At 63.5% G+C, this 114,209-nt stretch carries 101 protein-coding genes, 1 other RNA gene, 1 pseudogene and 1 riboswitch; of the genes and pseudogenes, 47 read left to right on the forward strand and 56 right to left on the reverse strand.

Annotated features, from left to right (window positions below; all coding sequences use genetic code 11):
• Positions 1 to 354: 354 nt before the first annotated feature.
• The 4 genes and pseudogenes from DLM46_RS28315 to DLM46_RS28325 all read left to right on the forward strand — a co-directional run.
• The gene (locus DLM46_RS28315) at positions 355 to 978 is read left to right on the forward strand and encodes a hypothetical protein (protein ID WP_115105908.1); all 624 of its coding nucleotides are present in this window, start codon (positions 355 to 357) and stop codon (positions 976 to 978) included.
• 327 nt (positions 979 to 1,305) lie between these two features.
• Positions 1,306 to 1,554, forward strand: coding sequence for a hypothetical protein (locus DLM46_RS39165; RefSeq protein ID WP_133300388.1), 249 nt, complete (start codon positions 1,306 to 1,308; stop codon positions 1,552 to 1,554).
• A gap of 1,033 nt (positions 1,555 to 2,587) precedes the next feature.
• Entirely contained in the window at positions 2,588 to 3,301 is a 714-nt protein-coding gene (locus DLM46_RS28320; RefSeq protein WP_115105910.1) for a nuclease-related domain-containing protein, read from the forward strand.
• Positions 3,302 to 3,381: 80 nt separating this feature from the next.
• Positions 3,382 to 3,990, forward strand: a pseudogene (locus DLM46_RS28325) (methyl-accepting chemotaxis protein); the annotation flags it as partial.
• Positions 3,991 to 4,174: 184 nt separating this feature from the next.
• On the opposite strand, the gene DLM46_RS28330 reads toward DLM46_RS28325, so the two are convergent.
• From DLM46_RS28330 to DLM46_RS28350, 5 genes are all read right to left on the reverse strand, one after another.
• Positions 4,175 to 5,605, reverse strand: a complete 1,431-nt coding sequence (locus DLM46_RS28330) for a mannose-1-phosphate guanylyltransferase/mannose-6-phosphate isomerase (RefSeq protein WP_115105912.1) — start codon at positions 5,603 to 5,605, stop codon at positions 4,175 to 4,177.
• Between the two features lie 348 nt (positions 5,606 to 5,953).
• Complete coding sequence (gene galE, locus DLM46_RS28335) at positions 5,954 to 6,976, reverse strand: UDP-glucose 4-epimerase GalE (protein ID WP_115105915.1); 1,023 nt, start codon at positions 6,974 to 6,976, stop codon at positions 5,954 to 5,956.
• A gap of 12 nt (positions 6,977 to 6,988) precedes the next feature.
• Positions 6,989 to 8,137 carry a glycosyltransferase family 4 protein gene (locus DLM46_RS28340; RefSeq protein ID WP_115105917.1) on the reverse strand — a complete coding sequence of 383 codons (1,149 nt, stop codon included), beginning with the start codon at positions 8,135 to 8,137 and terminating at the stop codon, positions 6,989 to 6,991.
• A gap of 39 nt (positions 8,138 to 8,176) precedes the next feature.
• Entirely contained in the window at positions 8,177 to 9,007 is an 831-nt protein-coding gene (locus DLM46_RS28345; protein ID WP_115105919.1) for a glycosyltransferase, read from the reverse strand.
• Complete coding sequence (locus tag DLM46_RS28350; protein ID WP_115106188.1) at positions 9,004 to 10,266, reverse strand: oligosaccharide flippase family protein; 1,263 nt, start codon at positions 10,264 to 10,266, stop codon at positions 9,004 to 9,006. Before DLM46_RS28350 ends, DLM46_RS28345 begins: the two co-directional genes overlap by 4 nt.
• 330 nt (positions 10,267 to 10,596) lie before the next feature.
• Here DLM46_RS28350 and DLM46_RS28355 point away from each other — a divergent pair, with 330 nt between their 5' ends.
• The 4 genes from DLM46_RS28355 to waaA all read left to right on the forward strand — a co-directional run bounded on the left by DLM46_RS28355 (position 10,597) and on the right by waaA (position 15,578).
• Positions 10,597 to 11,991 carry a phosphomannomutase/phosphoglucomutase gene (locus DLM46_RS28355; protein WP_115105921.1) on the forward strand — a complete coding sequence of 465 codons (1,395 nt, stop codon included), beginning with the start codon at positions 10,597 to 10,599 and terminating at the stop codon, positions 11,989 to 11,991.
• A 255-nt stretch (positions 11,992 to 12,246) separates the two neighbouring features.
• The gene (gene waaC, locus DLM46_RS28360) at positions 12,247 to 13,248 is read left to right on the forward strand and encodes a lipopolysaccharide heptosyltransferase I (RefSeq protein ID WP_115105923.1); all 1,002 of its coding nucleotides are present in this window, start codon (positions 12,247 to 12,249) and stop codon (positions 13,246 to 13,248) included.
• Between the two features lie 55 nt (positions 13,249 to 13,303).
• Positions 13,304 to 14,188: a Kdo hydroxylase KdoO gene (gene kdoO, locus DLM46_RS28365; RefSeq protein WP_115105925.1), complete on the forward strand. Its 885-nt coding sequence runs from the start codon at positions 13,304 to 13,306 to the stop codon at positions 14,186 to 14,188.
• A gap of 76 nt (positions 14,189 to 14,264) precedes the next feature.
• Complete coding sequence (gene waaA / locus DLM46_RS28370; protein ID WP_115105928.1) at positions 14,265 to 15,578, forward strand: lipid IV(A) 3-deoxy-D-manno-octulosonic acid transferase; 1,314 nt, start codon at positions 14,265 to 14,267, stop codon at positions 15,576 to 15,578.
• Positions 15,579 to 15,680: 102 nt separating this feature from the next.
• Here the strand turns inward: waaA and ureG are convergent, their stop codons facing one another.
• The 13 genes from ureG to urtA form a co-directional block, all read right to left on the reverse strand.
• The gene (ureG, locus tag DLM46_RS28375) at positions 15,681 to 16,325 is read right to left on the reverse strand and encodes an urease accessory protein UreG (protein WP_115105930.1); all 645 of its coding nucleotides are present in this window, start codon (positions 16,323 to 16,325) and stop codon (positions 15,681 to 15,683) included.
• Positions 16,326 to 16,346: 21 nt separating this feature from the next.
• Positions 16,347 to 17,027 (reverse strand): urease accessory protein UreF, encoded by a 681-nt coding sequence (locus DLM46_RS28380; RefSeq protein WP_115105932.1) that lies wholly within the window; start codon positions 17,025 to 17,027, stop codon positions 16,347 to 16,349.
• Positions 17,014 to 17,712, reverse strand: coding sequence for an urease accessory protein UreE (ureE, locus tag DLM46_RS28385; RefSeq protein WP_115105935.1), 699 nt, complete (start codon positions 17,710 to 17,712; stop codon positions 17,014 to 17,016). Before ureE ends, DLM46_RS28380 begins: the two co-directional genes overlap by 14 nt.
• 3 nt (positions 17,713 to 17,715) lie before the next feature.
• Positions 17,716 to 19,422 carry an urease subunit alpha gene (gene ureC, locus DLM46_RS28390; RefSeq protein WP_115105937.1) on the reverse strand — a complete coding sequence of 569 codons (1,707 nt, stop codon included), beginning with the start codon at positions 19,420 to 19,422 and terminating at the stop codon, positions 17,716 to 17,718.
• A 55-nt stretch (positions 19,423 to 19,477) separates the two neighbouring features.
• The gene (locus tag DLM46_RS28395) at positions 19,478 to 19,783 is read right to left on the reverse strand and encodes an urease subunit beta (protein ID WP_115105939.1); all 306 of its coding nucleotides are present in this window, start codon (positions 19,781 to 19,783) and stop codon (positions 19,478 to 19,480) included.
• 10 nt (positions 19,784 to 19,793) lie between these two features.
• The gene (gene ureA / locus DLM46_RS28400; RefSeq protein ID WP_011487082.1) at positions 19,794 to 20,096 is read right to left on the reverse strand and encodes an urease subunit gamma; all 303 of its coding nucleotides are present in this window, start codon (positions 20,094 to 20,096) and stop codon (positions 19,794 to 19,796) included.
• Between the two features lie 161 nt (positions 20,097 to 20,257).
• Positions 20,258 to 21,061, reverse strand: coding sequence for a transporter substrate-binding domain-containing protein (locus DLM46_RS28405; protein WP_115105942.1), 804 nt, complete (start codon positions 21,059 to 21,061; stop codon positions 20,258 to 20,260).
• 214 nt (positions 21,062 to 21,275) lie between these two features.
• A complete protein-coding gene (locus DLM46_RS28410; RefSeq protein WP_115105944.1) occupies positions 21,276 to 22,157 on the reverse strand; it encodes an urease accessory protein UreD in 882 nt (293 codons plus the stop codon).
• Between the two features lie 105 nt (positions 22,158 to 22,262).
• Positions 22,263 to 22,955 carry an urea ABC transporter ATP-binding subunit UrtE gene (gene urtE / locus DLM46_RS28415; protein WP_115105947.1) on the reverse strand — a complete coding sequence of 231 codons (693 nt, stop codon included), beginning with the start codon at positions 22,953 to 22,955 and terminating at the stop codon, positions 22,263 to 22,265.
• A gap of 98 nt (positions 22,956 to 23,053) precedes the next feature.
• Positions 23,054 to 23,917, reverse strand: a complete 864-nt coding sequence (gene urtD / locus DLM46_RS28420) for an urea ABC transporter ATP-binding protein UrtD (RefSeq protein WP_115105949.1) — start codon at positions 23,915 to 23,917, stop codon at positions 23,054 to 23,056.
• A complete protein-coding gene (gene urtC, locus DLM46_RS28425; protein ID WP_115105951.1) occupies positions 23,914 to 25,098 on the reverse strand; it encodes an urea ABC transporter permease subunit UrtC in 1,185 nt (394 codons plus the stop codon). The genes urtD and urtC overlap by 4 nt, the downstream gene beginning before the upstream one ends.
• A 1-nt stretch (position 25,099) precedes the next feature.
• Complete coding sequence (gene urtB, locus DLM46_RS28430; protein WP_115105953.1) at positions 25,100 to 26,725, reverse strand: urea ABC transporter permease subunit UrtB; 1,626 nt, start codon at positions 26,723 to 26,725, stop codon at positions 25,100 to 25,102.
• Positions 26,726 to 26,811: 86 nt separating this feature from the next.
• Positions 26,812 to 28,110, reverse strand: a complete 1,299-nt coding sequence (gene urtA, locus DLM46_RS28435) for an urea ABC transporter substrate-binding protein (RefSeq protein WP_115105956.1) — start codon at positions 28,108 to 28,110, stop codon at positions 26,812 to 26,814.
• A 350-nt stretch (positions 28,111 to 28,460) separates the two neighbouring features.
• Here urtA and aptA point away from each other — a divergent pair, with 350 nt between their 5' ends.
• Positions 28,461 to 29,792, forward strand: coding sequence for an omega-aminotransferase AptA (gene aptA / locus DLM46_RS28440; RefSeq protein WP_115105958.1), 1,332 nt, complete (start codon positions 28,461 to 28,463; stop codon positions 29,790 to 29,792).
• 305 nt (positions 29,793 to 30,097) lie between these two features.
• On the opposite strand, the gene DLM46_RS28450 is transcribed toward aptA, so the two are convergent.
• From DLM46_RS28450 to DLM46_RS28475, 6 genes are all read right to left on the reverse strand, one after another.
• Positions 30,098 to 31,318, reverse strand: coding sequence for a DUF3443 domain-containing protein (locus tag DLM46_RS28450; RefSeq protein WP_244306402.1), 1,221 nt, complete (start codon positions 31,316 to 31,318; stop codon positions 30,098 to 30,100).
• A 225-nt stretch (positions 31,319 to 31,543) separates the two neighbouring features.
• A complete protein-coding gene (locus tag DLM46_RS28455) occupies positions 31,544 to 32,002 on the reverse strand; it encodes a DUF2844 domain-containing protein (protein WP_115105966.1) in 459 nt (152 codons plus the stop codon).
• 171 nt (positions 32,003 to 32,173) lie between these two features.
• A complete protein-coding gene (locus DLM46_RS28460) occupies positions 32,174 to 33,451 on the reverse strand; it encodes a DUF3443 domain-containing protein (protein WP_115105968.1) in 1,278 nt (425 codons plus the stop codon).
• 32 nt (positions 33,452 to 33,483) lie between these two features.
• The gene (locus tag DLM46_RS28465; protein ID WP_115105970.1) at positions 33,484 to 33,957 is read right to left on the reverse strand and encodes a DUF2844 domain-containing protein; all 474 of its coding nucleotides are present in this window, start codon (positions 33,955 to 33,957) and stop codon (positions 33,484 to 33,486) included.
• Positions 33,958 to 34,310: 353 nt separating this feature from the next.
• Entirely contained in the window at positions 34,311 to 34,634 is a 324-nt protein-coding gene (locus tag DLM46_RS28470; RefSeq protein WP_115105973.1) for a rhodanese-like domain-containing protein, read from the reverse strand.
• Between the two features lie 58 nt (positions 34,635 to 34,692).
• Positions 34,693 to 35,346: a protein-L-isoaspartate O-methyltransferase family protein gene (locus tag DLM46_RS28475; protein WP_115105976.1), complete on the reverse strand. Its 654-nt coding sequence runs from the start codon at positions 35,344 to 35,346 to the stop codon at positions 34,693 to 34,695.
• 295 nt (positions 35,347 to 35,641) lie between these two features.
• On the opposite strand from DLM46_RS28475, the gene DLM46_RS28480 reads away from it, so the two are divergent.
• The 6 genes from DLM46_RS28480 to DLM46_RS28505 all read left to right on the forward strand — a co-directional run bounded on the left by DLM46_RS28480 (position 35,642) and on the right by DLM46_RS28505 (position 42,546).
• On the forward strand, positions 35,642 to 36,682 hold the full coding sequence (locus tag DLM46_RS28480; protein WP_208866343.1) for a LacI family DNA-binding transcriptional regulator: 1,041 nt from the start codon (positions 35,642 to 35,644) through the stop codon (positions 36,680 to 36,682).
• A gap of 3 nt (positions 36,683 to 36,685) precedes the next feature.
• Entirely contained in the window at positions 36,686 to 38,173 is a 1,488-nt protein-coding gene (locus DLM46_RS28485) for a sugar ABC transporter ATP-binding protein (RefSeq protein ID WP_115105980.1), read from the forward strand.
• The gene (locus tag DLM46_RS28490; RefSeq protein WP_115105982.1) at positions 38,154 to 39,167 is read left to right on the forward strand and encodes an ABC transporter permease; all 1,014 of its coding nucleotides are present in this window, start codon (positions 38,154 to 38,156) and stop codon (positions 39,165 to 39,167) included. Before DLM46_RS28485 ends, DLM46_RS28490 begins: the two co-directional genes overlap by 20 nt.
• Before the next feature lie 81 nt (positions 39,168 to 39,248).
• A complete protein-coding gene (locus DLM46_RS28495; protein ID WP_115105984.1) occupies positions 39,249 to 40,217 on the forward strand; it encodes a substrate-binding domain-containing protein in 969 nt (322 codons plus the stop codon).
• Positions 40,218 to 40,298: 81 nt separating this feature from the next.
• Positions 40,299 to 41,348 carry a sugar phosphate isomerase/epimerase family protein gene (locus DLM46_RS28500; RefSeq protein WP_115105987.1) on the forward strand — a complete coding sequence of 350 codons (1,050 nt, stop codon included), beginning with the start codon at positions 40,299 to 40,301 and terminating at the stop codon, positions 41,346 to 41,348.
• 49 nt (positions 41,349 to 41,397) lie between these two features.
• Positions 41,398 to 42,546: a Gfo/Idh/MocA family protein gene (locus DLM46_RS28505; protein WP_115106191.1), complete on the forward strand. Its 1,149-nt coding sequence runs from the start codon at positions 41,398 to 41,400 to the stop codon at positions 42,544 to 42,546.
• Between the two features lie 31 nt (positions 42,547 to 42,577).
• On the opposite strand, the gene DLM46_RS28510 is transcribed toward DLM46_RS28505, so the two are convergent.
• The 3 genes from DLM46_RS28510 to DLM46_RS28520 are packed head-to-tail and all read right to left on the reverse strand — an operon-like array spanning position 42,578 to position 45,063.
• Complete coding sequence (locus DLM46_RS28510) at positions 42,578 to 42,838, reverse strand: hypothetical protein (protein WP_115105989.1); 261 nt, start codon at positions 42,836 to 42,838, stop codon at positions 42,578 to 42,580.
• A 53-nt stretch (positions 42,839 to 42,891) separates the two neighbouring features.
• Entirely contained in the window at positions 42,892 to 44,064 is a 1,173-nt protein-coding gene (locus DLM46_RS28515) for an ABC transporter substrate-binding protein (protein WP_115105992.1), read from the reverse strand.
• A 57-nt stretch (positions 44,065 to 44,121) separates the two neighbouring features.
• A complete protein-coding gene (locus DLM46_RS28520; protein WP_115105994.1) occupies positions 44,122 to 45,063 on the reverse strand; it encodes a CysB family HTH-type transcriptional regulator in 942 nt (313 codons plus the stop codon).
• Positions 45,064 to 45,297: 234 nt separating this feature from the next.
• On the opposite strand from DLM46_RS28520, the gene DLM46_RS28525 reads away from it, so the two are divergent.
• The 6 genes from DLM46_RS28525 (at position 45,298) to cobA (ending at position 51,581) form a co-directional block, all read left to right on the forward strand.
• The gene (locus DLM46_RS28525) at positions 45,298 to 46,977 is read left to right on the forward strand and encodes a nitrite/sulfite reductase (RefSeq protein ID WP_115105997.1); all 1,680 of its coding nucleotides are present in this window, start codon (positions 45,298 to 45,300) and stop codon (positions 46,975 to 46,977) included.
• 22 nt (positions 46,978 to 46,999) lie between these two features.
• On the forward strand, positions 47,000 to 47,548 hold the full coding sequence (locus DLM46_RS28530; RefSeq protein ID WP_115105999.1) for a DUF934 domain-containing protein: 549 nt from the start codon (positions 47,000 to 47,002) through the stop codon (positions 47,546 to 47,548).
• Positions 47,545 to 48,291 (forward strand): phosphoadenylyl-sulfate reductase, encoded by a 747-nt coding sequence (locus DLM46_RS28535; protein ID WP_115106001.1) that lies wholly within the window; start codon positions 47,545 to 47,547, stop codon positions 48,289 to 48,291. The genes DLM46_RS28530 and DLM46_RS28535 overlap by 4 nt, the downstream gene beginning before the upstream one ends.
• A 123-nt stretch (positions 48,292 to 48,414) precedes the next feature.
• The gene (gene cysD, locus DLM46_RS28540; protein ID WP_115106004.1) at positions 48,415 to 49,377 is read left to right on the forward strand and encodes a sulfate adenylyltransferase subunit CysD; all 963 of its coding nucleotides are present in this window, start codon (positions 48,415 to 48,417) and stop codon (positions 49,375 to 49,377) included.
• A gap of 77 nt (positions 49,378 to 49,454) precedes the next feature.
• Positions 49,455 to 50,771, forward strand: coding sequence for a sulfate adenylyltransferase subunit 1 (locus tag DLM46_RS28545; RefSeq protein ID WP_115106006.1), 1,317 nt, complete (start codon positions 49,455 to 49,457; stop codon positions 50,769 to 50,771).
• A 54-nt stretch (positions 50,772 to 50,825) separates the two neighbouring features.
• A complete protein-coding gene (gene cobA, locus DLM46_RS28550) occupies positions 50,826 to 51,581 on the forward strand; it encodes a uroporphyrinogen-III C-methyltransferase (RefSeq protein WP_115106008.1) in 756 nt (251 codons plus the stop codon).
• A gap of 60 nt (positions 51,582 to 51,641) precedes the next feature.
• Here cobA and DLM46_RS28555 read toward each other — a convergent pair whose 3' ends face one another.
• From DLM46_RS28555 to lptF, 3 genes are read right to left on the reverse strand one after another with little or no spacing between them, the layout of a single operon-like run.
• Positions 51,642 to 52,022 carry a sirohydrochlorin chelatase gene (locus tag DLM46_RS28555; RefSeq protein ID WP_115106011.1) on the reverse strand — a complete coding sequence of 127 codons (381 nt, stop codon included), beginning with the start codon at positions 52,020 to 52,022 and terminating at the stop codon, positions 51,642 to 51,644.
• A gap of 11 nt (positions 52,023 to 52,033) precedes the next feature.
• Positions 52,034 to 53,182 (reverse strand): LPS export ABC transporter permease LptG, encoded by a 1,149-nt coding sequence (gene lptG, locus DLM46_RS28560; RefSeq protein ID WP_115106014.1) that lies wholly within the window; start codon positions 53,180 to 53,182, stop codon positions 52,034 to 52,036.
• A gap of 3 nt (positions 53,183 to 53,185) precedes the next feature.
• Positions 53,186 to 54,283 (reverse strand): LPS export ABC transporter permease LptF, encoded by a 1,098-nt coding sequence (gene lptF / locus DLM46_RS28565; RefSeq protein ID WP_115106016.1) that lies wholly within the window; start codon positions 54,281 to 54,283, stop codon positions 53,186 to 53,188.
• Between the two features lie 137 nt (positions 54,284 to 54,420).
• On the opposite strand from lptF, the gene DLM46_RS28570 reads away from it, so the two are divergent.
• The 3 genes from DLM46_RS28570 (at position 54,421) to DLM46_RS28580 (ending at position 57,194) form a co-directional block, all read left to right on the forward strand.
• Positions 54,421 to 55,977: a leucyl aminopeptidase gene (locus tag DLM46_RS28570; RefSeq protein ID WP_115106019.1), complete on the forward strand. Its 1,557-nt coding sequence runs from the start codon at positions 54,421 to 54,423 to the stop codon at positions 55,975 to 55,977.
• Between the two features lie 52 nt (positions 55,978 to 56,029).
• Positions 56,030 to 56,446 (forward strand): DNA polymerase III subunit chi, encoded by a 417-nt coding sequence (locus DLM46_RS28575; RefSeq protein ID WP_115106022.1) that lies wholly within the window; start codon positions 56,030 to 56,032, stop codon positions 56,444 to 56,446.
• 97 nt (positions 56,447 to 56,543) lie between these two features.
• Positions 56,544 to 57,194 (forward strand): DUF2486 family protein, encoded by a 651-nt coding sequence (locus DLM46_RS28580; protein ID WP_115106193.1) that lies wholly within the window; start codon positions 56,544 to 56,546, stop codon positions 57,192 to 57,194.
• Positions 57,195 to 57,270: 76 nt separating this feature from the next.
• Here the strand turns inward: DLM46_RS28580 and DLM46_RS28585 are convergent, their stop codons facing one another.
• Positions 57,271 to 57,609 carry a c-type cytochrome gene (locus tag DLM46_RS28585; protein WP_115106024.1) on the reverse strand — a complete coding sequence of 113 codons (339 nt, stop codon included), beginning with the start codon at positions 57,607 to 57,609 and terminating at the stop codon, positions 57,271 to 57,273.
• 172 nt (positions 57,610 to 57,781) lie between these two features.
• Positions 57,782 to 59,455: a dihydroxy-acid dehydratase gene (gene ilvD, locus DLM46_RS28590; protein WP_115106196.1), complete on the reverse strand. Its 1,674-nt coding sequence runs from the start codon at positions 59,453 to 59,455 to the stop codon at positions 57,782 to 57,784.
• Positions 59,456 to 59,664: 209 nt separating this feature from the next.
• Between ilvD and DLM46_RS28595 the strand changes: the two genes are divergently transcribed.
• Positions 59,665 to 60,681, forward strand: coding sequence for a LysR family transcriptional regulator (locus DLM46_RS28595; RefSeq protein ID WP_115106027.1), 1,017 nt, complete (start codon positions 59,665 to 59,667; stop codon positions 60,679 to 60,681).
• A gap of 113 nt (positions 60,682 to 60,794) precedes the next feature.
• Positions 60,795 to 61,700, forward strand: coding sequence for a prolipoprotein diacylglyceryl transferase (gene lgt, locus DLM46_RS28600; RefSeq protein ID WP_115106029.1), 906 nt, complete (start codon positions 60,795 to 60,797; stop codon positions 61,698 to 61,700).
• 153 nt (positions 61,701 to 61,853) lie between these two features.
• Here lgt and DLM46_RS28605 read toward each other — a convergent pair whose 3' ends face one another.
• From DLM46_RS28605 to DLM46_RS28625, 5 genes are all read right to left on the reverse strand, one after another.
• Positions 61,854 to 62,585 (reverse strand): SIMPL domain-containing protein, encoded by a 732-nt coding sequence (locus DLM46_RS28605; protein ID WP_115106031.1) that lies wholly within the window; start codon positions 62,583 to 62,585, stop codon positions 61,854 to 61,856.
• 202 nt (positions 62,586 to 62,787) lie between these two features.
• Entirely contained in the window at positions 62,788 to 63,246 is a 459-nt protein-coding gene (locus tag DLM46_RS28610; RefSeq protein WP_115106033.1) for an EVE domain-containing protein, read from the reverse strand.
• 94 nt (positions 63,247 to 63,340) lie between these two features.
• Positions 63,341 to 63,522: non-coding RNA, 6S RNA (ssrS, locus tag DLM46_RS28615), on the reverse strand.
• 104 nt (positions 63,523 to 63,626) lie between these two features.
• On the reverse strand, positions 63,627 to 63,941 hold the full coding sequence (locus DLM46_RS28620; protein WP_115106036.1) for a cell division protein ZapA: 315 nt from the start codon (positions 63,939 to 63,941) through the stop codon (positions 63,627 to 63,629).
• Positions 63,938 to 64,294 (reverse strand): ATPase, encoded by a 357-nt coding sequence (locus DLM46_RS28625; protein ID WP_115106038.1) that lies wholly within the window; start codon positions 64,292 to 64,294, stop codon positions 63,938 to 63,940. Before DLM46_RS28625 ends, DLM46_RS28620 begins: the two co-directional genes overlap by 4 nt.
• Positions 64,295 to 64,501: 207 nt before the next feature.
• Positions 64,502 to 64,759: riboswitch (cobalamin riboswitch) on the forward strand.
• A gap of 88 nt (positions 64,760 to 64,847) precedes the next feature.
• On the opposite strand from DLM46_RS28625, the gene DLM46_RS28630 reads away from it, so the two are divergent.
• The 6 genes from DLM46_RS28630 (at position 64,848) to cobC (ending at position 71,208) form a co-directional block, all read left to right on the forward strand.
• Entirely contained in the window at positions 64,848 to 66,767 is a 1,920-nt protein-coding gene (locus DLM46_RS28630; protein WP_115106040.1) for a TonB-dependent receptor domain-containing protein, read from the forward strand.
• 27 nt (positions 66,768 to 66,794) lie between these two features.
• On the forward strand, positions 66,795 to 67,841 hold the full coding sequence (locus DLM46_RS28635) for a FecCD family ABC transporter permease (RefSeq protein WP_115106042.1): 1,047 nt from the start codon (positions 66,795 to 66,797) through the stop codon (positions 67,839 to 67,841).
• Positions 67,838 to 68,677 carry an ABC transporter ATP-binding protein gene (locus DLM46_RS28640; RefSeq protein ID WP_115106198.1) on the forward strand — a complete coding sequence of 280 codons (840 nt, stop codon included), beginning with the start codon at positions 67,838 to 67,840 and terminating at the stop codon, positions 68,675 to 68,677. Before DLM46_RS28635 ends, DLM46_RS28640 begins: the two co-directional genes overlap by 4 nt.
• A 39-nt stretch (positions 68,678 to 68,716) precedes the next feature.
• Positions 68,717 to 69,778 carry a nicotinate-nucleotide--dimethylbenzimidazole phosphoribosyltransferase gene (gene cobT / locus DLM46_RS28645; protein ID WP_115106044.1) on the forward strand — a complete coding sequence of 354 codons (1,062 nt, stop codon included), beginning with the start codon at positions 68,717 to 68,719 and terminating at the stop codon, positions 69,776 to 69,778.
• 78 nt (positions 69,779 to 69,856) lie between these two features.
• Positions 69,857 to 70,633: an adenosylcobinamide-GDP ribazoletransferase gene (locus tag DLM46_RS28650; protein WP_115106047.1), complete on the forward strand. Its 777-nt coding sequence runs from the start codon at positions 69,857 to 69,859 to the stop codon at positions 70,631 to 70,633.
• Positions 70,618 to 71,208 carry an alpha-ribazole phosphatase gene (gene cobC / locus DLM46_RS28655; protein WP_115106049.1) on the forward strand — a complete coding sequence of 197 codons (591 nt, stop codon included), beginning with the start codon at positions 70,618 to 70,620 and terminating at the stop codon, positions 71,206 to 71,208. Before DLM46_RS28650 ends, cobC begins: the two co-directional genes overlap by 16 nt.
• A gap of 330 nt (positions 71,209 to 71,538) precedes the next feature.
• Here cobC and DLM46_RS28660 read toward each other — a convergent pair whose 3' ends face one another.
• The 4 genes from DLM46_RS28660 to cobU are packed head-to-tail and all read right to left on the reverse strand — an operon-like array spanning position 71,539 to position 75,098.
• A complete protein-coding gene (locus DLM46_RS28660; RefSeq protein ID WP_115106052.1) occupies positions 71,539 to 72,450 on the reverse strand; it encodes a cobalamin-binding protein in 912 nt (303 codons plus the stop codon).
• Complete coding sequence (cobD, locus tag DLM46_RS28665) at positions 72,447 to 73,604, reverse strand: threonine-phosphate decarboxylase CobD (RefSeq protein WP_115106201.1); 1,158 nt, start codon at positions 73,602 to 73,604, stop codon at positions 72,447 to 72,449. Before cobD ends, DLM46_RS28660 begins: the two co-directional genes overlap by 4 nt.
• Before the next feature lie 4 nt (positions 73,605 to 73,608).
• Entirely contained in the window at positions 73,609 to 74,544 is a 936-nt protein-coding gene (cbiB, locus tag DLM46_RS28670; protein ID WP_115106054.1) for an adenosylcobinamide-phosphate synthase CbiB, read from the reverse strand.
• Positions 74,544 to 75,098, reverse strand: a complete 555-nt coding sequence (cobU, locus tag DLM46_RS28675) for a bifunctional adenosylcobinamide kinase/adenosylcobinamide-phosphate guanylyltransferase (protein ID WP_115106203.1) — start codon at positions 75,096 to 75,098, stop codon at positions 74,544 to 74,546. The genes cbiB and cobU overlap by 1 nt, the downstream gene beginning before the upstream one ends.
• 229 nt (positions 75,099 to 75,327) lie before the next feature.
• On the opposite strand from cobU, the gene DLM46_RS28680 reads away from it, so the two are divergent.
• Positions 75,328 to 76,788 (forward strand): cobyric acid synthase, encoded by a 1,461-nt coding sequence (locus DLM46_RS28680; protein WP_208866344.1) that lies wholly within the window; start codon positions 75,328 to 75,330, stop codon positions 76,786 to 76,788.
• A gap of 141 nt (positions 76,789 to 76,929) precedes the next feature.
• A complete protein-coding gene (locus DLM46_RS28685) occupies positions 76,930 to 77,346 on the forward strand; it encodes a DoxX family protein (protein WP_115106055.1) in 417 nt (138 codons plus the stop codon).
• Between the two features lie 155 nt (positions 77,347 to 77,501).
• Here the strand turns inward: DLM46_RS28685 and DLM46_RS28690 are convergent, their stop codons facing one another.
• Positions 77,502 to 77,921, reverse strand: coding sequence for a PaaI family thioesterase (locus tag DLM46_RS28690; RefSeq protein ID WP_115106057.1), 420 nt, complete (start codon positions 77,919 to 77,921; stop codon positions 77,502 to 77,504).
• Positions 77,922 to 78,129: 208 nt separating this feature from the next.
• On the opposite strand from DLM46_RS28690, the gene DLM46_RS28695 reads away from it, so the two are divergent.
• Complete coding sequence (locus tag DLM46_RS28695) at positions 78,130 to 78,768, forward strand: ParA family protein (RefSeq protein ID WP_115106059.1); 639 nt, start codon at positions 78,130 to 78,132, stop codon at positions 78,766 to 78,768.
• 110 nt (positions 78,769 to 78,878) lie between these two features.
• Here DLM46_RS28695 and panD read toward each other — a convergent pair whose 3' ends face one another.
• The 4 genes from panD to DLM46_RS28715 form a co-directional block, all read right to left on the reverse strand.
• Positions 78,879 to 79,265 (reverse strand): aspartate 1-decarboxylase, encoded by a 387-nt coding sequence (gene panD, locus DLM46_RS28700; RefSeq protein ID WP_094783245.1) that lies wholly within the window; start codon positions 79,263 to 79,265, stop codon positions 78,879 to 78,881.
• 56 nt (positions 79,266 to 79,321) lie between these two features.
• Complete coding sequence (panC, locus tag DLM46_RS28705; protein WP_115106060.1) at positions 79,322 to 80,155, reverse strand: pantoate--beta-alanine ligase; 834 nt, start codon at positions 80,153 to 80,155, stop codon at positions 79,322 to 79,324.
• A gap of 211 nt (positions 80,156 to 80,366) precedes the next feature.
• Complete coding sequence (locus DLM46_RS28710) at positions 80,367 to 81,245, reverse strand: segregation and condensation protein A (RefSeq protein WP_115106062.1); 879 nt, start codon at positions 81,243 to 81,245, stop codon at positions 80,367 to 80,369.
• A gap of 4 nt (positions 81,246 to 81,249) precedes the next feature.
• Positions 81,250 to 81,435 (reverse strand): DUF3460 family protein, encoded by a 186-nt coding sequence (locus DLM46_RS28715; RefSeq protein ID WP_115106065.1) that lies wholly within the window; start codon positions 81,433 to 81,435, stop codon positions 81,250 to 81,252.
• Between the two features lie 407 nt (positions 81,436 to 81,842).
• Between DLM46_RS28715 and DLM46_RS28720 the strand changes: the two genes are divergently transcribed.
• Entirely contained in the window at positions 81,843 to 83,741 is a 1,899-nt protein-coding gene (locus DLM46_RS28720) for an autotransporter assembly complex protein TamA (protein ID WP_425274023.1), read from the forward strand.
• Positions 83,742 to 83,769: 28 nt separating this feature from the next.
• On the forward strand, positions 83,770 to 87,960 hold the full coding sequence (locus tag DLM46_RS28725) for a translocation/assembly module TamB domain-containing protein (RefSeq protein WP_115106067.1): 4,191 nt from the start codon (positions 83,770 to 83,772) through the stop codon (positions 87,958 to 87,960).
• A 1-nt stretch (position 87,961) separates the two neighbouring features.
• On the opposite strand, the gene metG is transcribed toward DLM46_RS28725, so the two are convergent.
• On the reverse strand, positions 87,962 to 90,097 hold the full coding sequence (gene metG / locus DLM46_RS28730; RefSeq protein WP_115106069.1) for a methionine--tRNA ligase: 2,136 nt from the start codon (positions 90,095 to 90,097) through the stop codon (positions 87,962 to 87,964).
• Between the two features lie 371 nt (positions 90,098 to 90,468).
• On the reverse strand, positions 90,469 to 91,122 hold the full coding sequence (locus tag DLM46_RS28735; protein ID WP_115106134.1) for a YiaD family glycine zipper/OmpA-like lipoprotein: 654 nt from the start codon (positions 91,120 to 91,122) through the stop codon (positions 90,469 to 90,471).
• Positions 91,123 to 91,482: 360 nt separating this feature from the next.
• Between DLM46_RS28735 and apbC the strand changes: the two genes are divergently transcribed.
• The 5 genes from apbC to DLM46_RS28760 all read left to right on the forward strand — a co-directional run bounded on the left by apbC (position 91,483) and on the right by DLM46_RS28760 (position 97,274).
• Positions 91,483 to 92,571 (forward strand): iron-sulfur cluster carrier protein ApbC, encoded by a 1,089-nt coding sequence (gene apbC / locus DLM46_RS28740; protein ID WP_115106136.1) that lies wholly within the window; start codon positions 91,483 to 91,485, stop codon positions 92,569 to 92,571.
• A gap of 120 nt (positions 92,572 to 92,691) precedes the next feature.
• A complete protein-coding gene (locus tag DLM46_RS28745) occupies positions 92,692 to 93,225 on the forward strand; it encodes a superoxide dismutase family protein (RefSeq protein ID WP_115106138.1) in 534 nt (177 codons plus the stop codon).
• Positions 93,226 to 93,562: 337 nt separating this feature from the next.
• Positions 93,563 to 94,132, forward strand: a complete 570-nt coding sequence (dcd, locus tag DLM46_RS28750; RefSeq protein ID WP_013338490.1) for a dCTP deaminase — start codon at positions 93,563 to 93,565, stop codon at positions 94,130 to 94,132.
• A gap of 86 nt (positions 94,133 to 94,218) precedes the next feature.
• Positions 94,219 to 96,504, forward strand: coding sequence for an arginine/lysine/ornithine decarboxylase (locus DLM46_RS28755; RefSeq protein WP_115106140.1), 2,286 nt, complete (start codon positions 94,219 to 94,221; stop codon positions 96,502 to 96,504).
• A gap of 2 nt (positions 96,505 to 96,506) precedes the next feature.
• Positions 96,507 to 97,274 (forward strand): lysozyme inhibitor LprI family protein, encoded by a 768-nt coding sequence (locus tag DLM46_RS28760; RefSeq protein ID WP_115106211.1) that lies wholly within the window; start codon positions 96,507 to 96,509, stop codon positions 97,272 to 97,274.
• 21 nt (positions 97,275 to 97,295) lie between these two features.
• Here DLM46_RS28760 and DLM46_RS28765 read toward each other — a convergent pair whose 3' ends face one another.
• The 3 genes from DLM46_RS28765 to zwf form a co-directional block, all read right to left on the reverse strand.
• Positions 97,296 to 99,212, reverse strand: coding sequence for a bifunctional transcriptional regulator/glucokinase (locus DLM46_RS28765; RefSeq protein WP_115106143.1), 1,917 nt, complete (start codon positions 99,210 to 99,212; stop codon positions 97,296 to 97,298).
• On the reverse strand, positions 99,190 to 99,909 hold the full coding sequence (gene pgl / locus DLM46_RS28770; protein WP_115106145.1) for a 6-phosphogluconolactonase: 720 nt from the start codon (positions 99,907 to 99,909) through the stop codon (positions 99,190 to 99,192). The genes DLM46_RS28765 and pgl overlap by 23 nt, the downstream gene beginning before the upstream one ends.
• A 179-nt stretch (positions 99,910 to 100,088) precedes the next feature.
• Positions 100,089 to 101,552, reverse strand: coding sequence for a glucose-6-phosphate dehydrogenase (gene zwf / locus DLM46_RS28775; protein WP_115106147.1), 1,464 nt, complete (start codon positions 101,550 to 101,552; stop codon positions 100,089 to 100,091).
• Between the two features lie 553 nt (positions 101,553 to 102,105).
• Between zwf and DLM46_RS28780 the strand changes: the two genes are divergently transcribed.
• The 4 genes from DLM46_RS28780 (at position 102,106) to DLM46_RS28795 (ending at position 106,648) form a co-directional block, all read left to right on the forward strand.
• Positions 102,106 to 103,353 carry an ABC transporter substrate-binding protein gene (locus DLM46_RS28780; RefSeq protein ID WP_115106150.1) on the forward strand — a complete coding sequence of 416 codons (1,248 nt, stop codon included), beginning with the start codon at positions 102,106 to 102,108 and terminating at the stop codon, positions 103,351 to 103,353.
• Positions 103,354 to 103,560: 207 nt separating this feature from the next.
• Complete coding sequence (locus DLM46_RS28785; protein WP_115106153.1) at positions 103,561 to 104,502, forward strand: carbohydrate ABC transporter permease; 942 nt, start codon at positions 103,561 to 103,563, stop codon at positions 104,500 to 104,502.
• A complete protein-coding gene (locus DLM46_RS28790) occupies positions 104,492 to 105,349 on the forward strand; it encodes a carbohydrate ABC transporter permease (RefSeq protein ID WP_115106155.1) in 858 nt (285 codons plus the stop codon). Before DLM46_RS28785 ends, DLM46_RS28790 begins: the two co-directional genes overlap by 11 nt.
• 183 nt (positions 105,350 to 105,532) lie before the next feature.
• Entirely contained in the window at positions 105,533 to 106,648 is a 1,116-nt protein-coding gene (locus DLM46_RS28795; RefSeq protein WP_115106157.1) for an ABC transporter ATP-binding protein, read from the forward strand.
• A gap of 79 nt (positions 106,649 to 106,727) precedes the next feature.
• On the opposite strand, the gene DLM46_RS28800 is transcribed toward DLM46_RS28795, so the two are convergent.
• The 5 genes from DLM46_RS28800 to trxB all read right to left on the reverse strand — a co-directional run bounded on the left by DLM46_RS28800 (position 106,728) and on the right by trxB (position 111,341).
• The gene (locus DLM46_RS28800; RefSeq protein ID WP_115106159.1) at positions 106,728 to 107,648 is read right to left on the reverse strand and encodes a LysR family transcriptional regulator; all 921 of its coding nucleotides are present in this window, start codon (positions 107,646 to 107,648) and stop codon (positions 106,728 to 106,730) included.
• A gap of 171 nt (positions 107,649 to 107,819) precedes the next feature.
• Entirely contained in the window at positions 107,820 to 108,479 is a 660-nt protein-coding gene (locus DLM46_RS28805) for a glutathione S-transferase family protein (protein ID WP_115106162.1), read from the reverse strand.
• 180 nt (positions 108,480 to 108,659) lie between these two features.
• On the reverse strand, positions 108,660 to 109,283 hold the full coding sequence (locus tag DLM46_RS28810) for a trimeric intracellular cation channel family protein (protein ID WP_115106164.1): 624 nt from the start codon (positions 109,281 to 109,283) through the stop codon (positions 108,660 to 108,662).
• 10 nt (positions 109,284 to 109,293) lie between these two features.
• A complete protein-coding gene (locus DLM46_RS28815; protein ID WP_115106167.1) occupies positions 109,294 to 110,061 on the reverse strand; it encodes a Smr/MutS family protein in 768 nt (255 codons plus the stop codon).
• Between the two features lie 281 nt (positions 110,062 to 110,342).
• A complete protein-coding gene (gene trxB / locus DLM46_RS28820) occupies positions 110,343 to 111,341 on the reverse strand; it encodes a thioredoxin-disulfide reductase (protein ID WP_115106170.1) in 999 nt (332 codons plus the stop codon).
• A 425-nt stretch (positions 111,342 to 111,766) separates the two neighbouring features.
• Between trxB and DLM46_RS28825 the strand changes: the two genes are divergently transcribed.
• Positions 111,767 to 114,082, forward strand: coding sequence for a DNA translocase FtsK (locus tag DLM46_RS28825; RefSeq protein ID WP_115106172.1), 2,316 nt, complete (start codon positions 111,767 to 111,769; stop codon positions 114,080 to 114,082).
• Positions 114,083 to 114,209 lie beyond the last annotated feature (127 nt).

Below are 114,209 nucleotides of genomic sequence, written 5' to 3' on the forward strand. Positions count from 1 at the left end.
ACCACTTCCAGCTTGAAGCTGGCGTCAAATTGTCGGCGCCTTCTTGTCATCTATTGTTTTTCCTCGTCGATTCCGGATTGTCCTCCTATCGACCTGTCCGAGGAAATTAGACCACTACATCCCGCCACAGTCCCCTTAAGGATCGGCGGATCTCTTGCGGTCAACTGTGCTCTGTTTTGCAGGCCGTCGGCATCGTGCGACGGCCTGCCATATCCATAGTGAACGGCGCGCGCGGCCTGATAAACAGCGCACACAACCTACTCGGGTGGCGCCGCATCCTGCGCGCGCCGCTCAACGTGGGTCGGCGCCTTTCGCGGCGTTGACCGCCCAATTTCTCATTCAAGGGAAACCAGCATGCAAGCCGTCTACGACTACCGATATGTGATCACATGCAGCAGCCTGCCCAACGTATTCAAGCGGGAGTTCCGCAAGCTCGTCAGAAATAGAATTGACTCTTCGCTAGATGCGCGAACAGGCCGCCGTTACGCGGTTCCGGCCGAAGCGCAATGTCGGAGAATTGCCGTTCTGCTTGAAGGGTTTCGGGTTCTGCGCGCGGGCGGCTTCGCGCCCGAAACCCCGTGGAACCTGAAGGGCAAGCATCTGCACTATCTGAGGGCCTGCTGGTCGTCCGAAGGCCTGCCAGAACAAGCAGTCGCCGATAGACTGAGGCACTGGCGTGAATTCGTCGTGTGGACCAACAAGCGCGCGTTGCTTCCAATCCTAAGCGTGTTCCCACGAGAAGCCGAGCCGCGGTCGCCACATACGCGAGCGCCTAGCAGGGCGCTGGTACACGACGGCGCGCTGCTCGCGATTCCGGTGCTCACGGAGGCCATAGTAATGGCCGCGCTTACAGAGCATCGCGGCAACTTGCGGAAGGCGGCCCGCGCGCTCGGTACCACGACGGGCGCGGTGTGCCATGCGCTGACCGGTGGTCGCGCACGCGATGAGGCCATTCCGGGGCTCACGATACTGAACTGACTGCGGACTCCGGACAGGCGCTAATAGGCCGTTTCCATCTTGGTCATGGGCGGAACCAGCATGCTGAAGAAACGGTTTGACCTGGTGGCTATACCGCCCTGCGCCTATGTCTGCGCGCATGAAGCCCGGCGCGACATCCAGGGTGTCGCGTCCCCACCGCCCGGCGCTACGGCCGCGCACGCCCTTTGCGTAACGCGACTGCGGTGAAACGGTGGTCTCGGTAGCGCTACATTGGAGCCCGAGCCCTCTGTACGGTAGCGGTTACTGTGTAGCTCAATGCCGTCATCCTGGTCCACGCACCCGGTGCCGGTTTTTTCGACCGCAGGAATGGATCATCCTGCAATCACGTCATTCGGCGTTTTCGTGATTGAAATGAAATACGGGCAGGCGTTGACGCGGATGGCGACACCGACGACACGCAAGCGCTCGTTAATGCCGATCAGTAACGGCTCGAGCGCAACTTACCGACGAAGTAGAGCGCATCAAAAGTACGTTGCTGCCATCGTTTGCCGCAACCGGGGGCTCTTGAGCGTTCGCTCGCCACGAGAAGCAGAATTTGCAAGCAAGGTTGTTTGAGCGTGGAACCTTCCGGGTACCTGTGGCAGCAGCAGTTCGCAGGCAAAGGAAGTTGACGGTCGCGAAATCGGATCATTTCCGATGCCATTCTCATACACACTGGTACTCGACCAGCCGCGTTGGCGGACCATCGCGCGCACGTATTGAGGCGATCGGCAACGCCGCCCAAGGGCTGCAGTAGTGAATCCCCGAGTGTAGGTGTCGGTCGATAGGACTGCGCCGGGGACGCCTGCAAAGTAGGCTGAGGGGTACCCCGTTACCGTACGTGATTGCGGACGGAATCTCTCACGACTTGCAAATAGCAACGAATAGTCAAATCTCTACCTGCCTGATACGAACTTCGTGACGCTGACACCCATGGCCCTTAGCAGAGGCTTGCCGGCTATTGCTATCAACGATGCCGTCGCCGACAGGAGGAGAAAAAAATGAAATATTTCGGGCACCGGCCATATCGAAGGTTTGTCGTTCAACCTGCGTGAATAGGCCTATCTGCCGCCCGACGCATTCGAACAACCAGCGGCCGGCCGATCAGCGGATGCACACATCTGAGAGCCTTGCTTCGACAATTCCTGGAAGTTACGGCTTGCCTTAACACCAGGGAGGGGCCACCGATGACCTGCGAGGCTATGGCAACCCCACGCGCAGAAATGCCCCCCGACGTATCTCGCGAGACGCGGAGCGTCGCATTTGAGGCTGCAAGGCGCAACAGGCGAGCCACCGCGACGCCGATAGACGTCTCCGGGCTGGCCTTTCATCGAAGATTGACAGCGTATGCCAATAGCGAACCCAAACACTATCGCTCACCGGTTTGGAGGCGTCGCGTAGCGCGCCGACCAACGAATTGAGACAAGTAACGGGGGACAGGAATCCGCTGGCTGCAAGGGGAATTTTGGATAGGTTCTGGAAGGACCTGGAGGCAAAGCGGGCCACTGGGGACGATCGGCGATTCTGTAACGGTGGGACGAGACAGGTGACCTTGACTTGGCGGCGCGAGCAATAAGCTGGTCTTACGTCTTACTACAAGGAGATCGTTATGCTCATCGAACTTTTCGGAGTTGGCGCCACGCTCGTGTGCGCCTATGCGTGTTTTCGTCGCGAAGACGAGCCTTCGCCGACGACCAGCGAGCTGGCGCAACCGCGATCGTCAGCGGCTGCGCGCGGTGTACTGGGTGAAGCGCTTGTTTCTACCGAATTGCGCCGGTGTTTGACCCGGCTGTGTGACAACAATTATCAGATATTCGACAGTCTGATCTTGATCCATAGACCTGGCGCTGCGTTTCCGACCGCCGAGATTGATCACCTGGTTGTCACGCCGTTTGGCATTTTCGTGATCGAGACCAAGCACTGGAGCGGCGTCGTCACGCGCGGTGACCGCGATGATACGCTGCGGCTTGCCATGCCCGACGGCCAGTGCTTCGTACGTACCTCGCCGCTCAAGCAAAACGCTGCCAAGGTAAGTTTCGTGCGCTCCTTGTTGCCCCCCCGGTTGTGGACGGTCGAAGGGTTGGGCGTCTTTTCTAACGAAGCAGCGCGGATTGACCCAGCATTGCCGAGTGCCTTGCTCGAGTGCGGCGAGCTGTACCGGCATCTACGCACGCGGCAACAGCAGTTTGGCCTCCGAGGCGTGGGCAGGCTGCCAGTGCGAGTGATCTCCGAAGCGATACTCAAACACGCCGACACCCGACCTGAGGCGGGAATTGAGCACCGAACGCGCGTTCAGGCGAACTCGCGCGAGTTAGAGTCGTAAGTACGAATGGGCCGAGTCGCGAGTCGTCTTGCGCAAGGCACTCGAAGCAGTCGCGCGCGGCAGCGAGTGGTGCCCCCCAGACGGAGACGATGGGCGGCATCACTGCCTTGCCGCGTAAGGAGGTCGAAATCATTGGCATCATCCGAGGGCACCGTGTTTCAGACCAACATTGTTACGCTGAATGCCATACAGGCTCGGATTGTCTGGTCGCTTTTTCGCCGTGGGTCGCCTCGGAAGTGCGCAGCCTCGCGCAGCGTTCAGGCGCCGCGGCGAAGGAAATCAAGGCGCTGATCGGCGAATCGGCCTTCAAGGTGGAGCAGGGCGCATCGCTCGTGTCCGACGCACAGAAGACGATTCAGGAGGCCATGGGCGCGGTCCAGCGCGTTACGGGCGTGATGAACGAGATCGAAGCGTCCGCGCTCGAACAGAGCGACGGTATCGAACAGGTCAACAAGGCGGTCTCACAGATTGACGAAGTCACGCAGCACAACGCTGCGCTCGTCGAAGAGGCGGCTGCGGCGGCAAAATCTCTGGAAGAGCACGCGGTGGCGTTGCGTGATGCGGTGGCGGTATTTCGGCTTGACGGCAATGCATCAACCGTGGCCGGCGGTGAGGCAGCGTTGCTGGGTTCCCGCAACCGCAGTCGTGCATCGCTGCCGCACAACGCGTCACCTCTTCAAGCCACCTGATCTGTGGACATACTCTCCTCACCGGATTGCCACTGCGTCATCACGCGCCCGGCCATCCCCAGCGTCGCGACGACCCGGTGCGTCGCGCGCTCAGCCGTCGAGCAGACTGAAAGGAAGTTGCCTTGGCCCTAGCCTTCGGGCCAAGACGAGAATGTGCGCCAACCTCGCCTTGCTCTTACGAGCGCTATGCCTTCTCCGCACGCCCATACGTATCCTCGAATCGCACAATGTCATCTTCGCCGAGATAGGCGCCGGATTGCACTTCGATTAACTCGAGCGGGATCTTGCCCGGGTTCTTCAGGCGGTGCGTGATTCCAAGTGGAATATAGGTCGATTGGTTTTCTGTCACGATGAGCTCTTTGTCACCGTTCGTAACGAGTGCTGTGCCCTTTACGACGATCCAGTGCTCGGCACGGTGATGATGCATCTGCAGGCTCAACTGCGCGCCAGGGCGGACAACGATGCGCTTGACCTGGAAGCGGTCGCCACTGTCGATGCCTTCGTATGAGCCCCAGGGGCGTACCACACGACGATGCGTGACTGACTCGTGACGACCTGTCGCATTTAACTGGGCAACGATTTTCCTGACGTCCTGCACCTGGTCCCGATGGGCGACCAGTACGGCGTCAGCGGTTTCGACGATGACGACATTGTCGAGACCGATGGCGGCCACCAGTCGATGCTCTGCCCGCACATATGAGTTGGTCATAGCTTCGGTAAGGACGTCGCCGAGAAGCGAATTGCCTTGAACATCGCGTTCTGTAATGTCGGCAAGCGCTGTCCACGAGCCTATATCGTTCCAGCCAAGGTCCGTTACGGCAATGACCGCGGCGCGTTTCGTTTTCTCCATCACGGCGTGGTCGACCGATACGTTCGGGCACGAGGCAAAGGCGCGAGCGTCGAGACGAGTGAAGTCGTTGTCCTGCTGCGCTCCATCGAGTGCAAGTTCTGCCTGCGCGGCGATTTCTGGCGCGTGAAGGCGCAGTTCCTCCATGAAGGTAGAAGCTTGCAGCATGAACATGCCGCTGTTCCACAAGTAGCCGCCTTCGCGCAGGAAACGTTGCGCCGTGGCCTCGTCCGGCTTTTCGACGAAAGCGTCCACCGCGAACGCATGGATGTCCCCGTCGAGCTTCGCACCTGTACAGATGTAGCCATAGCCAGTGTGTGGCTCGGTTGGCGCAATACCGAAGGTAACCAGATAACCGTCTTTGGCGATCTGTGCCGCAGCTTCGGCTGCCTTGACGAACGCCGTCTCGCCGGTGATCACATGATCCGATGGCAGAACGAGCAGGAGGGCATCCGGGGACTCTCGCATCGCTGCCAGCGCGGCCACTGCAATGGCAGGCGCGGTGTTACGGCTGACAGGCTCCAGTACGATCGATGCCGCCGCAATATCTACCTGCCGCAACTGTTCGGCGACCAGAAAGCGCTGTTCATTGTTCGTAACGACAATTGGAGCAGCCACGTTACCGATAGCTCGCAGGCGCAATGCGGTTTGCTGAACCAGCGTGTTTTCGCCGGTCAACCTGAGATACTGCTTGGGGTATCCTCCGCGTGACATCGGCCATAGCCGGGTACCGCTTCCGCCGCAAAGAATCACTGGATGGATCTGCATGGTCTGACTCCCGGGGTCCAAGAGTTGTTGTAGTTGGAGATGGGTATATTACCGTGCGCGTCAAACGTGTCATTGGGGCTCAAAATTGCACATGGATATCTGCGCGCCTGGGCACTTTGAATGCCGTCCCAACAGCATGAGCGCTCGAATCAACGATGACTCGCATATGGACGCATACCGGTATGCCCCAGGAAGCTCGATCAGCGGGGCGAAAAATTGCCAGCATCTGCTGCGCGCCGCCGGAGAGCGTGCCGACCCACTTGATGGCGCTGTTCCTTGAGGTGCAGTTGGCGGCGGGGAAATCCCTGCCTGGCGATTCTCTGACTCCGCCGCCAACCGTCAATCAACTCAAGCAAACCCCTTCGGATTCGTCGACTGCCACCGCCAGTGATCCGCACACATCCGCTCGATGCCGAACTCCGCACGCCAGCCGATGATCCGCTCGGCCGCAGCCGGATCGGCAAAGCACGAAGCCACATCGCCTGGCCGACGAGCCACGATCTCGTAAGGCACCGGGCGTCCGGCTGCCTTTTCGAACGCCTTGACGACGTCGATCACGCTATACCCTTGGCCGGTCCCGAGATTCACCACGAAACTCGCATCGCGTTCGACCAGCGCATCGAGTGCCGCCAGGTGTCCGCGCGCCAGGTCCACCACGTGAATATAGTCACGCACCCCGGTGCCGTCAGGCGTCTCATAGTCGCCACCAAACACCCGCAGCTTCTCGAGCTTGCCGACAGCAACCTGCGCCACATACGGCATCAGATTGTTAGGAATGCCAGCGGGATCTTCGCCGATCAAGCCGCTCTCATGCGCGCCGACCGGATTGAAATAGCGCAGCGTCGCGATCCGCCACGAAGGATCGGCCACTTCCAGATCGCGCAGAACCTGCTCGGCAATCAGCTTCGACTGCCCATAAGGATTGGTTGCGGAAAGCGGAAACGATTCGTCGATCGGCGAACTCTTCGGCACGCCATACACTGTTGCCGATGAACTGAACACGAACTGCTTCACGTTGCGATCGCGCATCACGCCGAGCAGTGTCAGCAAACTGCCGACGTTGTTGCTGTAGTACTCGATCGGCTTGGCGACCGATTCGCCCACCGCCTTCAACGCAGCGAAGTGAATCGCGCCGGTGATCGGGTGTGCGTCGAAAATACGGTTGAGCGCCGCTTCATCGCGTGCATCGGCTTCGTAGAAGCTCACGGCCTTGCCGGTGATCTGCTCCACGCGCCGCAGCGATTCGCGATTGCTGTTCACGAGATTGTCGATTACCACGACGTCGAAACCACCGTTCAGCAGTTCGACACAGGTGTGCGAGCCGATAAAGCCTGCGCCGCCCGTTACCAGAATCGTGCCCTTCGTGGTCATGCTGTTGCTCCGTTAAAGTAAGACGCCCGTCATTTTCTGCACCAGGTCTTTATATGTATCGACGACCACGCGTTCGTCGAATTCTTCTGCGACTTTCTGTCGGCCGCGTTCTGCCATTGCGCGGCGCTCGGCGCCGCTCATGTCGAGCATCTGTGCCAGCTTCGCCGCGAGACTCTGCGCATTGCGCACTTCGCACAGCAATCCATTGACGCCGTCCTCCACCACTTCACGGCAGCCAGGTACATCCGTCGTCACAATCGGCCGGCCCATCGCCGAGGCTTCCATCAGCGTGCGCGGCACGCCTTCGCGATACGACGGCAATACGATGCAGTCCGCATCGGCGATGAAAGGCCGCACGTCGTGCGCCTCGCCAAGATACTCGATGATGCCTTCTTGTTCCCACGCGGCCACCTCTTCGCGTGTGATCGCGCTGGGGTTGTCGACGCCAACCGGACCGAGCAATTGGAACCGCGCCTGAGGATAACGTTCACGCAACCGTCGCGCGGCTTCGACATATTCGCCCACACCCTTGTCCCACAGGAGCCGCCCGATCAGCACAAACTTGAATTCGGCCCGCTCGCGTAGGGGCGTGAAGGTGAACTGTTCAAGATCGACGCCTTCGCCATGCAGCAGACGCGCACGCTCAGGATGCACCAACAAATTCTGCTCGACAAATGCGGCCTGGTCGTCGCGATTCAGAAACCAGACTTCGCGCGGGAAGCGGAAGGCGAAACGGTACAGTTTTTTGGCGATTTGCGCGGCTCGGCTCTGCTGGATGAACACGTAACCGAGCCCTGTCGTCACCGCCACCGACTGCACGCCCGCCAGTTTCGCGGCGACCGAGCCATATATGTTCGGCTTGATCGTGTAGTGGAACACAACGTGCGGGCGAATGCTTCTATACAAACGATACAACGACAAAAGTGTGCGCAGGTCGTCACGCGGATTGGTGCCTTTGGACGCCACCGGCAATTCGATGCAGCGGCACCCCATCGCTGTGAGCAGCGCGAACGTGCGGTCGTGCGGCGCGAGTACCGTCACGTCGACACCGCGTCCGACCAGCATGCGAATCAGCCCTTGCCGATACGTATAGATTGCCCAGGCGGTGTTACAGACGAGTGTAATGCGCAGCGCGGGCGTCGATTTCAAGGCAGGCTTCATGCGGGAACGGGCTCGACGGTGAATGACGGAGTAACGGAATCAATGGCTCGCACGCGGCGCGAGCAACGTGCGTTTGACCCGCTGCAATGCGCGGTAAGGCGTGACGAGATGCAGCAGATTTTTAGCGAGACCCAGCCAGTCGTATAAATTGGTGACGTTGAAATAGCGCAGTTGCAGCCGCAGTGTCGAGCTGACCTGACGGCGCCGTTTGGTCGCGCTGATGCCGCCTTCGTTCAGCTCGTAATAGAGCCCGAGCTCCGGCAGATTCGCACAGTCGTAGCGTTCCATCAGGCGCACAAACAGATCGAGGTCTTCGGCGGAAGGATACGCCGCGCGATAGTTGCCGACTGCGCGGACGGCGTCGATGCGCAGCATCATCGAAGGATGGGCGAGGCATGAGCGGAAGAAGCGCAGACGCCGGATCTCGTTCGGTTCGGCGGGCGGCGTCAGCATGAAGAGCGGTTTTCCCTCACGCGTGACCACCTGCGTCCACATGCCGAGGCCGGCCACTTGCGGATGCAACTCCATGAACACGCGCTGTTTGGCGAGCCGTTGCGGCACGCTGCGGTCGCCCGCGTCGATGCGCGCGGCGTAGCGGAAACCGCGCTGCGCAAGGGCGTCGATGCCGGTTTGCAGCGCGCGCTCGATGCCGCCGTTCTCCGGCATGCGCAGCACTTCGATATGCAGATTGGCGATCGCCGGCGCGGCGATCGGCGGCGTGCTGCCGTCGTCGACGATCAATACGTGGACCCGCGCGCTTTCGCTGAACGAGGCCAGCGTGAGATCGACGTCGGCCTGGCCGTTGTACGCGGGCAGCAGAACAGCGACGTCGTCGAGGGAAATCTGCGCGGCGGCGGATGAATTCGTCATGGGCGCAATTTGAAGCGGATGTAGTAGAGATTGACCGACGCAGCCGCCAGATAGCCGGCCGCGAGGCCCACCAGCGCGCCGTAAGCGCCAAGCCGCGGAATCGCCAGCAGATTGACGACGAACGCAACGGCCAGCGCGAGCAGCCACTTCGACAGCAACACGAACTTGGCCTGATATTTCAGCACGATCAGATTGCCGATCGCTTCGATCCCCGCTGGCACGGAAAGCCACACGGCCCAGCGGAAAATCCCGATCGCGCCTTCATAGTCCGGCCCGAACACGTGGCGGATGATGAACCCCGCCAGCAGATCGAGCACGAGCGCGCCGCTCACCATCAACGCGGCGGTCATCGCAGTGAGCCGCCACATATTGCGGCGCAGTTGCGCGGCGTCCTGCACGCGATAGACAAAGGCGGGCGCAATCGTCTGCGCGAGCATCAGCGCGAGCGTGATCCAGTTTTCGTTCAACTGCTGCGCGGCCGAATAACGTCCGAGGTCGGCGAAGGAGATCGCGCGTTCGAGCATCAGCCGGTCCAGTTTCAGGAACAGATACATACAGATCAGGCCAAGCCAGAACACCGTGCCCGCGCTCGCGAAGTGGCGAAACAGCGAACGGTCGAAGCGCCAGCCGAGCGTGCCGCCATGCCGGCGAACGTAATAGATCAGCAGCACGGCGCCGATCGCCGCGGATTCGATCGCCCACAGCCAGCCGAAGCGCGCGGGCGTCGCCGTGGCGCGCACCAGCAGATAGACGAAGCCCGCTTTCAGCACCGCGGTGCTCATGCTGGTGAGCAACTGCGGCTTGCTGTACGTCATGCTTTGCAGCCACGCATTGATCACGCCGACGAACGGCTCGCGAAACAGCATGGTGACCGCGAGGCCGGCGAGCATGGCGCCGACCAGCGGTTCGAAGACGTGCAGCGCGATGCCGAGCCACGTCAGCAGCAGCGCCGCGACCGATACGGCAAAGCGCAGCGCGAAGGCACTGCCGAGCACGGTGCCGAGTTGTACCGGCGGCCGGCCGACGATGGTGGGAACCAGAATTTCCGCACCGCACACCCAGGTGATCGGCGACAGCACCAGCAGCAGCGTGTTCGCGTACTGCCATTTGCCGAAGGTGTCCGGCCCGAAGTAGCGCGCCAGCATGCCGCTGATCAGGATCGCCACGCCGATCTGCGTGAGCCGCTCCAGCCCGAGCCAGACGATATTGGTGAAGGCGCGCGTGACGTCGGGATTGGCGAAGCGTTTGAGCGTCAGCATCCGCTTGCCGCTCGCCTTTCCGGTTGCGCGAATCGAGCGAGCGGCGCAAGCGTTGCAAGCCGCGCGGCGACAGCGCGCGTCATTGCCCACCTGGCCGACAGTCGCGGCAACTTTACAAAAGCAGGGCGTCTAAGCATTAGAATGGGCGTCTATTAGGGTAAGTCCGAAAAGCGCAATTATAAGTTGGAACCGGATCGCTTCCGGCAAGGGCGCATCGCGAGGTTGTACCGATCGGTTAATGGCCAGCTTATCGACTAGATAAGTGACCAATTTACCGATCAATCAGCGAAGCGTCGGTCAAAATTTTCCATTGCACGCAAGTGAGCCAACATGATCTCCAAATCTATCTTCAAGGCGTATGACATTCGCGGTGTGATCGGCAAGACGCTCGATGCCGATGCCGCCCGTTCGATCGGCCGTGCATTCGGCAGCGAAGTGCGGGCGCAAGGCGGCGATGCCGTGGTGGTCGCGCGCGACGGCCGCCTGTCCGGTCCCGAACTGATCCAGGCGCTGTCGGACGGCTTGCGCGCGGCAGGCGTCGACGTGGTCAACGTCGGCATGGTGCCCACGCCGGTGGGTTACTTCGCGGCCAGCGTGCCGTTGCAGCTCGACGGCGGCGAGCGCCGCGTCGACTCCTGCATCGTCGTGACGGGCAGCCACAATCCGCCGGACTACAACGGCTTCAAGATGGTGCTGCGCGGCGCGGCGATTTATGGCGAGCAGATTCTCGCGCTGCATCAGCGCATCGTCGACGATAACTTCGCCACCGGCAGCGGCACGTACGCCGAGTACGACATCGCCGATACGTATCTCGATCGCATCGCGAGCGACGTCAAGCTCGCGCGCCCGATCAAGATCGTGGTCGACACCGGCAATGGCGTGGCCGGCGGCCTCGCGCCGAAGCTCTTCAGGAAGCTCGGCTGCGAACTGATCGAACTGTTCACCGAGATCGACGGCAACTTCCCGAATCACCACCCGGACCCGGCGCACCCCGAGAATCTCCAGGACGTGATCCGCGCGCTGAAGGAAACCGACGCTGAAATCGGTTTCGCATTCGACGGCGACGGCGACCGTCTCGGCGTGGTCACCAAAGACGGCCAGATCATTTATCCGGATCGCCAGCTGATGCTGTTCGCCGAAGAAGTGCTGTCGCGCAACAAGGGCGCGCAGATCATTTACGACGTGAAGTGCACGCGCAATCTGGCCAAGTGGGTGAAGGACAAGGGCGGCGAGCCGCTCATGTGGAAGACCGGCCACTCGCTCGTGAAGGCGAAGCTGCGCGAAACCGGCGCGCCGCTGGCAGGCGAAATGAGCGGCCACGTGTTCTTCAAGGACCGCTGGTACGGTTTCGACGACGGCCTGTACACGGGCGCGCGTCTTCTGGAAATCCTCACGCGCGTGTCCGATCCGAGCAAGCTGCTGAACTCGTTGCCGAACTCGCATTCCACGCCGGAGCTGCAACTGAAGCTCGAAGAAGGCGAAAACTTCGAGCTGATCGCGCGTTTGCAGCAGAACGCGAAGTTCACCGGCGCGGACGACGTCGTGAAGATCGACGGCCTGCGCGTCGAATATCCGGACGGTTTCGGTCTGGCGCGTTCGTCGAACACCACGCCGGTGGTCGTGATGCGTTTCGAGGCCGATAACGACGAAGCGCTCAAGCGCATCCAGGAAGACTTCCGCCGCGTGATCCTCGCGGAGAAGGCTGACGCCAAACTGCCGTTCTGACGGTTTGAGCGACGAAAAGCTGCGGGCGGTTCGAGTTGAACCGCCCGAGGCTGCCGCCGAACGCGGCGCGGGTTTCACTTACCGCGCCGCGTTTTTTCATGCCATTGACATGCGACGCGCTAAAATTGCGGTCCTCGTGAGAAAACGCCGGGCCGTCCGAAGTTTTGTCATTCCCCCTCGGGGGCCTGGCGCGAAGCGACAGGTTCGGGGGCTCTTTCAACGCATCTTCGGGCCGGATAGCCGGTTTTCCCACTCTTGAGCGTGCAAAAGATACTGATCGTGAGGGTGTCGTCATTGGGCGACGTCGTTCACAACATGCCGGTCATCGCCGACATCCGCCGCCGCCATCCGCAAGCGCAGATCGACTGGCTCGTCGAAGAAAGCTTCGTAGGGCTCGTGCAGCTCGTGACCGGTGTGCACCGGGCGATTCCCGTGTCGCTACGGCGCTGGCGCAAGCGGCTCCTGGCGCTCGACAACTGGCGCGAGATCGGCGCATTCCGGCGTGCGCTCGCCGCCGAGCACTACGATCTCGTGATCGACTGCCAGGGGCTCATCAAGACCGCGTGGGTCGCGCGCATGGCGCGCGGACCGCTGGTCGGCCTCGCGAACCGCACCGACGGCGCGGGCTTCGAATGGCCGGTGCGTTTCTTCTACGACAAGCGCGTGCCGATCGAGCCGCGCACCCATGTGGTCGAACGCACGCGCCAACTGGTGGCCGCGGCGCTGAACGACCCGCAGCCGCAACCTACTGACGAAATCGATTTCGGCATCGATACCGGGCGCGCGGCGCTGGCTTTGTCGGAGGCGAATCTGAACCTGCCGGTGCCGTACGTGGTGTTCGTCCACGCTACCTCGCGCGCCGACAAGCAATGGCCCGACGCCGCGTGGATCGAACTCGGTCAGTCTTTGGTGCGGCGCGGCGCGTCGATCGTGCTGCCGTGGGGCAGCGACGAAGAGCGCCTCACCAGCGAGCGGCTGGCGAAGGAATTCGGCGGCGCGGCGATCGTGCCGCCCAGGCTCCCGTTGCCGGCGGTGGTCGGCCTGATCGAAGGCGCCGCCGCGACAGTCGGCGTTGACACAGGTCTGGTTCACATTGCGGCGGCGCTGAAGCGGCCGACGGTCGAGTTGTACAATTTCGCCACCGCATGGCGCACCGGCGGCTACTGGTCGCCGAACGTCGTCAATCTCGGCACGGCCGGCAAGCCGCCCACGCTGCAAGAAGTCAGGTCCGCGCTGGCCGGTTTCGGCCTGCTCTAATGCTGTAACGCGGCGTGCGCTTCGCCTTACGCTCCATCCGCTTTCAAGGGCGACCATGAACGAAACCCAGATCATCGAAGTAGCGAACGCTGACTGGCACGGACGCAATCTGTCCGTGCCGCGCGAGACGCTGCTCGCCGGCGTCGAACGCGGCAAGGTGCTGTACTTCCCGAACCTGCGCTTTGCGATCGAAGGCGGCGAGCACGCGTTGCTCGATCCGGCGCTCGCCGACCCGAGCCGCAAGAACATCAGCCTCGAACCGAATGGCGGCGCGCTGCACGGCGTGGCCGGCGACGCCGTCACGCAATCGGCGGTGCGCGCGTTGATCGCGCGTTACCAGGCCAACGCGCGCACCCTGGTCGATGGGCTATTCCCCGAATACCACGGCAAGCTGCGCGTCGCGCCGACGAGCCTGCGGCTGCATCGGGTGGAAGGGCGCGAGACGTCGTGGCGTAAGGACGATAGCCGTTTGCACGTGGACGCCTTTCCGTCGCGGCCGAATTACGGCGAGCGCATTCTGCGCGTGTTCACCAACGTCAATCCGCATGGCGCACCGCGCGTATGGCGCGTCGGCGAACCGTTCGAGGATATGGCCAAGCGCTTCCTGCCGCGCATCAAACCGCAGATGCCGGGTTCGGCGTGGCTGCTGAATCTGCTGCACGTGACCAAATCGCCGCGTAGCGAATACGACCATCTGATGCTGAATCTGCACGACAGCATGAAGGCCGATCTCGAGTATCAGAAGTCGAGCCCGCAGGAGACCATGCCGTTTCCGCCTGGCAGCGTGTGGGTGTGTTTCTCCGACCAGACTTCGCATGCGGTGATGTCCGGCCAGTTCATGCTGGAGCAGACCTTCTTTCTGCCGGTCAAGGCGATGGCGCAGCCGGACTGCGCGCCGCTCGGCATTCTCGAGCGCCTGAAGGGCAGGGCGCTGGTTTGAGCGCCGCTGTCTTGTTCGATTGCGCTGTGAAACGTGCGCTTGCATCCGGATTCGCGCTCGAGCGTGCGGAGTCCCGATGCTGAGGGCAATCTATAACGCGCTCTGGTGGATCGTCGCGCCGCTTGCCGTATTGCGCTTGCTGATCCGCTCGCGCAAGGAGCGCGGTTATCGCGAGCATATCGGCGAGCGTTTCGGTTCCGCGCGTGGCCGGCTGCCGGAAGACGATGCGCCGCTGATCTGGGTGCATGCGGTGTCGGTGGGCGAGACGCGCGCCGCGCAGCCGCTGATCGACGCGCTGATGAAGGCGCGGCCCGATGCGCGGATTCTTCTGACGCATATGACGCCGAGCGGCCGCGCGACCGGCGAGCAGACTTTCGGCGACCGCGTGTTGCGCAGCTATTTGCCGTACGACATGCCGCACGCGGTGCGGCGGTTCTTGCGGACGTGGCGGCCGTCGCTCGGTCTGGTGATGGAAACCGAAGTGTGGCCGACACTGATCGACGAATGCCGTCGCGCGGATGTGCCGCTCGTGCTGACCAATGCACGGATGTCCGCGCGTTCCTATAAGCGCGCTGCGAAGTTCGGCAACGCAACCCGGGGCGTGTTTGGCGGTTTTGCGCGCGTGCTGGCGCAGAGTCCGGCGGATGCGGAGCGGCTCACGGCGTTGGGCGCGCGCAATGTCGCGGTGCTCGGCAATCTCAAGTTCGATATGAACACGCCGCCGGAACTGGCGGCGCGCGGTCATGCGTGGCGTGCGGCGATCGGCGCGCGGCCGGTGTGGGTCGCGGCGAGTACTCGCGAAGGCGAAGAGGAACTCGTGTTGCAGGCGTTCGCCGCGCTCGGCATCGACGACGCGTTGCTGATTCTGGTGCCGCGGCATCCCCAGCGGTTCAACGAAGTGGCGGCGCTGGTCGAGAAAGCGGGCTTGCGCATCGAGCGGCGTTCGACCTGGGCGCCCGCGGCGACGGTGGCTTCGGCTGCTTCCGGCGCGGGTGGCGGCGTGCCGGCGTTGTCCTCGAATACGAATGTGCTGCTCGGCGATTCGATGGGCGAGTTGGGCGCTTACTATGCGGCGTCGGATCTGGCGTTCATCGGCGGGAGTTTGTTGCCGCTCGGTGGGCAGAATCTGATCGAGGCGTGTGCGGTCGGCGTGCCGGTGCTGATCGGACCGCACGTGTTCAACTTCACGCAAGCCACCGCTGATGCGGTCGCGGCGGGTGCCGCGGTGCAGGTGCAGGACCCGGCCGAGCTGGCGCGCGCGCTGCGCGAGCTGTTCGGCGACAAGGCGCGGCGGCTCGCGATGAGCGGCGCGGCCTCGGCGTTCGCCGCGCGCCATCGCGGCGCGACCGCGCGGACGGTGGATGTGTTGATGGCGTTGTTGCCGGAGTAGTGACTCGGGTGCCGCGCGTGTTGCGCTCGCCTTATCGGTTTGTGCGAGATGGGACCGAGATGATGGCATTCCTGCTCGAATGCCATCCGGGCGAGTGAAGGCTCAAACCTTCAACAAGCCCTTCTTCTCGATAAATTTCACCACTTCATCCAGGCCGTCGAGCGCCTTCAGATTGCACATCACGAAGGGCCGCTCGCCGCGCATCTTCTTCGCGTCGGACGCCATCACATCGAGATTCGCGCCGACCATCGGCGCCAGGTCCGTCTTGTTGATCACCAGCAGATCCGACTTCGTTATCCCCGGTCCGCCTTTGCGCGGAATCTTCTCGCCGCCGGCGACATCGATCACATAGATCGTCAGGTCCGACAACTCCGGGCTGAAGGTTGCCGCGAGGTTGTCGCCGCCCGATTCGATGAACACGATGTCCGCGTCGGGAAAACGCGTGAGCATGCGGTCGACGGCTTCGAGGTTGATCGACGCGTCTTCGCGAATCGCGGTATGCGGGCAGCCGCCTGTCTCGACGCCCATGATCCGCTCGGCCGGCAGCGCGCCCGCCACCGTCAACAGGCGTTGATCTTCTTTCGTATAGATATCGTTGGTGATCGCGACGAGGTCGTACTGTTCGCGCATCGCCTTGCAGAGCATTTCGAGCAGCGTGGTCTTGCCCGAGCCGACCGGGCCGCCGACGCCCACGCGCAGCGGTGGCAGTTTCTTCGTACGGAGAGCGGCGTGATGAGGTGCGTTCATGATGGATCTGCTTGTATCTGCTTAAGAGCGAAAGAGCCGCGAGTATTGCGACTCGTGACGCGCCGACAAAATGCCTAATTGCGGCGCGAAGGTGTTGATGTTGTCCGCGGTGGTGGCCAGTGCGCGCGTGACGGCGGCGTCGATCGGCTCGCGCAACGCGACGATGATGCGTTGTCCGGCGAGCTGGCCGAGCGGCACCGCTTTCAACGCGGCGGCGGCCTGGTTCTCCACCCAGCTGAAGGCGTAAGCGGCGAGAGCGGCGTCGGGGGCCGCGTCGTGCGCGAAGGCGGCGAACGCAAAGGCCGTGGGTTGGGCCAACGGCGTGATCGACGCCAGGGTCGCGCGCCGTGCTGGATCGCCCCATTCCAGCGACACGCACAACTGCCGCAACGACCAGCCCATCTGCTCCGTTTCGCGTCTCAATTCGGCCGACTCGCGGCTCGCGAGGAACTCGCTATTCGCTGCGGCCAGTCCCGCAGCATCGTGCGCGCGCCAGCGTTCGATCTGATGCGCCAGAAACGGCAGTTCGCCGTGCGCGAGCACCTCGCTCAAACCGCTCGCGATCCAGTCGCGTGCGGAATCGGCGTTGGTGATCAGCTGCGCTTCGATCGCGGCTTCGAGACCCTGCGAGTAGCTGAACGCGCCGATCGGCAGCGCCGGCGACGCGAGATGCAGCAGCGCCGTGAGTTCAGCGATGCGCATGACGATGGTGATGCCCGTGGCCGCACGATTCGTCGTGGACGTGATCGCCGTGGTCGTGGTCGTGGTCGTGACCGCGCTCATGATCGTGGCCGTGCGCGTGGCCGTGCGCGTGGCTGTGGCCGTGCTCATGGCCGTGCTCATGGTCGTGATCATGCGAATGCTCATGACCGTGATGCTCGTCGAACACCTGCTGCGCGATGGCGTAGTCTTCGGCGAAAGTCTCGTCGTGACCATGCTTGTGGCCGCCGCCGTACGCGCCGGATTCCGGCTGGAACGGCATCGACACCTGATCGACCGTTGCGCCGATGCGCTTGAGCATATCGGCCAGCACCGGATCGTATTCGAGCTTCAGATAATCCGCGCCGACTTCGACGGGCGTGTGGCGATTGCCGAGATGGTACGCGGCGCGCGTGAGCGTCAGCGCATCTTTGGCGCGGACGTACAGCACCGTTTCGGGCGCGGCCACGACGCGAACCAAACCGCCGTCGTCGGCGACCAGCACATCGCCGTCGCGCAGCACCGTGCCGCGCGGCAGCAGCAGTGCGACCTCTTCGCCGTTATCGAGCGTCGCCGCGAGGCGGCTCTTGCGGCGCTCGTCGAAAGCGAGCGTCAGGGTCGGCGCGCGCTTCACCAGCACAGGTGCCAGCTTCAGATGCGGCGCAATCAGTTTGTCGATAGTGCGCATGGTTTAGAACAGGAAGTAGCGTTGCGCCATCGGCAGCACGGTTGCTGGTTCGCAAGTCAGCAACTGACCGTCCGCGATGACCTGATACGTCTCCGGGTCGACGCTGATCGCCGGACGCCACGCGTTGTGAATCATGTCGGCCTTCGTGATGTTGCGGCAGTTCTTTACGGCAACGATACGCTTATTCAGGCCGTAGCGTTCGCCGACGCCCGCATCGGCGGCCATCTGCGAAACGAAGGTGAGCGACGTGCGTCCCAGCGCACCGCCACGTGTCGCGAACATCTCGCGATAGTGCACCGGCTGCGGCGTGGGAATCGACGCATTCGGGTCGCCCATCTGCGCCATCGCGATCATGCCGCCCTTCAGAATCAGCGACGGCTTGATGCCGAAAAACGCCGGTTCCCAGAACACCAGATCGGCCCATTTGCCGGGTTCGATCGAGCCGACTTCATGCGCAATGCCGTGCGTGATCGCCGGATTGATCGTGTACTTCGCGACGTAACGTTTCGCGCGGAAATTGTCGTGGCGCGCGTTGTCCTCGGGTAGCGCTCCGCGTTGAACCTTCATCTTGTGCGCGGTCTGCCACGTGCGGATGATCACTTCGCCCACGCGCCCCATGGCCTGCGAATCCGACGACAGCATCGACAGCGCACCGAGGTCGTGCAGGATGTCTTCGGCGGCGATGGTCTCGCGGCGGATGCGGGATTCGGCGAACGCGATGTCTTCCGCGATCGACGGGTCCAGGTGGTGGCACACCATCAGCATGTCGAGATGTTCTTCGAGCGTGTTGACGGTGTACGGGCGCGTCGGATTGGTGGACGACGGCAGCACGTTCGCTTCGCCGCACACCTTGATGATGTCCGGCGCGTGGCCGCCGCCTGCGCCTTCCGTGTGATACGTGTGGATCGTGCGGCCCTTGAACGCCGCGACTGTCGCTTCGACAAAACCGGCTTCGTTCAGCGTATCCGTGTGAATCGCGACCTGCGTGTCGGTGTCGTCGGCGACGCTGAGGCAGTTGTCGATGGCAGCGGGCGTCGTGCCCCAGTCTTCGTGCAGCTTCAGACCGATCGCACCTGCGGCGATCTGCTCCAGCGCGGGCTGCGGCTGGCTCACGTTGCCCTTGCCGAGAAAGCCGAGGTTCATCGGATAACCGTCGGCCGCTTGCAGCATGCGTTCGAGATGCCACGGACCCGGCGTGCAGGTGGTGGCGTTCGTGCCTGTCGCGGGACCGGTGCCGCCGCCGAGCATGGTCGTGACGCCGCTCGCGAGTGCTTCTTCGATCTGCTGCGGGCTGATGAAGTGGATGTGCGTATCGATGCCGCCCGCCGTCACGATCAGGCCTTCGCCGGCGATCACTTCGGTGGACGCGCCGATCGCGATCGTCACGTTCGGCTGAATGTCCGGGTTGCCTGCTTTGCCGATCGCGGCAATGCGGCCGTTCTTGATGCCGATGTCGGCTTTGACGATGCCCCAATGATCGAGAATCACCGCGTTCGTCACGACCGTATCGACCACGTCGGCATGCACGCGTTGCGACTGGCCCATGCCGTCGCGAATCACCTTGCCGCCGCCGAATTTCACTTCTTCGCCGTAGGTCGTGAAGTCGCGTTCGACTTCGATCAGCAGGTCCGTATCGGCGAGGCGCACGCGGTCGCCGGTGGTGGGGCCGAACATTTCCGCGTATGCGCGGCGGCCAATGCGTAATGTCATGGTGTGGGTCCGGAAATGAGCAGGGCGGTTCGGGCAAGCGCGCATGAGTCGCGCATCACAGCTTGCCCATCACCTTGCCGTTGAAGCCGTAGACGACGCGCTCGCCCGCCAGTTCGACCAGTTCGACGGTGCGTTCCTGGCCGGGCTCGAAGCGCACGGCAGTGCCCGCCGCGATGTTCAGCCGGAAGCCGCGTGCTGTTTCGCGATCGAAGGAGAGCGCCGGGTTCACTTCGTAGAAGTGGTAGTGCGAGCCGATCTGCACCGGCCGGTCGCCGGTATTCGACACGACCACCGTGACGGTGGCGCGGCCCGCGTTGAGTTCGTGTTCGCCGTCGTCGATGAGGAGTTCGCCGGGAATCATGGGGCCTGCCTTACGGGATCGGGTGATGGACGGTGACGAGCTTGGTGCCGTCGGGGAAGGTGGCTTCGACCTGGATGTCGGGGATCATTTCCGGCACGCCTTCCATCACGTCGTCACGCGTGAGCAGCGTGGTGCCGTAGTGCATGACTTCGGCGACGGTCTTGCCGTCGCGGGCCGCTTCCATCAGCGCGGCGGTGATGAAAGCGATCGCCTCCGGGTAATTCAGTTTGAGGCCGCGCGCACGGCGCCGTTCGGCGAGTAGCGCGGCGGTGAAGATCAGCAGCTTGTCCTTCTCGCGAGGTGTCAGCTTCATCGATTATGTGCTTAGGGTTGCGCCTGTCCCGAGCGGGGCAGGCGGCGATAGTGATGGGCGCTGCGCGTCGTGGCCGCGATCGCGTGCCGTGCACGGATGGGCCAGGACGAGCGCAATGCCGGATGAGCCTGTCACGGTATCAAGTCCGGCTAACGACGCGCTTACAGATCGGTCGGCAGCGGCGTGCCGAACCATTTTTTCGACATCGTGTTGAGCGTGCCGTCCTGTTTCGCTTGCGCGATGGTGGCGTTGACCTTCTGTTGCAGGCGTTCCTCGTTCTTGTTCATACCGACGAAGCACGGCGAATTCTTGATGACGAACTTCGGCTCCGGACGACGCGGCGGATTCTTCGCGAGGATCGCGGCGGCCACGATGTTACCGGCGGCGATCAGCTGCACCTGACCCGAGAGGAACGCGGCGATGGTGGCGTTGTTGTCTTCGAAGCGTTTGATGGTCGCGTTCGGCGCCATCTGCGTGAGACCGATTTCCTCAAGCGCGCCGCGAGTGGCGCCGACCGTCTTGCCGGTGAGATCGGCGGGGCTGGCGACCTTGATGTCGGCCGGACCGAACACGCCTTGATAGTACGGTGCATAGGCGTTCGAGAAATCGATGACCTTCTCGCGATCCGGCGTTTTGCCGAGCGACGAGATGACCAGATCGACCTTGCCGGTTTGCAGATACGGAATGCGGTTCGCGCTGTTGACCGGCACGAGTTCGAGCTTTACGTTCATCGACTTCGCGAGAAGGGCTGCGGTGTCGATGTCGTAGCCTTGCGGCTTCATATCGGCGCCGACCGAGCCGAACGGCGGATAGTCTTCCGGTACCGCGACTTTGAGCACACCGGCTTTAGCGATGTTATCGAGCGTATCCGCTTGAGCGGCGGGCGCATTGAACGCGAGGAAGGGCGAGAGCAACAGGGCGGCGAGCAGGGCGCGGCGCGCGGGACGAAGGGTCGATCGGGTCATAGGATTGAGCGGGTGGTGGCGACAAGCGGTCGGCTGCCGTCAGGACGCGGCAGCATCGTGGGAGCTTGTCGAGCAAGGTATATGCCATGCCGGTGCGGCGGGGCGGAGCGTGGCGTTGACGGGGTGATGCACCGAAAACGAGCATTGTTGCGCGTCAGGATGGTGCGCGCATGGGCTTACGACGGTGAAAGACTGTGAGTGGTGTCGGGAAGTACTAGGTCGACCAGATCCGCAGCGGCACCGCCTCGACCCCATGCACGACAGGCCGCAATTGAAGCCAGCATTGAGTCAGAGTCCGCTGCAGCGTTTCCATGGAGCGAGCAACGGCGCGCACGATCAAGACCCCGGATGTGACACAGGAAGCCCCGGCGCGCAGCGCATCGTCAAACGGGAGTTGGGCAGTCAGCGCTTCAGCAAGCGCATCGTCACAAGCGGGCCCGACGGCCCACAACGTCCCGTACGCCGGAAACCCATCGAGCCCTTGCGCGGCATCCCGCAGCGGATCATCCGCTGCAAGACTCGCGCGTTCGAACCAGAGCAGCTGACCATCCGCGCCGACGATCCGCGATACAGCGCGCAGCCGCCCAGCCGACCACCGTTCACCGGCAGCTTGCCGTCCAAGCTGCGTCGCATCCCACCCGATCGCGGTAGCGCCATCGGCAAGGGTCAGCGTGAATTCAAGCTGAGCGTTCGCGCTATCGAACACGATATTGTTCTGCGGCAGCCAATCGAGCCGTGCGTGGGCGCCGACTCGCACGTCGATAGTCTGCTGCGCCGCGCGTCCATTGGACTTGTACCACTTGGTCGCGCCGGGCGTCGTCAGGACGGCATGCGTACCGGCGCCAAGCTCGACATCGATATCGAGCCGATCGCCGCCCGCGATCCCGCCTGGCGGATGCACGATCACCGCATGACAGATCGCATTGCCTTCCGGGTAGAGCGGCCGTTGCACGCGCAACGGCCCGTCGTGCCGGCGGTGAGCGAGCGTGGTCCGCTCGCCGTGTTTGACGAAGCCGAGTTCGAGACGTGCGCGCCATTGCGAGTGCGCCGTGTTTTGCGCGGCGGCGAGCGTGACGTGATTTTCGTGAAGCGACATGCGAATGGACGTATTGGGAGCGGGCGAGCCGTCGCGCGTCGAGCGGCGCTCGACGCGTTGCCGTAGTGATGCGGCGAGAATATCACGCTGCGGCGGGTGTTTTTATCAGACGGCGATGAGGGCGCGTACGCCGTCCGAGTCCATATTGGCGCCTTCGCCGCCCGCGATGATTTCTCCGCGGCTCATGACCCAATAGCGATCGGCGATTTCCTTGGCGAAATCGTAATACTGTTCGACGAGCAGGACGGTCATGCCCATTTCTTCGACTAGCTGACGCAGTGTGCGGCCGATGTCCTGGATGATCGACGGCTGGATACCTTCGGTGGGTTCATCGAGGATCAGCAATTGAGGCTCGCTCATGAGGGCACGGCCTATTGCGAGCTGCTGCTGTTGACCGCCCGAGAGGTCGCCGCCGCGGCGGGTGCGCATATCTTTTAGTACTGGGAAGAGGTCGTAGATGCGGTCGGGGATTTTTTTGGGGGCTTTTTTGCTCGCTGCGCCTACCAACAGGTTTTCTTCGACTGTCAGCCGGGGGAAGATGTCACGGCCTTGCGGGACGTAGGCCAAGCCTTGTTCTACTCTCGAGTAAGTTGGGAGTTTTGTGATCGGCGTTCCACGCCAGGCGATTGAACCGCTCCTGGTTTGAACGACGCCCATCAGGCATCTGAGCAGCGTGGTTTTGCCTACGCCGTTGCGGCCCAATAGGACGGTTAGCTTGCCGTCCGGCACGGTCAGTTTCACATCTCGCAGGATGTGACTGCCGCCGTAATATTGGTTCAGGTTTTCTACTTCTAACATTTGGATCGTTCCTCGGATTCTGGGCGGCTTTTGTTTTTTGCCTTTGGCAACGCCGTAGACACACAACCCGTGCCGCCGCCAAAGGCAAAAAAACCAGGTCACCTCCCTAGGTACGACTCGATGACCGTCTCGTCCTTCTTGACTTCCTCAAGCGTGCCATGAGCAAGAACCCGCCCTTCGGCCATTACAGTAACCTTCCCGGTATCACCAGACAGGGCTGCAACAAACTCCATATCGTGCTCCACAACCATCATCGAACACGTCCCCCGCAGATGATTGAGCAACTCAGCCAACTGCATGGTCTCGTCATCAGTCATCCCAGCCGCAGGCTCATCGAGCAAAAGCAGCGCCGGCTGCTGCATCAGCAACATCCCAATCTCGAGCCGCTGTTTCTGCCCATGCGATAACTCACCGGCAAGCCGTCGAGCCTCGCTCTCCAGCCCAATCAAAACCAACGTCTCTTCAATCCGGGCCTGCGCCTCGCGATCCAACCGGGCGCGTAAAGAAGCCCACCATCCCTTGTCGGCCTTCATCGCCAACTCGAGGTTCTCCCACACAGGATGCTGCTCAAAAACAGTCGGCTTCTGAAACTTCCGCCCAATGCCGGCACGCGCAATAGACGGCTCGTTCATCCGCGTCAGATCGAGCGACTGCCCCAGAAAAACCTTGCCGGAATCCGGCTCGGTCTTCCCGGTGATGACATCCATCATCGTCGTCTTGCCCGCGCCATTCGGACCGATGATGCATCGCAACTCCCCCGCATCGATCGACAAGGTCAGCGCGTTCAGCGCGCGAAAACCATCGAAACTGACGGTCACGTCTTCGAGGTACAGAATCGTCCCGTGCGAAATGTCGATCTCGCCAGGCACCACCGCGCGCCCCATGCTGGCGACGCCGCTCAACGAGCGTTCAGCGGGCTCTTCAGGCAATGCAAGATCAGGAACCATCGGGTTTTCGTTCATGAACGGTTCCTCTTGCGCGTGACGAGTTCGATCAGTCCCATCATGCCGTTCGGCAGCAACAAGGGCACCAGCACGAAAATCAAGCCAAGAAAGAACAGCCAGTATTCAGGAAAGTTCGCCGTGAAAAAGCTCTTCGCGCCATTCACAGCGAACGCGCCGATGATCGGTCCGATCAACGTGCCGCGCCCGCCCACGGCGACCCAGATCGCCATTTCAATCGAGTTGCCGGGCGACATCTCGCCCGGATTGATGATGCCGACCTGCGGCACATACAGCGCGCCCGCAATCCCGCACAACACGGCGGATACGGTCCACACGAACAGCTTGTACGCCAACGGGCTGTAGCCGAGGAACATCAGGCGCGTCTCGCCGTCGCGCACCGCAGTGACCACGCGGCCGAGCTTCGACGCGACGATCGCCCGCGCGCCGATAAACGCGAGAATCAACACGGCGAAGGTGATCAGGAGCAGGGCGGCGCGCGTGCCCGGATGCGTGATCGGAAAGCCGCCGATGCGCTTGAAGTCGGTGAAGCCGTTGTTGCCGCCGAAGCCGGTTTCGTTGCGATAGAACAGCAGCATCGCGGCGAAAGTCATCGCCTGCGTGATGATCGACAGGTACACGCCCTTCACCCGCGAACGGAACGTGAAGAAGCCGAACACCCACGCGATCACCGCCGGCACCAGCACCACCAGCAGCAGCGCATAGCCGAGATGCTGGGTGCCTTGCCAGTACCAGGGCAGTTCATGCCAGTCGAGAAACACCATGAAGTCGGGCAGGTCGCTGCCGTATTTGCCTTCGTGGCCGATCGCGCGCATCAGGTACATGCCGATCGCGTAGCCACCCAATGCAAAGAACAGTGCATGCCCAAGACTCAGAATGCCGCAGTAACCCCACACGAGATCGAGTGCGAGCGCGGCGATCGCGTAGCACATGAACTTGCCGGTCAGCGTCATCGCGTAGGCCGACAGATGGAACGCGCTCGTCTCCGGCACCGCCAGCGCGGCGAACGGCACGCCGAGGCCGAACACGACGATCAGCGCGATCAGCGCGAGCCACGCACGCCGCGACAGTAGCGCGGGACGCGGCGGCAAGCCGAGCGCGAAGCCGGACTGCGCTTCGCGTCCGGCGCCCGTGCCCGTACTGGACGGCGAAACGTGAGCCGGGGTAGTCGCAGACGTCATCTCATGCCTCCGCGCTACGGCCCTTGAGGGCGAACATGCCCTGCGGACGCTTCTGGATGAACAGCACGATCAGCACGAGCACCGCGATCTTCGCGAGCACCGCGCCCCAGAACGGTTCGATCGCTTTGCTGACGAGGCCGAGCCCGAAGCCGCCGATCACGGTGCCGGCCAGTTGGCCGACGCCGCCGAGCACCACCGCCATGAACGAATCGATGATGTAGCTCTGGCCGAGGTCCGGGCCGACATTGCCGATCTGCGACAGCGCACAGCCGCCCAGGCCCGCAATGCCCGCGCCGAATGCGAACGCATAGGAATCGACCCGCGCCGTCTTCACGCCGACGCACGCTGCCATGCGCCGATTCTGCGTGACGGCGCGCACGAACAGACCGAGGCGCGTCTTCGTCAGCACGGCCCACGCAATGCCGACGACGATCATCGAAAACGCCAGAATCGCGAGACGGTTGTACGGCAAGATCAGATTCGGCAACACCGTCACGCCGCCGCTCATCCACGCCGGATTGACCACCTGCACGTTTTGCGCGCCGAACAGCATGCGGGTTGCCTGAATCAGAATCAGGCTGACGCCGAACGTGGTCAGCAGCGTTTCGAGCGGACGGCCGTACAGGTGCTTCAGAACCAGCCGTTCGAGCACGATGCCGACCAGGCCGGCCGCCACGAACGACGCGGGCACCGCGAGCAGTGGATACCAGTCGAACGAGCCGGGCGCATAGCGCTGGAACAGGTTCTGCACGACGTAAGTGGCGTACGCGCCGATCATCAGGAACTCGCCGTGCGCCATGTTGATGACGCCGATCAGCCCGTACGTGATCGCGAGGCCCAAGGCGGCGAGCAGCAGCACGCTGCCGAGCGACAAGCCGGCGAACAGCGTGCCGGCGATCTGGCTGCGGCGCTGGATCGCGTCGAGTGCGTCGATGCCGCTTTGCGCGGCGGCGCGAACGCGGTCGTCGGTTTCGTTGAAGGTGCCGTCCGGCTTCTTCGCGACGAGCGGGCGCAGCAGCTCGTTCATGTCGAGATCGTGCCGCGCGGCGACCAGTTGCACCGCTTCGAGCCGCCTGGCCGGATCGGTATCGTGCAAGGCGGTCATCGCCCAGAGCGTGTCCAGACGCTTCTTCAGCGCCGGGTCGGTTTCTTTCGCGCGAGCGGCGTCGACGAGCGGTTTGATCGACGGATCGGGGTTTTGCAGCAGCGCGGTAATCGCGGCGGCGCGCGTGGCCGTATCGGGCGAGTCGAGTTGCAGGCCGGACAGCGCGCCGGCTACCTTCGAGCGCAGCAGATTGTTCAGCGTGACCGGTTGCGCGTCGCCCGCGGCGACGGTCTTGCCGGTGACGGCGTCGCGCGCGGTGTCGCCGTCTTGCAGCAGCACGGCGCCGGCATCGGTGGCGAGCGCGCTGTCTTCGGACAGCGCCTTGAGCACCGCGAGCGATTCTTTGTCGTGATTGGCGATCAGCTTGTCGATGGCCGCGGATTTCGCGTCGAAGTCGTCGCCGGCGAGCGGCGCGACATCGGCCGGGCTCAGCGCGAAGGCGGCAAGCGGCGCGCTAGCGAGGAGCGCAAGCCCCAGGCTGCCGATGCCGCGCCGCGCGAACTTCAGGAATGAAAACGCCATGGTGGCCTTTGAAGAAGAACCGGCGGGGCGGCGCGGCATCGCGGATCAGTACCGATGCCGCGCCGTCGTATCGCTGCGTCGTCCCGTCAGGCAACCCGCGAGCGCTTGAGGAACGCCGGAATCGAACTGACGACGTCCGGCTTGCCCGCATTGCCGGCGATGAACGGGCTCCACGGCTGCGCGCGAATCGCGGTCTTGGTGCGCCATACCACGTTGAACTGGCCGTCGGCACGCACTTCGCCGATCATCACAGGCTTGTGCAGATGGTGATTGCCGTCCATCTCGAGCGTGAAGCCCGACGGCGCGACAAACTGCTGGCCGACCATCGCGACGCGCACCTTGTCCACCTCGGTGCTCTTCGCCTTCTCGACGGCCTGCTTCCACATATGGATGCCGACGAAGGTCGCTTCCATCGGATCGTTGGTCACGCGCTTGGCGCCGCCCGGCAGGTTGTTCTCTTTCACCCATGCGGCCCATTGCTTCTTGAACTTCTCGTTGGCCGGATTGCGCAGCGACATGAAGTAGTTCCACGCCGCGAGATTGCCGACCAGCGGCTTCGTATCGATGCCGCGCAGTTCTTCTTCGCCGACCGAGAACGCGACCACCGGCACGTCCGACGCCTTCAGCCCCTGGTTGCCCAGTTCCTTGTAGAACGGCACATTCGAGTCGCCGTTGACGGTCGAGATCACCGCGGTCTTGCCGCCCTGCGAGAAGGTCTTGATGTTCGCGACGATGGTCTGATAGTCGCTGTGGCCGAACGGCGTGTAGACCTCCTGAATGTCCGCTTCCTGGACGCCCTTCGACTTCAGGAACGCGCGCAGGATCTTGTTGGTCGTGCGCGGATAGACATAGTCGGTGCCGAGCAGGAAGAAGCGCTTGGCACCGCCGCCTTCCTTGCTCATCAGGTATTCGGTCGCTGGAATCGCTTGCTGGTTCGGCGCGGCGCCCGTGTAAAACACGTTGCGCGACATTTCCTCGCCTTCGTACTGCACCGGATAGAACAGGAGGCCGTTGAGTTCTTCGAATACCGGCAGCACCGATTTGCGCGACACCGAGGTCCAGCAGCCGAACACCACGGCGCACTTCTCCTGGGTGATCAGCTGGCGCGCCTTCTCCGCGAACAGCGGCCAGTTCGACGCCGGGTCGACCACCACCGGCTCCAGCTGACGCCCCATGACGCCGCCGTTCTTGTTGATGTCCGCGATGGTCATCAGCGCGGTGTCCTTGAGCGAGGTCTCCGAGATCGCCATCGTGCCCGACAAGGAGTGCAGAACGCCTACTTTGATCGGACCGCTGCCGGATTGCGCCTTGGCAAACGGAACCTGACCTGCGAGCGCCAGTGCGCCCGACATGGAGCCAAACTTCAACAGACTACGACGTTTCATTTATAACCCCTTGCCATGGATGGTGAGTGTTTATGGGCGTCGATTTCAGCCAGCAGGGCTTGTCCCGCATGACTTGCCGCTTGTGTACTGCAAGGCACATGCCAGGCGGTAAATCCGGTGTGAACTTCGCGCCTTGCGCGCTGCGGCGCGGTGGCCGGGCATGGGCGTTATGCGTTATGCGGTGCGAAAGTGGTGCAAACATGGTCGCCTCGCCTCGTTGCGGTGCGTGTCGCGCTGCAACGAAGCGTGCCGATCCGCCAGCGGGCGAGCGCGGTGCACGAGCGCCGCCCCTTTGTGCATGCGTTGCGCTCTGCCTACACTGGAAGACCACCCACGCGAGGAGACCCGACATGAAAGAGCGCGCCACCGCCAATCCACCCGATATGTCCGCGTTCTGGATGCCCTTCACCGCGAACCGCCAGTTCAAGAGCGCGCCACGGCTGCTTTCAGGCGCGAAGGGGATGTACTACACGTCGCACGATGGCCGGCGCATTCTCGACGGCACTGCGGGCCTTTGGTGTGTCAACGCCGGGCACTGCCGCGACGAGATCGTGGCCGCCGTGCAGGCACAGGCCGCCGAAATGGATTTCGCCCCGACTTTCCAGATGGGGCACCCGAAGGCTTTCGAAGCCGCCACCAAAATCGCGCGCCATACGCCGGGCGATCTGAAGCACATCTTCTTCGCGAACTCGGGTTCGGAGGCTGTCGATACCGCGCTGAAAATCGCCCTCGCCTACTATCGCTCGCGTGGCGAAGGGCAGCGCACACGCTTTATCGGCCGCGAGCGCGGCTATCACGGCGTCGGCTTCGGCGGTATTTCGGTGGGCGGCATTGCGCCGAACCGCAAGGCGTTTTCAGGCGGGCTGCTGCCCTCGGTCGACCATCTGCCGCATACGCTGAACATCGAGGAAGCAGCGTTCTCCAAAGGACAGCCGGCGTGGGGCGCCCATCTCGCCGACGAACTGGAGCGGCTCGTCACGCTGCACGATGCATCGACGATTGCCGCGGTGATCGTCGAGCCGGTGGCCGGTTCCACCGGCGTGCTGATTCCGCCGCAAGGCTATTTGCAGCGGCTGCGCGAAATCTGCGACAAGTACGACATCCTGCTGATCTTCGACGAAGTGATCACCGGCTGGGGGCGCCTCGGCGCGCCGTTCGCCGCGCAGTACTTCGGCGTGACGCCCGATTTGCTGACGATGGCCAAGGGCACCAACAATGCCGCCGCGCCGATGGGCGCCGTGGCCGCCAGCGCGAAGATTCACGATTCGATCGTGAACGGCGCGCCGGCCGGCATCGAACTGTTTCACGGCTATACCTACTCGGGACACCCGATCGCAGTCGCCGCGGCGTGCGCGACGATCGATCTGTACGAGCGCGAGCAGCTATTCGAACGGGCCGCGCGGATGGCGCCGGTCTTCGAGCAGGCGATACACAAGCTGCGCGGTGAGCGGCATGTGATCGACGTGCGCAATCTTGGGCTCGTGGGTGGCGTGGAGCTTGCGCCGCGTGCGGGTGCGCCCGGTGCGCGTGCCTATGATGTATTCGTCCGATGCTTCGAGAAGGGCGTGCTGACGCGCTATACGGGCGACATTCTGGCGTTCTCCCCGCCGTTGATCGTCGAGGAGGCGCAGATCGAGGAGATCTTTGCGACGGTGGCGCAGGTGTTGAAGGAGACGGATTAGGGGGAAGCGGCCTTGCGGCGGCAAGACGGTCCGCAAGATATGTGGTCGGCGCTGTGAGGCACCGACCGCTTGTGTGATTCAAGTTCGTGCGATGACCGGTTATCAGAAGGCGACGAACGGCCCTGCGCGAGACATGCCTTTTTTCTTGTCCCCCATGGGGACTTTCTTCGCCGCCTCTCGCTGAATTCTGACTTCCATGGTAGCGGCGAGGGACGCGCGAGGCACCCTGAGGCTCTCCCGTTCCTTGCAACAGGGGACGTATGACGGTGTTGCGGTGGCCTGCTGCACCGCGAGCGACTCATGTGTCACTTGTGCCCTGTCGTGGAAAGTGAGAATGCGATAAACGGTCCGTTTTGCGTGCCGACTTTGGCAGTGCTGAGCGCGGTGTATACATCGCGGCCGTAGAAGAACGGCAGACCCCAGAGAAACGCCCACTCGGCCCAATACGCGCCAAGGTTGTTATAGGCGGCGTACTGGTTCGCCAGCAGATTTGACGCATTGGCAATCAAGAAAGACACCGGAAGAACCGTACCGGTTTTGTCGACGGCGGAATAGTCAATGGAATACCACATGGCGGACAGGTTGAGCGTAGTCGGCGGCACGTAAAAGCCGCTCCAGTTCACCAGCGTCGCCGTATCCGGGAACAGAAGGACATTGGTTCCGCTATCGACATAGCTCGTGAGGGTGCGCCCCTGGTACACAGTGCTGAAGACGCCACTGCTGTTCACCTTCAAAACGTTGGCTGTTGACGGCAGCGCGTTGTTTTGCCGGGTGCCGATGCCGAACACCAGTTCGCCCGTGGCCGTTGCCTGGCCGCTTGCTGGCAACGCGGGCAGGCGGATGATTGTGCCGTTGTTGTCCGACGTGAAATTGGCGACGGGATTCATGACTTGCGTGTCGAGCGGCACGCGCGCGCTGGTGCATGATCCCGTGGACGGACAATAGTAGTAGGTAGCCGACAACGCGGATTGTGCTGCGAGCGGGAAGTCGGTCAACGCAGGGCTGATGCCGACGACGCCGTTGGCACCGAGCGTGGCTACCGTACTGCCGATGTTCTTGATGCCGCGCGACGCGCAATCCGACGGTATGGTGGGATACGCAGCGTCGCTGATCACCTGGATCGGCAGATTACCGGCCGTCTTACTGCCGATCGTTACATCGGCACGTTTGATCGAACCCCACGCGTAACCCGACCCGAACGTCGCGCATTGGGTGATGGGCGCGGCACCGGTCGGGTCGTTAGACGCGCCGGATTGTGCTGTCAACCGGCCTGCGAGCGCCGAGCCCAGCGCACTGGCCATTACGCGTACGCCTGATGACCCGGTGTCGAGCAGCATGTGATCGATGGTTGCGCATTGATTTGCACCTTGCACGCCGGGGATGCATAGGGTGACGGTCACGTACGGCATGTTGACTTCGGCGCCCGGCATCGTGCGATCGACGACGATTGGGGCCGTGTTGGTGTCGCCCACTGGAGCCGGAGTTGGACTCGGTGTCGGACTCGGGCTCGGGCTCGGCGTAGGCATCGGTGGGGGCGTAGGACTCGGGCTCGGCGTAGGCGTCGGTGAGGGCGTAGGACTCGGACTCGGCGTTGCCGGTTTTTCGTTATCTTTGGTCGCGTTCGAGTTGCCGTCATCGCCACCGCCACCACCGCAGGCTGAAAGAGCCAAACTGGCCGTTAGCAACGCGAAGCAAAGTTTCTTATTGAGGGTCTTCATGTTTCTTGTGTTCCGTGAAATCGATGCGCCGTGTCACTGCAGATCGTCAGCACGGACATTGACGGGTACGAGGTGCGGCAGAACGGCCTTGCCGAAGAAGTCTCCTGCCCGTCCTGCGGACTCGATATGAAAATCGCCGTTGCGTTCGATCAACGGGCCGGTGCCACGCGCGCGTCCTGTGCCGGCCGCGACTGCGTTCGGGAAGTAACTGCCGAGGAGCGCGACCATGTCGGGGCGCACCGGGCCCTGCCACGTGACGGCAAACACGACATTAGTAGGCAGTACGTATTCACGGATCGTGACACCGTCGGCGTCACGCGATTCACGCACGGTATATGCCGCGACGGATGAGGAAGAGGAGGCAGGCGCTGTCGATCGGAGCAAGGACTTTGGGGTCGCACCCGCACCCGGTGCGCCGCCCAACGCCGCATACGACGCGGACGCGAGCGGTAGCCATGCCGCGGCGGCCAGCACGATCTTTACAAATCTCATCAAATTGCTCCACAAAAAAGGTCGGAGCATGTTGCCCGCGGGCTATCAATGAGAGTGTCGGAGAAGTCTCAACGGGAGATCGGAAATGCCGCCATGGTGCCACTCCCTGGCATAACGAAAAACGAAACGGCGCCTCGCGGCGCCGTTTCCTCCTCGATACAGCAACGGTCTTCAGAACGCGACAAACGGCCCGGTTTGCGTGCCCACCGTGGCGCCTTCTAGCACGGTGTATACGTTGCGGCCGTAGAAGAACGGCAAGCCCCAGAGGAACCACCTCGAGACGGGGGCGCCGATGTTGTCGTAGGCCGCATAGTTGTTTGCCATCAAGGTCTGCGCGTTGCCGATCGAGAATGGCACCATGATCGGCGTGCCGGCGCCGCTCGTGGCTTGCATCGTCGCCGAAAGACTGAGCGCACTCGACGGTGCGTACCATGCATACGCGCCTTCGCCTGTGGTAGGAATCGTGGCATCGTCGAAGGCGAATCCATTGGTGCCGCTGTCGATTGCGCTGGTGGTGAACACGCGTCCCTGATACCGAGTCGTGAAGTAGCCGTGCTGGTCGACTGCCACGACGTTTGCGTCGGTGGGCAGCATATTGTTCGGCTGGGTACCGATACCGAACACCAGTTCGCCGGTGACGCTGGCCTGGCCGCCTGCGGGCAGCGCAGGCAGGCGGATCACCGTGCCATTGTTATGGGTAGCGAAAGCGGCGACAGGATTCATCACCTGGCGGTTGACTGGCACCGTCGTGCCGACGCATGAGTTGGCGGACGCACAGGCATAGTAGTTCGCAGGCAGCACGGTTTTCGCGGCGTCCGGATAGTCGCGCACGCCATGGCCGATACCGATGATGCCGTTGGCGCCGAGCGCCTGGGCGCTGCTGAGATCAGGGCCGCCGTTCGACATGCAATCCGACGGTGTCGCATACGAGCCGTCGCCGATCAGTTCGAGCGGAATATTGCTCGCCTTCGTGTTGCCGATCGTCACGTCAGCGCGCCTGACCGAACCCCATGTGAAACCGGAGGCGAACTGCGCACATTGCGCGAGCGGTGATTCGCTCGCTTGCTTGCTGTCGGACGTGGTTTGCAGCAGCAACTGGGATCTGAGCCTGGGGCTGACCGCGCTCGCCATCACGCGCACGCCCACCGAGCCGGTGTCGACCAGCATGTGGCCGACGGTCTCGCATTGGCTGCTGTCCTGCTGGCCGGGGCCGCACAGCACAATGGATACGGTGGGCATGTTGATGCTGCCCATCGAGGCATTGATGACGATCGGCACCGCATTGCTATTGCTATTGTCGATCGGCGGTGACGGAGGATTGGGCGTGACTGGCCGCTCGACGGATGGGGTTTTCACGCTGGTGTTGCTATCGCCGCCACCGCCGCATGCGGAAAGCGCGACGCCAACGGCGACCATCGCGACCCAGAGTGTCTTGCTGGAGGTCTTCATACTGTCGTTTTCCCGTGAAATGGGCGTCTCGTTCATGGCAGGTCGGCGGCGCGGACATTCGCGGGGATCAGGCGAGGCAGGTACGCGATGCCGAATAAGCGGCCCGGCCTGCCCGACGACTCGATCTGAAGGTCGCCGCGGCGCTCGGTCAGCGCGCCGGTGCCGAGCGGACGTGATTCGCCCGCGGAGATGTAGTTCGGGAAATAGCTGCCGAGCAGCGTGCGCATGTCGGGGCGTACCGGACCCTGCCACGTGACCGCGAACACGACGTTGGAGGGCAGCACGTACTCGCGGACGGTGACGCCGGCGGCGTCGCTCGTCTCATGGACGGTGTAAGGCGCGGGGGATTTAGTCGTGGCCGCGCTGGCAGCGGCGGTGGACTGCGGCGTAGCGCGCAGCGGCTTCGTCGACGAGGATGTGCCGGCGCTCGGCGCGCCGCCCAAAGTCGCATGCGATGCTGGCGGCAACAACGTTGCCGCCAGCATCGCGATCTTCAACAATCTCATCACATTGCTCCCACAAAAAATTGTTGGAGCATGGTGCCTGTGTGATGCTCAGGAAACCGTACGAATTTTCCGGGGTGATTGTGGGAGGCGTCTCAATTAAAACGAGATGTCAGGCGTATCGCAAAGGGGAAGAGCGCGTCGTTACTGAGGTGCGGCAGCCGTTTGGCGTGGAAGAGCCGCAACTCTTCGCTGTTGGCGGAGAGCGCCGCGCGCGCTTTGCAGCTACGCGTCGTTCGAGAGCGCTTCGTCGTGGAGCGGGGAAAGGCCGCCGGCCCGAGCGGGGGAGTACGCAATGGAGCGCCAGGGCAGCCAGCAGAACCGGCACCCGCCGGCGCATCATCGGGACCGTGCGATCAGTAGGTCGGAACGGACGGATCGACCTGACGCGACCACGCGTCGATTCCGCCTTGCAGATTGAAGACGTTGGTATGGCCGCGCGACTCGAGAAACATCGCGACCTGGGCGCTGCGCGCGCCGTGATGGCACACGCAGACGATTTGCGCGTCGTCGTCGAGTTCTTCGCTGCGTGCGGGAATCTCGCGCATCGGAATCGACACGGCGCCGGCGATCGACGCCGTCTGGATTTCCCACGGCTCGCGCACGTCGAGCAGCACGGGCGCGGGACGCGATTGATCGGCGAGCCATTCGGCGAGCGCGGGAGCGGACAGATTTTGCATCAGCAAGACATCCAGTTCAGATTGCGGCGGACCGGCGAAACGTCAGGTTGCCAATTGTTTAGAACTTGAAGCGCGGCGGCTGCACTGCGTTTTGCAGCGGCTCGACGTACGTTTCGAATACGTCGGCGATACGGTATTGCTTCTCGTCGATGCGCGTGATGATCTGCGCTTTCATGACCGGCGCGGTGCCGACGAAAACCGCCAGACGGCCGCCCACCTTCAGCTGTTCGAGCAATTCCTGCGGCAGCACCGGCAGGCCGCCCGACACGCAGATCACGTCGTACGGCGCGGCGTCGGCCCAGCCGCGCGAGGCGTCGCCGGTGGCGACTTCGGCGTTCAGCACGCCGTTGGCGGTCAGGTTGCTCTTTGCCAGTTCCGCCAGTTCCGGTTCGATATCGACCGTCAGCACGTGCTGCGCGCGATGTGCGAGCAGGGCTGCCATGTAACCCGAGCCGGCGCCGATTTCGAGCACGCTTTCGTGCTTCTTCACCGCCAGTTCCTGCAGCACGCGCGCCTCGATGCGCGGCGCCAGCATGTGCTGGCCGGCCGGCAGCGGCACTTCGAAGTCGACGAAGGCCAGATCGCGGTAAGCAGCGGGAACGAAGTTTTCACGCTTGACGATCGAGAGCAGATTCAGCACGTCCTGGTCGAGCACTTCCCAGGGGCGGATCTGCTGTTCGATCATGTTGAAACGCGCTTGCTCGATATTCATGGTGGGGTCGGCGGTTTGGTTTGGCGATTTTTGCCTCTGCCCAGCGCTTGCCGGAATCCATTGGAAGCCGGGGCAGGCAGGGTAACTGCGGAATTGTACCAAACCGCGGTACGATCCCGCGCCGTCGCCGGCAGTGCGGCGACTCGCCGCCGTCTGTTGCCCCCTGCCGCCCCCGTGTTTATCCCTAGCGATCCGTCCTTGCGATTCGCGCGCGCATCGCCCAAGAATGTAATCGATTACATTTTCGAGGCGGCCTGACTTGTCTAAAACGTCGTCCAAAGCGTCGTCCAGAACGGTGTCCAGGGTGCGCCCGCCGCGCGAGGCGCTGCCGCCGCGGCCGTCCGAGGGCATATCGATTGCCGGCGTCGCCGAGCAGGCGGGGGTGTCGGTGGCGACGGTGTCGCGGGTGCTGAACGGCCATGAGAACGTCCGGCCCGCGACCCGCGCCAAGGTATTGGCTGCTGTCGACGCGAGCGGCTACCGCGTCAACGAACTGGCGCGCAACCTGCGCACCGCCGAAAGCCGCCTGCTGCTGACCATGGTGCCCGACGTCGGCAACCCGTTCTACGCCGAGATCGTGCGCGGCATCGACAGCGTCGCCCGCCAGCATGGCTACTTCATGCTGCTGTGCGACACGGGCGCCGATCCGGGCCGCGAGCGCAGTTATTTCGATCTGCTGCGGCGGCGCCGCGCGGACGGCGCGATCTGCCTCGATCCGGCGACGATTCAGCAGGCGCTCGGCGAGGCATCCGGCGCACTGCCTTGGGTCGCGTGCTGCGAGTTCGATCCGGCGGTCGGCGTGCCGTACGTCGGCATCGACAACTACCGGGCCGCGGGCGACGCGGTGCGGCATCTGCTGGCACGCGGTCACCGGCGCATCGGCTTGATCAATTCCGATGTCGGCTATCTCTATGCGCGGCAGCGTCAGCAAGGCTATCTCGATGCGTTGCGCGAAGCGGGCATTACCCCGAACGAGAACTGGCGCATGAACCTGAACAGTCTCGACTACGAAGCGGGCGCATCGGCCGCGGCCGTGCTGGCGCAACAGGCGCAGGCGCCGAGTGCGATCTTCGCGGTGTCGGATACGCTGGCGATCGGCGTGATCCACGGCTTGCGCAGTGTCGGCAAGCGCGTGCCGGACGACATCGCCGTGGTCGGCTTCGACGATATTTCGCTCGCCGCGCAAGTCGATCCGCCGCTCACCACTGTCGCGCAGCCGATGCGCGAACTCGGCGAAACCGCCGCGCGTCTGCTGCTGCAGCGGCTAGCGAATCCGTTGGCGAACGTGCCGGGCGTGCTGCTGCCGCATCGGCTCGTGATTCGCGGGAGCACGTAAGCGATGAGCCTCGCCGTCCGCTTCGACGATATCCGCAAAGACTTCGGTCCGGTGCGCGTGCTGCACGGCGTGAGCTTCGATCTCGCGCCCGGACGCATTTACGGATTGCTCGGCGAAAACGGCGCGGGCAAATCGACGCTGATGAAAATCCTCGCCGGCTATGAAACGGCGACCTCGGGCACGGTGCTGGTCGACGGCCACGCACAGCAGTTCATCGGTTCACGCGACGCCGAAGCCGCCGGCATTGTGCTGATTCACCAGGAGTTCAATCTCGCCGAACACCTGACGATCGCGCAGAACATGTATCTCGGTCACGAGAAGCGGCGCGGCTGGTTCGTCGACGACGCGGCAATGCGCGCCGACGCCACGCGCTATCTCGCGCAAGTTGGGCTCGAGAAAGCACCGGATACCAAAGTGCGCGAGCTGATCGTCGCGGAAAAGCAGATGGTGGAGATCGCCAAAGCGCTGTCGCGCCGCGCGCGTCTGTTGATCATGGACGAACCGACCGCCACGCTCACGCCGTCCGAAACCGAACGTCTTTTCACGCTGATGGCGAAGCTCAAGGCCGACGGCGTGACCATCATCTATATCTCGCACAAGCTCGACGAAGTCGAACGAATTACCGATGAAGTGATCGTGATGCGCGACGGCCGCTTCGTCGCGCGCGGCGAAACGGCCGGCCTCGCGCGGCAGCAGATGGCGAATCTGATGGTCGGGCGCGACGTGTCCGATATGTTCCCCGACAAGATCACGGTGCCCGCCGACGCCCCGCTCGCGCTGAAAGTAGAAGGTCTCGCCGTACCGGACTGGGTCGAGGACCTGAGCTTCGAGGTCCGCGCAGGCGAAGTGCTCGGGTTCGCGGGACTGGTCGGAGCAGGGCGCACGGAAGCGTTCGAAGCGATCATCGGTCTGCGCAAACGCACGGCGGGCCGCATCGAAATCGCCGGCCGGCGCGCCGATCTGAACAACCCGCGCGAAGCGATGCGCCACGGTCTCACGTATCTGAGCGAGGATCGCAAAGGCAAAGGCCTGCACGTGAACCTGAGCCTGCAGGACAACGTCACCCTGATGACGCTCGAACGCTACGCGCATCCGTTGCTCGATCTGAAAGCGGGGCGCGCGGCGTTGAGCAAAGCCGTGAGCGACTTCGGCATCCGCACCGGCGACCTGTCGAGCCGCGCGCGCATGCTTTCCGGCGGCAATCAGCAGAAGCTCGCACTCGCCAAGTTCCTGCAATCCGACCCGAACGTGATCGTGCTCGACGAGCCGACGCGCGGCGTCGATGTCGGTGCGAAGCGCGACATCTATTTCCTGATTCATCGTCTTGCCGCGCAAGGCCGCGCGGTGATCGTCATTTCATCCGAGCTGATCGAGCTGATCGGTCTGTGCCACCGCGTCGCCGTGATGCGCGCGGGACGCCTGCAGGCGACGCTCACGCTCGAGCATCTGACCGAAGAGGAGTTGATCGCCCATGCGACCGGCACCCACTGAAGCTGCGCCGTCCGGCCGTGCGTTGCGCTTCGCGCATCGTCTGTATGCGCTCGGGCCGCTTGCCGGCCTGATCGCGCTGTGCGTCGCCGGCACGCTGCTCAATCGCGACTTCGCGACGCTCGACAATCTGATGAACGTGCTCACGCGCACGTCGTTCATCGGCATCATCGCGGTCGGCATGACCTTCGTGATCATTTCCGGCGGCATCGATCTGTCGGTCGGCTCGATGGCGGCGCTGATCGCGGGCAGCATGATCTGGCTGATGAATGGGCTCGCAGCGGGTGTCGGCGGTCATACCTTCGCGCCGCTCGCCATCGTGACGCTCGGCATCGTGTTAGCGCTGGTGCTCGGCGGCCTGTTCGGCTGCGCGCACGGTTTGCTGATCACCAAAGGACGCATCGAGCCGTTCATCGTCACACTGGGCACGCTAGGCATTTTTCGCGCGGTGCTGACGTGGCTCGCCGACGGCGGCGCGCTGACGCTGGATAACGCGTTGTCCGACTTGTATGGGCCGGTTTACTACGCGAGTCTGTTCGGCGTGCCGGTGCCGATCTGGGTATTTCTCGTGGTCGCGGCGGGCGGGGCGCTGATTCTGAATCGCACCGCGTTCGGCCGGCACGTGCAGGCGATCGGCTCGAACGAACAGGTGGCGCGCTATGCGGCGATTCGCGTCGATACGGTGAAGATCGTCACCTATGTGCTGCTCGGCATCTGCGTCGGCGTGGCGACCGTGCTGTACGTGCCGCGGCTCGGCTCGGCCACGCCGACCACCGGCTTGCTGTGGGAGCTCGAGGCGATCGCATCCGTCGTGGTGGGCGGCACCGCGCTCAAAGGCGGCGAAGGCCGCGTGATCGGCACGGTGATCGGCGCGATCCTGCTTTCGGTGATCGCGAACATTCTGAATCTGACCAGCATCATCAGCGTGTATCTGAACGCGGCGGTGCAGGGCGTGGTGATTATCTTCGTTGCGTTCGTGCAGCGTGGACGAAGGTAGGTGGTGGACTTTAAACGCACGATTAATGGGACCAGAGTAAGCGCTAAAGCGCCAACTCTGGTCGACACAGGAGACGCAACCATGAAGCAGGTCATTCGAGCGGTGAGCGCCGGCATGCTGGCGTTGGGGATACTGGGCACAACGGGCGTAGGTGTGGCGCGTGCCGATGAAAAAGTCACCTTGGGTGTCGCGATTCCGACGGCCGATCACGGCTTCACCGGCGGCATCGTCTGGTGGGCGAACAAGGCAAAGAGCGATCTGGAGAAGGCGCATCCGGATCTGAAAGTGATCGTGAAGACAGCCGCGGGTGCGCCCGAACAGGCGAACCAGTTGCAGGATCTGGTGACCGTCAACAAGATCAACGCGCTGGTGATTTTCCCGTTCGAATCGGCGTCTCTCACGCAACCGGTCGCGCAGGTGAAGAAGAAGGGCGTGTATGTGACCGTGGTCGATCGCGGTTTGACCGACACCAGCGCACAGGACGCTTACGTCGCGGGCGACAACACCGCGTTCGGCAAGATTCCCGCCGAATATCTGGCGAAAGCGCTCGACGGCAAAGGCGACATCGTCGCGCTGCGAGGCATCCCGACGACACTCGACAACGAACGCTGGGCCGCGTTTACGGGCGTGCTGAAGGCGTATCCGAACATCAGGATTCTCGACGCCAAATACGCAAACTGGAATCGCGACGACGCGTTCAAGGTCATGCAGGACTACCTGACGCGCTTCAAGCACATCGACGCCGTCTGGGCCGCCGACGACGACATGGCTGTCGGTGTCCTCAAGGCGATCGATCAGAGCAAGCGCAGCGACATCAAGATCGTGTTCGGCGGCGCGGGTTCGAAGGGCATGGTGAAGAACGTGATGGACAGCGCTCCACTGATCAAGGCAGACGTGTCGTACTCGCCGAAATTCATCTACGACGCGATCAAGCTCACCGCGGAAGCGCGGCTGAAGGGCGACAAGCTGCCGCCGACCACGATCATTCCGTCGGTGCTGATCACCAAGGAAAACGCGCAGCAGTTCTATTTCCCGGACTCGCCGTTCTGATCCGATTGGCGTTCGCGGCGCGCTCGCTTCGTCGCTTTGGCGGGGGCGACGCGAGCGTGTCATGGTTCGAGGAGCCGTACGATGAAAACCATCCAGGGGCCGGCGATCTTTCTGGCTCAGTTCATGGGCGACGAGGTGCCGTTCGACAACCTCGCGCATCTGGCCGGCTGGGCTGCGAGTCTCGGCTTCAAGGGTATTCAGGTGCCGTGCGACGCGCGCCTGATCGATCTCGAGCAGGCTGCGGCGAGCCAGACGTATTGCGACGAGTTGCGCGAGATCGTCGACGATGCGGGCATGACGATCACCGAACTGTCGACGCATCTGCAAGGGCAGCTCGTGGCCGTGCATCCTGCCTATGACGTGCTGTTCGACGGCTTTGCCGCGCAGCATGTGCGAGGCAGCCCCGCTGCGCGCACGCAGTGGGCGATCGAACAGATGAAGCTGGCGGCGAAGGCGTCGCAGCGTTTGGGGCTGACAACGCACGTGTCGTTTTCCGGCGCGCTGGCATGGCCGTATCTGTATCCGTGGCCGCAGCGTCCGGCAGGTTTGATAGAGGCCGCGTTCGACGAACTCGCGCGCCGCTGGACGCCGATTCTCGATGCTTTCGAAGCGGCCGGTGTCGACGTTTGCTACGAGTTGCATCCCGGTGAAGATCTGCACGACGGCGTGAGCTTCGAGCGCTTTCTCGACGCAGTGAAGCGCCACCCGCGCGCGAACATCCTCTACGACCCGAGCCACTTTGTCTTGCAGCAACTCGACTACCTAGCCTTCATCGATATCTATCACGCGCGCATCAAGGCGTTCCATGTGAAGGATGCGGAGTTTCGGCCGAACGGCAAACAAGGCGTGTATGGCGGCTATAGCGGCTGGGTCGAACGTGCTGGGCGGTTCCGCTCGCTGGGCGACGGGCAGATCGATTTCGGCGCGATCTTCTCGAAGATGGCGCAGTACGATTTCCCCGGCTGGGCGGTGCTCGAATGGGAGTGCGCGCTGAAGCATCCGCAGGACGGCGCGCGCGAAGGTGCGGAGTTCATTCGCCGGCACATCATTCGGGTGGCCGAGCATGCGTTCGACGATTTCGCGGGCAGCGGCGTGGACGCGGCGCAGTTGAAACGGGTACTCGGCATTTGAGCGTCCACTGCGCATGGCGGACGAGCATCAACGCAAAGGAGTGTCTCTCATGCCACGAAGGCTCAGGTTAGGCATGGTCGGCGGCGGGCAGGGCGCGTTCATCGGCGCGGTGCATCGGCTCGCCGCACGGCTCGACGACCGCTTCGAACTGGTGGCCGGCGCGCTCTCGTCCGATCCGCAGCGCGCCCAGGCGAGCGCGGACGAAGCCGGCATCGCGCGCAGCTATGCGGACTGGCGCGAGATGGCGCGTGCCGAAGCCGCGCGCGACGACGGTATCGATGCGGTGGCGATCGTCACGCCGAACCATTTGCATGCGCCGGTGGCGACGGCCTTTCTCGAAGTCGGGATTCACGTGATCTGCGATAAGCCGCTGGCGATTTCGCTGGCGGAAGGCGAGGCGCTGGCGCAGCTCGCGCGCGAGAAGAACCGGCTGTTTGCCTTGACGCATACGTACTCCGGCTATCCGCTGGTGCGTCATGCGCGTGAGCTCGTCGAACGAGGCGATCTGGGCGAGCTGCGCGTGGTGCAAGTCGAATACGCGCAGGACTGGCTTGCCGAGCCGATAGAAACGAGCGGCTCGAACAAGCAGGCGGGCTGGCGCACGGACCCGGCTTTGGCGGGGCCCGCCGGCTGCCTCGGCGACATCGGCACGCATGCGTATCACCTGGCGACGTTCGTCACGGGGATGACGCCGTCGTCGTTGTCCGCGGAGCTGCACACCTTCGTCCCGGGACGTCGCGTCGACGATCACGTGCAGGCGCTGCTGCGCTATCCGAACGGCGCGCGGGGCATGCTGTGGGCGAGCCAGGTGGCGAGTGGCGCGGAGAACGCGTTGCGCTTGCGGGTGTACGGCACCAAGGCCAGTTTGAGTTTCGATCAGGAGAACCCAAACGAATTGTGGTTCACGCCGCTGGGCGGTTCGGCCGTGCGGGTGACGCGCGCACGCGTGAAGAGCGCGATCGCGGCACATGCGACACGCGTGCCGCCCGGGCATCCTGAGGGTTATCTGGAAGCGTTTGCGCAGTTGTACAAGGATGCGGCGTTGCAGATCGAGGCGTTGGATGCGGGTGAAGCGCTTCCCGCCGAAAGCCGGTTGCTCACCACGGTGGACGACGGCGTAGCGGGCTTGCGTTTCATCGCCGCGGTGCTGGCGAGCAGTGCGGCGGACGGACGGTGGCGGGACATCGGCAAACGATGAACCCGCCACGAGCGTGACGCTGACGCGCGCTTCAACCGCCCTTGCTCTTCTTGATCTGTTCTTCGAAAGCGATATCGAGCTTGCTCGCCTTGCGCGGTTTCTGCGGACCAAAAGCGTCGACGAACTTGACGAAGTCGTCGAGCGTCAGCGGGTCGGACACTTTCTTGTCCGTGCCGCTCGATTTGTCGACCAGATAGAACAGGCCGCCGGACAGGCTGATCGCCGCGAACCGCGGATTGCCGCTGCGGGTTTTCAGCCGCTCGACGGCGTGGATGGCTCGGGTGGTGCGCATGATGTGGGACTGCTGGGTCAAGGAAAGGCTTCTACTGTAGCAACTTCGCGAATCTATTGACTGAGATACGTGAACTTGCCGTTCCTGATGACGCCCATCACGCTCGCGCGTTGATCGAGACCCACGTGGTCCTTCGAGCTCGTGTTGACCACGCCGTTCGGCACGACCAGTTCATGCGCATGCTCGAGTTCGTCGCGCAACGCGGCGCGGAAGGCCGGCGTGCCCGGCTGGGCCGTCTTCAGCGCGCGCGTCACGGCATCCTGAAGGCGCGGATACACGCCCGCCGCGTCGCCGGCGAACTGCGTGACGCTGCCCGGCCCGTACTTCGCTTCATATTGGTCGACAAACGCGAGCGCCGCCTTCCTGGCCGGATGATCGGCCGGCAGGGTGCGCGCCACCACGACCGGCTGGGTCGGGAACAGCGTGCCTTCCACGTCCTTGCCGCCCAGCTTGATGAACTCAGGCGTCGCGATGCCGTGCGTCTGATAGATCGGCCCCTTGAAGCCGCGCTCGACCAGCGTGCGTTGCGGCAGCACGGTCGGCGTGCCGGCGCCCGCGATCAGGATCGCGTCGGGTTTGGCGGCCAGCAGCTTCAGCACCTGGCCGGTCACGCTGGCGTCGGTGCGGTTGAAGCGCTCGGTCGCGACGATCTGGATGTGGCGCAACGCGGCGAACTTGCTGAATTCGTTGAGCCAGCTTTCGCCGTAACCGTCCGCGAAGCCGATGAAGCCCACCGTCTTCACGTTGTGATTCGACATGTAGCGCGTCATCACGTCGGCCATCGCGCTGTCGGTCTGCGCCATCTTGTAGGCCCACACCTTCTTGCCTTCCTGCGGTTCGACCACGCTCGCCGAGCCGATCAGCGTGATCATCGGCGTCTGGCTTTCGGCCACCGGATCGAGCGCGGCCATCGCCGCCGGCGTGATGTTCGGTCCGACGACCACGTCGACATGGTCTTCGTTGATCAGCTTGCGGATGTTGCGGACTGCGGCGCCCGGGTCGGAGGCGTCGTCGAGGAAGATGTAGTCGGCTTTCTGGCCGGCAATCGTGGCCGGCCACATCAGCATCGCGTTCTTGCTGGTGATGCCGATCACGGCGGCCGGGCCGGTGCTCGACAGGTCGATGCCGACCTTGAGGTCGGCGTGCGCGGCGGTGGCGACGAGCAGCGCGCCGAGCGCGGCCAGGCCGCGAAGTTGGGTCCGTGGTTTGTTCTTATGCGACGTCATCGAGGGGGCTCCGTAGCGGGAAGCGTGGTGAGAGGCGTGGTCAGAAGTGTGGTGAGGTCAAAGTTCGTAGGTTTCGTGTTCGCCCTTGAGGGCCTGTTCGATCAGCTTGCGGTTCATGCTCGGCGACAGCAGTTCGACGAGCGTATACACATAGCTGCGCAGATACGCGCCCTGTTTCAGCGCGACCCGCGTCACGTTGCTGCCGAACAGATGGCCGACCGGCATCGCCCGCAAGTGGCGGTCGCGCTCCGCATTGAACGCGATATCCGCCATGATGCCGACGCCCAGACCCAGCTCGACGTAGGTCTTGATCACGTCGGCGTCGATCGCCTCGAGCACGATGTCCGGATGCAGGCCGCGCAGGCGGAACGCCTCGTTGATCTTGGTGCGGCCGGCGAACGCGTTGTCGTACGTAATCAGCGGGTACTGGGTGAGATCGTCCAGCGACAGCAGCTTGCGGTCGACGAGCGGATGATCCGGCTGCATCACGGCGACGTGATGCCACTGGAAGCACGGCAGCGACACCAGTTCCTTATAGTTGGAGATCGCCTCGGTGGCGATCGCGAGATCGGCCTGGTCGTGAATCACCATCTCGGCGACCTGGGTCGGGCTGCCTTGCAGAATTGAAAGGTGAACTTTCGGGAAGCGCTTCTTGAATTCGGCGATGGCAGCCGGCAGCGAGTAGCGCGCCTGGGTGTGGGTGGCCGCGATCACCAGATTGCCTTGATCCTGCGCTGCGTAATCTTTACCGACCCGCTTGAGGCTCTCGACTTCCTGCAAGATCTTCTCGACCGATTGCAGGATAATGCGCCCCGGCTCGGTCAGCGAGCGCACGCGCTTGCCGTGGCGTGTGAAGATTTCGACGCCCAACTCGTCTTCCAGCTCGATGATCGCCTTGGAGACGCCCGGCTGGCTCGTATACAGGGCTTTGGCCGCTTCGGTCAGGTTGAAATTCTGCCGCACAGCCTCGCGGACGAAGCGGAATTGGTGCAGGTTCATATATAACCCCTCCGCATATAAAAAGAATTTTTAAGTCGTTTGAAATATAAGGCGAGTTTATTACGATCTGTCCATCTTTTTCAATATGGATATCTGTTTTTGTCATAAGCAAATGAGAGATGGGTCTAAACCCTGACTCGGCTGAACTGACAAATGGAGACATCCAGGGCACGGCGTAACCGGTACGCCGGTCGCCAGAGCGCCGTCTGTCACGCAAAAAATTGGGGTCCCCGAATGTACCAATACGATCAGTACGACCAGACCATCGTCGATGAACGGGTCGCGCAATACGCCGATCAGGTTCGCCGCCGGCTGTCGGGCGAATTGAGCGAAGAGGAGTTCCGTCCGCTGCGCCTGCAGAACGGCCTGTACATGCAGCGCCACGCGTACATGCATCGCATCGCGATTCCGTACGGCAACCTGCGCAGCGACCAGATGCGCGTGCTGGCCCAGATCGCGCGCGAACACGACCGCGGCTACGGCCATTTTTCGACGCGCTCGAACATCCAGTACAACTGGATCCAGCTCGAGGAAACGCCGGAAATCCTGCGCAAGCTCGCCGCGGTGCAAATGCACGGCATCCAGACCTCGGGCAACTGCATCCGCAACATCACGGCGGACCAGTTCGCCGGCGTGGCGCCGGATGAAGTGGTCGACCCGCGTCCGTGGGCAGAAATCCTGCGTCAATGGTCGACGTTCCACCCGGAATTCGCATGGTTGCCGCGCAAGTTCAAGATCGCCGTGTCGGGCTCGAAGGAAGACCGTGCTGCCGTGCAGATCCACGACATGGGCGTGTATCTGAAGAAGAACGAGCAGGGCGAGCTGGTGGCCGACATTCTGGCCGGCGGCGGCATGGGCCGTACGCCGATCATCGGCGCGATCATCCGTCGCGATTTGCCGTGGCAACATCTGCTGACGTACTGCGAAGCGGTGCTGCGCGTGTACAACCGCTATGGCCGCCGCGACAACATGTACAAGGCACGCATCAAGATTCTCGTGAAGGCGCTGTCGCCGGAGAAGTTCTCCGCGCAGGTCGAAGAAGAATGGCAGCACCTGAAGGACGGTCCTTCGACGCTCACGCAAGCTGAAGTGGATCGCGTGTCGCAATACTTCCGGCCGCCGGTGTACGACAAGCTGCCGGATACGGACGCGTCGTTCGAAAAGCATCTGCTGGAAAACCGTGCGTTTGCCCGCTGGGTCGAGCGTAACGTGCGTCCGCACAAGGTGTCGGGCTACGCGTCGGTGACGCTGTCGCTGAAGCCGGCCACGATCGCCCCGGGTGACGCCACCGATACGCAGATGGAAGCGGTCGCCGATTGGGCCGACGAGTACTCGTACGGCGAAATCCGTGTGTCGCACGAACAGAACCTGATTCTCGCGAACGTGAAGAAGCGCGATCTGTTCGCGCTGTGGGAAAAGGCCAAGGCGCAAGGTTTCGCGACGCCGAACATCGGCTTGCTGACCGACATCATCGCGTGCCCGGGCGGCGATTTCTGCTCGCTCGCGAACGCGAAGTCGATTCCGATCGCGCTGGCGATCCAGGAGCGCTTCAACGACCTCGACTATGTGTACGACCTCGGCGACGTGTCGCTGAATATCTCGGGCTGTATCAACGCGTGCGGTCACCATCACGTCGGCAATATCGGCATTCTGGGCGTCGATAAGGACGGCTCGGAGTGGTATCAGGTGACGCTCGGCGGCGAGCAGGGCACGGGCGCGACCGGCGCGCATCTGGGCCGCGTGATCGGCCCGTCGTTCTCGGCGCACGAGATGCCGGACGTGATGAGCAAAGTGATCGATACGTTCGTGGAAAACCGCTTTGAGGGCGAACGTTTCATCGAAACGTACAACCGCATCGGCATCAACCCGTTCAAGGAACGTGTGTACGCCTCGCGCCAACCGGCTCACGCGTAACCGCGCAAAGGATACTGAACAGATGGCTTCTATCATCAAGAACCGCGCGATCGTCAACGACGACTGGACCGTCGTGCGCCCGGCCGAAGACGGCTCGCTGCCGGCGGTGAACGAACTGCCGGCCGGCAAGGTGCTGGTGCCGCTCGCGTTGTGGCAGGCTTCCCGTGACGCATTGATCGCTTCGCGCGGCGCCGCGGAAATCGGCGTGTGGCTCGCGCCGGATAGCGAACCGGCGGAGATCGTCGGCGACTTCGACAGGATCGCGCTGATCGGCGTGGACTTCCCGGTGTTCCGCGACGGCCGTGGCTTCAGCATTGGCCGTTTGCTGCGCGAACGTTATGGCTACAAGGGCGAACTGCGCGCGATCGGCGACGTGCTGCGCGATCAACTCGCGTTCATGTTCCGCTGCGGCTTCGACGCCTACGCACTGCGCGCCGACAAGGACTTCAATGATGCGCTGAAGGCGTTCGACGAATTCAGCGTGCAGTATCAGGGCGCGGTGGACAATCCCTCGCCGCTGTTCCGCCGTCGTGCGGCGGCGGCTTCCGCTTCGGAAAAGGTTTCGGCATGAGCGGCGCACAATCGCTCACGCCGGAACTCGCTGCGAAGGTCGAGCGCCTCGATGCGCTGCTCGATTCGATCGCAGCGCGTCACGCGAACGTCAAGCTCGCCAGCAGCCTCGCCGCGGAAGACATGCTGCTCACGCACGCGATTCTTTCGCGCGGCGTGAAGATCGGCATCTTCTCGTTGAACACCGGCCGTCTGCATGCGGAAACGCTCGGCATGCTCGATTGCGTGAAAGAGCGCTACGGCTACGAGATCGAACAGTTTCATCCGCAGGCGGCTGCTGTCGATGAATACGTCAATTCGCATGGTCTGAACGCGTTTTACGAGAGCGTCGATTTGCGCAAGCGTTGCTGCGAGATCCGCAAGGTGGAGCCGCTGAACCGCGCGCTGTCCGATGTCAGCGCCTGGGTGACGGGCCAGCGGCGCGAGCAATCGGTGACGCGTGCCGAGCTGCACGAGGAAGAGCACGACGCCGCGCGCAACATGGCCAAGTTCAATCCGCTGACGGACTGGACCGAAGCCGAGGTGTGGGCTTATCTGAAAGGCTTCGACGTGCCGGTCAATCCGCTGCACGCGCGCGGTTATCCGAGCATCGGCTGCGAACCCTGCACGCGTGCGATCCGTCCCGGTGAAGACAGCCGGGCCGGGCGCTGGTGGTGGGAGTCGCGCGATACGAAGGAATGCGGGCTGCACATCACCACGATTACGCCGATCGCCGTCGGCAGCGGCGGCAACGCTTCTGCCTGATGTTGCAATGAAGTCCCGGTGAATTCAGGCCTTGGCTTTTGACCTGAACGCCACACATACCGATTTGAATACTTCCGCGTCGCGAGCAGCCGCTCGCGACGCGAACCAACGAAGGACCCAAATATGAGCACCACGCTCGATTCCACTGTCAACGCTCCGCTTGCCAACACGGCGAACCGGATGGATCACCTCGATTGGCTCGAAGCCGAGTCGATTCACATCCTGCGCGAACTGGTCGCCGAATGCAGCAAGCCGGCGCTGCTGTTTTCGGGCGGCAAGGATTCGGTCGTGGTGCTGCACCTCGCGCTGAAGGCATTCGGCCTCGGCGCGAACCGCAAGACCGTGCTGCCGTTCCCGCTCGTACACATCGACACTGGCCACAACTACGACGAAGTGATCGACTTCCGCGATCGTCGTGCGCAAGAGATCGGCGCCGAGCTGGTGGTGGGTCACGTCGAAGATTCGATCAAGCGCGGCACGGTGCGTCTGCGCCGCGAAACGGATTCGCGCAATGCCGCGCAAGCGGTCACGCTGCTCGAAACCATCGAACAACATGGCTATACCGCGCTGATCGGCGGCGCGCGCCGCGACGAAGAAAAGGCCCGCGCGAAAGAGCGCATCTTCTCGTTCCGCGACGAATTCGGTCAATGGGATCCGAAGGCGCAGCGCCCGGAACTGTGGAGCCTGTACAACGCACGTCTGCACAACGGCGAACACCTGCGCGTGTTCCCGATTTCGAACTGGACCGAACTCGACGTGTGGCAGTACATCGCTCGCGAACAGCTCGAACTGCCGTCGATCTATTACGCGCATCAACGCGAGATTGTGCGCCGCAATGGCCTGCTGGTGCCGGTCACGCCGCTCACGCCGATGCGTGAAGGCGAGAGCAGCGAAACCGCGCTGGTGCGTTTCCGCACCGTTGGCGATATCAGCTGCACGTGCCCGGTGGAAAGCGATGCGGACGACATCGAGAAGATCATCGCCGAAACGGCCGTGACCGAAATCACGGAACGCGGCGCGACGCGGATGGACGATCAGGTCTCCGAAGCCGCGATGGAACAGCGTAAGAAGCAAGGTTATTTCTAAGCGTGGGACCGGGGTAGGGCGCTATGGGACCAGAGTAGGCGCTAAAGCGCTAACTCAGGTCGACAAGGACAAGGAACATCATGAATATTCATCAACCAGAAGACCTCGGCGTGCTGCGATTCATCACGGCGGGCAGCGTGGACGACGGCAAGAGCACGCTAATCGGCCGCCTGCTGTACGACAGCAAGGCCGTGTTGAGCGATCAGCTCTCGGCACTGTCGCGCGCGAAGAACAAGCGCACCGTCGGCGACGAAATCGACCTGTCGCTGCTGACCGACGGCCTCGAAGCCGAGCGCGAGCAGGGCATCACGATCGACGTCGCATACCGTTACTTCGCGACAGCGAAGCGCAAGTTCATCATCGCCGATACGCCGGGTCACGAGCAGTACACCCGCAACATGGTGACGGGCGCATCGACCGCGCATGCGGCGATCATTCTGGTCGACGCCACGCGCGTGACCTTCGTCGACGGCGTCGCGCAATTGCTGCCGCAAACCAAGCGCCATAGCGCGATCGTGAAACTGCTTGGCTTGCAGCACGTGATCGTCGCGATCAACAAGATGGATCTGGTCGAGTACAGCGAAACGCGCTTCAACGAGATTCGTGACGCATATGTCGATCTCGCGCGTCACCTGGGTTTGAGCGACGTGCGTTTCGTGCCGGTGTCGGCGCTCAAGGGCGACAACATCGTGACCTTGAGCGAAAGCATGCCGTGGTACGCGGGCGAACCGCTGCTCGACTTGCTCGAAGCACTGCCGGTCGACGTGCCGACAGGTCAGGCGCTGCGTTTCCCGGTGCAGTGGGTGGCGCGTCAGGACGGCAGCCAGGCCGACGATTTCCGCGGCTACATGGGCCGTATCGAAGCGGGCGAAGTGAAGGTCGGCGACACAATCGTCGTGCTGCCGGCGAACCGCGAAGCGACGGTTGCCGAGATCATCGCGCCGGTGCCGGGCGGCACCGCGCAAGTGGACCGCGCGTTTGCCGGTCAAACGGTGACGATCCGTCTGGCCGAAGACGTCGACGTGTCGCGCGGCGACACTTTCGTGCTGAGCGAAGCGGCGCCCGAGCCGGCGAAAAAGCTGGAAGCCGATCTGTGCTGGTTCGACGACACGCCGTTGTCCACGCAACGCAAGTATCTGCTGAAGCAGACCACGAGCACCGTGTTCGCGCGGATCGCTGCAATCAAGGAAGTGCTCGACGTGCATACGTTGTCGCAAGCCACCGATCGCAAGGAACTGGCGATGAACGACATCGGCCGCGTGGCGCTGACGTTGCAAAAGCCGCTGGTGTGCGATGTGTACGACTCGCATCCGGGCACGGGCGCATTCGTGCTGATCGACGAAGCGACGCATCACACCGTCGCTGCCGGCATGATTCGGGCGTTTTCGGCGTAAGCCGGCGACGCGCAGCAGCGCACCGTCAGCGCCTTAACGAACAGGTTGACGCAAATGGGCAAGGTTTATTTGATCGGCGCGGGGCCGGGTGCCGCGGACCTCATTACGGTGCGCGGTGCGCGGCTGTTGGGCGCCGCCGATGTCGTCCTGCACGACGCGCTGGTCGAGCCCGCGATGCTCGACTATGCGCCTGCTCACGCGCGGCGGATTGCTGTCGGCAAGCGTTGCGGACAGCTTTCCACGGCGCAGCAGTTCATCAACAAGCAGATCGTGGATGCTGCTCTCGAGCACGATGTGGTGGTTCGCCTGAAGGGCGGCGATCCGATGTTGTTCGGCCGGGCCGACGAGGAGATGCGGGCGCTTGAAGCCGCCGGCATCGAGTATGAGGTGGTGCCAGGCATTACCGCTGCGCTGGCTAGTGCTGCGTCCTTGAAGCGGTCTTTGACGTTGCGGGGTGTGTCGCGCAGTGTCGCACTGGCGACTTTTAGCCGTGCGCCGGGCTCCGACGAGATTCGTGAGCAGGTGAGTGCGGATTCGCTCGTGTTCTACATGGGCCGCGATAGCGGTGTCGAGATTGCCCAGCAGTTGATCGACGCTGGACGGGCGGTTTCTACGCCGGTGGCGATTGTCGAGGCTTGCAGTACAGAGCGTGAGCGGATGCTCACTCTTACGCTGGAGGAGCTCGCTTGCGGCGAGGCGCAGAAGTGGGTCGATGCTTCGCAGCCGAGCTTGCTGATGATCGGGGAGGCGTTTGCTGCCCGCCAGCAGCAAGTTGTCCGCACCGCGGATGGGATGTTGGTGGCGGCTTAAAGTTTTTTCTGCGCGGAGCACGGCCCATATACGCGCCATAAGCGCCGCGCAGCAGGAAAGTCAAACCTGGCGGAGGCAATACGCCGCCACGGCGTCCAGTACCGATTCGTCCTCGCCAACGGCGACGGCGCACCTGATTTCAACAGAAGGATGCAACTCGCGGCAGCGCTCGACTATCGCGGGGAGATCCTGCCTGACATGTCCACCCTGCCCGAAAAAAACGGGCACAACGGTGACCACATCGCAGCCGCCGGAGACAAGTTCTTCGACAGCGGCCGGCAAATCCGGCTCCATCAACTCAAGAAACGCCAGGATCACCGGCCCAGCCTCGCCGCCAGAGGTACGAGCAGCCCGCAGCTTGTCGGCCAGCCTCTCAAACGGCTCGCGCCAGCGAACATCCCTCGCGCCATGCGCAAACAGCACAATCCCGTGCGTAGCCATGAAAAAGGCTCCTAATGGCGATCAACCCACCTCAGCCCGACCAGCCCCAGCACCAGATATACCAACCCCGGCGTAGCCGCAGTCAAAGGCGCGGGCCACGTATTCAACGTGCCGATATGCGAGAACAGCGTGTTGAACAGCTGAAAACTCATCCCCAGCATAATCCCGCCGAAAACCTTCATACCCACCACGCCGGCTCGCGTATGCAAATACGCAAACGGTAACGACAGCACCAGCATCACGAACACCGCGAACGGATACAGCAGCTTGCGCCACAGCGCAATCTCATACCGTTGGGTGTCCTGGTGATTCTCCGTCAAATGCTGGATGTAGCGGAACAGGTTGAACATCGACATCCGGTCCGGCGACACCAGCAGCACCGACAGGATTTGCGGCGTCAGTTCCGAGCGCAGCGAGTACTCCGGCACGGCCACCTGCTTTGCGCGATACACCGGATTCAACACATCGGCCGGGGTGCCCGGAGGCGGCGGCACGTCGAACAGTTGCGTGTCGGTCACGCCGGTCAGTTGCCAATGTCCCGGCGGCTGGTACTTGCCGCTTTGGGCGATCCGCACGTTCGACAGACGAAATTGCGAATCGAATTCGTAGATCCGCACTTTGCTGATGGTCGCGTCGGGTTTCAACTCGCCGACGTTCACAAAGCGCGTCACCTGCTCGCCGTCCGCGCGCGCAGTGAGCGTGTCCTTCACCCAGACGCCCGACTCGAAATTGCTCGATACCGACGACCCCAGCGCTTCCAGCCGTACGCGCTCGGATAGCTGATCCGTGTAGGGACCGACCACTTCGCCGATCAGGTAGGTGAGGAACACCAGCGGAATGCCGATCTTCAGCAGCGAGCGCAGCGCCTGGTTGGTCGCGAGGCCCGACACGCGGAAAATCGTGTATTCGGAGTTCGCAGCCATCTGCGCGAACACGTAGATCGCGCTGATCAGCGCGGCCACCGGAATGATTTCGTAGAAACGCGACGGCGTTTGCAAGGCAACCCGCAGCACCGCGTACTGGAACTTGTAGTTGCCGTGGCCGACGGAGTTCAGTTCGTTGATCAGGTCGAAAAAGAAGAACAGGCCCGAAAACGCGAACAGAATGAAGATGAACGTGAGGTAGACCTGACGCGCGAAGTACTTTTCATAGATGCGCATCGGTCAGGCTCCCTGCGAACGGCTGAACATCGCCCGCGTGAACAGCGGCCGATTGCGCACGCGCAGCCAGAAAATGAACGCGACGACCACCGTCACCACGATATGCAGGCTCACGAGCCCAACCCCGAATGACATCTTGCCTTGCTCGATCCACGACTGCACCACGTTCAGCAGATTCGAATACGTCAGATAGATCAGGACGGCCATCACGAGATTGATCGTGCGGCTGCGCCGCGGGTTCTGGTGCGCGAGCGGAATCGCCAGTAGCATCAGGTTGATCGCGATCAGCGGCAGCCCCGCGCGCCATGCAAATTCGGCGAGGTTTTCGCGAGTCGGGTTGCGGAACAGATCGAGCGTCGGCGTGCCGGTGGTGGTCGGGGTACTGACGACCGGTTGGCTCTGGATCTTCACACCATAACGTTCGAATTCCATGATGCGGAAATCGGGGTGCCCCGGTTCGCCGTCGTACCGGCGGCCGTTTTCCAGCACCACGAAGCGGTCGCCGTTCTTGTGCGTCTCGGTATGGCCGTTCTTCGACACCACCACGTTGACCTTGCCGTTCTCGGTGCTGGTCACGAACACGTTCTCCACGTGCCCCTGGTCGGGCGACATCTTCTCGATGAAGAACACCCGGTGGCTCGTGGCCGATTCGCGGAATTGCCCCGGCGCGAGCAGCGAGACCTCGTCACGCTGCTGGAAACGCGCGCGGATCAGCTTGCTCTGCTGGTTCGACCACGGCCAGCCGACGAACACGAAGAACATGATGAGGATGACGATGGGCGTGGCGAACATGCCGATCGGCCTGATGAAGCGGGTCAAACTGACGCCCGAGGACAGCCACACGACCATCTCGGAGTCTTTGTACCAACGTGTCAGAACGAAGAGGATCGACACGAACAGGGTCGCGACGAGCATGATCGCCAGATAGCCGATCACGGTCAGTCCGATCAGCACCAGCACGTCGCGCGGATCGATCTCGCCCGAGGCTGCGAAGCCGACGATGCGGATCATCATCGTCGTCAGCACGAGCGTGAGGAGAACCATGAACACGGCACCAGCCGTATACGCGAGTTCGCGCTGGAGGGAGCGTTCGAAGATCATTATTGATGACGAGAGGGGGCGCTCTCAGCGGCGCGCGGGTTGGTTCCCGTCACGCCTCTGGTGCAGCCGCCGCGGGAAAAATAGCGGATAATTGCGGCTTTCATCCTAAGCCCAGATTTTATCCGAGGATAAGCGCGATGGACTTTAGCATAAAAGCCTGTGATTGGACCAAAGGCTCGACAAACGGTTTCCTGACCGGGAAATCCGATTGCATCGTAATCGGCGTCTTCGAGTCGCAAACGCTCTCGGGCGCTGCGCTGGAAATCGATGCGGCCACCAAGGGCCTGTTGACGCGCATCATCAAGGCCGGCGACATGGACGGCAAGGCCGGCACCACGCTGTTCCTGCACGAAGTGTCGGGTATCGGCGCCTCGCGTGTGCTGCTGGTCGGCCTCGGCAAACAGGATACATTCGGTCAGAAAGCCTACGGCGAAGCCGTGCGGGCTGCCTGGCGCGCATTGCTGGCCACCAAGGTGGTCCAGGTCACCTTCACGCTCGCCCAACTGCCGATCCTCGAGCGCTCGGCCGATTGGGGCGTGCGCGCGGCGATCCTCGCGCTGCGCGAGCTGACCTACAAGTTCACGCAGATGAAGAGCAAGCCGGATAACGCGGCGCGCGCGTTGAAGCGCATCGTCTTCAGCGTCAATACCGGCGACGAAAAGGCCGCCAAGCTTGCCGCGAAGCAGGGCGCCGCGCTCGCCAACGGCATGGACCTGACGCGCGACCTCGGCAACCTGCCGAGCAACGTCTGCACGCCGACCCACCTCGCCAACACCGCGAAGAAGCTCGCCAAAGACTGGAAGCTGAAGGTCGAAGTGCTCGGCGAAAAGCAGTGCGAAGCGCTCAAGATGGGCTCGTTCCTGTCGGTCACGGCCGGCGCGGTCGAACCGGCGCAGTTCATCGTGCTGCAGTACCAGGGCGGCGTCGCGAAAGCCGCGCCGGTGGTGCTGGTCGGCAAGGGCGTCACGTTCGATACCGGCGGCATTTCGCTCAAGCCGGGCGAAGGCATGGACGAGATGAAGTACGACATGTGCGGCGCCGGTTCGGTGCTGGGCACGTTGCGCGCCGTCGCGGAAATGGGCTTGAAAATCAACGTGGTGGGCATCATTCCGGCGGTCGAGAACATGCCGTCGGGGAACGCCACCAAGCCGGGCGACATCGTCACCAGCATGAAGGGCCTGACGATCGAAGTGCTGAACACGGACGCCGAAGGCCGTCTGATCCTGTGTGACGCGCTCACCTATGCCGAGCGTTTCAAACCGGCTGCGGTGATCGACATCGCCACGCTCACGGGCGCTTGCATCATCGCGCTGGGTCATCACAACAGCGGTCTGTTCTCGAAAGACGATGCGCTGGCGGGTGAATTGCTCGACGCCTCGCGCGAAGCATCCGATCCGGCATGGCGTATGCCGCTCGACGAAGAGTATCAGGATCAGCTCAAGTCGAATTTCGCGGACCTCGCCAACATCGGCGGCCGTCCGGCGGGCAGTGTGACGGCGGCGTGCTTCCTGTCGCGTTTCACCGAAGCGTATCCGTGGGCGCATCTGGACATCGCCGGCACCGCATGGAAGAGCGGCGCGGCGAAGGGCGCCACTGGCCGTCCGGTGCCGCTGCTCGCGCAGTTCCTGATCGACCGGGCCGCGGACGGTAGGGCCGCTGACGGTCGGGCCGCGGACGGTCGCGCCGCACAATGACGCGTTGCAGTAAAGTTGCGAGCGCCGGAGTGGACGCGAGGCGGAGCCGCCGATGACGAGAATCGACTTTCATTCGAACGTCGGCGATTCGCTGCTGTATGCGTGCCGCCTGATCCGCAAGGCGTATCAGGCGGGCCAGCCGACCATCGTGCTGGCCGAGCCGCCGCGGTTGCAGGCGTTCGACGAGCAACTGTGGACGTTCTCGCCGCTCGACTTCGTGCCGCATTGCATGGCGGGCACGCCGCTTGCCGCGCAAACGCCGATCGTGCTGACGTCGAATCTCGACGACGTGCCGCACCATCAGGTGCTGCTCAATCTCGGCGCCACGGTGCCGGCGCAATTCGCGCGCTTCGAAAGACTGCTGGAAGTGGTCGGCAACGCACCCGACGAACTCGCTGCGGGCCGCGAACGCTATCGCTTCTACCGCGATCGCGGCTATGCTTTGAACAACTACAAGCAGGGCAGCTAGGTTTCATCTTCCGCGTCGCGCGGTGTCCTCTGCGGTCGTGCTGGATTTGGCGCGCACGCGGCCTGCTTCAGTTTCGACTCAAACACGGAGGGTGAGCGTGTCCGACCCCAACGACAATTCGATCCCGGTTCTGCACGAGATTCTCGTACCGGGCGATCCCGCTCAGGCGCGCCACGAGCCGGACGCCCAGGCCGCGCCGGCGGCGCAGCCGGTGCCGGAACCCGTCACCGCAAAAGAACCGGCCGTTGCGCCGGAGGCTGCGCTTGCGCCGGAGGCTGCGCTTGCGCCGGAGGCTGCGCTTGCGCCGGAGCCTGCGCACGAGCCTGAACCGGCTCATGCTCATCCAAAAAAACGCTCGAAGGCCCACCCGCATGGGGAATCGCGGCACGGGCACGAACCGGAGTTTGCGCCGTCCGCGGGCGTGTTCGATCGGACTGAGCCGCTTGCGCCGGCCGAAGCGGGCGCGATCGTGCCGCCGGATATCGCTCATGAAGCGCCGGCGCCTGCCCAGCAGAGTCTGGATGCCGACGCGATCGCCGAAAGTCTGTGCGGGCGGTTCGCGGGATTCCTGTCGGGAGAAGGGCGCGGCATCATCGAAGCGCGCTGCCACGAAGCGTTGCAGGAGCACACTGCACGGCTCGTCAACCAGGTCACGCGTGAAGTGGCGCTGGCGCTCGAAACGGAGCTGACCGGCTGGGTGCGCGAAGCAGTTGAAGAAGAGATCGCGCGGCGCTCGGGCGGCGCGTAAGCGGGAAAGGCGGTGTGTCCTGGTCCGGGCGCCTCTCTTCGGGCGCCTTCACTTGAGCCTCTTCACTCGAGGGTCCTCATTTGAGCGTCATCACCCAGCTCGCAAGCAGCGCGGCCTGATCGGGCGTGAGCTGTGTATTCGCGGGCATCGGCACCGCGCCCCACACGCCCGTGCTGCCGTCAATGATCTTGTGCTTCAGATAAGTAGCGGCATCTTCGCGGCCGGCATATTTCGCGGCGACATCGTGAAGTGCCGGGCCCATGATTGGACGCGTCACCGAGTGACAGCTCATGCAGTTCTGCTGCTGGGCAAGCGCGAGGCCCTGAGCCGCCTCCGCGTGAGCCGAACTGCCCGCACCTGACGCGGCGGCCAACACGCCGGCCATCGCAAACGCCGCATATGACATTGATTTCATTGTGGTCTCCGTCGGTGCAGGTGCCCGACTCGTGCTGTAGGCATTATAAAAGGAAAGGGGCGCACGGTTTCCCGTGCGCCCCTTTTTGCGCTCTTACGAAACGCTATGTCGCGCTTTTCGTCGCGCCGAGCCGCCGCGAATCGAGGCGAGTCTGCACGTCCTCAATGCGCGTTCAGCCCGTCACCGCGCCCTTGTTGGCGGGCAGCGCCAGCGCGGAGTACTTCGCCAGCACACCGCGCGTGTAACGCGGTTTCGGTTGTTGCCATGCGGCGCGGCGGCGCGCCAGTTCGGCGTCGTCGATGTTCAGTTGCAGGAGCAGCTTGTGCGCGTCGATGGTGATCGAATCGCCTTCCTGCACGAATGCGATCGTGCCGCCCACGAACGCTTCCGGCGCGACGTGGCCGACCACCATGCCCCACGTGCCGCCCGAGAATCGGCCGTCGGTGATGAGGCCGACGGTTTCGCCCAGACCCTTGCCGATGATCGCCGAAGTGGGCGCCAGCATTTCCGGCATGCCGGGACCGCCCTTCGGACCGAGGTAACGCAGCACCACGACGTCGCCAGCCTTGATCTTGTCGGCCAGAATCGCTTCCAGCGCGCTTTGCTCGTCGTCGAACACGCGAGCCGGGCCGGTGATGACCGGGTTCTTCAGACCGGTGATCTTGGCGACGGCGCCGTCTTCGGCCAGGTTGCCCTTCAGGATGGCGAGGTGGCCTTCCTTGTAGAGCGCCTGCTCGATCGGGAAAATCACCTGCTGGTCCGCGCGCGGCTTGCTCGGCACGTCCTTCAGTTCTTCAGCGATCGTCTTGCCGGTGATGGTGATGCAATCACCGTGCAGCAGACCTGCGTCGAGCAGGATCTTCATGACTTGCGGAATGCCGCCCGCCTTGTGCAGGTCGGTCGCGACGTATTGGCCCGACGGTTTCAGGTTGCAGATCACCGGCACTTTCTTGCGCATGCGCTCGAAGTCTTCAATGCTCCATTCCACTTCGGCCGCATGTGCGATCGCGAGGAAGTGCAGCACCGCGTTGGTCGAGCCGCCGGTCGCCATGATCACGGCCACGGCGTTTTCGATCGACTTCTTCGTGACGATGTCGCGCGGCTTCAGGTCCTTCTTGACCGCTTCGACCAGCACGCGCGCGGATTCGGCTGCCGAATCGACCTTTTCCTGATCGGGATTCGCCATGGTCGACGAATACAGCAGCGACATGCCGAGCGCTTCGAACGACGAGCTCATCGTGTTGGCGGTGTACATGCCGCCGCACGAACCCGTCGACGGGCAGGCGTTCTTTTCGATCCCTTCAAAATCTTCCTGCGACATCCGGCCGGCGGTGAATTCGCCCACGGCTTCGAACGACGACACGATGGTCAGGTCGGTGCCCTTCCAGTTGCCCGGACGGATCGTGCCGCCGTACACGTAGATTCCCGGCACGTTCATGCGCACGAGGCCGATCATGCCGCCCGGCATGTTCTTGTCGCAGCCGCCGATCACGACCACGCCGTCCATCCACTGGCCTTGCACGCAGGTCTCGATACAGTCGGCGATCACTTCGCGCGACACGAGCGAGTACTTCATGCCTTCGGTGCCCATCGACATGCCGTCCGAAATGGTCGGCGTGCCGAAGATCTGCGGATTCGCGTCGGCGCCCTTGACCGCGGCGACCGCCGCGTCGGCCAGACGCTGCAGGCCGGCGTTACACGGCGTGATGGTCGAATGGCCGTTGGCGATGCCGATCATCGGCTTGTCGAAATCTTCTTTCTGATAGCCGAGTGCGTAGTACATCGAGCGGTTCGGCGAACGCGCCACGCCTTGCGTGATGTTCTTCGAACGACGGTTGTATGCCATGGGGAACTCCAATCTGTTTTGTTTTGATCCGTACTGCGTGTTCGGTTGCTGCTTTCCTGCGATGTTTGCTGCGGTTTTTGCCTTGCCGGCGCGGGCTGGCGGCTGCATCAGTCCAGTGTAGTTCTGACGCGTGGCGCAAGGATGCAGTTTTGCGAAGCGCGTGTCCAATATATTATTCAAGCTCGATTAGGTCGTAAAATGTATTAATCATGCTGCCTGCTATCCCCGATCTGCGCCAATTGCGCTATTTCGTCACCGTCGCCGAAGAAAAACACTTCGGGCGGGCGGCCGCGCGCCTTTCCATGACGCAGCCGCCGCTCTCGCAGGCCATCCGGGCGCTCGAGGAGACGCTCGGCGTCGAGCTGTTCGCGCGGACCAAGCGCTCGGTCGAGCTGACGCCGGTGGGCGCCGATCTGCTGCCTGAAGTGCAGCGCCTGCTGGCGAGCGCGGAGGGGCTGCGGCCGCTGGCGCAGAGTCTCGCGCGCGGCGAGGCGGGCGTCTTGTCGCTGGCGTTCGTCTCCACCGCGGATTACGGCCTGCTGCCGCTGTTGCTGCGCGATTTCGGCGCGCGTCATCCGCGCGTGCGGCTCGAGCTGACCGAGGCGACCAGTGACGTGCAGGTCGACGAACTGGTGGCCGGGCGCATCGATGCGGGCCTCGTGATCGCGCCGCTGCCGTCGCGGCATGCCACCGAGCTTTCATGGCTGCCGATCGCGCGCGAGCCGCTGGTGATCGCGATGTCGTCGGAGATGGCGGCGCGTTTGGGCAGCATGGCCGGGTCTGACGCCGGGTCTGACACCAGATCTGACGCGAGGTCTGCCGCAGACCCGCAAGCAGAATGGCTGGACAGGCCGATCAGCCTGCGCGACGTCGCCGACGCGCCGCTTGTGATCTTCCCGAGACGTCTGGCGCCAGGCTTTTATGACATCATTATGGATTGCTACGGCGTGGCGGGCCTTGCGCCCCGGGTCGGCCAGGAAGCGATCCAGATGCAGACGATCGTGAGCCTCGTGTCGGCCGGCATGGGTGTCGCACTGGTGCCGCAATCGTTGCGTAATCTGCGCCGCACCGGCGTCGTGTACCGGCCGCTCAGCGAATCGGTCCCGGCGATCGAGACCGGCCTCGTCTGGCGCACTGCGGAGGTGAGCCCGGTGCTGGCGGGCTTCATCGAGATCGTGCGTGCGCATGCGGCCACCGTCGAGCCAGATGGCGCACCGCGTACGTAGATCTGCCGCGAACGCATTTCACGCCTGACCGTCCAATGCTTGCGCTGCACGATGCGCCCGCCGCCCGCTATTGGAAATTCCGCTTCTGAACCTGAACTGCCCATAACAACACGATGCTCATTCACCCGAATTTCGACCCCGTTGCCATTCATCTGGGGCCGCTCGCAGTGCGCTGGTACGGACTGATGTACCTCGTCGCGTTCATCGCGGCGATCGTCGTCGGCCGCTTGCGGCTGCGTTTGCCGTACGTCGCCGCGCAAGGCTGGACCGCCAGAGATATCGACGACATGCTGTTCTATGGTGTGATCGGCACCATTCTCGGCGGACGGCTCGGCTACGTGCTGTTCTACAAGGCGAGTTTTTATTTCGCGCATCCGCTCGACATCTTCAAGGTGTGGGAAGGCGGCATGTCGTTTCACGGCGGCTTCCTCGGCGTCACGTTGGCGATGGTGCTGTTTGCGTATCAGCGCAAGCGCTCGTGGCTGCAAGTCACCGATTTCGTCGCGCCGATGGTGCCGACCGGGCTTGCGGCGGGACGCCTCGGCAACTTCATCAACGGCGAGCTGTGGGGCCGCGTGACGGATCCGTCGGCGCTGTGGGCGATGCTGTTTCCGGGCGCCGCGCCGGATGACGCTGCATGGCTCGCCGCGCATCCGCAGTTGGCCGCGCAATGGCATCTGAACGAAGTGTTCGCGCAATATCACATGCTGCCGCGCCATCCGTCCGAGTTGTATGAGATCGCGCTCGAAGGCGTCGCGCTGTTCTTCGTGCTGTTCTTTTTCTCGCGCAAACCGAAGCCGATGGGCGCGATTTCCGCGATGTTCCTGATCGGCTACGGCCTCGCGCGCTTCACCGTGGAATTCGCGCGCGAACCGGACGATTTCCTTGGGCTTCTGGCAATGGGACTCTCGATGGGCCAGTGGCTGTCGCTGCCGATGATTCTCGCGGGCATCGTGATGATGGTGTGGGCGTACCGCCGCGCACGCCGTGAACCGGCTCAGACGGTCGGCGCGAACTGATCGCTACGGTTCGTCGTTTGCGTGGTGATGTCGTCATGCGCCCCCTGAAGCGGCGCGGGCGTCAGCGCCAATTAATGCTACGGTTTGTCGTAGCCAATGAAAAACGCCACGGCATGCCATGGCGTTTTTTTGCAGTAGTCCGTGCGGCGCGCGTTACTTCATCTGCACCGAACCCGACACATTGACCGTCACGGTGGACGTACCGCCTTCGATCGGCACTGGAGCCGAGGCCTTCGCGTCGGCGCTCATGGCACGTGCGCTCATCATCATCATCGGACGCGGCATGATGCCGTTGTGCCCGACATTGACCTCGCGGATCGAATAGCCGCTGTAGCCGAACGCCTGTGCCGACGAAGAAGCCTGCTCGCGGAACGACTTGATCGCTTCGCCGGTGAGCTTCTGTTCGGCGGTGCGCTGCGCTTCAGGCGACAGCGAGAATTGCACATTGCCGACCTGCATGATCGATGCCACCTGACCCGCGAGCTTCGACGCGGCGGCGAAGTCGTGCGATTCGAGCACGACTTCCGTACGGCCGCGCCATGCGGAGATACGGCCGTCGCGATCGGTGGACGGATAGATCGAGAACGAACCCGTGCGCGCCGTCACGCCATTCACACCCTTGGCTTTTTGCAGCGCCGAATCGGCGCGCTGATTCAGCGTTGACGTGAGTGCCGACGGATCGCTCGCTTCCTGCTCATAAAACAGCGTGATATTGACGACGTCTTGCGGCACTTCCGCGCTGGCCTGGGCATTCAGCGACAGCACGCCCGAGGGCTGATACTGAGTCACGCCTTGCGCGCGCGCCATGGCCGGCGTCAATGCGAGGGCCGCGGGGGCCACGCACACAACAGCGAGTGCGAGTGCACGTGCAGTGTTTTTTGTCATTCTCGGACTCCTTGCTTGGACAGGTTATGCGCGATTGGAGCAAACGCGCTGCAATGGCACGGCGTTTGCAGGTCCATTTGCGAGTCCGTTAGGCGCTTGTAACCTCGGCTTGGTTCCCCAATTTGACGTTGCTTCAAGGTTGGGGTTTGCTTCTGCTTTGCGCTCGCGGCAGCGACAACGCGCCGCACGTACACATGCAGCTTCAAACAAGCCGCTTCGTGATGAAGCGCCATTCGGCTTCGGTCACCGGCGTGATCGACAAACGGTTGCCTCTCGCCAGCACGCGCATGTCCGCGAGCTCCTCATGTTCGCGCAACGCGGCAAGCGGAATCAGCGGGATTTTCTTCTTGAACACTACGTCGACGAGCAACCAGCGCGGCGTTTCCGGCGACGACTTCGCGTCGTAGTAGGGGCTCTTCCTGTCGAACTGCGTCGGATCCGGATAAGCCGTGGACGACACCTCGGCGAGGCCCGCAATGCCCGGTTCGGGGCAGCTCGAGTGATAGAACAGCACGCCGTCGCCGACCTGCATCATGTCGCGCATGAAATTGCGCGCCTGATAGTTGCGCACGCCGGTCCACGGCAACGTGCGTTGCGGTGCATTGGCGAGATGGTCGATGCTTGCTTCGTCCGGTTCGGACTTCATTAGCCAGTAGCGCATGAATCGAATTGAACCTTAAGCAGGTGAAGTTGCGAAAGAAACCGGAAACCCAAAGAAAAACGGCATCGAACCGAAGTCCGATGCCGTTCTAAATAAGGTCCCCGCCTTAGCCGCTAGGCCGGCATCCTGAACCGGGGGTTCAGAATTGGTCGCAGTTAGCAGCACTTCGGGTACATCAGACAGAGTGACGCGCACACCCGTGCTACAAATTTCCACAACCGTGCACATGGCATTGGTTCAAGGAATATATGACCTTGGCGAACCAGGCAGGGAAGCTAAACCGATGAAGCTAAAACGATTGAACTCAAACGTTCGCGCGAGTCTTTGCTCATGCACTCCGCTTGAATCCGCAGCCGATCTCAGGAACGGCCACTAGACACTTACTGCATGCTGTACTGTTGAATCACAGTACCCAGCTGCTCATTCATTTGATGCATTGTACGCCGGATTTCTTCAGCGGGAAATGCTTCTCCGTGTCTCACGCTCGTTTGCAGCTTAAGCAGTTCCGATGCCAGCGACAGCGCAGCCATGACGGCAATGCGATCCGTGCCGCGCACGTTGCTGCTATTGCGGATCTTCAACATTTCGGCGTCTACGCGCGCCACCGCTTCGAGCAGCGCCGCTTCGGTTTCCGGCGAGCAGGCGAGACGATACGGCACGCCGAGAATCGAGACTTCGATCTGCTTCGTGGTCATGCATTTTCTCCGTGGCGGGTGGCGGCGCTGTCCGCTTCGACCTCGTGTTGCTCGGGTTCGAGCAGATCGAGCTGATTGTCAGGCTCTGCCTGTGCGCGTGCCCGCGGCAGTTTTTCGAGAATCGCATTCAGGCGCACCTGTGCGTCGTCGATCTTTGCCGACAGCGCGTCGCGTTCCGCTTGCAGCGCATCGCGTTCCTCGCGCAGCAACGCGAGTTCGGTACGCGTGGCCTCCGCTTCGGCGCGCGTTTGGGCGAGCTGCTCTTCGAGCGCGAGTCGTGCTTCATTGTGGCGCTGACTGATCGCAATCAGCTTGCCGATATTTTGTGAGAGTGTTTCGAGTTCGGTGAGCATGTGCTGCGTCCTCTAAAGACATCGCATTTTAGCGCGGAATGTCGCAGGTTCCGACAATTGTCTCGTTTCGAGACGTAACAACCTCGCTTTGTGCGGGATTTTATCGACCTTATGACGAAAAACGGCCGCTGCATCGGACAATAACCTGCACTTAACAGAACGGATCGAGCAAGGATTGACCATTCTTGACGGACCCCCAGGGCGCTCCTAAACTGGCCGCACTTTGGTGCTCGCGCGTGCTTTTCGACTAGTGCGCGCAGTTAAACGGGAAGCAGGGCGCGACGTTCGCTGAACGCGCCAACCTGCGCTGCCCCCGCAACGGTAAGCGACCGCATGTCGTCATGCAGGTCGATCCCGATCGTGTGTTCGAAGCTGAACGTGCGAGTGTGCCACTGCGCGTCACGCGTGGGAAGGCGGGATCGATGTGTCGCCAGCCCGGATACCGGCCAGAGGGAGAGATCCGTTGCGCGCAATGGGTTGCAAGCGCGGACGTCTCGTTACGCATCGGCCTGCGGGGAAGCGGGCCGCGCACGCCATTCATAGGAATCGTCCCATGCTGTGCCCCATCGCCCGCGCGGCGCTGCTCGCCTTTGCGGGTCTGCCGTCCGTCGCGCACGCCCAGGCCGCGTCTTCTTCGTCTTCTTCTTCAGGTACGTCTTCAGCCACGTCTTCAGTTGCTGCGCCGGATAGCGGCGCAGCGAGTTCATCGCCAACTGTGTTGTCGCCCGTCGTAGTCACCGCCGGGCGCGGGCCGCAGCCGCTCGCCGATACGATCGCGCAGACCACGCTGTTCGATCAGCAGGACATCGCCGACACGACCGCGACCGATTTGCCCGGTCTGCTGCAACTCGCGCCTGGCGCACAAATCTCGCGCACGGGCGGCCCGGGTTCGACCGCGAGTCTGTTTCTGCGCGGCGCATCGTCCACGCAATCGTTGGTGTTGATCGACGGCGTGCGGGTCGATTCGGTCAGCCTCGGCGCACCGCAACTTGCACAGATTCCGCTCGATCAGGTCGACCACGTCGAAGTGGTGAACGGCAACGTGTCCGCGTTATATGGCTCGGGCGCGATCGGCGGCGTCGTGCAGGTGTTCACGAAAGACGGTGGTGATCATCCGCCGCGTTTTAATTTCTCGGTGGGCTACGGCAGTTATCACACGCAGACGCAACAGGCCGGCGTGAACGGCGCGTTGGACGAAGACGGCAAGACCACCTTCAGCATCTCGCTCGCGCGCTCGAAAGACGACGGCTTCTCATCGCTCAATCCGGGCGAGGCGCCCAACGCAAATCCGAATGCGAACGGCTATCTGAACGAGAGCATTTCCGCTTCGCTGCGCCACAAGTTCAATGACAAGTGGGACGCAGGCGTCACCTATTTCCAGTCGAACGGCAACGATAGCTACGATAACGCGTACGGCGTGCCGACCGATCTGAACAACCTCTTCACCAAGGTGCGGCAGATGTCGGTATTCGCCAACGGCGAAGTGACGGGCTGGTGGACCACTCACTTCATCGTCTCCGAAGGCGACGATCGGAGCGTATCGAACACCAACGGCATCTACAACGGCCGCTTCGATACCGACAATCGCCAGTACACATGGCAGAACGATTTCGCGCTCGCCGCGCAGCAGAAGCTACAGGTTGGCTACGAGCATCTCGATCAGAGCCTCGACTCGGATACGTTTGCGGCGCCCAACCGGCATGTGGATTCGGGCTTCGTCGGCTATAGCGGGCGCTTTGGGCGCAATCAGATTCAGGCCAACGTACGGCGCGATCAGTATTCCGATTTCGGCGGAGCAAACAGTTACTATCTCGGCTACGGTTTCGACATTGCCGAGCATTGGAAGGTGAGCGCAAGCTATTCGGATGGGTTTCGCGCGCCGAGCTTCGACGATCTGTACTATCCGATCAGCGGCAATCCGTCGATCCAGCCGGAGCGCAGTCATTCGATCGATGCAGCGTTGCAGTATGCGTCGAATGCCTTGGGTGTGATGCGCCTGAGCGCGTTCCAGACGCGCTATTCGAATCTGATCGACTACCGGCAGGTGACGCCTGGCATCTATCTGGCGGAGAACGTCGGTCATGCGAAGGTGCAGGGGCTCGAAGGGGCGTGGAGCGGTCATGTCGGCAGGACGGATGTGCGTGCGTCGGTGACGCTGCAAAATCCCGTCGACCTCGATAACGACGTCGACCTCGTGCGGCGTGCGCGGCGTTTCGCGTCGCTGGCGGTGAATCGCAGTCTTGCGGGGTGGCGCGTCGGCGGCGAGTGGATCGTCAGCGGCGCGCGCGACGATAGCAGCGGTAAGCTCGGCGGTTACGGTGTGGTGAATCTGTCCGCGCGCTACAGCATCACAAAAGCGTGGTACGTGGCCGCGCAAATCCAGAACCTGTTGAACAAGGATTATGAAACGGCCTACTCGTATAACTCGCCGCGGCGCAGTGCGTATGTCACGGTCGGTTGGCAGCAGCAGTGACGGGCGCGTCGGCGTGAGATCGCGCGGATGAACCGCGGCTCGGGTCCGAGGCTCGCGACGGCGATGCCCAACATGAGCGCGAAGCGTGCGGCCGCGATCTGGCTCGCGCTCGCCGTGCTCGCGCTGATTGTGCTGATGGCGTCGCTCGCGCTCGGCAGCGTGCCGCTCGCGCCCGCGCGCGTGCTGGCGGCGCTCGTGCCTTCGCACGCGGTATCGGCGGACCTCGCGGGCGAAATCGTGCGGACCTTGCGTCTGCCGCGCGCGCTGGCCGGCTTCGCGTGCGGCGCGCTGCTCGCGTTGGCCGGCGCGCTGTTGCAGGTGCTGCTGCGCAATCCGTTGGCCGAGCCCTATGTGCTGGGTGTGTCGGGCGGTGCGGCGGCTTTTGCGCTGGTCGCGATGATCGCCGGTTGCGCGTGGTGGATCGTCGATGCCAGCGCGTTCGCGGGCGCGTTCGTGTCGATCCTGCTGGTGCTCGGACTTGCGCGCCGAGAGTTGTGGCGGGGCGAGCCGCAGGACACGTCGCCGCGCTTGCTGTTGACCGGCGCGGTGATCGCGGCCGGCTGGGGCGCCGTCATCACGTTGCTGCTCAACCTTGCACCCGACAATCGTCTGCGCGGCATGCTGTTCTGGCTGACCGGCGACCTCAACGGCGGCGCCATGCCATGGGCCGCGCTCGCGGCGCTCGTCGTCGTGCTGATCGCGATCGTGCCCGCTGCGCCGCGGCTCAATGTGCTGCTGCGAGGCGATGCGGCCGCGCAGGCGCTCGGCGTCGCGGTGCTGCCGCTGCGCTTGCGTGTCTATCTGGTGGCGTCGCTGGCGGCAGCCGCGGCGGTGACGACAGCGGGCACCATCGGCTTTGTCGGCCTGGTGGTGCCGCATATGTTGCGGCTTGCCTTCGGCAACGATCAGCGCATGCTGTTGCCGGCCGCCGCGCTCGGTGGCGGTGTCGCGGTGATGGGTGCCGACCTGATTGCGCGCACGGCCATTGCGCCGGCGCAATTGCCGGTCGGCGTGATTACGTCGATCGTCGGCGTGCCGGTGTTTTTGTGGATGCTGCTGCGCAGGCGCCGATGATGCAAGCACACCACTCCGCCCATGCCGCGCTCAGCGCGCAACGCCTGACGTTGCGCGCCGGCTCGCGAACGCTGCTCGATGCGTTCACGCATACGTTCTACGCAGGCGAGATCTGGTGCATCGCCGGCCCGAATGGTGCGGGCAAGACGACGCTGATCTCGACGCTCGCCGGCCTCTCGCATCCGGCGGCGGGGCACGTCGAGCTCGACGGCGCGCGTCTGGCCGACTGGCAACCGCTGCCGCTCGCACAGCGTCGCGCGTTGATGCCGCAGAGCGCGCACGATGCGTTCAGCGCGAGCGTGCTCGATATCGTGATGCTCAACCGCTTTCCGCATCTGACCGGCTGGGGCTGGGAACGCGACGCTGACCGCGCCGCCGCGCATGACGCGCTGGATGCGCTGGGCCTCGGCGAATTCGCGGCGCGCGACGTGCTGTCGCTGTCGGGCGGCGAACGGCAACGTGTTGCGCTGGCCGCGGTGCTGTGTCAGCAAGCGCCATTGTTGCTGCTCGACGAACCGCTGTCGCATCTCGATCTGCATCATCAGATCGAGTGCCTCGATGCGTTGACCGCCTGGACACGCGAGCCTGGGCGTACAGTAGTGTTTTCGTGTCACGACCTGAATCTGGCGCGCCGTTTCGCGACGCATGCGCTGCTGCTCAACGGCGCCGGCGGCGCTTATGCCGGGCCGGTGCATGATGTGTTGACGCCGGCGCTGACGAGTCGTGCATTCGCGTACCCGTTGATTCTGCTTCGCGACGGTGAGCACGAGGCGTTGATTCCCGCGCCGCGGCCGCGTCACGAATCGCCTGGCGGTGATGACACGCAGGCAAGCTGAGCGCTTCACGTAAAACAATCTCTCTTCCGAAAAACGCCTATGACTTCTTTGCCAGGTTTGCTGCCATTGCCCAAGGTCGAACCGCTCGATCAAACGTTGCGCGCCGAACTGCAACACATCATCGATACCAAGACCAAGCCGCCCGGCAGCCTCGGTCGGCTCGAGACGCTGGCGCGACAAATGGGCCTGATCCAGCGCACCACGCGTCCTACGGTCGAACGTCCGGCGATGATCGTGTTCGCCGGCGACCACGGTATTGCGGACGAAGGCGTGAGTCCTTATCCGCAAGCCGTGACCGCGCAGATGGTCGCCAACTTCCTCGCGGGAGGCGCGGCGATCAATGCATTGAGCCGCGTTGCCGGCGTCGAGCTCGAGGTGGTCAATGCGGGGGTTGCGACGCCGTTGCCGTCCAGCGAAGGCCTGATCGACATTCCGGTCGCGCCCGGCACCCGCAACTTCGCGCACGAACCCGCGATGACGCATGGCGAGGCGCTCGCCGCGATGCAAGCGGGCGCTGCTCGCGTGCGCCATCATGCGGCGCTCGGCAGCAACGTGATCGGCTTCGGCGAGATGGGGATTGCGAATACGTCGTCGGCTGCGTGCTTGATGAGCCGCCTGTGCGGTGTGCGGATCGATGAATGCGTCGGCCGCGGCACCGGTCTCGACGATGCGGGCCTTGCGAAAAAGCGCAACGTGCTCGCCTCGGCGCTCGCGCGTCACGCTGTCTGCGTGGATCCGCTCGACGTGCTCGCCACGTTCGGCGGCTTCGAAATCGCGATGATGGCGGGCGCGTATCTCGCTGCCGCCGAAGCGCGTATGACGATCCTCGTCGACGGTTTCATCGCCACTTCGGCGTTGCTGGTCGCCGATGCGTTCGCGCCCAACGTGCGCGAGTATTGCGTGTTCGCGCACGCGTCGAACGAAGCGGGGCATGGGCGCATGCTCGACCATTTCGGCGCGCTGCCGTTGTTGTCGCTCGACATGCGTCTCGGCGAAGGTACGGGCGCTGCTCTCGCGGTGCCGTTGCTGCGCGCCGCCGTTGCGTTCGTCAACGAGATGGCGAGCTTCGAATCGGCAGGCGTCGCCAATCGCGATGCTTAAGCGATCCTGCAATAAGCGGCCTTGCGAGAGCTCGCTTCGCAATAAGCCGCCTCGCCGGATCGCAGGCTCGGCCCGTCCATGAATCCGCTCGCGGAACTGCGCTACTTCTTCACGGCCCTCGGCTATTTCACGCGGGTGCCGGTGCCGCGCTGGGTCGGCTACGAGCCGCACTACCTGAACGCGGCGGCGCGCTATTTTCCGCTCGTGGGCGTGCTGGTCGGCGGCTTGAGCGCGCTGGTCTATCTCGCGTCGTTGCGCGTGTTTCCGGCGGGCGTGGCGGTGCTGCTCTCGATGGCGGCGTCGCTCGTCGTCACCGGCGCGTTTCACGAAGACGGTCTGGCCGATTGCGTCGATGCGTTCGGTGGCGCCTATACGCGCGACGACGTGCTTCGCATCATGCGTGATTCACGCATCGGTGCATTCGGCGCTATCGCACTCGTGATCGCGCTGGCATTGAAGTGGCAAGCGCTCGCCGCCATGCCGCCGATGCGCGCGGCAAGTCTGATGATTGCGGCGCATGCGGCCAGCCGCGCCAGCGCGATCGGCTATCTCGCCACCCTCGACTATGTGCGTGCCGAAGGCAAAGCCAGGCCGGTCGCGCAACGCTTGAGCGGTTCCGCGTCGATTTGCGCGGCGGTGTCCGGCTTGCCGTGGCTGCTCTGGCCGAGCTGGCGCGACGGGCCCGACTGGCGATTCGCCTGCGTCACACTCGCGGTATTGGCGGCGCTGCATTTTGCCATGGGCCGTTATTTCGTCAGACGCATCGGCGGGTACACCGGCGACTGCCTGGGTTTTGCGCAACAGATCTTTGAATTGAGCATCTACCTCGTGGGGCTTGCATGGATATCGTCCTGATCCGTCATCCCGCCGTCGCGCTCGATAGAGGCGTGTGTTATGGCCAGAGCGATGTGGCGCTTGCCGAGGATGTGGAGATGTCCGCGAGCGCGCTGGCCTTGAAACTCGCGACCTTGCAGGTGCCGCCGCCGCGCGTCTTGATGTCGAGTCCGCTGACGCGCTGCGCGTCCCTCGCCGCTGCAATGGCGAACGATTTCGGCTGCGCGCTCAGTCACGACGACCGTCTGAAGGAAATGAACTTCGGCGCCTGGGAGCAGCAGCGCTGGGACGCCATCGATCGTGCATTGCTCGACGAGTGGGCGGCGAACTTCGAACATGCGCGAGCGCATGGCGGCGAGAGCGTCGCGCAATTCGTCGCGCGGGTGCGCGCGTGGTTCGAGGCATTCGCGCAGACGCGCGAGTTGACGCCGGCGTATGTCGTCACGCATGCGGGGGTGATTCGCGTGATTGCATCGCTGGTGCTGGATGTGCCGGTGGAGCGTTGTCTGAACTGGTCGCTGGAAATGGCCGGAATCGTGTGGCTGCACCGGGACGATGATGGGCAGCAATGGTCGCTGGTGAGGTGGAATGCCTGAGTGCCGCGCCTGGGTGGCTCGCCGCCTCCCGGCGGTCGGACACGCTAACTAGCTGAGATACTATTCGCGCCACTTTTTCTGAGAATTTGTCGCGAAAAATCTTATTCGTGCCACTTTAATCGTAAAAAGTGGCACGAATAGCTCTATTTGTGCCACCTGGCGGCCGCGGGAGACCTGTCCTCTTTCGTCGACGCGATCCAGTCCGATCTGGACCATCTCTATTTGGGTAACGTCGCGCGTTACCGGTTGCGGCTTTCCGAATTCGAGCGCTGGCCGTTCAAACGCGCGGATACTGCCACGCGCTGACGGCTCGCCGCGCCTGTCCCAGCGTCACTGTGCGCCGCTCGTCCTGCGCGAACGCGCCATATCCAGGTCCTCACATAGCTGCTTCGCCCCTAGCGCGATGCGTGGCGCCGGGCGGTTGATCAGGTCGCCGTCGATGGCGAACAGGTTGTTGTTCGCCACCGCTTTCAAGCCCGGCCATGCGCGCCAGCTGTCGAGTTGCGGCAAGGTCGTGGCGGGCCTGGTCGCGCCGGGCGCGGCGGTGACGATCGCCTCCGGATCGGCGGCGAGCACCGCTTCGGTCGAGACGGTCGGCACCAGCGGTTCCAGTTTAGCGAACACGTTGCGGCCGCCACACAGTGCAATCGCATCGCTGACCATGTGCTCGCCGTTGAGCGTCATCAACGGTTGATCCCACACCTGGTAGAACACGCTGACAGGCGGTCGGCTCGCGTACCGCATTCGCAATTGCGCGATGTCGTGACGGAACGCAGCGGCTGCGGCATCCGCGGTCGGTGAGGTGCCGAGCAATTGCCCGAGTCGGGTCAGCGACACGGCGACATCGTCGAGATGATGCGGCTCGCTGAAGAACAACGGCACATGCATGTCGCGCAGACGGTCGAGTTGACGCTGCGCATTGCCATGCCGCCACACGACAATCAGATCGGGCTTCAACGCGGCGATGCGTTCGAGATCGAGCGCCTTGTTGTCGCCGACGCGCGGCAGCTGTTTCGCTTCAGGCGGATAGTCGCTGTAGGACACCGCGCCGACCAGTTTCGCGCCGCCGCCCGCGGCATAGAGCAATTCGGTGACGTGCGGCGCGAGGCTGATCACGCGTTGCGCGGGGGCGGGCAGGGTGACGGTCGTGCCGGTGTCGTCGGTCACGGTGATGGCGGCGTTCGCGTGCGGCGCGCCGGCAAAAAGCGCGGCGGCGATGGCGAAGCGGGGGAGACGGATCATCGGGTGCCGACGCTATCGATCATGCGCATGCTGTCGCACAAACTCTCGTCGAAGCGCGTCCATTCAGCCTCGCTTGCCGGCAAGCCGAAGCGTACGCTGCCGGACGCCGCGAACAGCCGCGTCCAGACGCCGCGCCGCGCCAACTCGTCATGCAAAGCGGCGGCGCGTGCATCGGCGCACCACGCGAAAAGCGGCGTGCTGCGCGTGGCAAGACCTTGTGCACGCAACAGGTTCACGAGACGCGCGCTGTCGGCAGTGAGCCGGGCACGCATTTGCCGCTGCCAGGCTTCGTCTTCAAACGCGGCTTTGACGGCATGACGAGCCGGGCCGCTGACGGTCCACGCGCCGAGCGCACGACGCAACGCGTCGAGCAACGCCGGCGCTCCAAGTACGAAGCCCGCGCGCACCCCCGCCAGGCCGAAGAATTTCCCCGGCGAGCGCAAGACGATCAAGCCGTCGCGATCGGCGCATGCCGCGAGCGACGCTGACGGCATGGTATCGGCAAAGGCTTCGTCGACGAGCAGTGTGCCGCCGCGCGCGCTCAGTTGCGCGTGCCATTGCAGCAGCCTGGCGGCGCTCAGTTGCTCAGCAGTCGGATTATTCGGATTGACGACAACCACATGCGTGAGCGCGTCGGGCAAAGTCTCGCAAGACACGTCGAGCGGCAAAACCCGGTGTCCGGCACGCTGGAAAGCGGGCGCATATTCGCTGTACGTGAGCGGCGCGATGCCGGCCGTCGCACGCGGCAGCAACGCCGGCAGCGCGCGAATCGCCGCCTGGCTGCCGGCGACGGGCAGCACGTGCGCGGCATCGGGCGCGCCGTAGTAACGCGCGGCGCAGGCGGCGAAGCCGTCGCCTTCGTCGGGCAGGCGGCGCCACGCATCGGCGGGAACGGGCGGCACCGGGTAGCCGTGCGGATTGATGCCGGTCGACAGATCGAGCCAGTGCGCGTACGGAATGCCGTAGCGCTCGGCGGCTTCGTGCAGGTTGCCGCCGTGGACCACGGCGCTGGAATCGGCCGTGAAATCGGCCGTGAAATCGGCTGTGAGATCGGCCGCGAGATCGGCTGTGAAATCGGCCGTGAGATCAGCAGTGAGATCGGCCGTGCGATCGGCTGTGCGCCCAGCCGTGCGCTCATGTATGCGCTCGTTCATGCGCTCAACCATGAAAAGGCACGCTCAGCAAAGCCAGCACGATCAGCACCGCCAGCCAGAGAATCACCGTGCGCTCGACCAGCATCAACGCCGCCGTCACATGGCCGGCGTTCGCCGACCGTCCGGCACCGAGCGTCGGCCGATGTTCGAGCGTGCCGTGATAAACCGCCGCGCCGCCGATCAACACGTTCAGACTGCCGGCGCCCGCGGCCATCACCGGTCCGGCGTTCGGGCTGTCCCAGCGCGGCGCCTGCTCGCGCCAACAGCGCCACGCCGTGCGCGTGTCGCCGAGCAGCGCGTAACTCGCCGCGGTGAGACGCGCCGGTATCCAGTTGAGCACGTCGTCGAGCCGCGCGGCGGCCCAGCCGAAGCGCAAATAGCGCGGTGTGCGATAGCCCCACATCGCGTCGAGCGTATTGGCCAGACGAAAACCGAGCGCGCCCGGGCCGCCCGCGATCGCAAACCAGAACAGCGTGCCGAAGATCGCGTCGTTGCCGTTTTCGAGCGCCGATTCGACGGCGGCGCGCGACAGCGCGGCTTCGTCGGCATGCGCGGTTTCGCGCGACACGATGCGCGAGGTCAGCAAACGCGCTTGCGCGAGATCGCGTTGCTGCAACGCCTGGGCGATCGGTGCGATGTGATCGTGCAGACTTCGCGCGCCGAGCGCGAACCAGAGCAACGCGACGTGTACGGCGCAGGCCGCCAGAAACGGTAGCACGCTGACCAGCCACCAGGCGATCAGCACCGGCGGCATGACCGCCAGCGACCACGCGAGCATACCCTTGGGCCGCAAGCGCCGGCCGGTGTTGTAGCGCGCTTCGAGGCGCATCGCGAGTTTGCCGAAGCCGACCAGCGGATGCGCGAGGCGCGGCTCGCCGAACCAACGGTCGAAGGCAACGCCGGCGGTCGCCAGCGTCACGAGCATAGGGAGCGAGAGCATCACGCGCGGCCAGCCGTTTTCAATGCGAGCGGCAAGCCCGCGAGCATCATCGTGACCTGGGTGCTCGACGCGGCGATACGTTGATTGAGCCGCCCGAGTTCGTCGACATAGAGCCGCGTGGCGGCGCCAAGCGGCACGACGCCCAGGCCGATTTCGTTGCTGACCACGATGATCTTTCCTTTGGCGTCGAGAAGCGCGGCCTCGAATGCAGTGAGATAGGCCTGATAGCGATCGATGGGCATACCGTCGCAATCAGGCGGACACAATAAATTGGCGAGCCACAACGTCAGACAGTCGATCAGGATGCAGTGGCCGGGCGCGTCAGTTTGCGTGACGGCGCCGGCGAGATCGACCGGCGCTTCGAGCAACTGCCAGTGCGCCGGACGCCGCTCGCGATGGTGCGCGATACGCGCGCTGAATTCAGCATCGTCAGCCACGCGCGCGGTGGCGACGTAGGTGACAGCGAGCGCGCTGTCGTTCGCCAGCTGTTCGGCATGCATGCTTTTGCCCGAACGGGCGCCGCCGAGAACGAAGGTGAGGTCGCGGGAAGTCATCGTGTGATTGTACCGGCGCGCACCCGCTCCCGGCGCGATGGGATAATGCCGCGTTCGAATTGCTTCATCGCCGCTTTGTAGCCGCTTCATAGCCGTTTAGTTGCCGCCTCATTGTCGCTGCGTCCCTGCTTCGCCGCCGCTTGATTGCCTTTTTCACCGCTGAGCTCAATTTTCCGTGACCACTACTTCGATCGTGCATGACGATGTACCCGTGCCGCGCGGCACGCTGATGATTCAGGGCACAACGTCCGATGCGGGCAAGAGCACGCTGGTCGCCGGCTTGTGCCGGCTCGCGCGGCGCGCCGGCGTGCGGGTCGCGCCGTTCAAGCCGCAGAACATGGCGCTCAACAGCGCGGTGACGATCGACGGCGGCGAGATCGGCCGCGCGCAGGCCTTGCAGGCGCTCGCCGCGGGGATTGCCGCGCACACCGATCTCAATCCGGTGCTGCTCAAGCCGACCAGCGACCGCGGCGCGCAGGTGATCATCCACGGCAAGGCGCGCATGAATCTCGATGCACGCGCATATCACGACTACAAGCCGGTGGCGTTCGAGGCGGTGCTGGAATCGTATGCGCGTTTGCAAGCGGCGTACGACACGATTTTCGTCGAAGGCGCGGGCAGTCCTGCCGAAATCAATCTGCGTGATCGCGACATTGCCAACATGGGTTTCGCGGAAGCGGTCGATTGCCCGGTCGTGCTGGTGGCCGATATCGATCGGGGCGGCGTGTTCGCGCATCTGACCGGTACGCTCGCGTGTTTGTCGGCGAGCGAGCAGGCGCGCGTGCGAGGCTTCATCATCAACCGATTTCGCGGCGATGTCGGTTTGCTGAAGCCCGGCCTCGACTGGCTCGAAGCGAAGACCGGCAAGCCGGTGCTCGGCGTCGTGCCGTATCTGCACGGCCTCACGCTCGACGCCGAAGACATGCTGCCGCCCGAGCTGCGCGCAGCGCACAGCGGCGAGCCCGGGCGCATGTTGCGCGTGGTCGTGCCGGTGCTGCCGCACATCAGCAATCACACCGATTTCGACGCGCTGCGCGCCCATCCACAGGTCGATTTTCATTACGTGAGAAGCGGCACGCCGCTGCCTCCAGCAGATCTGATCATCCTGCCGGGGTCGAAGAACGTGCCGGGCGACCTGGCGTTTCTGCGCGCACAAGGCTGGGACGCGGTGCTGGAACGACATCTGCGGTACGGCGGCCGCGTGATCGGCATTTGCGGCGGCATGCAGATGCTCGGTCGCGAGGTCGCCGATCCGCATGGTGTGGAAGGCGCGCCGGGCACGTTCGCAGGCCTCGGCTGGCTCGACTACGCGACTATCCTGACGCGCGAGAAAACGCTGAAGAACGTGACCGGACGCCTCGCGTTGCCGGGCGCGGCCGAGGTGGCCGGCTACGAGATTCACATGGGCGCGACGCAAGGCCCGGCGCTGGCTTCGCCCGCGCTGCAACTGGGCGAAGCGCAACCCACGCATCCCGACGGCGCGATTTCCGCCGATGGCCAAATTCTCGCCACCTACGTGCACGGTCTGTTCGACACCCCGGCCGCCTGCGCCGCGCTGCTGGCGTGGGCGGGGCTGAGCGACGCCGCGCGGCTCGACTACCCGGCGCTGCGCGAAGCCTCGTTGGAGCGCCTCGCCGACACGCTGGCCACGCATCTCGATCTGCCGAAGCTGTTCACGGCGATTGGCTGATCTGCGTTTGTCCGGTTGGACCGATTAACTCTCAATAAGAAATAATCAAAGCGTCCGAGGCGATTTTTCGCTCGTGGAGGTTCGAATAAAGTTCTTTGCATCGACGGCGGCAATACGCCGCCTCACTCCAAAGGACCTGACATGAATTCGAACCGCTCCGCAGATCTGGCTGCTTTACTGCTTCGCCTCGCCTTGGGCGTCCTCTATCTCGCGCATAGCCTGCAGAAGATTTTTGTTTTCACGCTGCCTGGCACGGCGCAGTTTTTTGTTTCGCTGGGCCTGCCGGGCTGGCTCGGTTATCTGACGGCGTTCGTCGAGCTGATCGGCGGCATCGCTTTGTTGCTGGGCGTGCAGGTCCGCTGGGTCGCGCTGGTGCTGCTGCCGTTCATGCTCGGCGCGATGTCGGCGCATCTGCATAACGGCTGGGGATTCGCGTCGCCGAATGGCGGATGGGAATATCCGGCGTTCTGGGCGGTGACGCTGGCGGTGCAGTCGCTGCTCGGCGGCGGCGCGCTGGCGTTGAGCGGGGCGAAGGCGCCGCGCGCCGTAGCTGCCTGATTCACCACCTGATTCACCGCCTGAGTCACTTGAGCCGCTGCACGGGCGGTTCGCCAGGCCGCCGGACCGCTCCGGTGGTCCGGTCCACCGGGCACGAAAAAGCACGCGCCATGAGGCCGCGTGCTTTTTTTATGGCGCGGCGGCGCGCCATTCAGTCAATACAACACGATCTGGGTGCAGCGAAACAGCGCCATCGTCTTGCCGTTCGGATCGGTGACGGTGGCGTCCCACACCTGCGTGCTGCGGCCCAGATGCGCAGCCTTCGCGACCGCGCGGATCGTGCCTTCGGTGGCGGTGCCGAGGAAGTTGCTTTTCAGCTCGACGGTCGTGAAATTGCGCGCCGTCTCGGGCAAATGCGCGAGGCACGCGTAGCCGCAGGCGGTGTCGGCCAGACCGATCACGGTAGCCGCGTGCAAAAAGCCGTTCGGCGCGAGCAATTCACTGCGCACGGTCAATTCCGCGGTCAAGGTGCCGTGCTCCAGTTCGAGGACATGCACGCCCAGCAAGCCGGGCAGCTTGCCCTGTTGGCGTTCGTGCAGGCGGTCTATCGTGTATTCGGGGCGCAGTTTGCTCATGAAATTCGGGTCCTCGATGGAATAATCGGCTGCAGGGGGCCGGTAATTAGCCGTCCGGGACTTCGGCCCTGATGGATTTGTCGATATTATCAACGGCTGGATCGGCAAGTGTCCCGGAACCGGTGCGGATCGGGGCACGCCGGCGCAACTCAGAGCACAAGGCGCGGCAAACCGGCTGGCGGCGCCAGCCTTCTTCCCGGGAGAATTCATGACGGTGATCGTGGTGGCGAATCCGAAAGGCGGCGTGGGCAAAAGCACGCTGTCGACCAATCTGGCGGGCTATTTCGCGGCGGCAGGCGAATGGGTCGCATTGGCGGACCTGGACAGGCAGCAGTCCGCGCATGCGTGGCTGTCGCTGCGGCCCGCCACGCTGCCGGCCATCGAAACCTGGGAGGTCGATCAGAACGCGCCGGTCAAGCCGCCAAAGGGCCTCGAGCATGCGGTGGTCGATACGCCGGCCGGCTTGCATGGCCACCGCCTGAATATCGCGCTGGATCTGGCGGACAAAGTCATCGTGCCATTGCAGCCGTCGATGTTCGATATTCTCGCCACCCAGGACTTTCTCGAGCGCCTGGCGAAGGAAAAAGCGGTCCGCAAGGGCGCGATCGAGATCGGCGTGGTCGGCATGCGGGTCGACGCGCGCACACGCTCAGCGGAGCAGCTGCATCGATTTGTCGAGGGTTTGCAGCTGCCGGTGCTCGGTTTTCTGCGCGATACGCAGAATTACGTGCAACTGGCCGCGCACGGCCTGACCTTGTGGGACGTCGCGAAAAGCCGCGTGGAGAAGGATCTGGAGCAATGGCAGCCGATCGTCGAATGGACGAACGGGGCCGGCAGCAAGGCCTGAGGGCGCGTTGCCAGAAGGATTGGCAGGCGGGTCAAGAAGGGTTAGCCGGCGGGTGGGTTCGCAGGCGGCTCGGCCGCCCGCTGCATGGAATCGCGCGACGGTTCCCGGTCTCAGGTCCAGTTCTGGGTCGGCACGTGATCGCGGCTGCCCTTGATCCTGTTGTTCTCGTCGACGAACACCAGATCCGGTTTCCAGCCTGCCTTCAGCTCCGCTTCGTCGACCACCGCGAACGCCGCGATGATCACCAGATCGCCCAACTGCGCGCGCCGCGCCGCCGACCCGTTCAGCGAAATCATGCCGCTGCCGCGTTCGCCCTTGATCGCGTAGGTCGAGAAACGCTCGCCGTTGTTGATGTTCCAGATATCGATCCGTTCGTTTTCGACGATGTTCGCGGCTTCGAGCAAGTCTTCGTCGATCGCGCACGAGCCTTCGTAGTGGAGCTCGCAGTGCGTGACCGCGACGCGGTGGATCTTCGACTTCAGCATGTTGCGTTGCATGACCAATCCCTTGTGGCTTCTTGTGCGCGTTCGCGCGGACCAAGACAGCGTCAGATTCAGATTTCGAGGTTGTCGATCAGACGGGTGGCGCCGAGCTTGGCGGCGGCCAGCACCACCAGTTCCGCGCTCTCGTCTTGCGGGCCCGGCGGCAGCAGGTTCGAGCGCTTGCGCACTGCGATGTAATCGGGCTGCCAGCCGCGCGTGGCCAGTTCCGCTATCGCCGCCTGTTCGAGTTTCGCGAAGTCGCGCTCGCCCGACAGCACCGCGTCGCGCACGCGATTGAGCTCGGCGGCCAGCATCGGCGCCTCGGCGCGCTCGGCGGCTTGCAGATAGCGGTTGCGCGAGCTGAGCGCGAGGCCGTCGGTGTCACGCACCGTTTCCGCGGCGATGATGTCAGTGGGCAGCGCGAATTGGTGGCACATGCGGCGCACGATCATCAACTGCTGGTAATCCTTCTTGCCGAACACCGCCACGCGTGGCTGCACGCACGACATCAGCTTCATCACCACGGTGCACACGCCCTGGAAGAAGCCCGGCCGGAATTCGCCTTCGAGAATATCGCCCAGATCGTGCGGCGGATGCACGCGATACTCCTGCGGTTCCGGATACAGGTCCCTTTCCGTCGGCGCGAACAGCACGTAGACGTTTTCCTTCTGCAGCTTTTCGATGTCGGCTTCGAGCGTGCGCGGGTATTTGTCGAAATCTTCGTTCGGACCAAACTGCAAGCGGTTCACGAAGATACTCGCCACCACCGGATCGCCATGCTGGCGCGCCAGACGCATCAGCGACAGATGACCCTCGTGCAGATTGCCCATCGTCGGCACGAAGGCGGTGCGATTCTGGCCGCGCAACTGGTCGCGCAATTCATGGATCGAGCTGATGACTTTCATGATCGGACAGGGATTTCCTCGCGCGGCGCAAGACTCGGTCGACGCAAAACCTTAGGGTATCGCGTGGGCCGCCGCCTCACTGGTAATGACAGGTTCGGAGCGCGGGATTGTAGTGGATTTGCGGCGGGGGCGCACCGAAACGAGGCATTGGCGGTTGTTCAGGCGCACGCAAGCTGTGCCTCGTGCCCTCTTTGCTGCCGGTTTCGACGCTTCAGGCCGGCAGATAGGCAAGGCGTACATAGATCGGTGCGAACGGCTCGGCCTGGGTGATTTCGACCAGCGATTCGCGGCATAGCTCGAGCATCGCGATGAAATTCACCACCACCACCGGCACGCCTTTGCTCGTGTCGAACAGGTCGGAGAATTCCATGAAACGCGCGTTCTGCAGTTGCCGCAGGATCGTGCTCATGTGCTCGCGCACCGACAGTTCCTCGCGCGAAATCTTATGGTGCTGGACCAGCTTGGCGCGTTTGATCACGTCAGCCCACGCGGCGCGCAGGTCTTCGCTGTTCACGTCGGGAAAGCGCGGCGTGATGCTTTGCTCGATGTACACCTCGGCACGCAGGAAATCGCGGCCAAGCTGCGGCAACTGGTCGATGCGTTGCGCGGCGAGTTTCATCTGCTCGTATTCGAGCAGGCGGCGCACCAGTTCCGCGCGCGGATCCTCGGCTTCGTCGCCGCTATCGGCTTTCTTCACCGGCAGCAGCATGCGCGACTTGATCTCGATCAGCATTGCAGCCATCAGCAGATACTCGGACGCGAGTTCGAGATTGGTCTGGCGCAACTGGTCGACGTAGCCGAGATACTGCACCGTGACATCCGCCATCGGGATGTCGAGCACGTTGAAGTTCTGCTTGCGGATCAGGTACAGCAACAGGTCCAGCGGACCTTCGAAGGTTTCGAGAAACACTTCGAGTGCGTCCGGCGGGATGTACAGGTCCGTCGGCAGCTTGAAGAGCGGCTCGCCGTACAGGCGTGCGAACGCGATGCCGTCGACCGTGTCGGGCGTGGAATCGGTGGCGGGGGCGGCTAGCGCCGCGGCGTCGGCCGGAGCCGGCGCTGCGCCGTGGGCCTCGTCGGCGTGACTCACGCGCTTAGAAGTTTTGATAGTACGAGTAAGGCGTCTGTTCTACGCGCGAGGCTTTCTGTTCGGCGCGTTCTTCGAGGTCGATCGGCTGTTTGTCCCACAGCAGCGAACGGCCGCGGCGCTGCTCAGCTTCCAGATGCGGTTTTTGTTGCTTGAGCTGGTTCAGGAACTGGGTGATGTCCGATTGATACATGGCTCGACGTCCGTGATGGGTGAAATGGCGGTTGCCCGCGCGACCCCTCGCGCGACCCCTGATAGGAATCCGCAAGGCAACCGCGCTTTGAAACCGCGCTTTGACTTCGCGATTTTACCGCAAGCGCCGCGCATGGACGAAAAACGGCGGCAGGCGCGAGCCGCCGGCCGGAGAAAACGCCTGGAACCCGGGCGGCGGCGACGCGTCAAAGGCGGGCGCGCTCCCGGCTCGGGGGCGTGCGCATCACGACGGATGCGCTGCGCAGCGCGGCTCGCGCGCCGTCTGGCCGTCCGGCGAGCGCCGGTTCAAGCGTCGCGCGGCCTCGCCGATGTGGTCAAATAGCGAGCTTCGGACGCCGCGGCGAGCCCGAACCAATGAATTTAATCAACCACGGCCGGAGGTCCTGTTTGGCGGGATGTGCGATCGAAACGCCGCGTGTACGGGGCGCTGAATCCGGTGCGGCCGCTGCTGCCACGACGGCCGCTACGGCCGCTACGGCCGCTACGGCCGCCGCTGCCGGCGGGCTGCGCAGGCGCCTGATGCCGGTTCGGCGCTGGCTGCGCGCGTGGCTGGCGTTCGGCGTCGTCATGCTCACGCTGGCCGCGGCCGAAGCCCACGCCGCGCGCGCCAACGCCAGCTACAAGGTCGATATCGAGGCCTCGCCGCGCTCGCTGCGCAAGCTGCTCGAAACGCATCTGGACATTGCGCGCTTCGCCAAACGCGCCGACATCAGCGACGACCAGTTCGAGTTCCTGATCGCCGCGACGCCCCAGCAGGTGCGCGATCTGACCGCCACGCAAGGCTATTTCACGACGGTCGTGCGCACGGACGTGCGGACCGTCGACGGCAAGAAGCGCGTCACGGTGAGCGTCGATCCGGGCCCGCAAACCACCATTGAGTCGATTTCGCTGTCGTTTCGCGGTCCGGTGCTGACCGAAGACCCGGCGCAAGAAAATGCCGCGCGCTTTGCGTTTTCGCTGCACGAAGGCGATCCGTTTTCGCAAGGCGACTGGGACAATGCGAAGAACGCGTCGCTCAAGGCGTTGCAGGCGCGCCGTTATCTGGGCGCGAAGATTTACCACTCCGAGGCGCGGATCGACCCGCGCACGCACGAATCCAGGCTGTCCGTCACTTATGACAGCGGGCCGACCTTCACGATGGGCAAGCTCGACGTGTCCGGCACGCGGCGCTATCCGGAGCAGATCGTCGATAACGTGAATCCGATTTCGGTCGGCGATATCTACGATGTGCAACGCGTTACCGAATTGCAGCGCCAATTGCAGAACACGCCGTATTACGCGAGCGTCGCCATCGACGTGGACAACGATCCGGCCAAACCGGCCGAGACGCCGCTGCACGTGAAGGTGTCCGAATATCCGTACAACAGCATCCGCGGCGGGGTCGGCTACTCGACCGACAACGGTCCGTTGATCCAGGGCGCGTATTCGTATCTCGATACCTTCGGCAAGGCCTGGCCGTTCACGATCGACGGCCGGATCGACCAGGTTCAGCAGTACGGGCAAATCCAGCTGGCGATGCCGCCGGGGCCGCGTGCCTGGACCAATAGCGTGCTGGCGTCCTACACCACGACCAACGTTTCCGACACGCGCATTTACAGTGTCCGTGCGGGTGTGCAGCAGGCCCGCACATCGCAATTCATCGACTACAACTACGCGATCCTGCTCTACCAGGACCGGCTCGACCAGAACGCGATTGCGCCGATCACCAGCCGCGCGCTGGTGCCGTCGTGGTCGTGGACCCGCCGCCATACCGACGACCCGTTGTTCCCGCGTTCGGGCAACCTGATTCACGTGGAAGCGGGCTTCGCGGTCAAGGGCGTGCTGACCGACCAGACGTTCATTCGCGGCTACGCCCGCGGCCAGCAGTACCTGCCGATCGGCAAGGAAGACCTCGTGCTGTTTCGCGCCGAGCTCGGCGGCGTGTTCACGAGCGGCAGTTCGAGCGGCATCCCGGCTTCGCTGCTGTTCCGCGCGGGCGGCTCGAATTCGATCCGCGGCTACAGCTATCAGAGCATCGGTAATAACGTCGCCGGCTCGGTGCTGCCGACCAAATATCTGGCCACCGCGGCGGCCGAGTATCAGCACTGGTTCAGTCACGATTGGGGCGCGGCGGCATTCTTCGACGTCGGCACCGCCACCGACACCTGGGGCGAGAAAACCTTTTATCCTGGCGTCGGCGTGGGGGCGCGCTGGCGCAGTCCGGTCGGGCCGGTCAACGTCGATATTGCCTACGGGATTCGCAAGAGGAGCGTGCGGCCCTATCTGACGCTCGGCATCGCCTTCTGATGGACACCTGCATTCACATGATCCACGCATGACCACGGACGTATCCGCTCAACCGCCCGCAGAGCCGCCCGGCGATCGCCCAGCGGAGCAGCCGCCTTCCGCGCCGCGCCCCAAGCGCCGGCCCGGCCGTTTGCTGCTGAAAACGCTCGCGTGGACGGTCGCGGTGTTGGTGCTGCTGGTCGTGGTGGCGATCGGTCTGCTGTACGGCGCGCTGACCACCGAGCGCGGCACCGGCTATGCGTGGCAGGCGGCCGTCAAGCTGCTCGGCGGCAGGCTCACAGGCACGCTGGAAGGCGGCGCGCTCGCGCACGGCGTGCAACTGCGTCAGGTGCGCTGGCGCAGCCTCGACGGCAGCGGTACCGATATCCAGATCGACCGCGCGGCCGGCCGTTGGGACCTCACGCGCGCGCCCTGGCGCTTCGCCATCGACTATCTGCATGTCGGCACGATCGACGCGCGGGTGGGTTCGTCGGCGACCAGCGGCGGACCGCTGACGCTGCCGCACGACTTGCGCTTGCCGCTGCAACTCGACATCCGCGACGTGCAGGTCGACAAGCTGCTTCTGCGGCAGGGGGCATCGACCATCGAGTTTTCGCGCTTCGTCTTTCATGGCCGCAGCGACGGGCGCCATCACGAGGCCGCCATCGACCGGCTCGACACGCCGTTCGGCGCGGTGACCGCGGCGGCGAAGCTCGACGGCGTGCGGCCGTTTCCGCTGAGCGGCGATCTGGGCTATTCGGGCAAGGTCAACGACGAACCGGTGCAGGTCGGCGGGCATCTCACCGGCTCGCTTGAAACCTTGACTGCCGAGCTGGATGCGAGCGGCATGAAGCTTTCCGGTCACGCGCAGGTCGAGGCGACGCCGTTTGCGGAGGTGCCGCTGCAACGCGCGACGCTGACTTTCGATCACGTCAACCCGCAGGCATTCGCACCGGGCGCGCCGCTGGCCGATCTGGCGGTGCGGGCGGAGTTGCACCCGGTAGCGCCGGGCGAGGCGGGGCCGGCGGCGTTGGGCGCGGCCGCGGCCGGCGCTGTGAACGGGCAGGCGCATGCCGGATCGAACGCGGCGAGTTCTGTCAGCGCTTCCGGCGCGGTGAGCTCGGCCAGTTCTCCCAACGCCGCCAGCGTGCCGCAAGCCGCGATGGTCAAGAAAGGCCCAGGCGGCGCCGGCACCGAGGCGTCGCAGAAAGCCGCTGCGGGTTTCGCGGTCGCCGGCCACGTTTCGATTGTCAACGCGAAACCCGGCGCGATCGACCAGAACCTGCTGCCCCTGATCGACGCCCGCGCCGACGTGCGGCTCAACGCGCAGGCGCAGCGCATTGCCAATCTGAACGTGCGGCTCGTGAAGAGCGCCACGCTCACCGGCGGCGGCGCGCTGGCCGGCAAGCGCGGCCAGTTCGATCTGCAAGTCGCCGGGCTCGATCTGAACGCGCTCGAAGCGAGCGTGCGGCCGACACAGCTTGCCGGTTCCATCGGTATCCGTCTGAATGACGACATACAGAGCCTCACGCTCGATCTCGCCGACGCGAAAGCGGCGTTGCGCGCCCAGGGCAAGGTGACGTTCGATCCCGCGCGGATGAGCTTCAACGATGTGCGCGTCACGTCGGGCATGGGCCGCATCGACCTGTCCGGTGCGCTCAAGCACGACGCGAATTCCACCTACAACCTGAAAGCGCAACTGACCGATTTCGATCCGTTGACGCTGACTTCGCAGACGCCGCCTAAGCGTGGCGCGCGGCCCGCCCGCAAGATCGAGGCGCGCGTGAACGGCACGCTGACGGCGGCCGGCGTGCTCGGCCCGAGCTTCACGACCAAGGCCGAATTCAAGCTTGGCCCAAGCGTCTACGACGGCCTGCCGCTGACGGGCGGCGGCATCGTCCAGCTGGCCGGTTCGCGGATTCTGCCGAGCCGCGCGAATCTGTCGGTGGCGGGCAACCAGGTCGATCTGCAAGGCAGCTTCGGTGCGCGCGGCGACCGGCTGCGTTTTCGCGTCGATGCGCCGCAACTGGAGCGCCTTGGCTTCGGCCTCGCGGGGCTCGTCGCAGCGGATGGCGACGTCACCGGCTCGTTCGCGCACCCTAACGTTGTATTGAACTACAAGGCCGACAGCGTCGCGTTCGGCAGCAACCGGATCGGCCATGCGGAGGGCCACGCCGAACTGCGCGACGGCGCGAACGGCGCGCTCGTCTTTACCACCGACGCACGCAATCTGAGCGCGGGCGGCGTCGATCTGACCACGCTCACCGCCCGTCTGTCCGGCACACGCGCGAACCACACGCTCGAGGCGGCGGCGACCGGCAAGCTGCAGGACCGTCCGCTCGATCTGACGCTCGCCGCCAACGGCAAGCTGACCGAAGCGCGCGACGGTACACGCTGGGACGGCACGGTGAGCCGCCTGCAGAATCGCGGCACGCCGGCGCTCAATCTCGAGTCGCCGCTCGCCGTCAGCGCCGGGCCGAATCGCGTCACGTTGGGTGCGACTCGCCTCATGCTCGAAGGCGCGGTGCTGAACCTCAAATCGTTCGCGCTCGACCACGGCAAGATCCAGTCGGCGGGCAGCTTGACCGACATTTCGCTGGCACGCCTGCAGGATTTGCGGCGTGAGATCACCGGCACGCCGCCGGCCGTCAAAACCGATCTGGTGTTCGACGCCGACTGGGACTTCGCGCTTGGCACTACCGCGAGCGGCCATATCCAGTTGAAGCGCCGCGGCGGCGACGTCACGGTGGAAATCGGCCGCGGCCTAGCGTCGCTGGGCATTACGGATATCACGGCGCGCGCCGAATTCAGCGGCGGCAACCGGCTCAACGCCACCGTGCGTGCGCAGGCCAGCCGGATCGGCGTGATCGACGCCGATGCGCACACCATGCTCGTGATGCGCGACGGCTTTCTCACGCTCAACGAAGAGGGCGCGCTGAACGGCAACGTGAACGCGAACGTGCCGTCGCTGAAAACGACCGGCGGCCTGTTCGGCCCGAGCTATCTGCTCGACGGCCACCTGGCGCTCAAGCTCGCGCTCGGCGGCACGCTCGCCAAGCCGAATCTATCCGGCTCGCTGCTCGGCGACGGACTGTCGGCGACGATGGTCGACCAGGGCGTGCAACTGAAAGACGGGGTGGTGCGCATCGCGCTGTCGGAAAACCTGGTGGACTTCCAGCAGGTCGAATTTCACGGCGCGAGCGGCACCTTGCGTGCCACCGGCCGGGTGCGCCTGGATGGCGCGCAGCCGGATCTGACCGCCAGCATCGTGGCCGACAAGCTGGAACTGTTCGCCGCGCCCGACCGCAACCTGTCGCTGTCGGGCAGCGCGAGCGTTGCGAGCGCGGGGCCGCAGGGCGGCATGGCGATCAACGGCAAGTTCGTGGTCGATCGCGCATTGTTCGACATGCCGGAGCAGTCCGCACCGAAGCTCGGCGACGACGTGGTGGTGGTGCGTCCGGACGGCACGGTGGCGGGCGAGCGGCCGGTTCCGGTGGACGGCACCAACAAGCCGATCGGCCCGTTCGCGCCGCGCGCGAACATCGACATCAGCCTCGGCAACAACTTCCGTTTCCGCGGGCAAGGCGCCGACCTCGGCCTGACCGGCACGATCACGGCGATGAGCGCGCCGAACCTGCCGCTGCGCGCCGTCGGCAATGTGCGCGTGACGCCGGGATCGACCTACACCGCATTCGGCCGCAAGCTCGGCATCGAGAACGGCTTCTTCACGTTCAACGGACCGGTGGCCAATCCCGGCATCAACATCCTTGCGATGCGCCGCAATCAGCAGGTCGAGGCGGGCGTTCAGGTGACGGGCACGATCCAGGCGCCGGTCGCGAAGCTGGTGTCGGAGCCGAACGTGGCGGACAACGAAAAGCTCTCGTGGCTGCTGTTCGGTCACGGCACGGACCAGGGCAACAACCTCGGTCAGCAAAGCACCATGACGACGGCGCTCGCGTTGCTCGGCAGCGCGAGCGGCAAGCGGATCGCGCAGACCTTCGGGCTCGATGAGTTTTCGATCGGCCGAAGCGACGTGGGGCTAACCGATCCGCAGGTGGTGATGGTGTCGAAAGCCATCAACGAGTGGCTCGTGATCGGCTACGAGCAGGGGCTGCAGTCGGCGAGCAATGCGATCAAGGCGACGGTCAATCTGACGCGGTACTGGTCGGTCGCGGCCTATGGCGGCACGTTCGACGGCATCGAACTGCTTTACACGCGCCGCTTCGACCGGTTCAGGTGATTTACTTCACGCGCATACCCGGCTTCGCGCCACTGTCCGGTTCGAGCACGTACAGGCCCGGTTCGGCTTTTTCGTCAGTGGCCGATGCCGCCAGCACCATCCCCTCGGACAGGCCGAACTTCATCTTGCGCGGCGCAAGATTCGCGACCATCACCGTCAGCTTGCCGACCAGCTGCTCCGGCTGATACGCGGACTTGATGCCCGAGAACACGTTGCGCGTTTTTTCTTCGCCGACGTCGAGCGTCAGTTGCAGCAGCTTGTCCGACCCCTCGACGGCCTTGCAGTCGACGATCTTCGCGACGCGCAGATCGATCTTGGCGAAGTCGTCGATCGAGATGACGCCGGGCGTTTCATCCTTCTCGGCGACGGCTGTCGCGTTGGCCTTCGATTGGGTCCTGGCGCCAGCCGGCGCGGCGGCGTCCGGCGCGGCCTGCAGCGAATCGCGATTGGCCGCCAGCAGCGCTTCGATCTGTTTCGGATCGACACGCGTCATCAAGTGCTTGTACGCGTTGATCGGACGCGCCGAACTCAGCGGCAGATTCGCGTCGGCCCACACCAGCGGTTCGATGCCGAGGAAGGCTTCGACCGCTTCGGCCAGCTTCGGCAACACTGGCTTCAACGCCAGCGACAGCAGGCGGAATGCCTCGACGCTCACGCTGCAGGTTTCATGCAGCGCAACCGCGTTCGCCGGGTCTTTTGCCTGATCCCACGGTTTGGCGGTGTCGACGTAGGCGTTGACCGAGTCGGCCAGTTCCATGGTGTGGCGCAGCGCGCGGTTGTACTCGCGCACTTCGTAGTTCGCGGCGATCTGCGGCACGGCGGCGCGCAGCGTGGCGAGCAACGGATGCTGCATGGCGCTGTCCTGCACGCGGCCATCGAAACGCTTGATCAGGAAACCCGCTGCACGACTCGCGATGTTCACGTACTTGCCGACCAGATCGCTGTTCACGCGCGCCTGGAAGTCGTCGAGGTTCAGGTCGAGGTCTTCCATCGTGCTGTTCAGCTTGGCCGCGAAGTAGTAGCGCAGCCATTCCGGATTCAGGCCGGTGTCGATCACGCTTTGCGCCGTGATGAAGGTGCCGCGCGATTTCGACATCTTCGCGCCGTCAACCGTCAGGAAGCCGTGCGCGAACACGTTGGTCGGTGTGCGGTGGCCCGAAAACTCGAGCATGGCCGGCCAGAACAGCGTGTGAAAATACAGAATGTCTTTGCCGATGAAGTGGTACTGCTCGGCCTTCGAGCCCTTGCGAACCCAGGCGTCGAAATCGAGGCCGCGCTTGTCGGCGAGATTCCTGAAGCTCGCGTAGTAACCGACCGGCGCATCCAGCCACACATAGAAATACTTGCCCGGCGCACCCGGAATTTCGAAGCCGAAATACGGCGCGTCGCGCGAGATGTCCCAGTCGGCGAGCCTGGCTTCGCCTGCGTCGCCGAGCCACTCGCGCATCTTGTTGGTGGCTTCCGGCTGCGCCAGACCGCCCACCCACTCGCGCAGGAAATTCTCGCAGCGCGGATCGGACAAGCGGAAGAAGTAGTGCGTCGAGGTCTTGCGAATCGGCGTGGCGCCCGAGACGACCGAATACGGATTGATCAGATCGGTCGGCTGGTAAGTCGATCCGCATACTTCACAGCTGTCGCCGTACTGGTCTTTCGCGCCGCACTTCGGGCATTCGCCCTTGATGAAGCGATCCGGCAGGAACATTTCCTTGACCGGGTCATACGCCTGTTCGATGTCGCGTGCTTCGATCAGGCCGGCTTCCTTCAGCGCGAGATAGACCGATTCGCTCAGGACGCGGTTTTCCTCAGAATCGGTCGAGTAGTAATTGTCGAACGAAATCCCGAAGCTGTCGAAATCGCGCTTGTGCTCTTGCCAGACGCGCTCGATCAGCTGCTTGGGCGTAATGCCTTCCTTTTCCGCGCGCAGCATGATCGGCGTGCCGTGCGTGTCGTCGGCACCCACGTAATAGACCTCGTGACCGTGCATTCGCAACGTCCGGACCCAGATGTCCGTCTGGATATATTCGACCAGGTGGCCGATATGGATTTGCCCGTTCGCATACGGAAGGGCCGACGTGACGAGAACTTGGCGACGGCCCGACGGCGCGCCTGCGGAGAGATCGGTTGCGGGTGCTGACATAAGGATGGTGGGAGCCTGCGGTGGGACGAAAGGTTGATTCTAGCAGGGCAGGCGACCAGCGCGGGACGGGCCGGCTGGGCCCGGGCCGCGCTGCTGCCGGGGGGGATGGCGCAGAAGCGGTACAAACCGCGCGCCCAAAAAAAACCGGGGCTGCTAACCCCGGAGCAACAACGACAAGAGGAGAATGGTGCCGCGGCGGCATAGCCAGCCACGTACCGTAAAGAGAGACAACGGATTTCCGGCGGAGTTCGAAATTTTTTTCGACCTCGTGCAAAAACCCGTTCGCCAGGCTCACACGGCGCTCCGGACACCGGCCGATTCAGGTCAATGGGGCCCGGCGCCCGGCTAATCCATCCCCTCGAGCCTTGTCCTTATTGCGTCGTGTGCTGTGCCGTGGCACGCAGATAGATTTCCACACGACGGTTTGCCGCACGGCCGGCTTCGGTGTTGTTGTCGGCGATCGGCTGGTTCTGGCCCATGCCTTGTGCCGACAGGCGTTGCGGCGAGATGCCGTGCTGCCCCAGGTAGCCCGTCACGCTTTCAGCGCGGTTGACCGACAGCGTCTGGTTGTAAGCCGGCTGGCCGGTGCTGTCCGTGTGGCCGACCACTTGGGCGATCAGTTCCGGATTCTGGGTCATGGTCTGCGTCAGCTGATCCAGCACCGGCGCGAATGACGGCTTGACCGCGTAGCTATTGGTGTCGAAGGTGACCGAGCTCGGGATGTTCAGCTTGAGCGAACCGTCCGGCTGTTCGGTGATCTGCGTGCCGGTGCCCTTGGTGGCGCCCGACAGCTTGTTATGGATCGCCTGCCAGTTGTAGCCGGTGATGCCGCCTACCGCAGCGCCGACGCCCGCGCCGATCGCCGCGCCCTTGCCACCGCCGAAGATCGCGCCAAGCGCCGCGCCGGTGCCGGCCCCCACGCCCGTACCGACGGCCGTGTTGGTGCCTTGTTGGGTCGCGCAGCCAGCCAGCAACGAACCGGCCACGGCGAACACGGCCAGGCGAGTCATGATTTTTGCGTTCATTTTGATTCCTCTCTTGAGTGAAGCGAGTAAAGCAGCAATTGGGCAGCGATTGACGGCAACGTTAAGCGGCGAAAGTTGCGCTGGTTAACGACCGGCGGCAACCCGTGCGACAACCGCAAAATTCTGGGCCCTTTTCACTCCCGGTCCGACAGCGAAGAAGGGTCTTCCGGCAAGGCTTGGCGCCAACCACTACAATGATGACAGAAGTACGCAGCGATGCGACCCCATGGCGTTCCGCCTGCCCGAAGGGTGCCCGGCATACCTGGTTTTCGCAATCCTGTCTAACAATTTCTTTCAAATTCCGGCGTGTGGCCGAGACTTCGATTCCACCGCGCCGCGAGCGTTCCCCACGGAGTGTCAATGAGTATCGATCGGGCTTTGGTCGACGCTGCCCTTGCGGCCGTCGCTGACCCCAATACCGGCCGACCGTACGCGGCCGCCAAGAACATCAGGAATGTGGTTGTGGAGGCAGACACGGTGAGCGTCGACGTGGTACTCGGCTATCCGGCCGCGCGCCAGTTCGAAGCCATCCGCACACAGTTCGACGACGCGCTGCGAGCCGTGCCCGGCGTAGCCAACGCGCGTGTCCAGGTGTCCCAGCAAGTCGCCGCGCATACCGTGCAACGCGGCGTGAAGCTATTGCCGAACGTCAAGAATATCGTTGCGGTGGCGTCGGGCAAGGGCGGGGTCGGCAAGAGCACGACCGCCGTGAACCTGGCGCTGGCGTTGGCGAGCGAAGGCGCGTCGGTCGGCGTGCTGGATGCCGACATCTACGGTCCGTCGTTGCCGATGATGCTCGGCATCGTGGGCCGTCCCGAGTCTCCTGACGAAAAGTCGATGAACCCGATGACCGGCCACGGCCTGCAGGCCAACTCGATCGGCTTTCTGATCGAGCAGGACAACCCGATGGTGTGGCGCGGCCCGATGGCCACTTCCGCGCTCGAGCAACTGCTGCGGCAGACCAACTGGCAAGATCTCGACTACCTGATCGTCGACATGCCGCCGGGCACCGGCGACATTCAGCTGACCTTGTCGCAACGCGTGCCGGTGACGGGCGCCGTGATCGTCACCACGCCGCAAGACATCGCGCTGCTCGACGCCAAGAAGGGTCTCAAGATGTTCGAGAAGGTCGGCATTCCGATCCTCGGTATCGTCGAGAACATGGGTATGCATATCTGCTCGAATTGCGGTCACGAAGAGCACATCTTCGGCGCCGGCGGCGGCGAGCGGATGGCGAAGGAATATGGCGTCGAGGTGCTCGGCAGCCTGCCGCTCGATATCGCGATTCGCGAGCAGGCCGATTCGGGCCGGCCGAGCGTCGTGGCCGAGCCGGACGGGCGTATCGCGGAGATCTACCGGTCGATCGCGCGCAAGGTCGCGGTCCATATTGCCGAGCGGGCGCGCGACATGACTTCGAAGTTTCCCAACATCGTCGTGCAGAACACCTGAGCAGCGATTCGGGCAAGGGCGCAAGGCGCCGATTTGGGCCTGCTCTCGCGGTATCATGTCGACTTCACAAGTTCGGCCCGGCGGCCGCAGGGGCGGCCGCCGGGCCGGCAAGAGGATCGCATGGGAAAACGAATCGACGGACAGGCGGTGCATGCGTTCATCGTACTGGCTGCCAGCAGTGTGCTGTTATGCGGCTGCAGTGCCTTCCTGAGGCCACAGGAAAAGCGCGCCGACGCGCAGTTGCTGCCCACCGTGGGCAATCAGGCGCGCGGGCTCGTGACGTTCATCGAGCGCTCGGACGGCGTGCAGGTTACCTACAACCTCACTGGCTTGCCACCCAATAGCGACCATGCGTTGCAAGTGCACGAACGCGGCGACTGCAATGCCGCAGACGGCTCCAGCGCCGGCCAGGTGTTTTCGCCGGCAGCCGAGCGTCTGAAGGCGGGTGCGCGGGTCGAGGGCGATCTCGGCAACATTCATGCGGACGCGAACGGCGTGGCCACGGGTTTCATCGTCGCGCCGGATGTGTCGCTCGACGGTATCCGCTCGGTGTTGCAACGCGCGGTGCTGCTGCATCACGACGCTACCGATCCGTATGCCTATCCGCAGCATGGCGCGGGCCCGGCGCTCGCCTGCGGCTCGATTCGCCAGTGAAGGCGAGGCGCGCCGCGTGTGCCATCCGCCTCCACCTGGCCGCTAGCTGCGGCGCTTGCGAGAGGTGCGTGCAGGTGTCGCAGACCGCTCTCACACCCTACCCGCAGCAGCGTTGTCACGATCGCGTAAAATAAGCGCCTTTCGTCGGGGGCGCCTAGCTGGGGACGCCTGGCCCGGCAGGGCTGGTCGGCATGTACACAGTCCCCCCCCGTGGCGCCCGTCAAGGCGGTGCGCCGCCCAGGGCGCTCCCCGACGTTTAGCCGAGTCCGTTGCCCGGTCCCGATACCGGGTTGTTACCTGTCACACATCTGTCATTCACGTCGAGCAGCGTTCACCTATGACCATCAAATCCGACAAGTGGATCCGGCGCATGGCCGAGTCGCACAAGATGATCGAGCCGTTCGTGCCCGATCAGATCCGCGTCTCCGAAGACGGCCGGAAGATCGTCAGCTACGGCACCTCGAGCTACGGCTACGACATTCGCTGCGCCGACGAATTCAAGATCTTCACCAACATCAACTCGACCATCGTCGATCCGAAGAACTTCGACGAGAAGTCGTTTGTCGATTTCAAGGGCGACGTCTGCATCATCCCGCCGAATTCGTTCGCGCTGGCCCGCACGGTCGAGTATTTCCGCATTCCACGCAGCGTCCTGACCGTGTGTCTGGGCAAATCCACGTATGCGCGTTGCGGAATCATCGTCAACGTGACGCCGTTCGAACCGGAATGGGAAGGGCACGTTACGCTCGAATTCTCAAATACGACACCTTTGCCTGCGAAAATCTACGCGAACGAAGGCGTCGCGCAGGTGCTGTTTTTCGAAAGCGACGAGATTTGTGAGACGTCGTACGCGGATCGCGGCGGCAAATATCAAGGTCAGCACGGCGTCACGTTGCCTAAAACGTGACGTCGGCAGCGCACTGACCCACCAGCTATTCGGGTGACCGCTGCACTTTACAAAGCGCAGCGGTCGTTCTTTTTGGAGAATCGCCCATGAAGTTTCGTTTTCCCGTCGTCATCATCGACGAAGATTTCCGCTCCGAGAACATCTCGGGTTCCGGCATCCGGGCCTTGGCCGAAGCAATCGAGAAAGAAGGCGCGGAAGTGCTCGGGTTGACGAGCTATGGCGATCTGACTTCGTTCGCGCAGCAATCGAGCCGCGCGTCGTGCTTCATCCTGTCGATCGACGACGACGAACTGCTGCCGTACGTCGATAACGTCGTGGTGGAAGGCGAAACGCCGGAACTGGCCGCCGCTATCGTCGCGCTGCGCGCGTTCGTGACCGAAGTACGCCGCCGCAACGCGGATATTCCGATCTTCCTGTACGGCGAAACGCGCACCTCGCGCCACCTGCCGAACGACATCCTGCGCGAACTGCACGGCTTCATTCACATGTTCGAGGACACGCCGGAGTTCGTCGCGCGCCATATCATCCGCGAGACCAAGGTGTATCTGGATTCGCTCGCGCCGCCATTCTTCAAGGAACTGGTGCAGTACGCGGACGAGGGCTCGTACTCATGGCACTGCCCGGGGCACTCGGGCGGCGTCGCGTTCCTGAAGAGTCCGCTCGGCCAGATGTTCCATCAGTTCTTCGGCGAGAACATGCTGCGCGCCGATGTCTGCAACGCCGTCGACGAACTCGGCCAGCTGCTCGATCACACGGGGCCGGTCGCCGCGTCCGAGCGCAACGCCGCGCGCATCTTCAGTGCCGATCACGTGTTCTTCGTCACCAACGGCACGTCGACCTCGAACAAGATCGTCTGGCACGGCACGGTTGCGCCGGGCGACATCGTGCTGGTGGACCGCAACTGCCACAAGTCGATCCTGCACGCGATCACGATGACCGGCGCGATTCCGGTGTTCCTCACGCCGACGCGCAACAACTTCGGCATCATCGGCCCGATTCCGCGCAGCGAATTCGAGCCGGAAAACATCCGCAAGAAGATCGAGGCGAATCCGTTCGCGCGCGAGGCGCTGGCGAAGAACCCGAATCTGAAGCCGCGCATTCTGACGATCACGCAGAGCACCTACGACGGCGTGATCTACAACGTCGAGATGATCAAGGACATGCTCGGCGATCTGCTCGACACGCTGCACTTCGACGAAGCGTGGCTGCCGCACGCCGAGTTCCACGAGTTCTACCAGGACATGCACGCGATCGGCGCGGGCCGCCCGCGCATCGGCGCGATGGTGTTCGCCACGCACTCCACGCACAAGCTGCTGGCCGGCATTTCGCAGGCGTCACAGATCGTCGTGCAGGACTCGAAGAACAGCCGCTTCGACAAGCACCGCTTCAACGAAGCGTATCTGATGCACACGTCGACGAGCCCGCAGTACGCGATCATCGCGTCGTGCGACGTGGCCGCGGCGATGATGGAAGCGCCGGGCGGCACCGCTTTGGTCGAAGAGTCGATTGCCGAAGCGCTCGACTTCCGCCGCGCGATGAGCAAGGTCGACGCCGAATACGGCGACGACTGGTTCTTCAAGGTGTGGGGTCCCGACCAGTTCGCCGAAGAAGGCATCGGTTCACGCGAAGACTGGATGCTGCGCCCGAACGATGCGTGGCACGGTTTCGGCCCGCTCGCCGAAGGCTTCAACATGCTCGACCCGATCAAGGCGACCATCGTCACCCCGGGTCTGGATATGGACGGCGGTTTCGGCGAGTCGGGCATTCCGGCCGCGATCGTCACGAAGTATCTGGCCGAGCACGGCATCATCGTCGAGAAGACCGGCTTGTACTCGTTCTTCATCATGTTCACGATCGGCATCACCAAGGGCCGCTGGAACTCGATGGTCACCGAGCTGCAGCAGTTCAAGGACGACTACGACAATAACCTGCCGCTGTGGCGCGTGCTGCCCGAGTTCGTCTCGCATCATCCGACGTACGAGCGTGTCGGCCTGCGGGATCTGTGCGAGCAGATCCACAGCGTCTATCGCGCGAACGACATTGCGCGTTTGACGACCGAGATGTACCTGTCGAGCATGGAACCGGCGATGAAGCCGTCCGACGCGTTCGCCAAGCTCGCCCATCGCGAGATCGACCGGGTACCGATCGACGAACTCGAAGGCCGCGTGACGTCGATTCTGTTGACGCCGTATCCGCCGGGCATTCCGCTCCTGATTCCGGGCGAGCGCTTCAACCGGACCATCGTCAACTATCTGCGTTTTGCGCGCGAATTCAACGAGCGTTTCCCGGGGTTCCACACGGACATCCACGGGCTTGTCGGCGAAACGATCAACGGGCGCATCGAATACTTCGTCGATTGCGTGCGCGCCTGACGATGCGGATAGTGAAGGCCCTGCCAGGTGCCGACCGCTGGCGGCGCGCGCGCTGTGCGCTGGCGTTGACGTCGGCGGCGGTGTTGGGCGCTGCGTTTGGCGCGGTGCCCGGCGCGGTGCTCGGTTTAGCGCCCTCGGCGGCGCATGCCGAAGTCGCCGCTGCCGATCCGATCGACGCGGCGATGCGCACGTGTCTTGCGCGCAGCGACATGTCGTCGACGGCGGGGCAGGTGCAGTGCATGGACAACGCGCGGATCGGCTGGAAGTCCGCGTTGGACAATGCGTGGCAGCAGCTTCAGCCGAAGTTGCCGCCTGCGCAGCGCAAGCAGTGGGAAAAGAGCCAGGCGAGCTGGCAGGCTTCGCGCGACGCCGAGAAGCAGTTGCTGGCCGACGTGTTCGCGACGACGCACGGCACGATGTATGTGCTCGCCGAAGCCGATATGCAGTTGCAACCGGTGCGCGACCGGGCGCTGGCGCTGCGCAGCGCTGCGGCGAGGATCAGCGCCGGCGGCGATCCGCCGCGCCGTCCGCGCGCCTGTACCGCGGATGCGCATTGCGAACACGCGATGTTCGATCTGAACCGTTACTACCGCCGCCTGCAAGCGAAGATGCCGGCGCGCGCGCGGCCGACCCTGGTGCGCGCGCAGAACGCGTGGACGGCGTATCTCAATGCCGCCACGCCGCTGGTCGACGAGCGTGGCCGCATCGACATCATTGGCGCGCGGGTTGCGACGCTCAAGCGTTTGTCGGAGACGGTCGGCAACGATTAGGGGCGGGTCAAACCCCTCACCTCAATCCCGTGCGGAAGAAGCCGCCCCATGGCTTAACCAGTCCAGCACAGCCGAAGCATCGTCATCGGCCCCCTGGCGCGCCTTGGCGACTGTTTCAGCCACGTCCGCGCTAGGTACGGCGCGCCGGATCGCCACGCCAACGGCAAGAATATCGATCATGACGAGATGCAAAATCCGCGAAATCATCGACAACTGCGACTCGCGAATCTCGATGTGATCGGTCTCCAACGCGACGGTGGCCCGCTTGGCCAGAGGCGTATTGCTGGACGTAATGGCAATGACTTTGGCTCCAGCCTGCATGGCGACATCCAGAACGCGCAGCAGCTCAGGCGCACGTCCCGACTTCGACACAGCCACAATCACGTCGCCTTTGCCGAGCAGAGCAGCGGACGCCGCCTGCATATACAGGTCGCCATAGGCAATGGTCGGAATGCCGAACCGGAAAAACTTGTAGTGCGCATCCTGCGCGACGATGTTCGAATTGCCGAGCCCATAGAACTCGATGCGCCGCGCGCCGTTCAGCAGATCGATCGCGCGCTCGACATGCTCGAAATTCAGATGCTCACGCAACTGCAAAATCGCCGACACAGTGTTGTCCAGCACCTTCGCGCCGAAGTCCGTCGCGGTATCGCCCAGGTGCACCTGGCTATGACTGACCGGAATCGTGCCGGTCAAACCCGTCGCCAGCTTCAGCTTGAAATCCGATAACCCCTGGCAGCCCAGCGAGCGGCAAAAGCGGATCACCGTCGGCTGACTCACGTCGGCCTTGCGCGCGATATCGACAATCGGATCGTTGATGATCGAGCGCGGATGATTCAACGCGAGTTCGGCCACGCGGCGCTCGGCCGGCGTCAACGCATCGCGCATCTGGCGAATCCGTTCGAACACGGCCGACGAGCTGCCGCCCGCGCGGTTCGACAGCTGCTCCGCGAGAATCGCGGAGACGCCGAGAAATGCCGGGTACTCGGCGGTAATCACGTAGGTCGGCACGTTCTGCAGATACGCCTCGAAGCGGCCCTTCGCTTCAAAGCGCTTGCGGAACGACGAACGTGCGAAGAATTCGCCGAGCCGCGGCACCACGCCGCCGCCGATGTAGATCCCGCCCAGCGCGCCGAGCGTCACCGCGATATTGCCGGCGAAGGTGCCGAGAATCCCGCAGAACACATCGACCGATTCCGCCGCTAGCGGTTCGCCCGCCAGCGCGCGCTTGACGATCTCTCCCGTGTCGACGTTCGCGGCCACGCGCTTCTTGTCGCGGCCCGCCAGCGCACGGTAGATCACTTCGATGCCGGGGCCCGCGGCCACGCGTTCGAACGACACGTGCGACCACTTCTTGCGCGCGTAGTGCAGCACGATGTCTTCGCGCTCGTCGGCCGGTGCGAACGTGGCGTGGCCGCCTTCACTGCCGAGCGCGATCCAGCGGTCGTCGGCGGGAATCAGGCCGGAGACGCCCATGCCGGTGCCCGGGCCGAGCAAACCGATCACGCTGTTCGGACGGCGCGCGCCGCTGCCTACCTGCACGCGTTGCGTGTCGGTGAGTCCCGGCAGCGCCATCGCCAGCGCCGTAAAGTCGTTCACGACCAGCAGCGTGTCGAAGCCGAGCGCGCGGCGCGTCGCTTCGATCGAAAAGCTCCAGTCGTGGTTCGTCATGCTCACCTGATCGCCGTCGACCGGGTTCGCAATCGCAATCGCCGCATGATTCACGCGGCCGATCTTCGTATCCTTCAGGTACTTCTTGATGACTTCGGCGACGCCCGGATAGTCCTTGCACGGATAGACCTGCACGGACGTGATCTCGCCCGGGCCCGTCTCGAGCGCGAAACGCGCATTGGTGCCGCCGATGTCGGCCAGTAGCCTTGGTCCATCGGCGTGCTGGCCCGCGCCCGGAACAGCCTTAGTTTGCACACCAGTAGACATCGAGTCTCACTCCCTTGTCGTTTGCCAACTTCGAGATGGCATTTTTTTGTGGCGCAGCGGCGGCGGCATTCAGCACGTCCAGCTTGCGCGGTCCGGCGATCAGCAGATACAGGTGCTGCACTTCTTTCAATGCGGATAACGACCAGCTCACGCGCGCATGCGGCGCGGCGCCGGGATGCACGGCAACGAAGCGTTCGGTGGTGGCGATCGCGTGATCCCATTCGGGCGCATCCGCGAAAATCGACGCGGTGTGGCCGTCTTCGCCCATGCCGAGAATCGCGACGTCCGGTGCGGCGCTCAAGCGCGGGTCGGCGTTCAGCGCGGCGATGTGCGCATTCAGATCTTGCGCGATGTCGACGAGCGGCCAGAAAGCGGCGTGCTTCGCGGCGTTCTGCAACAGCGTGTCGCGCACGAGTTGCGCATTGCTCGCGCTGTCCGTTTCCGGCACCCAGCGGTCGTCGACCAGCGTCACGGCAATGCGCGCCCAGTCGAAGGGTTGCGTGGACAACGTCTGCAGGAACGGCCGCGGACTGGTGCCGCCGGACACTGCAAGCGTCGCGGGGCGCGCGCTAGCGGGCGTGCCGGTTGCGGCCGCGGCCGCCTGCGCGGCGAGCGACGCATGTAACGCGTCGCCAACCGCCTTCGCCAACGCGTCGGATTGGGCGCGTTGATCGTCGAAAGCGTGAAGCTCGATCACTTCTCCTCCGTGCTGCTTTCTTGTTAGATCTGCGGAATGTGCGGTGCTGCTCCCGCGACGGCGCCTGCAAGGTGGATGACTCGCAGGCGCCCTCGAGATACCGGCGCCATTCCGTTCGTTCGTCGGTAGGTCGTACGGGCGATGCGCCGTGTTCGGTCGACACGGCACGCCGCCGTGCTTCAATTCTCTTCTTCGAGCCAGCAGGTGCCGTGCTGCGCCAGCATCGCGCTCGCAGCCGCCGGTCCCCACGTGCCTGCCGCATACGGTTTGGGCGGCTTGTGCGAGGCCGCCCATTCGTTGAGGATCGGTTCGACCCAGCGCCATGCGGCTTCCTGCTCGTCGCGCCGCACAAACAGCGCGAGGCGCCCGTTGATCACGTCGAGCAACAGACGCTGATACGCTTCCATCTGCCCTTCGCGGAAGAACCGGTCGAAGGCGAGGTCGAGGTGGACGCTGGCGAGATTCATGCCTTCGCCAGGCTGCTTGGCGAGGCAGTAGAGGCGAATAGTTTCGTTCGGCTGCAAGCGGATCACGAGACGATTGGCGCCGGCGCGCAAGGCCGACGCGCCCAGCGCCGAATGCGGCACCGCACGAAAATTCACCACGATCTCGGCGACGCGATCCGCGAGCCGTTTGCCGGTGCGCAGGAAGAACGGCACGCCGGCCCAGCGCCAGTTTTCGATCTCGACTTTCAAGGCAACGAAGGTTTCAGTCGTGCTGTCCGGCTTCACGCCCGGCTCGGTCGCGTAAGCCGGCACCGAGGTGCCGCGGATCACGCCCGCATGGTACTGGCCGCGCACCGCGACCTTGCCGATCTCGTCCGGATCGATCGGCTTCAACGCGCGCAGCACGCGCAGCTTTTCGTCGCGCACCGAATCGGAGTCCATCGAGTGGGGCGGTTCCATCGCGACGATCGAAAGCAGTTGCAGCAAATGGTTCTGCACCATGTCGCGCAAGGCGCCGGTGTTGTCGTAGAAGTCGCCGCGCGCTTCGACGCCGAGTTCTTCGGCGATCGTGATCTGGATGCTTTCGACCCATTCGCGGCGCCACAGCGGTTCGAACAGCGCATTGCCGAAGCGCAGCGCAAGCAGGTTCTGCACCGGTTCTTTACCGAGATAGTGGTCGATCCGGTAGATCTGCTCTTCAGCGAAGATTTCGCCGACCGCGTCGTTGATCGCGTTGGACGACTTCAGGTCGTAGCCGAGCGGCTTTTCGAGCACGATGCGCGCATTCTCGTTCAGCCCCACCGAAGCGAGCGCGTGACAGATCGGCACGAACAGCGACGGACCGGTTGCCAGATAGAACACGCGAATGCCGGGCAAGTCCTTGATGGCGTCGCGCAGCAGCACGAAGTCTTCCGGGTTGCCCAGATCGATCTTCGCGAACTCGATGCGCTGCAAAAAGCTCGCCCACGCGGCCTCATCCACACCGTTCTTCGACACGTGCGGCTTGACGTGCTCATTGACCCATTCGAGGTACCCGGCGCGATCGGACACATGCCGCGCCACCGCGACAATCTTGCCGCTGGCAGCCAGCATGCCGCCCGCACGGTGTGCTTCAAACAGAGCGGGGAGGATCTTGCGCATCGACAGATCGCCGGTTCCGCCGAAGAGAACGAAGGTGAAACTTGAGTCGGTTTGCATGAGTCTCCGTCGATGTCCTGGGGCCGCCGTGGTGACCGGAAAGGGCGACCGTAGTCCGATAAAATATTTTTTGACACTGAATTGTAGTTTAACTACAATCCAAATCAAGAGGTAGCGCTAATTCGATGAAAAAAGCGTGCGCTGTCAGGCAAGAGGCACGTTTTTCCGAATCGGCAGGCGTCCCCTGCATGTTAACGGACATCGCGTGTCGGCACGTGCCAGCATGCCCCGGCGGCCCTTACGGAAAGCCGGACGGCTAAATGGCTGGCAGAGCGGTTCCCAGGCGATTGGCCGGTTAGCGTGCGAGGCACCTCGAGTCTGGCCGCGCGCAACGCGGGCAGGCAAAAATCAAAAGAGGAGACAGTCAGTTGCATCCCGAACCACTCATCTCTTGAGCGTCCAGCGGCCGAACCCCGGTCCGCCGGCCCATGCCTCGCGCATGCGCCCGACCGTGCTCGATCGCCCAGTGTTTTGCCTGTTTGAACCAACCACAGCACCCTGGCGACATCAGGGGCCATTTGTTTTTTGTTCAGGTGTCTGGAGGAGATAAGCAATGAAATTTCGCGCGATCATGGGCGCTTTGTGCGCCGCGGGTCTGATGTGTGGCGTGTCGGCTGTGCAGGCTGCCGAGTCGGTCGAAGTGTTGCACTGGTGGACTTCGGGCGGCGAATCGAAAGCCGTCGGCGTCCTCAAGGACGACATGACGAAGCAGGGCTACACGTGGAAGGACTTCGCGGTTGCTGGCGGCGCAGGTGCGGCTGCCATGACGGCACTCAAGACGCAGGTGATCTCGGGCAACGCGCCGAGCGCTGCGCAGATCAAGGGTCCGCTGATCCAGGACTGGGCTTCGCAAGGCGTGCTGACGCCGATCGACGCGGCTGCGGCTGACTGGAAGAAGAACCTGCCGCCGGAAATCGACAAGATCATGCACGCGGACGGTCACTATGTCGGCGCGCCGTTCTCGGTGCACCGCGTGAACTGGCTGTATATCAACAAGGCGGCACTGGACAAGGCAGGCGGCAAGGCGCCGACCACGTGGCCTGAATTCTTCGCCGTGGCCGACAAGATGAAGGCCGCCGGCATCCAGCCGATCGCGATGGGCGGTCAACCGTGGCAGGACCTGACGCTGTGGGAAGACGTGGTGCTGTCGCAAGGCGCCGACTTCTATAGGAAGGCGCTGGTCGACCTCGACGAAAAGACGCTGACCTCGGACAAGATGGTCGGCGTGTTCGACACGGTCCGCAAGATCCAGGGTTACTTCGACGCGGGCCGCACGGGCCGTGACTGGAATCTGGCCACGGCCATGGTCATCAACGGCAAGGCCGGCATGCAGTTCATGGGCGACTGGGCGAAGGGCGAATTCGCCAACGCCGACAAGAAGTCGGGCTCGGACTACGTGTGCGCCGCCGTGCCGGGTACGGAAAAGTCGTACACGTTCAACGTCGACTCGTTCGTGTTCTTCCAGCAGAAGGGCCAGAAGACGGCAACGTCGGGCCAACTCGCGCTGGCCAAGACGATCATGTCGCCGGACTTCCAGGAACAGTTCAGCCTGAACAAGGGTTCCATCCCGGTCCGTCTGGGCGTGTCGATGGCCAAGTTCGACGACTGCGCGAAGAAGTCGTACGCGGATGAACAGGTGTCGATCAAGTCGGGCGGCTATGTGCCTTCGCTGGCACACGGCATGGCGCAACCGGATGCAGCAGCCGGCGCGATCTCGGACGTGGTCACGAAGTTCATGAACTCGCAGCAGGATTCGAAGAGCGCGGTTGTAGCGCTCGCGAAGGCAGCGAAGACCAAGTAAGTGAAGTAGACGAAGCGGCGCGCCCAGCTGTTCAGTGAGCGGGCGCCGGGCGCGCTCTTCGGATCGCCTGCAGCGGTTGCGTCAGCGGTTGCGTTACTTCGGGCAGGAACTTCACCCCTGGTTTCATCGAGTCATACCCATGCCGTTGCGGTCGCGCGTTGTCCTGACGTGAGCCCTTGGCGGTACAGTTTCAGCAGGAGTCGAGTAGTGACTGCTTCTATCAGCGGAAACGGGAAAAACACGGCCTCCGTGACCCGCCGCGGGTCGCCGATGGCGGCCCTTGCCGATCGCTGGATTCCGAAGCTGGTGCTGGCACCCAGCGTCGTGATCAGCCTGATCTTCGTGTACGGCTTCATCGCCATAACCGGCTTTCTGTCGTTGTCCAATTCGCGGCTGATGCCACGGTATGAATTTGTCGGCCTCGACCGTTATCGCGAGCTGTTCGATAACGATGTGTTCTGGACCTCGGCGGCGAACCTCGGCTGGTTCGGTATTCCGTTCATCGGTGTCTGTATCGGCCTGGGTCTGTTCCTCGCCATCCTGCTCGATCAGCAGATCCGCAATGAAGGCGCGCTGCGCGCCGTGTTCCTGTATCCGATGGCGCTGTCGTTCATCGTGACGGGTACGGCGTGGCAATGGATCATGACGCCGAGCATCGGCCTCGAAAAAGTGTTCCACGACTGGGGCTGGACGAGCTTCTCATTCAGCTGGCTGGGGGACCCGGACAAGGCGATTTTCTGCGTCGTCGTCGCGGCCGTGTGGCAATCCACCGGCTTCGTGATGGCGTTGTTCCTCGCGGGCTTGCGCGGCGTCGACGCGGAAATTTTCAAGGCTGCGCAGATGGACGGCGCGAGCTTGCCGACCATCTATCGCAAGATCGTGATTCCGAGCATGCGTCCGGTGTTCTTCTCCGTGCTGCTGATCCTCTGTCACATCACGATCAAGACTTTTGACCTCGTCGTCGCATTGACGGCGGGTGGGCCGGGTACGTCGTCTTCGCTGCCGGCTATTTTCATGTACACGTTTTCGTTCAACCGCGGGCAGCTGGGCGTCGGCGCCGCGTCGTCGATCATGATGCTCGCCACCGTCGTGGCCGTGCTCGTGCCGCTGATGTATCTGGAATCGAGGAGCACCCGCAATGCAGCCTAAGATGACGATCAGCCGTGCCGTCATTTACGCGGCCTTGATTCTGTTTGCCCTGTATTTCCTGTTTCCGCTGTACGTGATGCTGTCCACCTCGTTCAAGGACATCGACCAGCTGCGCACCGGCAACCTGTTGACGCCGCCGTCGCACTGGACCGCCGATCCCTGGATCAAGGCCTGGAGCGGCGCCTGTACCGGCGTGCGTTGCGACGGCATGCAGCCGTTCTTCATGAACTCGGTGCGCATGGTGATTCCGGCCGTGCTGATCTCGTCGATCATCGGCGCGTTCAACGGCTACGTGCTCACGCACTGGCGTTTCCGTGGCGCCGACCCGATTTTCACGATGCTGCTGGTGGGCTGCTTCATTCCGTTTCAGGCGATCCTGCTGCCGATGGCGCGCTTCGAAGGCTTCCTCGGCCTGTCGAATTCGATAACCGGTCTGGTGGTGGTGCATGTGATCTACGGTATTGCCTTCACCACGATGTTCTTCCGCAACTTCTACGTCAGCGTGCCGGCTGAACTGGTGAAGGCGGCGCGTATCGACGGCGCGGGTTTTTTCACGATCTTCACGAAGATCCTGCTGCCGGTCTCGCTGCCGATTTTCATGGTGTGCCTGATCTGGCAATTCACGCAGATCTGGAATGACTTCCTGTTCGGGATAGTGTTCTCCGGCGTCGATTCGATGCCGATCACGGTAGCGCTGAACAACCTCGTGAACACCTCGACCGGCGTGAAGGAATACAACGTGGACATGGCCGGCGCAATCATCGCCGCCTTGCCGACCTTGCTCGTCTATATCGTCGCCGGACGCTATTTCGTGCGCGGCCTGACGGCGGGCGCGGTCAAGGGCTAAGCGGCGCAAACCATCCGGGCGCGGCGGCGTTTCCTCGGCGAAGCGCCACCGTTACCCGACAGACGTTCCTGAGAAAACGCCGGGCCGCCCCAGGTTTTCTCAGCCCCCCTCGGGGGGGCCTGGCGCGAAGTGCCAGGTTTGGGGGCGCTTTCAAGCAGTACCAGAGACAAGAGGATTCACAGCATGGCAAGCCTTTCCATCCGTGACGTGTACAAGACTTACCCGAACGGGGTGCCGGTTCTGAAGGGTGTCAACATCGACATCGAAGACGGCCAGTTCCTGATTCTCGTCGGTGGCTCGGGCTGCGGGAAGTCGACGCTGCTCAACATGATCGCCGGCCTCGAAACCGTGACCAAAGGCGAGATCCAGATCGACGGCAAGACGGTAAACAACCTGTCGCCGAAAGATCGCGACATCGCGATGGTGTTCCAGTCGTACGCGCTGTATCCGTCGATGACGGTGCGCGAGAACATCTCGTTCGGGCTGAACATCCGCAAGGTGCCGAAGAACGAACAGTCGCAGATCGTCGATCGTGTGTCGAACACGCTGCAGATCACGCATCTGCTGGACCGCAAGCCGGGCCAGCTGTCCGGCGGCCAGCGTCAGCGCGTGGCGATGGGCCGTGCATTGGCGCGCGATCCGGTGATGTTCCTGTTCGACGAACCGCTGTCGAATCTGGACGCGAAACTGCGTATCGAGATGCGTTCGGAAATCAAGCTGCTGCATCAACGCCTCGGCACGACGATCGTCTACGTGACGCATGATCAGATCGAAGCGATGACGCTCGGCGACCGCATTGCGGTGATGAAAGACGGCATCGTCCAGCAGTTCGGCGCGCCGCAGGAAATTTACGACTCGCCGGCGAATCTGTTCGTAGCCGGCTTCATCGGCGCGCCGCCGATGAACTTCATTCAGGGCAAGCTGGTGGAGCAGGGCGCGGGCGTCGGCATCGAACTGGATACGGGCGTGGCGCGCAATGTCCTGAACCTGCCTTTCGACTCCGCGAAGGTGAAGTCGCATCTTGGGCGCGACGTGGTCCTCGGCTTGCGCCCGGAGCGGATCACCGACGCGCGCGGCGCGCATGGCGACAACGCGAAGTTGCAGCCGATCGAAGTGAAGGTCGACGTGATCGAGCCGACCGGCCCGGACACGCTGGTGTTCGCCCAGGTCAACGGCAAGCGCATCGTGAGCCGGGTGCACCCGGCTTCGAATCCGCAGCCGTTGTCGAATACGACGCTGTTGTTCGATGCGTCGAAGGCGGTGCTGTTCGATCCTGCCAACGAAGAGCGGCTTGCCTGACAACCGCCGGTTGGCTGAGCGATCCGGTTTGGAAAAGCCCCACGCGTGTGAAACGTGCGGGGCTTTTTTCTTGGGGTGGCTATTGCTCGCCGGTGCTGCGCAGATCCGGATTGTTGCGCGCGAGTTCGCTCACCCAGTCGATGAACGCGCGCAGCCGTGAGCTCAGATTGCGGCGATGCGCGTAGAGAATCGACAGCGGCGTGGCTGGACTGGCGTACGACGTGAGGATCTCCCGTAGCGCGCCTTGTTCGATCAGATCGGCGACCATGAAGCGCGACGGCTGGATGATGCCGTGTCCGAGCGCGCCCGCGCTCATGTAGACCGTGCCGTCGTTCACGGCGAGCACGCTTTTCATGGTGACCTTGACGAGCTCGCCGCTGACTTGGTACTCGAACGGGAAGGTCTTGCCGCTGCGCGCGGAAACGTAGTTGACCGCGCGATGCTCGCTGAGCTCTTCCAGCGTGGTTGGCGTGCCGTATTTGTCCAGATAGGCGGGCGACGCGCAGGTGACGATCCGCGCGTTGCCGATGCGCCGCGCCACGAGACTCGACTCCTCCGGCGTACCCATGCGGATCACGCAGTCCACGCCGTCCTGAATCAGGTCGATATTGCGGTCCGCCAGCCCGAGCCGCACGTCGATCTCGGGGTATTGTCGGTAGAAATCGTCGAGCGCGGGAAGCAGCAATACGCGCGCGAGCGTGCCGGACGTATCCACGCGAATCGTGCCGCTCGGGTTCTCCCGCTTGTTCGACAGCGAGGACTCCGCGTCGGCGACCTCGGCGAGAATGCGCACGCATCGCTCATAAAACAGCGCGCCGTCGTCGGTGACGCTGACCTGGCGTGTCGAACGGTTCAGGAGCCGTACGCCGACGTGTTCTTCGAGTGCCTGGATCGTGCGGCTTACCTTGGCGCGGGGCAGGTCGAGCGATTCGGATACTTTGGAGAAGCTGTTGGCGTCGACCACACGCGTAAAGATCTCCATCGCCTCGAAACGGTCCATATCTATGCCTTGTCAGTGATTGGCGGAAGTGGTTTTGGAATTGAAGTGTATAGGCTGGCAGGATTGTTGTGGCAAGCCGCGCAAGCCGGGGCGTCCGCGTTTGCGTCCGGGTTGCGGCCCGGCCTGCGCGCGGGGCGGCGCGCCCGCAGGCGCGCCGCCGGTTCGATGCGGTCAATCCCGATCGGGTGCGCCGAGCGGGAACAGCGGGCGATAGGGGCGTGCTTCGTCGACAGCGCGCGCAAATGACGGGCGCGCCAGCAGTCGTTGCCGGTAGGCGAGCACGCGAGGGAACACTGGGCCGATGCGATGCGTCCAGTCGGCATAAAACAGGGAGGGGGCGGCACTGCAGTCGGCGAGGCTGAACGTGTCGCCGGCGGCCCATTCGCGTTCTGCCATCGTCTTGTCGAGCCAGCCGTAGGCGGTATCGAGCATCGCGCGTGCTTCGGCGACGCCGCGGGCGTCACGCTCCGTCTCGGGCCGAAGACTGTCGTAGACGATCTTTTGCTGCGGTGTGGATATGTAGTTATCGAAGAAGCGATCCATGCTGCGGACTTCGAGCGCGGCGCGGGCGTTCGCCGGAAGCAGCGCCACAGGGCCGGGATGGTACAGACCGAGGTATTCGATGATGGTGGTCGCTTCCGTCACGGTGCGGCCGGCGTCGACGAGTACAGGAAAGCGCTTGAGCGGCCACAGTGCCGCGAATTCGGCCATGATTTGCGGATCGTCGTGCAACAAAACGCGAAAATCGAATGCAGTGCCGTTTTCGTACAGCGCGATCAGGACCTTTTGGGAATACGACGAGAACGGATGGGCGTAGAGCTTCAGAGTCATCGTGATCACCTTTTCGATTGAGCAGAAGTCACGGCCGCCGGCAGGGCCGCTTTACCCGACGACGAACGACGCGGGGAGAAATCGACACCGGCGAAGTCGTTTTCTGGGCGGTGCTTCACCGCGGAGCCGCCGACGGCCCCCGCAGCGCGAAGACTTTGCCGCGCCGTAGGCAAGCAAAAATCAGTGCGGCAAGCGCACATTGAACCTGAACGTCACCAATCTCGCGAGCAAAATAAACCCGGTAGCGATCAGCACGCTATAAACCGTATCGAAATTGACGTAATCAAGCGCCACATACAACCAGCACCCGACAAAAGCACACGTCGCATACGGTCGCGAATCGCGCAAAATAAGCGGCACTTCATTGCAGAGCACGTCGCGGATCACACCGCCGAACACGCCGGTCATCACCCCCATCATCACGGACGTGAACCACGGCATCTGCGCGTCATGCGCGATCGACGTCCCGGCAATACTGAACAACCCCAGCCCGACAGCATCGGCAATCAGCAGCACACGTTCAGACAACAACCGCGAAGTCATCTTCAGCAACGTCGGCGCAAACAGCGACATCACAAAAATGGCGATCAGATAATCCTGATGCGCGACCCAATAAAAGGGCCGCCGCTCCAGCAGCACGTCGCGCAACGTCCCGCCGCCGAAGGCCGTGGCGATCGCCACCAGAAAAGTCCCCACTGCATCGAGCCGTCGCGTCTTCGCTTCGATTAATCCGGAAATCGCGTACGCGAAAATAGCCAGCGCCTCCATGATGGTCAGCGCAAGCGTCAGCCTCGGATGGATCATCGGGACTCCGTCAGGACCTGGCGTGAGCCGGCGATGCGCCCGACTGCAGCAGCACGACCACCGCACCCGCGCCGCCGTCGTGAGGGCGCGCCTGACAGAACGCGATCACCTCGGCTTTCTGCACGAGCCACGCCCGTACTTTGCCCTTTAGCACAGGCTCTTTACCGATCGACCCCAAGCCCTTGCCGTGAATCACGCGCAAACACCGCAAGCCGCGCTTCACCGATTCGCGAATGAATTCGGCCAGCGCCTCGCGCGCTTCCTCGCGCCGCATGCCGTGCAGATCGATTTGCGCCTGCACGATCCAATCGCCGCGCCGCAGTTTCCGCACGACTTCCTGACTCACGCCAGGCCGGCAATAAGACAGCGTCTCGTCGGTGTCGAGCAGCACTTCGGGGTCGAACTCATCGGAGATCGCTTCGTGCAGTACGGCTTCTTCGTCGCGTCTGGTTTGAACCGGCATCGGCGATGGCGGAGTGCGCGGTGGCGTGGCGCGTGGCGGCACGGCTAACGGCGCAACCGCGCCGATCTCGCGGCGAAACAGATCGGCATCCGCTGAGGCCTCGCGTTGCGCCGCCGCGGCTGCCGCGCGTTCGCTCTCACGCCGTTGCGCCTCGCCCTTTAATGCGTCGCGCAGCGCGCCGAGCCCGGCAAGACCCGCTGCGGGGTCGAGCTTCGGTTTGACGACGGGCGCGGCCTGCCTGGACGCTGCCGCCTCGGGCTTGGCAACGGCACGCGGGCGTTTCGGTTCGCTCGGATGAGGCTGATTCTTCGGCATATCGCTAATACACGCAGAAAAGTAGATCGTTCAAGCAACGTCGCACCCGCTGCGGACAGTGTCGCGGTGCATCGTTCAGCAGCAAGACACAAAGGGCGCAGAGCAGCGTACGCAAAGCAGCGGACGCAAAGCGAACGACGCAAAGCGAACGACGCAAAGCGAACGACGCAAAGCGAACGACGCAAAGCGAACGACGCAAAAAAGGCCGCTGGCTTGTCAGCCGCGGCCTTCGATACAGCAAGCGGCCGGGCCACGCCCAACCGCTATTTTACCGTCGCTGATCAGCGCTCGGCTTCCGCGCTCATCACGTGCTCGCCGATCTCTTCGATGGTTTCCAGATAGCGTTGCGCATCGAGCGCGGCCATACAGCCGGTGCCCGCGCTGGTGATCGCTTGGCGATAGATGTGATCCTGTACGTCGCCCGCAGCGAACACGCCCGGCACGCTGGTGGCCGTTGCAAAGCCGTTCAGGCCGCCTTTGGTGATGATGTAGCCGTTCTTCATCTCCAACTGGCCAGCAAAAATGTCCGTGTTCGGCTTATGGCCGATCGCGACGAACAGGCCTTGCAACGCGATATCCGTGGTTTCGCCGGTTTGCGTGTGCTTGATGCGCAGGCCGGTCACGCCGGATTGATCGCCGGTCACTTCGTCGAGCGTATGGTTCCACTTGATTTCGACAACGCCTTCTTTTTCCTTCGCGAGCAGGCGGTCGATCAGGATCGGCTCGGCGCGGAACTTGTCGCGGCGATGGATCACGGTCACCTTCTTTGCGATGCCCGCAAGATAGAGGGCTTCCTCGACCGCGGTGTTGCCGCCGCCGATCACGGCCACATGTTGTTGCTTGTAAAAGAAGCCGTCGCAGGTGGCGCAGGCCGACACGCCTTTGCCCATGAACGCTTCTTCGGACGGCAGGCCGAGATACTGCGCCGATGCGCCGGTCGAGATGATCAGCGAGTCGCAGGTGTATTCGCCCGAATCGCCGATCAGGCGGATCGGCTTCTCATCCAGCTTGGCTGTATGGATATGGTCGAAGATGATTTCGGTGTTGAAGCGCTCGGCGTGCTCCAGAAAGCGCGTCATCAGTTCCGGGCCTTGCACGCCATTGGCGTCCGCCGGCCAGTTTTCGACGTCGGTTGTGGTCATCAGCTGGCCGCCCTGGGCGAGACCCGTGACGAGCACCGGCGACAGGTTGGCGCGCGCCGCGTAGACCGCAGCCGTATAGCCGGCGGGGCCGGAACCGAGAATCAGAACCTTGGCGTGTTTCGTGGAAGATGCGGGCATGATCGAAATCCTTATACGGCGCCGGGCTCGCCCATGCGAGGCCGCGCGACTTGAGCTGAAACTGTAGTTGGGTATCAGCGCGCCATTATAAAGGCCGGCAAGCCGGCCTGCTCCATGAAGCTTTCCGATCGCCGCGATAGCCTGCAGGCATTCCGCGGGCATTCTTCATACGCCCTTTCAGGCACGCGCAGGGACGCTCAGACATTCGCCGGCATCTTCAGGCACGCCGGGGCGGCCGTTGCCTGGCTAATCGGCCAAGCGGCCAAGCGGCCAAGTTACCGTCATTTACAGCCTGGCATCCGGCACTGCGTTTACAATATCCCGGATCGAAGTCCCCGGTAGCCGGGACCGGGCCTGAAGCCGCGCGGGGCGCCGCTTGGGCCGCGACTCTTGGCCGCGAATTGGCCACACAAGCAACAGGATCAATGGCAAAAGCTCCCTATTCCGCGAGCGCGCAGGCATTGCCGCACCGCATGTCGCGCCTTTTCACCGAAATCCGCTGGATCTTGCAGGTGGCGCTCGGCGTATTCCTGCTGATGGCGCTCGTCAGCTACAGCCGGCGCGATCCGAGCTGGACGCACGCCGCGCAGGTCGACCATATCGCCAACTGGGCGGGCCGCGTCGGCGCATGGACGTCGGACATCTTGCTGCTGCTGTTCGGGCTGTCCGCCTACTGGTGGATCGTGCTGCTCGGGCGCCATATCTCCGCCAATTACCGTCGTATCACCCGTAACGAGGATCTTCAGGAGGACACGCCGCGCGACGCCGGCTGGCTCGCGGACGCGTTCGCCTTCGTGCTGGTGTTGCTCGCCTGCGACGGTATCGAAGCGTTGCGCATGTGGTCGCTGAAAGTGCAGTTGCCGCGCGCGCCGGGCGGCGTGATCGGCGAGGCGGTGGCGCGCGGGGTGTCGCACGCGCTGGGCTTCACGGGCGGCACGTTGGCGCTGCTGATCGTGCTCGGGATCGGGTTGTCGCTGTATTTCCGTTTTTCCTGGCTGTCGGTGTCGGAAAAGCTCGGTGAATCGATCATTTCGGCGGTCACGTTCGCCAAGCTGCGCCGCGAGGCGGGCCGCGACCGTAAATTGGGCGAGGCCGCGGCGGTCAAGCGCGAAGGCAAGGTCGAAAAGGGCCGTGTGCGGATCGAGGAGCACGAGCCGGTCATGATCGTGCCGCCGGTGGTCACGCCGGCCAAATCGGAACGGGTCGAGAAAGAGCGGCAAGTGCCGCTGTTCACGGACCTGCCGGGCGATTCGACCTTGCCGCCGATCTCGCTGCTCGACGCGGCGCCGGCCGCGCAGGAAACCATTTCCGCCGACACGCTCGAATTCACGTCGCGGCTGATCGAGAAGAAGCTCAAGGACTTCGGCGTCGAAGTGAGCGTGGTCGCAGCCTATCCCGGTCCGGTCGTCACGCGTTATGAAATCGAACCGGCCACGGGCGTGAAGGGCAGCCAGATCGTCGGTCTGGCCAAGGACCTGGCGCGCTCGCTGTCGCTGGTGTCGATTCGCGTGGTCGAGACGATTCCGGGCAAGAATTTCATGGCTTTGGAGTTGCCGAACCAGCGCCGTCAAACTGTGAGCCTCTCGGAGATTCTCGGCTCGGCGGTGTATGCGGATGCGGCTTCGCCGCTGACCATGGGCCTCGGCAAGGATATCGGCGGCAAGCCGGTGTGCGCCGACCTCGCGAAAATGCCGCACTTGCTGGTGGCCGGCACCACCGGTTCGGGCAAATCGGTGGGGATCAACGCAATGATCCTGTCGCTGCTCTACAAGGCGAGCGCCGATCAGGTCCGCATGATCCTGATCGATCCGAAGATGCTCGAAATGAGCGTCTACGAAGGTATTCCGCACCTGCTGTGTCCGGTGGTCACGGACATGCGCCAGGCCGGTCACGCGCTGAACTGGGCGGTGGCCGAAATGGAGCGCCGCTACAAGCTGATGAGCAAGTTGGGCGTGCGCAACCTCGCCGGCTACAACAACAAGATCGACGAAGCCGCGAAGCGCGAGGAGAAGCTGCCGAATCCGTTCAGCCTGACGCCGGACGATCCGGAACCGCTCACGCGCCTGCCGAACATTGTCGTCGTGATCGACGAACTCGCCGACCTGATGATGGTGGTCGGCAAGAAGGTCGAAGAGCTGATCGCGCGGATCGCGCAGAAGGCGCGCGCGGCCGGCATCCATCTGATTCTGGCCACGCAGCGTCCGTCGGTGGATGTGATTACCGGGCTGATCAAGGCCAACGTGCCGACGCGGATGGCCTTCCAGGTGTCGTCGAAGATCGATTCGCGCACGATTCTCGACCAGCAGGGCGCGGAATCGCTGCTCGGCATGGGCGACATGCTGTATTTGCCGCCGGGCAGCGGCTTGCCGGTGCGCGTGCATGGCGCGTTCGTGTCGGACGAGGAAGTGCACCGCGTCGTCGATAAGCTCAAGGAGCAGGGCGAGCCGAACTATATCGAGGGCATTCTCGAAGGCGGTGTGACGGGCGAGGGCGACGAAGGCTCCGCGGGCGCCGGCGGAACCGGCGCTGGCGACGGCGAGTCGGACCCCTTATACGACCAGGCGGTCGATGTGGTGCTGAAGAACCGCCGCGCGTCGATCTCGCTGGTGCAGCGGCATTTGCGCATCGGCTATAACCGCGCGGCGCGCCTGCTCGAGCAGATGGAGAACTCGGGTGTGGTGTCGGCGATGTCGTCGAACGGCAACCGCGAGATTCTGGCGCCGGCACGGGAAGCGGAATAAATCCAGTCGAACGGGCTTGGCGACATCAGCCTGGCGAAATCAGCCTGGCGCCACGAGCCGGCGGAATCGGCCGAGGCGGCATAAGCGTGGTTTAAGAGTCGTTGCTTAAGCTGATTCCCAAGGGTTC

This window comes from Paraburkholderia lacunae, assembly GCF_003353175.1.
Classification (GTDB): Bacteria; Pseudomonadota; Gammaproteobacteria; order Burkholderiales; family Burkholderiaceae; genus Paraburkholderia; species Paraburkholderia lacunae.

Excerpts from the sequence above, each read along its gene's own strand:
- DLM46_RS28790 (WP_115106155.1), top strand. The coding sequence starts at position 104,492 with ATGCAGCCTAAGATGACGATCAGCCGTGCCGTCATTTACGCGGCCTTG.
- zwf (WP_115106147.1), bottom strand. The coding sequence starts at position 101,552 with ATGCAAACCGACTCAAGTTTCACCTTCGTTCTCTTCGGCGGAACCGGC.
- DLM46_RS28460 (WP_115105968.1), bottom strand. The coding sequence starts at position 33,451 with ATGAAGACCTCCAGCAAGACACTCTGGGTCGCGATGGTCGCCGTTGGC.
- aptA (WP_115105958.1), top strand. The coding sequence starts at position 28,461 with ATGAAAGAGCGCGCCACCGCCAATCCACCCGATATGTCCGCGTTCTGG.
- DLM46_RS28495 (WP_115105984.1), top strand. The coding sequence starts at position 39,249 with ATGAAGCAGGTCATTCGAGCGGTGAGCGCCGGCATGCTGGCGTTGGGG.
- cbiB (WP_115106054.1), bottom strand. The coding sequence starts at position 74,544 with ATGCTCTCGCTCCCTATGCTCGTGACGCTGGCGACCGCCGGCGTTGCC.
- cysD (WP_115106004.1), top strand. The coding sequence starts at position 48,415 with ATGAGCACCACGCTCGATTCCACTGTCAACGCTCCGCTTGCCAACACG.
- DLM46_RS28650 (WP_115106047.1), top strand. The coding sequence starts at position 69,857 with ATGAATCCGCTCGCGGAACTGCGCTACTTCTTCACGGCCCTCGGCTAT.
- DLM46_RS28345 (WP_115105919.1), bottom strand. The coding sequence starts at position 9,007 with ATGACGAATTCATCCGCCGCCGCGCAGATTTCCCTCGACGACGTCGCT.
- DLM46_RS28620 (WP_115106036.1), bottom strand. The coding sequence starts at position 63,941 with ATGACCACGAAGCAGATCGAAGTCTCGATTCTCGGCGTGCCGTATCGT.
- DLM46_RS28640 (WP_115106198.1), top strand. The coding sequence starts at position 67,838 with ATGATGCAAGCACACCACTCCGCCCATGCCGCGCTCAGCGCGCAACGC.
- DLM46_RS28380 (WP_115105932.1), bottom strand. The coding sequence starts at position 17,027 with ATGCGCATCGCTGAACTCACGGCGCTGCTGCATCTCGCGTCGCCGGCG.
- DLM46_RS28535 (WP_115106001.1), top strand. The coding sequence starts at position 47,545 with ATGAGCGGCGCACAATCGCTCACGCCGGAACTCGCTGCGAAGGTCGAG.
- DLM46_RS28725 (WP_115106067.1), top strand. The coding sequence starts at position 83,770 with ATGACCACGGACGTATCCGCTCAACCGCCCGCAGAGCCGCCCGGCGAT.
- urtE (WP_115105947.1), bottom strand. The coding sequence starts at position 22,955 with ATGTTAGAAGTAGAAAACCTGAACCAATATTACGGCGGCAGTCACATC.
- DLM46_RS28715 (WP_115106065.1), bottom strand. The coding sequence starts at position 81,435 with ATGTATCAATCGGACATCACCCAGTTCCTGAACCAGCTCAAGCAACAA.
- panC (WP_115106060.1), bottom strand. The coding sequence starts at position 80,155 with ATGAAAGTCATCAGCTCGATCCATGAATTGCGCGACCAGTTGCGCGGC.
- DLM46_RS28800 (WP_115106159.1), bottom strand. The coding sequence starts at position 107,648 with ATGGACCGTTTCGAGGCGATGGAGATCTTTACGCGTGTGGTCGACGCC.
- DLM46_RS28755 (WP_115106140.1), top strand. The coding sequence starts at position 94,219 with ATGAAGTTTCGTTTTCCCGTCGTCATCATCGACGAAGATTTCCGCTCC.
- DLM46_RS28315 (WP_115105908.1), top strand. The coding sequence starts at position 355 with ATGCAAGCCGTCTACGACTACCGATATGTGATCACATGCAGCAGCCTG.
- panD (WP_094783245.1), bottom strand. The coding sequence starts at position 79,265 with ATGCAACGCAACATGCTGAAGTCGAAGATCCACCGCGTCGCGGTCACG.
- DLM46_RS28450 (WP_244306402.1), bottom strand. The coding sequence starts at position 31,318 with ATGCCTACGCCGAGCCCGAGCCCGAGTCCGACACCGAGTCCAACTCCG.
- cobU (WP_115106203.1), bottom strand. The coding sequence starts at position 75,098 with ATGACTTCCCGCGACCTCACCTTCGTTCTCGGCGGCGCCCGTTCGGGC.
- apbC (WP_115106136.1), top strand. The coding sequence starts at position 91,483 with ATGAGTATCGATCGGGCTTTGGTCGACGCTGCCCTTGCGGCCGTCGCT.
- DLM46_RS28625 (WP_115106038.1), bottom strand. The coding sequence starts at position 64,294 with ATGCTCACCGAACTCGAAACACTCTCACAAAATATCGGCAAGCTGATT.
- DLM46_RS28455 (WP_115105966.1), bottom strand. The coding sequence starts at position 32,002 with ATGAGATTTGTAAAGATCGTGCTGGCCGCCGCGGCATGGCTACCGCTC.
- DLM46_RS28520 (WP_115105994.1), bottom strand. The coding sequence starts at position 45,063 with ATGAACCTGCACCAATTCCGCTTCGTCCGCGAGGCTGTGCGGCAGAAT.
- DLM46_RS28760 (WP_115106211.1), top strand. The coding sequence starts at position 96,507 with ATGCGGATAGTGAAGGCCCTGCCAGGTGCCGACCGCTGGCGGCGCGCG.
- DLM46_RS28515 (WP_115105992.1), bottom strand. The coding sequence starts at position 44,064 with ATGACGTCGCATAAGAACAAACCACGGACCCAACTTCGCGGCCTGGCC.
- DLM46_RS28395 (WP_115105939.1), bottom strand. The coding sequence starts at position 19,783 with ATGATTCCCGGCGAACTCCTCATCGACGACGGCGAACACGAACTCAAC.
- DLM46_RS28815 (WP_115106167.1), bottom strand. The coding sequence starts at position 110,061 with ATGCCGAAGAATCAGCCTCATCCGAGCGAACCGAAACGCCCGCGTGCC.
- urtC (WP_115105951.1), bottom strand. The coding sequence starts at position 25,098 with ATGACGTCTGCGACTACCCCGGCTCACGTTTCGCCGTCCAGTACGGGC.
- DLM46_RS28410 (WP_115105944.1), bottom strand. The coding sequence starts at position 22,157 with ATGTCGCTTCACGAAAATCACGTCACGCTCGCCGCCGCGCAAAACACG.
- DLM46_RS28510 (WP_115105989.1), bottom strand. The coding sequence starts at position 42,838 with ATGCGCACCACCCGAGCCATCCACGCCGTCGAGCGGCTGAAAACCCGC.
- metG (WP_115106069.1), bottom strand. The coding sequence starts at position 90,097 with ATGTCAGCACCCGCAACCGATCTCTCCGCAGGCGCGCCGTCGGGCCGT.
- DLM46_RS28765 (WP_115106143.1), bottom strand. The coding sequence starts at position 99,212 with ATGTCTACTGGTGTGCAAACTAAGGCTGTTCCGGGCGCGGGCCAGCAC.
- DLM46_RS28525 (WP_115105997.1), top strand. The coding sequence starts at position 45,298 with ATGTACCAATACGATCAGTACGACCAGACCATCGTCGATGAACGGGTC.
- DLM46_RS28825 (WP_115106172.1), top strand. The coding sequence starts at position 111,767 with ATGGCAAAAGCTCCCTATTCCGCGAGCGCGCAGGCATTGCCGCACCGC.
- DLM46_RS28805 (WP_115106162.1), bottom strand. The coding sequence starts at position 108,479 with ATGACTCTGAAGCTCTACGCCCATCCGTTCTCGTCGTATTCCCAAAAG.
- DLM46_RS28795 (WP_115106157.1), top strand. The coding sequence starts at position 105,533 with ATGGCAAGCCTTTCCATCCGTGACGTGTACAAGACTTACCCGAACGGG.
- DLM46_RS28530 (WP_115105999.1), top strand. The coding sequence starts at position 47,000 with ATGGCTTCTATCATCAAGAACCGCGCGATCGTCAACGACGACTGGACC.
- DLM46_RS28780 (WP_115106150.1), top strand. The coding sequence starts at position 102,106 with ATGAAATTTCGCGCGATCATGGGCGCTTTGTGCGCCGCGGGTCTGATG.
- DLM46_RS28465 (WP_115105970.1), bottom strand. The coding sequence starts at position 33,957 with ATGAGATTGTTGAAGATCGCGATGCTGGCGGCAACGTTGTTGCCGCCA.
- DLM46_RS28505 (WP_115106191.1), top strand. The coding sequence starts at position 41,398 with ATGCCACGAAGGCTCAGGTTAGGCATGGTCGGCGGCGGGCAGGGCGCG.
- DLM46_RS28320 (WP_115105910.1), top strand. The coding sequence starts at position 2,588 with ATGCTCATCGAACTTTTCGGAGTTGGCGCCACGCTCGTGTGCGCCTAT.
- cobD (WP_115106201.1), bottom strand. The coding sequence starts at position 73,604 with ATGAACGAGCGCATACATGAGCGCACGGCTGGGCGCACAGCCGATCGC.
- DLM46_RS28500 (WP_115105987.1), top strand. The coding sequence starts at position 40,299 with ATGAAAACCATCCAGGGGCCGGCGATCTTTCTGGCTCAGTTCATGGGC.
- trxB (WP_115106170.1), bottom strand. The coding sequence starts at position 111,341 with ATGCCCGCATCTTCCACGAAACACGCCAAGGTTCTGATTCTCGGTTCC.
- DLM46_RS28330 (WP_115105912.1), bottom strand. The coding sequence starts at position 5,605 with ATGCAGATCCATCCAGTGATTCTTTGCGGCGGAAGCGGTACCCGGCTA.
- DLM46_RS28355 (WP_115105921.1), top strand. The coding sequence starts at position 10,597 with ATGATCTCCAAATCTATCTTCAAGGCGTATGACATTCGCGGTGTGATC.
- DLM46_RS28340 (WP_115105917.1), bottom strand. The coding sequence starts at position 8,137 with ATGAAGCCTGCCTTGAAATCGACGCCCGCGCTGCGCATTACACTCGTC.
- cobT (WP_115106044.1), top strand. The coding sequence starts at position 68,717 with ATGACTTCTTTGCCAGGTTTGCTGCCATTGCCCAAGGTCGAACCGCTC.
- dcd (WP_013338490.1), top strand. The coding sequence starts at position 93,563 with ATGACCATCAAATCCGACAAGTGGATCCGGCGCATGGCCGAGTCGCAC.
- ureE (WP_115105935.1), bottom strand. The coding sequence starts at position 17,712 with ATGCGCACTATCGACAAACTGATTGCGCCGCATCTGAAGCTGGCACCT.
- DLM46_RS39165 (WP_133300388.1), top strand. The coding sequence starts at position 1,306 with ATGGATCATCCTGCAATCACGTCATTCGGCGTTTTCGTGATTGAAATG.
- DLM46_RS28685 (WP_115106055.1), top strand. The coding sequence starts at position 76,930 with ATGAATTCGAACCGCTCCGCAGATCTGGCTGCTTTACTGCTTCGCCTC.
- lptF (WP_115106016.1), bottom strand. The coding sequence starts at position 54,283 with ATGATCTTCGAACGCTCCCTCCAGCGCGAACTCGCGTATACGGCTGGT.
- DLM46_RS28680 (WP_208866344.1), top strand. The coding sequence starts at position 75,328 with ATGATTCAGGGCACAACGTCCGATGCGGGCAAGAGCACGCTGGTCGCC.
- DLM46_RS28350 (WP_115106188.1), bottom strand. The coding sequence starts at position 10,266 with ATGCTGACGCTCAAACGCTTCGCCAATCCCGACGTCACGCGCGCCTTC.
- DLM46_RS28635 (WP_115106042.1), top strand. The coding sequence starts at position 66,795 with ATGAACCGCGGCTCGGGTCCGAGGCTCGCGACGGCGATGCCCAACATG.
- kdoO (WP_115105925.1), top strand. The coding sequence starts at position 13,304 with ATGAACGAAACCCAGATCATCGAAGTAGCGAACGCTGACTGGCACGGA.
- DLM46_RS28695 (WP_115106059.1), top strand. The coding sequence starts at position 78,130 with ATGACGGTGATCGTGGTGGCGAATCCGAAAGGCGGCGTGGGCAAAAGC.
- waaA (WP_115105928.1), top strand. The coding sequence starts at position 14,265 with ATGCTGAGGGCAATCTATAACGCGCTCTGGTGGATCGTCGCGCCGCTT.
- DLM46_RS28630 (WP_115106040.1), top strand. The coding sequence starts at position 64,848 with ATGCTGTGCCCCATCGCCCGCGCGGCGCTGCTCGCCTTTGCGGGTCTG.
- DLM46_RS28470 (WP_115105973.1), bottom strand. The coding sequence starts at position 34,634 with ATGCAAAATCTGTCCGCTCCCGCGCTCGCCGAATGGCTCGCCGATCAA.
- lgt (WP_115106029.1), top strand. The coding sequence starts at position 60,795 with ATGCTCATTCACCCGAATTTCGACCCCGTTGCCATTCATCTGGGGCCG.
- DLM46_RS28660 (WP_115106052.1), bottom strand. The coding sequence starts at position 72,450 with ATGATCCGTCTCCCCCGCTTCGCCATCGCCGCCGCGCTTTTTGCCGGC.
- DLM46_RS28735 (WP_115106134.1), bottom strand. The coding sequence starts at position 91,122 with ATGAACGCAAAAATCATGACTCGCCTGGCCGTGTTCGCCGTGGCCGGT.
- DLM46_RS28405 (WP_115105942.1), bottom strand. The coding sequence starts at position 21,061 with ATGACCCGATCGACCCTTCGTCCCGCGCGCCGCGCCCTGCTCGCCGCC.
- DLM46_RS28570 (WP_115106019.1), top strand. The coding sequence starts at position 54,421 with ATGGACTTTAGCATAAAAGCCTGTGATTGGACCAAAGGCTCGACAAAC.
- DLM46_RS28575 (WP_115106022.1), top strand. The coding sequence starts at position 56,030 with ATGACGAGAATCGACTTTCATTCGAACGTCGGCGATTCGCTGCTGTAT.
- ilvD (WP_115106196.1), bottom strand. The coding sequence starts at position 59,455 with ATGGCATACAACCGTCGTTCGAAGAACATCACGCAAGGCGTGGCGCGT.
- DLM46_RS28585 (WP_115106024.1), bottom strand. The coding sequence starts at position 57,609 with ATGAAATCAATGTCATATGCGGCGTTTGCGATGGCCGGCGTGTTGGCC.
- DLM46_RS28595 (WP_115106027.1), top strand. The coding sequence starts at position 59,665 with ATGCTGCCTGCTATCCCCGATCTGCGCCAATTGCGCTATTTCGTCACC.
- galE (WP_115105915.1), bottom strand. The coding sequence starts at position 6,976 with ATGACCACGAAGGGCACGATTCTGGTAACGGGCGGCGCAGGCTTTATC.
- DLM46_RS28810 (WP_115106164.1), bottom strand. The coding sequence starts at position 109,283 with ATGATCCATCCGAGGCTGACGCTTGCGCTGACCATCATGGAGGCGCTG.
- DLM46_RS28555 (WP_115106011.1), bottom strand. The coding sequence starts at position 52,022 with ATGGCTACGCACGGGATTGTGCTGTTTGCGCATGGCGCGAGGGATGTT.
- ureC (WP_115105937.1), bottom strand. The coding sequence starts at position 19,422 with ATGACATTACGCATTGGCCGCCGCGCATACGCGGAAATGTTCGGCCCC.
- urtD (WP_115105949.1), bottom strand. The coding sequence starts at position 23,917 with ATGAACGAAAACCCGATGGTTCCTGATCTTGCATTGCCTGAAGAGCCC.
- ureG (WP_115105930.1), bottom strand. The coding sequence starts at position 16,325 with ATGAACGCACCTCATCACGCCGCTCTCCGTACGAAGAAACTGCCACCG.
- urtB (WP_115105953.1), bottom strand. The coding sequence starts at position 26,725 with ATGGCGTTTTCATTCCTGAAGTTCGCGCGGCGCGGCATCGGCAGCCTG.
- cobC (WP_115106049.1), top strand. The coding sequence starts at position 70,618 with ATGGATATCGTCCTGATCCGTCATCCCGCCGTCGCGCTCGATAGAGGC.
- lptG (WP_115106014.1), bottom strand. The coding sequence starts at position 53,182 with ATGCGCATCTATGAAAAGTACTTCGCGCGTCAGGTCTACCTCACGTTC.
- ureA (WP_011487082.1), bottom strand. The coding sequence starts at position 20,096 with ATGAAGCTGACACCTCGCGAGAAGGACAAGCTGCTGATCTTCACCGCC.
- DLM46_RS28605 (WP_115106031.1), bottom strand. The coding sequence starts at position 62,585 with ATGACAAAAAACACTGCACGTGCACTCGCACTCGCTGTTGTGTGCGTG.
- DLM46_RS28610 (WP_115106033.1), bottom strand. The coding sequence starts at position 63,246 with ATGCGCTACTGGCTAATGAAGTCCGAACCGGACGAAGCAAGCATCGAC.
- DLM46_RS28690 (WP_115106057.1), bottom strand. The coding sequence starts at position 77,921 with ATGAGCAAACTGCGCCCCGAATACACGATAGACCGCCTGCACGAACGC.
- DLM46_RS28475 (WP_115105976.1), bottom strand. The coding sequence starts at position 35,346 with ATGAATATCGAGCAAGCGCGTTTCAACATGATCGAACAGCAGATCCGC.
- DLM46_RS28745 (WP_115106138.1), top strand. The coding sequence starts at position 92,692 with ATGGGAAAACGAATCGACGGACAGGCGGTGCATGCGTTCATCGTACTG.
- DLM46_RS28490 (WP_115105982.1), top strand. The coding sequence starts at position 38,154 with ATGCGACCGGCACCCACTGAAGCTGCGCCGTCCGGCCGTGCGTTGCGC.
- cobA (WP_115106008.1), top strand. The coding sequence starts at position 50,826 with ATGGGCAAGGTTTATTTGATCGGCGCGGGGCCGGGTGCCGCGGACCTC.
- urtA (WP_115105956.1), bottom strand. The coding sequence starts at position 28,110 with ATGAAACGTCGTAGTCTGTTGAAGTTTGGCTCCATGTCGGGCGCACTG.
- DLM46_RS28485 (WP_115105980.1), top strand. The coding sequence starts at position 36,686 with ATGAGCCTCGCCGTCCGCTTCGACGATATCCGCAAAGACTTCGGTCCG.